97 protein-coding genes, 2 tRNA genes and 1 pseudogene are annotated in these 102,834 nt (G+C 44.0%); 53 read left to right on the top strand and 47 right to left on the bottom strand.

The annotated features are described in order from the left end of the window. Positions 1–219: pseudogene (locus L1271_RS20170) on the top strand (DUF3164 family protein); the annotation flags it as partial. 280 nt (positions 220–499) lie between these two features. Here L1271_RS20170 and L1271_RS20165 read toward each other — a convergent pair. Next, positions 500–964, bottom strand: coding sequence for a hypothetical protein (locus L1271_RS20165; RefSeq protein ID WP_235368647.1), 465 nt, complete (start codon positions 962–964; stop codon positions 500–502). A 972-nt stretch (positions 965–1,936) separates the two neighbouring features. Here L1271_RS20165 and L1271_RS20160 point away from each other — a divergent pair. The 5 genes from L1271_RS20160 to L1271_RS20140 all read left to right on the top strand — a co-directional run bounded on the left by L1271_RS20160 (position 1,937) and on the right by L1271_RS20140 (position 7,130). Further along, a complete protein-coding gene (locus L1271_RS20160) occupies positions 1,937–3,358 on the top strand; it encodes a DEAD/DEAH box helicase (RefSeq protein WP_102056323.1) in 1,422 nt (473 codons plus the stop codon). A 94-nt stretch (positions 3,359–3,452) separates the two neighbouring features. Continuing rightward, a complete protein-coding gene (locus L1271_RS20155; protein ID WP_102056322.1) occupies positions 3,453–4,262 on the top strand; it encodes a fascin domain-containing protein in 810 nt (269 codons plus the stop codon). A gap of 98 nt (positions 4,263–4,360) precedes the next feature. Beyond that, positions 4,361–5,749, top strand: coding sequence for an ATP-dependent RNA helicase DbpA (gene dbpA / locus L1271_RS20150; RefSeq protein ID WP_102056321.1), 1,389 nt, complete (start codon positions 4,361–4,363; stop codon positions 5,747–5,749). Positions 5,750–5,930: 181 nt separating this feature from the next. Further along, on the top strand, positions 5,931–6,560 hold the full coding sequence (locus L1271_RS20145; RefSeq protein WP_102056320.1) for an SDR family oxidoreductase: 630 nt from the start codon (positions 5,931–5,933) through the stop codon (positions 6,558–6,560). A gap of 399 nt (positions 6,561–6,959) precedes the next feature. Next, positions 6,960–7,130, top strand: coding sequence for a hypothetical protein (locus tag L1271_RS20140; protein WP_010607252.1), 171 nt, complete (start codon positions 6,960–6,962; stop codon positions 7,128–7,130). 61 nt (positions 7,131–7,191) lie between these two features. Here the strand turns inward: L1271_RS20140 and L1271_RS20135 are convergent, their stop codons facing one another. Beyond that, positions 7,192–8,178: a tetratricopeptide repeat protein gene (locus L1271_RS20135; RefSeq protein WP_235368646.1), complete on the bottom strand. Its 987-nt coding sequence runs from the start codon at positions 8,176–8,178 to the stop codon at positions 7,192–7,194. After that, positions 8,178–8,924, bottom strand: a complete 747-nt coding sequence (locus L1271_RS20130; protein WP_130164663.1) for a hypothetical protein — start codon at positions 8,922–8,924, stop codon at positions 8,178–8,180. The genes L1271_RS20135 and L1271_RS20130 overlap by 1 nt, the downstream gene beginning before the upstream one ends. A gap of 192 nt (positions 8,925–9,116) precedes the next feature. On the opposite strand from L1271_RS20130, the gene L1271_RS20125 reads away from it, so the two are divergent. Together L1271_RS20125 and L1271_RS20120 are read left to right on the top strand one after the other, a co-directional pair. Further along, positions 9,117–10,211: a sensor histidine kinase gene (locus tag L1271_RS20125; protein ID WP_235368645.1), complete on the top strand. Its 1,095-nt coding sequence runs from the start codon at positions 9,117–9,119 to the stop codon at positions 10,209–10,211. 11 nt (positions 10,212–10,222) lie between these two features. Next, entirely contained in the window at positions 10,223–10,864 is a 642-nt protein-coding gene (locus L1271_RS20120) for a response regulator (protein WP_010607256.1), read from the top strand. 55 nt (positions 10,865–10,919) lie between these two features. Here L1271_RS20120 and L1271_RS20115 read toward each other — a convergent pair whose 3' ends face one another. Both L1271_RS20115 and L1271_RS20110 read right to left on the bottom strand, forming a co-directional pair. After that, positions 10,920–11,168: a DUF3297 family protein gene (locus L1271_RS20115; RefSeq protein WP_102056316.1), complete on the bottom strand. Its 249-nt coding sequence runs from the start codon at positions 11,166–11,168 to the stop codon at positions 10,920–10,922. A gap of 132 nt (positions 11,169–11,300) precedes the next feature. After that, positions 11,301–11,624, bottom strand: a complete 324-nt coding sequence (locus L1271_RS20110; protein ID WP_010607258.1) for a DUF7709 family protein — start codon at positions 11,622–11,624, stop codon at positions 11,301–11,303. A gap of 95 nt (positions 11,625–11,719) precedes the next feature. Here L1271_RS20110 and L1271_RS20105 point away from each other — a divergent pair, with 95 nt between their 5' ends. Then, positions 11,720–11,905: a hypothetical protein gene (locus tag L1271_RS20105; RefSeq protein ID WP_010607259.1), complete on the top strand. Its 186-nt coding sequence runs from the start codon at positions 11,720–11,722 to the stop codon at positions 11,903–11,905. Between the two features lie 39 nt (positions 11,906–11,944). Here L1271_RS20105 and L1271_RS20100 read toward each other — a convergent pair whose 3' ends face one another. After that, positions 11,945–12,358 (bottom strand): GNAT family N-acetyltransferase, encoded by a 414-nt coding sequence (locus L1271_RS20100; RefSeq protein WP_029215910.1) that lies wholly within the window; start codon positions 12,356–12,358, stop codon positions 11,945–11,947. 99 nt (positions 12,359–12,457) lie between these two features. Here L1271_RS20100 and L1271_RS20095 point away from each other — a divergent pair, with 99 nt between their 5' ends. Next, positions 12,458–13,297, top strand: coding sequence for an SPFH domain-containing protein (locus L1271_RS20095; protein ID WP_416348746.1), 840 nt, complete (start codon positions 12,458–12,460; stop codon positions 13,295–13,297). A 71-nt stretch (positions 13,298–13,368) separates the two neighbouring features. Here L1271_RS20095 and L1271_RS20090 read toward each other — a convergent pair whose 3' ends face one another. Further along, positions 13,369–14,481, bottom strand: a complete 1,113-nt coding sequence (locus L1271_RS20090) for a TRAP transporter substrate-binding protein (protein WP_235368644.1) — start codon at positions 14,479–14,481, stop codon at positions 13,369–13,371. A gap of 502 nt (positions 14,482–14,983) precedes the next feature. On the opposite strand from L1271_RS20090, the gene L1271_RS20085 reads away from it, so the two are divergent. The 8 genes from L1271_RS20085 to L1271_RS20055 all read left to right on the top strand — a co-directional run bounded on the left by L1271_RS20085 (position 14,984) and on the right by L1271_RS20055 (position 22,594). Continuing rightward, entirely contained in the window at positions 14,984–15,559 is a 576-nt protein-coding gene (locus L1271_RS20085) for a hypothetical protein (protein WP_235368643.1), read from the top strand. Positions 15,560–15,713: 154 nt separating this feature from the next. Beyond that, positions 15,714–16,346 (top strand): hypothetical protein, encoded by a 633-nt coding sequence (locus L1271_RS20080; protein WP_102056314.1) that lies wholly within the window; start codon positions 15,714–15,716, stop codon positions 16,344–16,346. 244 nt (positions 16,347–16,590) lie between these two features. Continuing rightward, positions 16,591–18,087, top strand: coding sequence for a cytochrome-c peroxidase (locus L1271_RS20075; RefSeq protein WP_235368642.1), 1,497 nt, complete (start codon positions 16,591–16,593; stop codon positions 18,085–18,087). Positions 18,088–18,107: 20 nt separating this feature from the next. After that, positions 18,108–19,580 carry an ATP-binding protein gene (locus L1271_RS20070; RefSeq protein WP_235368641.1) on the top strand — a complete coding sequence of 491 codons (1,473 nt, stop codon included), beginning with the start codon at positions 18,108–18,110 and terminating at the stop codon, positions 19,578–19,580. 12 nt (positions 19,581–19,592) lie between these two features. Further along, the gene (locus tag L1271_RS20065; protein ID WP_235368640.1) at positions 19,593–20,291 is read left to right on the top strand and encodes a response regulator; all 699 of its coding nucleotides are present in this window, start codon (positions 19,593–19,595) and stop codon (positions 20,289–20,291) included. A gap of 222 nt (positions 20,292–20,513) precedes the next feature. Next, positions 20,514–20,738, top strand: coding sequence for a hypothetical protein (locus L1271_RS24880; protein ID WP_328266130.1), 225 nt, complete (start codon positions 20,514–20,516; stop codon positions 20,736–20,738). Then, on the top strand, positions 20,689–21,771 hold the full coding sequence (locus L1271_RS20060; RefSeq protein WP_235368639.1) for an MBL fold metallo-hydrolase: 1,083 nt from the start codon (positions 20,689–20,691) through the stop codon (positions 21,769–21,771). The genes L1271_RS24880 and L1271_RS20060 overlap by 50 nt, the downstream gene beginning before the upstream one ends. A gap of 100 nt (positions 21,772–21,871) precedes the next feature. After that, entirely contained in the window at positions 21,872–22,594 is a 723-nt protein-coding gene (locus tag L1271_RS20055; protein ID WP_102056310.1) for a hypothetical protein, read from the top strand. 52 nt (positions 22,595–22,646) lie between these two features. On the opposite strand, the gene L1271_RS20050 is transcribed toward L1271_RS20055, so the two are convergent. Further along, positions 22,647–24,017 (bottom strand): hypothetical protein, encoded by a 1,371-nt coding sequence (locus tag L1271_RS20050; protein ID WP_235368638.1) that lies wholly within the window; start codon positions 24,015–24,017, stop codon positions 22,647–22,649. A 133-nt stretch (positions 24,018–24,150) separates the two neighbouring features. Between L1271_RS20050 and L1271_RS20045 the strand changes: the two genes are divergently transcribed. Continuing rightward, positions 24,151–25,536, top strand: a complete 1,386-nt coding sequence (locus L1271_RS20045) for a hypothetical protein (RefSeq protein WP_102056308.1) — start codon at positions 24,151–24,153, stop codon at positions 25,534–25,536. A 100-nt stretch (positions 25,537–25,636) separates the two neighbouring features. Here L1271_RS20045 and L1271_RS20040 read toward each other — a convergent pair whose 3' ends face one another. After that, positions 25,637–25,885, bottom strand: coding sequence for a hypothetical protein (locus tag L1271_RS20040; protein ID WP_102056307.1), 249 nt, complete (start codon positions 25,883–25,885; stop codon positions 25,637–25,639). Positions 25,886–26,107: 222 nt separating this feature from the next. Further along, complete coding sequence (locus tag L1271_RS20035; RefSeq protein ID WP_235368637.1) at positions 26,108–28,789, bottom strand: DUF2339 domain-containing protein; 2,682 nt, start codon at positions 28,787–28,789, stop codon at positions 26,108–26,110. Positions 28,790–29,031: 242 nt separating this feature from the next. On the opposite strand from L1271_RS20035, the gene L1271_RS20030 reads away from it, so the two are divergent. Further along, the gene (locus L1271_RS20030; RefSeq protein WP_235368636.1) at positions 29,032–29,580 is read left to right on the top strand and encodes a carbohydrate binding domain-containing protein; all 549 of its coding nucleotides are present in this window, start codon (positions 29,032–29,034) and stop codon (positions 29,578–29,580) included. A gap of 196 nt (positions 29,581–29,776) precedes the next feature. Here L1271_RS20030 and L1271_RS20025 read toward each other — a convergent pair whose 3' ends face one another. The 3 genes from L1271_RS20025 to L1271_RS20015 all read right to left on the bottom strand — a co-directional run bounded on the left by L1271_RS20025 (position 29,777) and on the right by L1271_RS20015 (position 31,261). Continuing rightward, the gene (locus tag L1271_RS20025; protein ID WP_017217868.1) at positions 29,777–30,343 is read right to left on the bottom strand and encodes a hypothetical protein; all 567 of its coding nucleotides are present in this window, start codon (positions 30,341–30,343) and stop codon (positions 29,777–29,779) included. Positions 30,344–30,471: 128 nt separating this feature from the next. Then, on the bottom strand, positions 30,472–30,720 hold the full coding sequence (locus L1271_RS20020) for a hypothetical protein (RefSeq protein ID WP_010370628.1): 249 nt from the start codon (positions 30,718–30,720) through the stop codon (positions 30,472–30,474). 232 nt (positions 30,721–30,952) lie between these two features. Beyond that, positions 30,953–31,261 (bottom strand): hypothetical protein, encoded by a 309-nt coding sequence (locus L1271_RS20015; RefSeq protein ID WP_235368635.1) that lies wholly within the window; start codon positions 31,259–31,261, stop codon positions 30,953–30,955. Positions 31,262–31,415: 154 nt separating this feature from the next. Between L1271_RS20015 and L1271_RS20010 the strand changes: the two genes are divergently transcribed. Then, positions 31,416–32,552 carry a sensor histidine kinase gene (locus L1271_RS20010; RefSeq protein ID WP_233525211.1) on the top strand — a complete coding sequence of 379 codons (1,137 nt, stop codon included), beginning with the start codon at positions 31,416–31,418 and terminating at the stop codon, positions 32,550–32,552. Continuing rightward, complete coding sequence (locus L1271_RS20005; RefSeq protein ID WP_010607277.1) at positions 32,549–33,163, top strand: response regulator; 615 nt, start codon at positions 32,549–32,551, stop codon at positions 33,161–33,163. The genes L1271_RS20010 and L1271_RS20005 overlap by 4 nt, the downstream gene beginning before the upstream one ends. Positions 33,164–33,323: 160 nt before the next feature. Here the strand turns inward: L1271_RS20005 and L1271_RS20000 are convergent, their stop codons facing one another. Together L1271_RS20000 and L1271_RS19995 are read right to left on the bottom strand one after the other, a co-directional pair. Continuing rightward, entirely contained in the window at positions 33,324–33,506 is a 183-nt protein-coding gene (locus tag L1271_RS20000) for a hypothetical protein (RefSeq protein ID WP_010607278.1), read from the bottom strand. Between the two features lie 212 nt (positions 33,507–33,718). Further along, the gene (locus tag L1271_RS19995) at positions 33,719–34,447 is read right to left on the bottom strand and encodes a hypothetical protein (RefSeq protein WP_235368634.1); all 729 of its coding nucleotides are present in this window, start codon (positions 34,445–34,447) and stop codon (positions 33,719–33,721) included. Positions 34,448–34,709: 262 nt separating this feature from the next. Between L1271_RS19995 and L1271_RS19990 the strand changes: the two genes are divergently transcribed. The 6 genes from L1271_RS19990 to L1271_RS19965 all read left to right on the top strand — a co-directional run bounded on the left by L1271_RS19990 (position 34,710) and on the right by L1271_RS19965 (position 44,258). Next, positions 34,710–36,980: a TonB-dependent receptor gene (locus L1271_RS19990; protein WP_235368633.1), complete on the top strand. Its 2,271-nt coding sequence runs from the start codon at positions 34,710–34,712 to the stop codon at positions 36,978–36,980. 2 nt (positions 36,981–36,982) lie between these two features. Next, positions 36,983–37,933, top strand: coding sequence for an alpha/beta hydrolase (locus L1271_RS19985; RefSeq protein ID WP_235368632.1), 951 nt, complete (start codon positions 36,983–36,985; stop codon positions 37,931–37,933). A 9-nt stretch (positions 37,934–37,942) separates the two neighbouring features. Continuing rightward, entirely contained in the window at positions 37,943–39,184 is a 1,242-nt protein-coding gene (locus tag L1271_RS19980; protein ID WP_235368631.1) for an esterase/lipase family protein, read from the top strand. Between the two features lie 122 nt (positions 39,185–39,306). Next, positions 39,307–40,323, top strand: a complete 1,017-nt coding sequence (locus tag L1271_RS19975) for a helix-turn-helix domain-containing protein (RefSeq protein WP_045989611.1) — start codon at positions 39,307–39,309, stop codon at positions 40,321–40,323. 127 nt (positions 40,324–40,450) lie between these two features. After that, positions 40,451–42,076 carry a Na/Pi cotransporter family protein gene (locus L1271_RS19970; RefSeq protein WP_235368630.1) on the top strand — a complete coding sequence of 542 codons (1,626 nt, stop codon included), beginning with the start codon at positions 40,451–40,453 and terminating at the stop codon, positions 42,074–42,076. Between the two features lie 142 nt (positions 42,077–42,218). Beyond that, on the top strand, positions 42,219–44,258 hold the full coding sequence (locus L1271_RS19965) for a prolyl oligopeptidase family serine peptidase (protein ID WP_235368651.1): 2,040 nt from the start codon (positions 42,219–42,221) through the stop codon (positions 44,256–44,258). A 267-nt stretch (positions 44,259–44,525) separates the two neighbouring features. On the opposite strand, the gene L1271_RS19960 is transcribed toward L1271_RS19965, so the two are convergent. After that, on the bottom strand, positions 44,526–45,191 hold the full coding sequence (locus L1271_RS19960; protein WP_235368629.1) for a hypothetical protein: 666 nt from the start codon (positions 45,189–45,191) through the stop codon (positions 44,526–44,528). A 200-nt stretch (positions 45,192–45,391) separates the two neighbouring features. On the opposite strand from L1271_RS19960, the gene L1271_RS19955 reads away from it, so the two are divergent. Then, complete coding sequence (locus tag L1271_RS19955) at positions 45,392–46,576, top strand: acyltransferase family protein (protein WP_235368628.1); 1,185 nt, start codon at positions 45,392–45,394, stop codon at positions 46,574–46,576. Positions 46,577–46,644: 68 nt separating this feature from the next. Here the strand turns inward: L1271_RS19955 and L1271_RS19950 are convergent, their stop codons facing one another. The 3 genes from L1271_RS19950 to L1271_RS19940 are packed head-to-tail and all read right to left on the bottom strand — an operon-like array spanning position 46,645 to position 49,055. Then, positions 46,645–47,253 (bottom strand): glutathione S-transferase family protein, encoded by a 609-nt coding sequence (locus L1271_RS19950; RefSeq protein ID WP_235368627.1) that lies wholly within the window; start codon positions 47,251–47,253, stop codon positions 46,645–46,647. 23 nt (positions 47,254–47,276) lie between these two features. After that, entirely contained in the window at positions 47,277–48,338 is a 1,062-nt protein-coding gene (locus tag L1271_RS19945; protein WP_235368626.1) for an NADP-dependent oxidoreductase, read from the bottom strand. Between the two features lie 24 nt (positions 48,339–48,362). After that, positions 48,363–49,055 carry a type 1 glutamine amidotransferase domain-containing protein gene (locus L1271_RS19940; protein WP_235368625.1) on the bottom strand — a complete coding sequence of 231 codons (693 nt, stop codon included), beginning with the start codon at positions 49,053–49,055 and terminating at the stop codon, positions 48,363–48,365. Positions 49,056–49,213: 158 nt separating this feature from the next. On the opposite strand from L1271_RS19940, the gene L1271_RS19935 reads away from it, so the two are divergent. Continuing rightward, positions 49,214–50,119: a LysR family transcriptional regulator gene (locus L1271_RS19935; RefSeq protein ID WP_235368624.1), complete on the top strand. Its 906-nt coding sequence runs from the start codon at positions 49,214–49,216 to the stop codon at positions 50,117–50,119. A gap of 105 nt (positions 50,120–50,224) precedes the next feature. Then, entirely contained in the window at positions 50,225–50,656 is a 432-nt protein-coding gene (locus tag L1271_RS19930; protein WP_235368623.1) for a hypothetical protein, read from the top strand. A 14-nt stretch (positions 50,657–50,670) separates the two neighbouring features. Here the strand turns inward: L1271_RS19930 and L1271_RS19925 are convergent, their stop codons facing one another. Next, the gene (locus L1271_RS19925) at positions 50,671–52,194 is read right to left on the bottom strand and encodes a LytR/AlgR family response regulator transcription factor (protein WP_235368622.1); all 1,524 of its coding nucleotides are present in this window, start codon (positions 52,192–52,194) and stop codon (positions 50,671–50,673) included. 146 nt (positions 52,195–52,340) lie between these two features. On the opposite strand from L1271_RS19925, the gene L1271_RS19920 reads away from it, so the two are divergent. Together L1271_RS19920 and L1271_RS19915 are read left to right on the top strand one after the other, a co-directional pair. Next, complete coding sequence (locus L1271_RS19920) at positions 52,341–53,813, top strand: alpha/beta hydrolase (protein WP_235368621.1); 1,473 nt, start codon at positions 52,341–52,343, stop codon at positions 53,811–53,813. 127 nt (positions 53,814–53,940) lie between these two features. Beyond that, positions 53,941–54,249: a hypothetical protein gene (locus tag L1271_RS19915; protein ID WP_102056286.1), complete on the top strand. Its 309-nt coding sequence runs from the start codon at positions 53,941–53,943 to the stop codon at positions 54,247–54,249. A 62-nt stretch (positions 54,250–54,311) separates the two neighbouring features. On the opposite strand, the gene L1271_RS19910 is transcribed toward L1271_RS19915, so the two are convergent. Continuing rightward, positions 54,312–54,473 (bottom strand): hypothetical protein, encoded by a 162-nt coding sequence (locus tag L1271_RS19910; protein ID WP_158299106.1) that lies wholly within the window; start codon positions 54,471–54,473, stop codon positions 54,312–54,314. Positions 54,474–54,536: 63 nt separating this feature from the next. On the opposite strand from L1271_RS19910, the gene L1271_RS19905 reads away from it, so the two are divergent. The 3 genes from L1271_RS19905 to L1271_RS19895 all read left to right on the top strand — a co-directional run bounded on the left by L1271_RS19905 (position 54,537) and on the right by L1271_RS19895 (position 56,512). Next, positions 54,537–55,310 carry a hypothetical protein gene (locus L1271_RS19905; RefSeq protein ID WP_235368620.1) on the top strand — a complete coding sequence of 258 codons (774 nt, stop codon included), beginning with the start codon at positions 54,537–54,539 and terminating at the stop codon, positions 55,308–55,310. A gap of 237 nt (positions 55,311–55,547) precedes the next feature. Next, complete coding sequence (locus tag L1271_RS19900) at positions 55,548–55,862, top strand: DUF6172 family protein (RefSeq protein ID WP_010370561.1); 315 nt, start codon at positions 55,548–55,550, stop codon at positions 55,860–55,862. 146 nt (positions 55,863–56,008) lie between these two features. Then, entirely contained in the window at positions 56,009–56,512 is a 504-nt protein-coding gene (locus L1271_RS19895; protein ID WP_045961974.1) for an RNA methyltransferase, read from the top strand. 21 nt (positions 56,513–56,533) lie between these two features. Here L1271_RS19895 and L1271_RS19890 read toward each other — a convergent pair whose 3' ends face one another. Continuing rightward, the gene (locus L1271_RS19890; RefSeq protein ID WP_235368619.1) at positions 56,534–57,541 is read right to left on the bottom strand and encodes a fatty acid desaturase; all 1,008 of its coding nucleotides are present in this window, start codon (positions 57,539–57,541) and stop codon (positions 56,534–56,536) included. Between the two features lie 494 nt (positions 57,542–58,035). Further along, positions 58,036–58,473, bottom strand: a complete 438-nt coding sequence (locus L1271_RS19885) for an acyl-CoA thioesterase (protein ID WP_206471316.1) — start codon at positions 58,471–58,473, stop codon at positions 58,036–58,038. Between the two features lie 411 nt (positions 58,474–58,884). Between L1271_RS19885 and L1271_RS19880 the strand changes: the two genes are divergently transcribed. Continuing rightward, entirely contained in the window at positions 58,885–59,199 is a 315-nt protein-coding gene (locus L1271_RS19880) for a hypothetical protein (RefSeq protein ID WP_235368618.1), read from the top strand. A 442-nt stretch (positions 59,200–59,641) separates the two neighbouring features. Here L1271_RS19880 and gcvP read toward each other — a convergent pair whose 3' ends face one another. From gcvP to L1271_RS19860, 4 genes are all read right to left on the bottom strand, one after another. Further along, positions 59,642–62,542 carry an aminomethyl-transferring glycine dehydrogenase gene (gcvP, locus tag L1271_RS19875; RefSeq protein WP_235368617.1) on the bottom strand — a complete coding sequence of 967 codons (2,901 nt, stop codon included), beginning with the start codon at positions 62,540–62,542 and terminating at the stop codon, positions 59,642–59,644. A gap of 182 nt (positions 62,543–62,724) precedes the next feature. Then, positions 62,725–63,114, bottom strand: coding sequence for a glycine cleavage system protein GcvH (gene gcvH, locus L1271_RS19870; protein ID WP_095727220.1), 390 nt, complete (start codon positions 63,112–63,114; stop codon positions 62,725–62,727). A gap of 76 nt (positions 63,115–63,190) precedes the next feature. Then, complete coding sequence (gcvT, locus tag L1271_RS19865) at positions 63,191–64,273, bottom strand: glycine cleavage system aminomethyltransferase GcvT (protein ID WP_174170824.1); 1,083 nt, start codon at positions 64,271–64,273, stop codon at positions 63,191–63,193. An 85-nt stretch (positions 64,274–64,358) separates the two neighbouring features. Next, complete coding sequence (locus L1271_RS19860; protein ID WP_174170825.1) at positions 64,359–64,934, bottom strand: hypothetical protein; 576 nt, start codon at positions 64,932–64,934, stop codon at positions 64,359–64,361. Positions 64,935–65,063: 129 nt separating this feature from the next. Here L1271_RS19860 and L1271_RS19855 point away from each other — a divergent pair, with 129 nt between their 5' ends. Beyond that, complete coding sequence (locus L1271_RS19855; RefSeq protein WP_010370532.1) at positions 65,064–65,909, top strand: LysR family transcriptional regulator; 846 nt, start codon at positions 65,064–65,066, stop codon at positions 65,907–65,909. Between the two features lie 155 nt (positions 65,910–66,064). Here L1271_RS19855 and L1271_RS19850 read toward each other — a convergent pair whose 3' ends face one another. The 6 genes from L1271_RS19850 to radA form a co-directional block, all read right to left on the bottom strand. Next, positions 66,065–67,234 (bottom strand): FAD-dependent monooxygenase, encoded by a 1,170-nt coding sequence (locus L1271_RS19850; RefSeq protein WP_235368616.1) that lies wholly within the window; start codon positions 67,232–67,234, stop codon positions 66,065–66,067. Positions 67,235–67,244: 10 nt separating this feature from the next. Then, positions 67,245–68,417 carry a 2-octaprenyl-6-methoxyphenyl hydroxylase gene (ubiH, locus tag L1271_RS19845; protein ID WP_235368615.1) on the bottom strand — a complete coding sequence of 391 codons (1,173 nt, stop codon included), beginning with the start codon at positions 68,415–68,417 and terminating at the stop codon, positions 67,245–67,247. A gap of 12 nt (positions 68,418–68,429) precedes the next feature. Continuing rightward, positions 68,430–69,740, bottom strand: coding sequence for a Xaa-Pro aminopeptidase (pepP, locus tag L1271_RS19840; RefSeq protein WP_235368614.1), 1,311 nt, complete (start codon positions 69,738–69,740; stop codon positions 68,430–68,432). Positions 69,741–69,742: 2 nt separating this feature from the next. Continuing rightward, the gene (locus tag L1271_RS19835; RefSeq protein WP_026000986.1) at positions 69,743–70,306 is read right to left on the bottom strand and encodes a UPF0149 family protein; all 564 of its coding nucleotides are present in this window, start codon (positions 70,304–70,306) and stop codon (positions 69,743–69,745) included. Positions 70,307–70,502: 196 nt separating this feature from the next. Then, the gene (locus L1271_RS19830; protein WP_235368613.1) at positions 70,503–71,426 is read right to left on the bottom strand and encodes a DUF945 family protein; all 924 of its coding nucleotides are present in this window, start codon (positions 71,424–71,426) and stop codon (positions 70,503–70,505) included. Positions 71,427–71,441: 15 nt separating this feature from the next. After that, positions 71,442–72,812 (bottom strand): DNA repair protein RadA, encoded by a 1,371-nt coding sequence (gene radA / locus L1271_RS19825; protein ID WP_010370516.1) that lies wholly within the window; start codon positions 72,810–72,812, stop codon positions 71,442–71,444. 128 nt (positions 72,813–72,940) lie between these two features. Between radA and L1271_RS19820 the strand changes: the two genes are divergently transcribed. Then, positions 72,941–75,442, top strand: coding sequence for a PilZ domain-containing protein (locus L1271_RS19820; RefSeq protein ID WP_235368612.1), 2,502 nt, complete (start codon positions 72,941–72,943; stop codon positions 75,440–75,442). A 72-nt stretch (positions 75,443–75,514) separates the two neighbouring features. Here the strand turns inward: L1271_RS19820 and ampE are convergent, their stop codons facing one another. After that, positions 75,515–76,366 (bottom strand): beta-lactamase regulator AmpE, encoded by an 852-nt coding sequence (gene ampE, locus L1271_RS19815; RefSeq protein ID WP_235368611.1) that lies wholly within the window; start codon positions 76,364–76,366, stop codon positions 75,515–75,517. A gap of 6 nt (positions 76,367–76,372) precedes the next feature. Then, entirely contained in the window at positions 76,373–76,915 is a 543-nt protein-coding gene (gene ampD / locus L1271_RS19810) for a 1,6-anhydro-N-acetylmuramyl-L-alanine amidase AmpD (RefSeq protein WP_211859336.1), read from the bottom strand. Positions 76,916–78,047: 1,132 nt separating this feature from the next. Between ampD and nadC the strand changes: the two genes are divergently transcribed. The 6 genes from nadC to pilB all read left to right on the top strand — a co-directional run bounded on the left by nadC (position 78,048) and on the right by pilB (position 84,746). Then, entirely contained in the window at positions 78,048–78,890 is an 843-nt protein-coding gene (gene nadC, locus L1271_RS19805) for a carboxylating nicotinate-nucleotide diphosphorylase (RefSeq protein WP_235368650.1), read from the top strand. A gap of 669 nt (positions 78,891–79,559) precedes the next feature. Beyond that, the gene (locus L1271_RS19795) at positions 79,560–80,018 is read left to right on the top strand and encodes a pilin (RefSeq protein WP_130126778.1); all 459 of its coding nucleotides are present in this window, start codon (positions 79,560–79,562) and stop codon (positions 80,016–80,018) included. Positions 80,019–80,079: 61 nt separating this feature from the next. Further along, positions 80,080–81,309, top strand: a complete 1,230-nt coding sequence (locus tag L1271_RS19790; RefSeq protein ID WP_235368610.1) for a type II secretion system F family protein — start codon at positions 80,080–80,082, stop codon at positions 81,307–81,309. 133 nt (positions 81,310–81,442) lie between these two features. Next, complete coding sequence (locus L1271_RS19785; protein WP_235368609.1) at positions 81,443–82,321, top strand: prepilin peptidase; 879 nt, start codon at positions 81,443–81,445, stop codon at positions 82,319–82,321. A 9-nt stretch (positions 82,322–82,330) separates the two neighbouring features. Beyond that, entirely contained in the window at positions 82,331–82,960 is a 630-nt protein-coding gene (gene coaE / locus L1271_RS19780) for a dephospho-CoA kinase (RefSeq protein WP_235368608.1), read from the top strand. A 109-nt stretch (positions 82,961–83,069) separates the two neighbouring features. Then, complete coding sequence (gene pilB / locus L1271_RS19775; RefSeq protein ID WP_010607343.1) at positions 83,070–84,746, top strand: type IV-A pilus assembly ATPase PilB; 1,677 nt, start codon at positions 83,070–83,072, stop codon at positions 84,744–84,746. A gap of 840 nt (positions 84,747–85,586) precedes the next feature. On the opposite strand, the gene rlmM is transcribed toward pilB, so the two are convergent. The 12 genes from rlmM to hemA form a co-directional block, all read right to left on the bottom strand. Next, positions 85,587–86,672, bottom strand: a complete 1,086-nt coding sequence (rlmM, locus tag L1271_RS19770; protein WP_088531405.1) for a 23S rRNA (cytidine(2498)-2'-O)-methyltransferase RlmM — start codon at positions 86,670–86,672, stop codon at positions 85,587–85,589. Positions 86,673–86,685: 13 nt separating this feature from the next. After that, a complete protein-coding gene (locus tag L1271_RS19765) occupies positions 86,686–87,054 on the bottom strand; it encodes a DUF423 domain-containing protein (RefSeq protein ID WP_130126782.1) in 369 nt (122 codons plus the stop codon). Beyond that, a complete protein-coding gene (locus L1271_RS19760; protein ID WP_235368607.1) occupies positions 87,047–87,685 on the bottom strand; it encodes an alpha/beta family hydrolase in 639 nt (212 codons plus the stop codon). The genes L1271_RS19765 and L1271_RS19760 overlap by 8 nt, the downstream gene beginning before the upstream one ends. Next, complete coding sequence (locus L1271_RS19755; RefSeq protein ID WP_088531408.1) at positions 87,682–88,587, bottom strand: transcriptional regulator GcvA; 906 nt, start codon at positions 88,585–88,587, stop codon at positions 87,682–87,684. Before L1271_RS19755 ends, L1271_RS19760 begins: the two co-directional genes overlap by 4 nt. Before the next feature lie 85 nt (positions 88,588–88,672). Next, positions 88,673–89,527, bottom strand: a complete 855-nt coding sequence (gene kdsA, locus L1271_RS19750; protein ID WP_010370475.1) for a 3-deoxy-8-phosphooctulonate synthase — start codon at positions 89,525–89,527, stop codon at positions 88,673–88,675. Between the two features lie 10 nt (positions 89,528–89,537). Next, a complete protein-coding gene (locus L1271_RS19745; RefSeq protein WP_102056259.1) occupies positions 89,538–90,788 on the bottom strand; it encodes a DUF819 family protein in 1,251 nt (416 codons plus the stop codon). Between the two features lie 36 nt (positions 90,789–90,824). Beyond that, positions 90,825–91,691, bottom strand: a complete 867-nt coding sequence (locus tag L1271_RS19740; RefSeq protein ID WP_017217935.1) for a tetratricopeptide repeat protein — start codon at positions 91,689–91,691, stop codon at positions 90,825–90,827. A gap of 149 nt (positions 91,692–91,840) precedes the next feature. Further along, positions 91,841–92,215 carry a SirB2 family protein gene (locus L1271_RS19735; protein WP_029215915.1) on the bottom strand — a complete coding sequence of 125 codons (375 nt, stop codon included), beginning with the start codon at positions 92,213–92,215 and terminating at the stop codon, positions 91,841–91,843. Between the two features lie 8 nt (positions 92,216–92,223). Next, positions 92,224–93,765 carry a response regulator gene (locus L1271_RS19730; protein WP_235368606.1) on the bottom strand — a complete coding sequence of 514 codons (1,542 nt, stop codon included), beginning with the start codon at positions 93,763–93,765 and terminating at the stop codon, positions 92,224–92,226. Between the two features lie 47 nt (positions 93,766–93,812). Further along, on the bottom strand, positions 93,813–94,655 hold the full coding sequence (prmC, locus tag L1271_RS19725; RefSeq protein WP_235368605.1) for a peptide chain release factor N(5)-glutamine methyltransferase: 843 nt from the start codon (positions 94,653–94,655) through the stop codon (positions 93,813–93,815). Continuing rightward, positions 94,655–95,743 carry a peptide chain release factor 1 gene (prfA, locus tag L1271_RS19720; RefSeq protein WP_010607352.1) on the bottom strand — a complete coding sequence of 363 codons (1,089 nt, stop codon included), beginning with the start codon at positions 95,741–95,743 and terminating at the stop codon, positions 94,655–94,657. The genes prmC and prfA overlap by 1 nt, the downstream gene beginning before the upstream one ends. A gap of 7 nt (positions 95,744–95,750) precedes the next feature. Then, positions 95,751–97,007 (bottom strand): glutamyl-tRNA reductase, encoded by a 1,257-nt coding sequence (gene hemA / locus L1271_RS19715; protein ID WP_010370453.1) that lies wholly within the window; start codon positions 97,005–97,007, stop codon positions 95,751–95,753. An 83-nt stretch (positions 97,008–97,090) separates the two neighbouring features. Between hemA and lolB the strand changes: the two genes are divergently transcribed. The 8 genes from lolB (at position 97,091) to L1271_RS19675 (ending at position 102,795) form a co-directional block, all read left to right on the top strand. Beyond that, the gene (gene lolB, locus L1271_RS19710) at positions 97,091–97,675 is read left to right on the top strand and encodes a lipoprotein insertase outer membrane protein LolB (RefSeq protein ID WP_158299104.1); all 585 of its coding nucleotides are present in this window, start codon (positions 97,091–97,093) and stop codon (positions 97,673–97,675) included. After that, entirely contained in the window at positions 97,672–98,520 is an 849-nt protein-coding gene (gene ispE, locus L1271_RS19705; protein WP_235368604.1) for a 4-(cytidine 5'-diphospho)-2-C-methyl-D-erythritol kinase, read from the top strand. Before lolB ends, ispE begins: the two co-directional genes overlap by 4 nt. Positions 98,521–98,612: 92 nt before the next feature. Continuing rightward, positions 98,613–99,560 (top strand): ribose-phosphate pyrophosphokinase, encoded by a 948-nt coding sequence (locus L1271_RS19700; RefSeq protein ID WP_010370444.1) that lies wholly within the window; start codon positions 98,613–98,615, stop codon positions 99,558–99,560. Between the two features lie 161 nt (positions 99,561–99,721). Then, a complete protein-coding gene (locus tag L1271_RS19695; protein WP_095728678.1) occupies positions 99,722–100,330 on the top strand; it encodes a 50S ribosomal protein L25/general stress protein Ctc in 609 nt (202 codons plus the stop codon). A gap of 19 nt (positions 100,331–100,349) precedes the next feature. Next, positions 100,350–100,934 carry an aminoacyl-tRNA hydrolase gene (gene pth / locus L1271_RS19690; RefSeq protein WP_128725973.1) on the top strand — a complete coding sequence of 195 codons (585 nt, stop codon included), beginning with the start codon at positions 100,350–100,352 and terminating at the stop codon, positions 100,932–100,934. Between the two features lie 96 nt (positions 100,935–101,030). Further along, the gene (gene ychF, locus L1271_RS19685; RefSeq protein WP_010370435.1) at positions 101,031–102,122 is read left to right on the top strand and encodes a redox-regulated ATPase YchF; all 1,092 of its coding nucleotides are present in this window, start codon (positions 101,031–101,033) and stop codon (positions 102,120–102,122) included. A 310-nt stretch (positions 102,123–102,432) separates the two neighbouring features. After that, positions 102,433–102,509: transfer RNA gene (locus tag L1271_RS19680), tRNA-Met, on the top strand. A gap of 201 nt (positions 102,510–102,710) precedes the next feature. After that, positions 102,711–102,795: transfer RNA gene (locus tag L1271_RS19675), tRNA-Leu, on the top strand. The last annotated feature ends 39 nt before the right edge of the window (positions 102,796–102,834 follow it).

Here is a 102,834-nt window from a genome sequence, read left to right as displayed (position 1 = left end):
AAATGCATTCGGGTCGATAAACGCGGTTATATAAACGAAGCACAAGTCATTCTCACTCGATTAAATATAGAACCAGAGAACTGGATAAAACTCACCACGCAATTTTCACAGGTATTCCACGGTGCAGCTGGTCGAGAGCGGACAATAACCGCTTACTGTGAAACACTGCAAAAAAGACGGCGGGCAAACCTAACAAACTGCGAGCGTTTGTTGGCTTAGCAGAGCAAGCTTTTCAACTCTAGAATTTCTTACTGTTGTATTTACAGCGCCTTGTCGTGCGCGATAAACCTGTTTTGTTGAATAGATACGCCTGAGCGCTAAAAATTAGCCTATCTATAAACGTTTTTGACCAAAGTGGTTGAAGTATTTTTATACTTTTTTACTTCACTTCCTCAGCTTGGATATTAATAGTGATGGATGTCACTTATTTCTTTTATCTATTTATTAGCTTTTCATTGGCCAACTCAATCTGACCACTATTTTTAACCTCAGATGCAGCCTAAATTTGATAAGTCTTTAACTGGCTTTTTAAAGCCTTCAACTTTGCTTCTAGATCACCGTAGATATCCGCATCCTCATTAAAAAAAATAGTGTTACGCGTTAAATAGTCCACCGCGCCTTTGGATTGCCTGACGAGTTCTGAGCTAGCAATAGAGTTTGAATCCAGCTTCTCTTTGAGAAGGGATGCAAAACAGCTCGCTACCTCAGAAGCGTCGAATGGTTCATGATCTGTGTTCATTAGGAAGTCAATGAAGAAGTAAAAGTACTTATTAAATAACACATTAGGCATAACTCTTAGTTCATTTGCCCTTTCAATTACGCTGCGAGAAAATGCTGCTGAAATAGACTCGTTAGACTGGTTAAAAAACGTATTTTTGGCATAAGCTAAATCGGGATCACAGCCATAACCTGAAAGCTGCTCTTGCCAGATACTTTCGATTGATTGTGTTTCTGTATTATTCATAAAACCTCTTAATAAAAAGAGTAGAAAGCCTACTCCTGCAGCAATTGATAATTAAGGCTAGTCAAACATGCAGCCGATTTATAGTGATGGGTGTCATTGATTTATTCTTATTGATTTATTCTTTCTTGTTTTCTGTTTTTGATGCAAATAGTAGTGGGTGTCACTTGTTTTTCACTTGTTTTTCATCACTTGTTTTTCAACTTGTTTTTCATAGGCAAGGCATTCAATGCCGCGTGGGCGTATTCTACTTTTTGGGTGACTAGGTTCGAAACTCATTAGGGGCGCTGAAATTCAGTTAAGCCCGAATATATGTCAGAGCAGCACCTTATTTAGGGTGACTCAAAGTGACTGTTTATCAATACATACAAATAGTAAATGAGAGATAAATAAAAGAAGCAACAAGGCTGTTAAAACAACCTTGTTGGATGAGTATTACTTGACTGCAGCTGAGCGTCCATATATGTCACTTATTTTTCCTACTTGTTTTTCTTGTTTTTACTTTCACTTTTTTACTTGTTTTTTGCTTTGGCTATTAAACTTGAGTTTATTGTCTTTCAGCTGTTCCACCTGGAAAATGTTTTTTGCCAAGTCGATAGCAATTAAATTAGACTGTGTCATGTATGGACTCCTTATTTGGTAAAAGTGTTTTGCAATATCTTTATACCGTACTCTCCCGATAAGGGGGAGGAGTCCATACATCTCCTAAGTTAATCCAGTTTGCCAAATTAGTGACTCAGATACAGAGCAAACTGGTCGTGAATAACTAATGCCATCAATAGACCTCTAGTACGAACGTTTCCTTTCACTTATTTTGATTGTAATCCTGATGTTTACATTCTGCTTTTAACGCTATGCCTTGTTATCTACCCGCCTATCGTTATTTAACCTGAGGCTATTTAACAACACGGCGAAATTGCTTAAGCGGAGTAAATACTGTACTCTTGCCCGCCGCCCAATACAGAGTACAAAATCATGAGCTTTAGCCACCTAGGTTTAGCCCCAGAAATAAATCAAGCCGTTGTCGAACAAGGTTACGACAAACCGACTCCCATTCAAGAACAAGCCATTCCTGCCATTTTAGAAGGTAGAGACGTGATGGCTGCAGCGCAAACGGGAACGGGCAAAACAGCGGGCTTTACATTACCTTTGTTGCAAAAGCTGATTGCCGGTACTAAACCACGTGCGAATAATGTACGCGCGTTAATTCTAACACCAACCAGAGAGCTTGCTGACCAAGTATGGCAAAGTGTTGCGCTTTACAGTAAACACCTGCCTATCAGCTCTGAAGTCGTTTACGGCGGTGTGAAGATCAATCCGCAAATGATGAAGCTGCGTAAAGGCATTGATGTTTTAGTGGCAACACCTGGGCGATTACTCGACCTTTACCAGCAGAATGCTGTCAAATTTGATGACCTTGAAGTACTGGTATTGGATGAAGCCGACCGTATGCTAGATATGGGCTTTATTCACGATATCAAACGCATCATCAAAGTATTGCCAAGCCGCAGACAAAACTTGATGTTCTCTGCAACATTCTCTGAAGAGATTAGAGCCTTGGCGAAAGGGCTAATTCATGATCCGGTAGAGATTTCTGTGGCACCAGCAAACAGCACCGCAAAAAGCGTGACTCAGTGGGTGTACCCGGTAGACAAAAGTAAACGCACCAACTTACTCAAGCATTTAGTGCAAACGCATAATTGGCAACAAGTGTTGGTATTCACCCGCACAAAACACGGTGCCAACCGCTTGGTAAAGGATCTAGAAAAAGACAAGATCAATGCCGCAGCAATCCATGGTAATAAAAGCCAAAGCGCTCGCATGAAAGCCCTTGCTGGCTTTAAAAATGGTGAAGTGCGTGTACTTGTTGCCACTGATATTGTAGCAAGGGGCTTGGATATTCAAGAGCTGCCTCATGTCGTGAACTTTGACCTGCCAAATGTTTACGAAGATTATGTTCACCGTATCGGCAGAACAGGCCGCGCTGGTGCGACAGGTGAAGCTATCTCGTTTGTTACCCAAGAGACCGCAAGCGACTTATTTGGCATTGAACGATTAATTCAACAGCTGGTGCCACGTAAAGTGGAGCCAGGGTTTGAGCCGCAACTTGCCGTACCTGAGTCAAAATTAGATACACGCCCAATCAAGCCGAAAAAGCCAAAGAAACCTAAAAAGCCAAAGGCGACAGACGCTGAGCAAACACCTTCCGCTCAGCCGAAAAACAAACCTAAGCAAAATTCAGGTCCTCGCAACAATAAGCCAAGTAGCAACGGTAAACCTGCTGGTAATAACAATGGCAACCGTAGACGCCGTCCATCATCGTCTGCAAACAAGCCAAAGAGCCAACACGCTGGAGAAAAGCGTACACCACGTCAGAAGCCCACTTCTGGCAATTAATGGTGTAAGTAGGTGTAATAGCATTTGCAACTCCTTCTCCTAAGCTAAAAGGGCTGTTAATCGTAACAGCTTTTTTAGTCAAAGGAGCTAGACAATGAATATCTTGAAATTGATACTGTTCACATTGTTTGGTAGTACATTTTTAGCGCACGCTGGTACGCAATATGTGACCCAAGCTGCGAGCAATATCACAGAAACCTCCGCTCAATTAAACGGCTATTCCGCCTCTACTATTGGTTTAAGTGGAGAAACGTTTGATTATGGCCCAACTACTAATTACGGCTACAGCGTACTCGCAACACCGGGTGGTGTGAATGGCCCGGTTAGCGCACAAATAGCGAACCTAGATTGCGGCAGCGAATATCATTTTCGTTTTCGAGGAGATCCAAAGCCACCTCGCACCACCATTCAAGGGGAAGACTTAACCTTCACTACAGCCCCATGTGGCCCGACGATTTTTACTAATGTGTCGTTTGAAACCGGCGGACAATACTACTTCGTTGCAGAAAACAATGGCGGTAATACAGTAAACGCCAATCGTATTGCGATTGGCCCTTGGGAGCGGTTTAATCTTATCGATGTCAACGGCGGTAACCTGTTTGATGGCGACACCGTCCACATTCAAACAGCCACTGGCTATTACTTTGTTGCAGAGCAAGGTGGTGGCGCTGAGTTAAATGCCAATCGAACGGTGGCTTCTATTTGGGAAACCTTCACGATTGAGTTGCCGAATAACCCCGGTGCTTTGATCCAAAATGGCGATAAAGTGGCGCTTAAGTCAATCAATGGTCACTATATCCAAGCCGCAGGTAATGGTGGCGCGGGAGCCAATGTGCATCCTACCGTCATAGGCTGTAATGCCACTTATCCCTGTTCATGGGAAATGTTTAAGATTATTTTTTAACGCACTTGGCCGTGGTAAAAATTTTATCACGGCCTTACACGCGCTATCCGTTCGAGCCATGTTATAATTGCTGTTTTAGAACTACAGAGACAGCGACTTTGACTCAGCCACTTTTTTCAAGTACCTCACTTTCCAGCGCCTTACTCGATAACCTCGCGTCATTGGGGTATCACACCATGACTGACATTCAAGCACAAACCTTACCGCTTATCTTGGCGGGTAAAGATGTCATTGGCCAAGGTAAAACGGGCTCAGGTAAAACCGCCGCTTTCTCTTTAGGACTATTACATAATTTAAACGTGAAACGCTTTCGCGTGCAGGCGCTTGTGGTATGCCCAACTCGAGAGCTTGCCGATCAGGTTGCGGCTGAAATTCGCAAGCTTGCCCGTGCAGTTCATAACATCAAAGTGTTAGCGCTGTGCGGTGGTGCACCTATGGGTCCACAAATTGGCTCTCTTGAACACGGTGCGCACATCATTGTGGGTACGCCAGGGCGTATTGAAGAGCACCTCCGCAAAGGCCGTTTGTCGCTAGATGAAGTGAATACCTTTGTACTGGATGAAGCGGATCGCATGTTAGAGATGGGTTTTGAAGAGTCGCTGCAGTGCATCATAGATCACTGTCCTACAGCACGCCAAAACCTGTTATTTAGTGCAACTTTCCCGCCAAAAATAGAGCAGCTCGCGCAGCACATCATGAAAGGTGCAGCCAAAGTCACGGTTGAAGCAACGCATGATGATAGCTCAATTGAACAGTACTTCTATGAAGTCGACAACAACGATGCGAGATTGCCTGCGGTACAAAAGCTGTTAATGCAATTTCAACCAAGCTCAGCGGTTATCTTCTGCAATACCAAGGTAGAATGCCAGAACGTATGCGACAGCCTATATAGCCTAGGTTTTGATGCAGCAGCACTTCACGGTGACTTAGAGCAAAAAGACCGTGACCGCACATTGGTTCGTTTTGCGAATAAGAGCGTGACCATTTTGTTGGCAACGGATGTCGCAGCCCGGGGTATCGACGTCGACCATGTAGATATGGTGATCAACTACCATATCGCCCATGACCCAGAAGTGCATGTTCACCGCGTTGGCAGAACCGGACGTGCAGGCAATAAAGGCGTGGCATGCTCTTTAATGAGTTATAAAGAATCGCATAAAGTAAATGCCCTCGAAGACTATTTAGGTAAGACAATTGAGCCCAATACCCTGCCAAGCGACCAAGTGTTAAATAACAAAATTAACCGAGCGCCGATGGTAACCATTCAAATCGACGGCGGTAAGAAAGCGAAATTAAGACCGGGTGATATCTTAGGTGCACTGACCTCAAATCAAGCGTTAAAAGGTGATCAAATCGGCAAAATCAAAGTCACTGCGATGTCTTCATACGTTGCGGTTGAGCGTAGTATTGCCAACGTGGCGCTTAAAACAATCTCAGAAGGAAAAATGAAAGGCCGAAATTTTAGAGCTCGCAAAGTAACAAAGTAACAGGTCACTCTCCCCTCGCCCTAAGGTGGTCAACTTTTCCCTGACCACCACGTCTTTAGATTATCCCAGCAATTACTCGCCTATTAATAAGCTATTTGTAACCTATTTCCACCACAGGGGTTTAAATCTGCGACATGATCCCAAGGTCTTAGTTAAGCAAACACTTTAAAGGAGTTTATCTATGAAGACCTTAATCATTGGTGCCAGTGGTCAAATTGGAAAAATGACGACAAAGAAAATGCTGGAACAAGGCCATGACGTCGTGGCGTTAGTGCGCAATAAAAGCAAGCTAGCTGATATTCAGTCTGAGCAACTTACTATCATTGAGCAAGACCTTGAAGGCGATTTTAGCTCAGCCTTTGACAACGTCGAGCAGGTAATATTTAGCGCAGGCTCTGGTGGAGAGACTGGTGCGGATAAAACCCTACTTATTGATTTGTGGGCCGCCATTAAAGCCATTGACTATGCAGTGAAAGCAAACGTTAAGCATTTTATAATGGTCAGCTCTATTGGCGCCGACGATCCTGATAACATTGAAAGTGAAATCAAACCGTACTTAGTAGCCAAACACATGGCTGACCAACACCTACAAAAAAGTATTGTAAACTACACCATCGTCCGACCAGGTGCGTTACAAAATGAGCCTGCAACCGGAGGATTCTCCACTTCACGCCCAGCAAATAGAGAAGACGCCGTAATAAGTCGAGAGAATGTCGCAGACGCGCTAGTTTACCTTGCCACTCAACATCCTCAGAATCTAACGTTCGAGCTATTTGACGGCAAGCAGTCAGTCGAACAAACGCTGTGCTAATAGGGCAGCTATGTCTCGGGGTTTAAAGCCTCGGGGCAAACTTAGGTGCTTTAATTTGGCTAAGTGTTGAGAGTATTTATCGCTCTGCCGACATAAAAAGCTTGCTTTAAAAAATGCAATTCTATATTATCCCTCCCTTGCTTTAACTTCCTCTCAAAATAAAGCAAACCTCAAGTAATGCCTCCTTGCCTTGATCCAGTAAGTCCGCATAAAAAAATACAAGTAGAGCTTAATATAGTCAGGCGAAAATCAAGCCAATTAAGAAAATTGGTATAAGCTGTCATACCCATATCGGGTCGTTGCGAGGACAGTGTCTTCTGTTCGCTAAACTGTAATGAAGCTCATCTACTATCAAAAGCATCAGCTAATTTGCTGTGCATTATAAAAGTGAGTTTTATTATGTCATATACATATAACGGAACAGAGATCCGTGTTGAGCAACCAATTAGCTCAATTTCGGTGAACAAATCTAAAGTGATCTTTGCTGACGGCACAGGCCGTAAAATCACACAATTCGCCAATGGCGGCGAAGCACGTCAATTTCTGAGCTGGTTAACTTCAGCTCAGTAATCGCTAAAACGTCGAGCTTGCTCGACGTTTGCCATCCTAATAAAACAAATGAACTAAATACTCAGATTCGCAGCTGTCTAATCGCTTTGATTAGGTCTTTGTCGCTGATTCGCGTTGACTTTAATTTGCCGATTAACTTTTTAGCACCTAGGGTATTTCCTTGGAGCATATAGAGCTGGCTTAAACGTAACCGTGCCCAGTTTTTATCTGGACCATCTGTACTGATCTCAAGTGTTAAATACGTTTGTAATGCTGCGATCCCCTCGTCTACATTAACCTCTGAAAACACCGCCGTCCGACCAATTTGGTAAAGCCCCGCAGCGTAATGCTTTGCTTCCTTAATTACTATTAAAGTTCTAAAAAACGCAAATGCACCATCGTAATGTTTGATACTCTGTAGCGCTATTCCAGCTTTAAACAACACTGTTTCATCAATAGTTTTGCGTTCGAGCAAGGTGTTAGTATATGTTATCAACGCTTCATCATTGCCAGTCTGCAAATAAAAGTCGATCCATAGTTTCATTGCGGCATGGGAAGATAAGGCTTCTATAGCCCTTATCTGTCGCACCGCCTTGGCCTCAGAGCCACCTGCAATGCTTGGTGCTGAAAGGTAGAAATAGAACAACCCTTGCTGCGCTTTGATATGCGTTGCGTCTTTGTCTATTGCCGCTAAAAACGCATCTTCTGTGTTGCTGGCATAACTCAGTTTTGAAAATATAGAAGCATGCTTTATCTGCTCTGCATTTACCTTGGCGTACCAATAATACTCATCCGCACTGTTGGGCTCGAGACGCAGTGCTTTTTCAAGGTACTCTTCTGCTTCATCAAATTGATTCGACACCAACTTAACTCTGCCAAGATAATAGAACGACTCATTTGGATGCGTTTCTTGCAGCGCCAGAAAAGCTTGCTCAGCATCCACTATCGCCTGTTGCTCAAATAGTATTTTGGCATGCTTCAATGCATCGGTAATATTCGGCATCGCAAACACTTTTGGAGTTACCACTAGTATCATCATTAAGCAAAGTACTTTATTCATCCGAAACATTATTTGCTCCCCCTTGCTTGACGGTGATTAAGCTGTTTTTTGTAAAACAGGATGCCCAAGGTGCCAACCACAGCGGGTAACAACCATGGTACTAGCTGCCAAGCCCCAGGCATTAGCTGCGCTAACCAATGACGTCCACCCACCGCAAAAAATGCCGTATATACTGCAATCCCAGCGCCTAAAATGGTACTCATATGCTCCAGCACCCACTCTCGTGGCTTGAGTGTTGGTTTAAATATGTAGAACAACATAGTAGCGACGGTAGAGAACACAATAAGTGAAAATATTAGATAGAGCGTACTGCCAAATGTAAGCGCTGTGTACAACACTCGTCCACCCGTTGCCGCTAAGAGCCCAATCAGCAATAAATGAGACCCGCTTCTTAATCGCTCTCGGTGCTGTTTAGCCGCTAAAACCAAGCTCGAATGACGAATATTTGCCAACACCAATACTGACAGCATCAGTAAAAATTCACTTAATTGACGTTGCTTCAATACCAGCTGTTGCCCTAGCGCCTGATCAATGTGTTGAGAGGGGTAACGGATCGCCAATGGGTCGTAGATCACAATTAGGCACATGACAATGCCACTGACGGAAACTAGCCACATACACCAAGTAAATATTTTTCCCCATAGTCTATGCTGTGGGCTGCCTTTTACGGTCACGACTGGAACCCAAAATACAATTAGCGCAATAGCACCAATAATTATGTGCAAATACAAAGCAAACTGATGAACAATAAGCATAACAATTTCTCTTTTACGATTTTGGTCTTTAGCTTAACGTCACTACATTTGGAGTGCCTGTCCCAGACGTCATGATGTAAAACCATGACTTTTGGCCTATAGGCACAACCTTGTTACTTTGTCATACTTAGTGAAGAAAACGGCAAGAGGACATAAGCGTTGGCATTCAGCACATTAATCGCAAATCGAGATATGAGAGATTTACTAGCGCTGATCACATGGGCTGCCCTTTTAGCTATCTCAGTATACATAACGAGTCAACACCCTGAAGCGCCCGAAGTATCTCTCTTTAGCAGCTTTTTCTGTTTCTATGCGCTTGGCTATCTCATTGGCACCTGCGAGCAATGTCAACACAAATTACGATGGCTTGCCCTAGTCCTCATGCTATTTTCAGCCTTTGCCTGTGGCTGGATCCTGCAATTTGGATACCTATCCATTCTTACCATTATCTGGGTTGCCGTTGTCGCTTATTTGCTCCCCATTCGCGTATCAGCTTGCTTCACCCTCATCATCGTATTGGCCTGGTTTACAATGCAGAGTGTAAAGCAACAGCATCTACTTTGGATTGAGGGATTACTATATGGCTTGTTTCACTTATTCGCCTTGCTATTAGCCACCACCCATCAACGAGAACAGCAAGCTAGGGTTGAGCTACAAAATCAACATGCTCAGTTGCAATCCACACAACACTTGCTTTCTGAGCTGTCGAAGCACTCTGAGCGCACCCGCATCGCGCGGGACTTACACGATCTGTTAGGTCATCACCTCACGGCACTCAGTATTAAGTTGCAAATAGCGCAAAGAATGACTGCCGACGCACCAGCACAGCAGCAAATCCTAGAATGTCAAAGCGTAGCTAAGTTACTACTCAATGATGTAAGAGATGCCGTGGATATGCTCAGACAGCACAGAGATATTGATTTTCATCAATCGCTTACCTTACTACTCCAACATACTCCTGAGCTAAAAGTGCATGCAACCATTCCACAACATATTGCTGTTGACGATAGCCATATAGCACAAGTGCTGCTGCGCTGTGTTCAAGAAGCAATAACCAACAGCCTAAGACACAGTCATGCGAAGCAATTTTGGATTGTAATGACGGAAGATGAAGAAAAGCTTTTCGTCAATATGCATGATGATGGCTATATCACTGAACAATGGCAAAAAGGGAATGGTTTAACGGGGATGTCTGAACGCGTATCTGAGTGTGGTGGCCACTTGCATCTCTATGAGCACAATCGTGCCCTACACTATAAAATTGAACTCCCGTTAACTCCACAGTAAGGACGATATTGATGAAAGTAGTCGTGGTTGACGACCAGAAACTCGTAAGAGAAGGCATTGTCACTTTATTACAATTTAACGAAGAAGTTGAAGTGATTGCCCAGTACGACAATGGTCAGACGTTACTTGATGGGCTATCAGAGGTTTCACCTGATATTATTCTACTGGATCTATCGATGCCAATTATGAACGGTATCGCTACTTTGAAGCAGCTAAATAGTCGCGGTATAACGATCCCAGTATTAGTGCTAACAACCTTTGATGACCCCAAACTCGTTCTGGACAGCTTAAGTAATGGAGCCAAAGGCTTTGTACTTAAAGATATCGCTCTGGATTCGTTGGTGAATGCAATGAAAACCATCCTCAATGGTGAAACCTACTTTCAGCCGGCAATTACAGAAACCCTATTAAAGTATGCACCAAAACTCGACAATGATTTTTCTGAGTTCAAAGCCACAGAGACGCTTAGCGTACGAGAAATAGAGGTATTGAGACTGGTTGCAAATGGTTATTCCAACAAGGAAATAGCCGAAGCCTTACACAAGTCAGAAGGCACAATCAAAAATCACGTCTCCAATTTACTTTCTAAACTGGGTGTGAGGGATAGAACCCGTGCGGTGCTATTAGCAATCGAGATGGGAATATTACAGTAGCTTAAACAAAGCGCACCAATTTACCCCTGAGCAGATTGGTGCATCGTCACAGCGCTTAGCAATAGTAAGCTTCAACCGTTCCTTTTGATTTAATTAGCAAAGGCTGACCTCGGCGATCTAGCGCTTTTGGCGCAGCGACTTTGATCCAGCCTTCACTAATGCAATACTCTTCAACATCGGTACGTTCTTTTCCATTAAAACGAATGCCAATGTGGTGCTCTAGTATTTCTTTAGCATAATGTGGGCTTCGAGGATTGATAGAAAGTCTATCTGGTAGTGCTGGTTTTTCGATTGAATCTGTCATCGTTTTTCTTCAATTATTTAAGCATGCTGTATTGTAGGTAATCCCACGCGTGCGCTCAATAGCTGAGCGTCTTATAATCGCAATTGAATTAAAAACTGTATCGATTTAAGAGCACTATGAGGCCTCTGAAGTTTAGCTAACGTTATTACTTAGAAATGCCTTGGCACATTCACCCACGTATCGACGGCCAGGATTATCTCCACTCAACCATTCTTCCACAGTAAACAGCTCAAATAGACCGATTTTACACAGCGTTGGGATTGCAAGCTTTAGCTCGTCCTCTACTTGTCCTCGCTCACCAGCATTGTAAAGGTCAATGTTATGCAACATAGTTGCTACTGTACCCGTTTGCACTCTACTACCATCTTTTAATTGTACCGATGGTAAGCACTCACCTTCTCTTACTACCTTTTGATTTACCGCAGCCAACTGCTCAGTGTTTTCTACATTTTTCATCAATATATGCTTCCTATAAATAAAATACCCATCCCCCTTGCACTCTCCACTTTTCTCGATAAGATAAACAATGAAGTTAACACAAGGAAACAAGTATGAAACTTAAATTAAACAAAAAGGCGATTAAGTCCCTTTCAAAAGATTTACAAGACTTACCAATGGCGCAAACCCCAAATATTGCAGGTGCTGGCAATCCACCTTTATACCCAGAAAGCAAGTTCGATCAAGGCTGTCCTTGGTTTACACACTTTCAGGTTCGAACTTGTCCAAATCCGTATTAATGCGCCATTGTGGGTAAGTACTCTTACCCACTAAACTTGTTATAACACCTTTACCATAAAATACTTACAGCCATCTTTAGGGTAATGTTCTTGGATCCATTGGGTCTCATAGCCATGCTTTTCATAAAATGGCATTGCCTGAAAATTTAAGGTATCGAGTAAGCATTTCACGCACCCTCTTTGTTTGGCTGCCGCTTCTAGGCTTTCTAGTATCTGTGAGCCGATATTTTGACCCCTTAGTGTCTCAGAAACCCACAAAGTATCAAGCAACAACCAGTTGCCAAAAGTACGCGCGGCTGCACCTGCAACAACCTCTCCAGACTCACCCTTTACTTCAACCGCCAATGGAAGACGCTCTGTGACCTCCCAATTAGCCCAGTTAAACTCGCTAATTTTACTACTTAAAAAATCGACAAATTGTTGCTCAGGATTTTCTACCACGGATATTTTCACTACTGCGCTCCGGTTGATATCGTTGAACTAAGGTAATTGTTGTTCGCTTTAGTATTGTCACCTATCATAGCGAACAAAGTACCTATAAAGGAATCATCTATGATGAAATCAAAATCTAGCATTGGAAGCTCAATTATATCTATTATCGTGATTGGCATTGTGTTACTTTTTTCCATCACATCTTGCACTAACCCCAGCACACCCGCAGGACATGAAGGCTATGTTTTTGAGCAACCTAGATTTTTTGGTTCTGGTGGTTACCAAGGTAGCTTAATCGGTCCGAGCAACTATGGTTTTTCCCCGCTTAGAAATCAAGTCGTCAATATCGATATGCGTCCAAACACGTATACTGAGCGCTTTGAGATCTTAGCCAAGGATGACTTGAATATCAGTTTTGATTTTCATGCAGTCATTGCAATTAAGCCAGACACAGTAAAAGATGTCGTCGAAAATTATGGTGCAGAGAATTGGTATCAGCGTTTTGTTCGCGAAACTTTCAGAACCTATGTTCGCGACGAAGTCCAACAATACGACAGCGGCGCATTAAAAAGCAAACGCGAACAAATTGCTGAAATCGTCACAAAACGTTTAAAAGGCTACCTACAGTTAGCGCCATTTGATATCAAGCAAGTGGTGATCGGTAACATTAATTATCCAGATATCGTAGCCAATGCTGTAGAAAAGAAACTCGCTGCGCAACAGCTGCTAGCAGAAAAAGAAACTCAAAAGGCCATTGCGAAAAAAGATGCGGAAATTCGGATTGAAGAAGCAAAAGGTATCGCTGAAGCGCAAAAGATCATCAACGCCACACTTACTGCAAACTACTTACAACATGAAGCGATAAATGCGCAGCTAAAAATGGCAGAATCTCCTAACCATACAACGGTTTATATTCCGGTTGGCACCAACGGCATTCCACTGGTTAAAGAGAGTCGATAACAGAGTACCAATAATTCGTTTGAGTTGGGAGTAACAATAGCGAGAAGGCCAGTTGTTGCTCTCAACCAGGGCTATTGAGTAAACTCTTTTTCTGTCGCATTTACCAGCTGTTGAAATGCGCGAGTACTGCCAAGTAGCTCTCGCTTTACCTTGTTCCACTGTGCATTGTGATGACCAAACTTTAATTGCCATTCGCGCTTTTCGTCCACACTTAAAGGGTGCAGCTTTGCGCCCAAGGCCATGAGCTCGCGCTCACAGCGTTTTTGCAGTTGCTCAATCTGCGCAATATGAGTATGAAATGTTTGCTTACTCGCGTCCTCGATTTCCCCTTTTAAGCGCAGTGGCAAACTATCTAACCAATGCTGATTTGCGACGGTCACCCAAGCATCGGGGACACTTTCGAGTAAAGCTACCTGCCCTATCTCGCTTTTAAGCAGATCAGGACCTGCGAACAAACCAATAACGCTAGGGTCAATAACCTCTATATGTTTTGTTCTTGCCATTTTGGCCACTTGCGCCCAAGGCACATCAATAACATTTGCCGACGTCATACTGTAAAAATGACTCAAAACCATAGAAGCAGGTACTCTTAGCACCACTCCTTTGAGTTTTTCAGGCAAGTTAATTAAGCGGTTGAACTGTTTTGTGCTTGTTAATGTGCGACCCCCAACGAGATGATGCATTAAGATATTCAGTTTTCCTTGTTCACTAATAGGCTTAATAACAAGTGACTGCCATTGTGGCGAACAAATTAGATTGAGAAACTCGCGATTTGAGCTCGCCCAAAATGGGATATTAAGGATATCTAGCACAGGTAACGCCCGAGACAGATTTGACACAGAGATAAGTGCGGCCTCCACATGTCCACGAGTCACTGCCGCCATTAACTCGCGGCCACTTCCAAGCGCGCCACTATGGTGAACATCAACATAGATTTTACCGCGAGTCATAGACTCAACATTCTTCTTAAACACTTGATGCATGTGCGGGATAAAGTCACTTTGATCCGCAGGGTATGGGGAAGCTAATCTTAAAATATGGAGGGCAGCACTGCGCTTAGCCATTTCTTGTTCTCGTTCATCTTCTGAGAGTAAATTTAGTGCAAGTACTTGGCTAACCGGAAATGAAGCACTCAAACATGCCGCTAGTGAAGCTTCAAGAAATTGACGTCTACTCTTGGACATGGCAGTACAACCTAAATTCCATACCTCAATTAAAGATAGCTGTTTGCTTTGCTGTTTCAACCTATAGTTACATAGCTTTAGCCGCACCTATCACAAAATTCATGCTCCTCTTACAATTGCTAACAGCGCCAGTCTATCTTCTAATTTATGGAAAATGGAGCCCTATCTATGCGTATGCCTCTTTGCTTTTTTGCTGTTCATTGTGCTCTGAGCTTCAGTGTGCTGGGATGTGAATTAGCTGTTGTAGCATAAACGATTGCCGTCATCCCTTCTGTTTCAAAACCTGATTGCTATTTTTCACAGGATAAAAATGCAAACCTGCGCCCAGTGCGACAATATGTAGAACCTCTAACGCCAAACTATCCAGATGCTGCAATACCTCTCAATTTCGATAAGGTTCAGTCAGCCTGTAAACTGAAGAGTGACACCATCCATTGCCAGTTTGCTGACCGACAAGGCGCTTTGCCTTTAGCTAGTCAATACCAACGAGGTCGGTTAAGCTATGATCCAGTGGCGCGTAGACAACCACTATTTTATTGGATGGACCTCGCACGACCCAGAAAGACCTGCCGGATTTATGGTATTATCCACCACCAAACCCGCTTATTGGTTACCAGTGGAAGATGCTTGTAAAGCAAGGCTCAGCACACGAGTCGTGACGCTTAATAGCAAAGAGAATCTCTGTCTGAATCATCAGGGTATTTGGCAGCGCAGTAACACACAGTCACTACCTGCGCCTTGTGAAAACCCATACTCTGTTGCTACCGATAAAAATGGGGTGTGGGCTTTGCAGCTAAACAATGAAAATCAAAGTTGGAATATTTGCCACTTTGATCACGCATTACAACTCGTGAAAGCATATCAATATCAACTTGACATACCGCAATCGCTAGCGCCATACAAGCTTGTACCTACGTCTTTTTCTCAGGTTACCGCCTTATTCGGCGAATATGACAATGCGCCAGCATACGCATTTGATATTAGCGCTGTTGAGCCGATGATTCTATCAGCCTTCCCAAGCTCAATACGTCGCATACAAATCCCACTTACACGAGCTAAATATCGGTTAAGCGAATGACTCAATAAAATACGTGGTGGGACTTCTTTAGCTTTAAATAGGAAATATGAATAAGATCTTAAAAACAAATAATATTCATTTTATTTACATATGTAAACAAATATGAAATGATGCCAAACTTCTTTGTTCATATTTTAATTAAAGGACTTATACTATGAAAAATAAACATATCTTGCCGGTCGCGGCTTTATTACTCTCACCGTTAGTACAAGCAAATAACTCGGGTTACTATATTACTGATGTCGATGTATATAAGTATGGTGAACGTGCAACTATGGTTCCTGAGCAAAACCCAATCCCAATGTTAATTCCTGATCACGTCTTAGTTGGCATTGGTGCTCGAGCCGGAAAAACAACGGTAACTACCATCACCTTGTGGTATCGTCAAATATTAGGCAATGGTGAATTTGGTCAGATTTACAGCAAAAACTACGGCAGCAAACCAAGTCACGAACTTGAATGTCAGTACGTAAATACATCCGACAATATCGCAATTACAGGTATGGAGTGGCGCATCAATGGTTCAGATGATATTGCAGCGCTGCGGGTGAGTTACCGAAAATTTGATAGTCAAGGAAATCTAGGCTCTGAGATATTCTACGGAACGGGAGTTAAATCAACGAACCAATCAAAAACCTGCTATGACCCAGGAAGTGGCGGTATTGAAGTTTCATATTTCCCACCAGCATCAGGTAATAACTCTGTTGTTACAGGTGTTGGCCTTGTTAATCACAATGAAAACATGGATTCAATGTGGCTATATCGCGGAAACTATGTAAACAGATAATACAGTGTAATTCTTTGCTAATTGCATAAGATCTTCACGCCACGAACAAAGTTAATCATCATAAAGCGTTCGTGGCTTATGCTAACACAATGTTTTAGCTAAAATAAAAACTAAAATACAAATCACTTCTAAATATTTTACGTTCGATAACCCTTCATCCAAAACAAAAATTTCCATTTTCACATTCTCTGCACTTTTGCCTGCCAATTTTAAAACTCGAATCACAATAAGGTTTGGAATAACGATGAACAACGCGAACTTTCTACGTGCAATGGCACTTGTTACCGCTGTGGCAAGTTTACCAATAGCAGCACAACATAAGCCTCTACCACCTCCGCCTCCAGGCCAGCCACAACCAAACTCAGCACTGGATGATGAACTCTCACAAATTATGCGCGCTCGCGGTATTACTGGCAGAGTCGCAGGTGCGCAGCAACTACCGAGGATCTCAGATCCCATTGCTCAGCTCGGCATGCAGTTATTCTTTAGCAAGGCCCTTGGGGGAGAAAAATCAGTCGCCTGTGCGAGCTGTCACGACCCAAGGCTCGGTGGTGCCGATGGCCTTTCGTTGCCAATAGGTACAAACGCACTAGAAAGTGATGTGGTAGGCCCAAGTCGCCAAGCAGTCAACGATAACATCAATATTCCACGTAACTCTCCCACCATTTTTAATACCGGATTTGCCAACAACGCTTTATTTTGGGATGGCCGTGTTCAACGTGTGACTATCACTGACGACCAAGGCAATGAAAGCAGTTTTATCAGTACGCCTGATTCAGGTTTTAACCAACCAGATGTAAACGCGGCAGATTCACTAGTTGCAACCCTGTCTCGCTTTCCTGTCACCTCTCGTGAAGAAATGCGTGGTGAGGCTTTCGAAAGTGCCGAAACCAATGAACAAGTCCGCTCACACTTAGCCCAGCGTATTGGCGATTACGGTGAAGAAGCAGGAGGTTTGGCCACCAATGATTGGCTTCAAGCCTTTAGAGAAGCATTCAACTCGCAAGCTGACGCGCAAACCTTAATTACCTTTGATAGTATCGCTTTTGCACTCGGCCAGTATCAAGCGTCATTTGTGATGGTGGATACCAATTGGCATCGCTATGCCCGAGGTGACCGTGGCGCACTCAGCGACAAACAAAAACGTGGTGCTAAACTCTTTTTTACTCCTATAGCTGAAGGCGGTGCAGGATGTGTTGGGTGCCACAGCGGTGAACGTTTCACTAACGATGGTTTCTTTAACCTCGCCTTTCCACAGTATGGTATTGGTACACAAGATAATCAGGCCGATATCGGACGCGCTGCAATTGACCCTTCGACTCGCAACCAATTTGCGTTTAGAGTCCCAAGCTTAATAAATGTTGCCCTGACTGCGCCATATGGTCACGCAGGAGCCTACGAGTCGTTAGAACAAGTGGTCAATCATTACTCAAACCCTGAGCAAACCGTCGAGCAATTTTTTCAACGTGGTGGTGCTTGTGGATTAAAGCAGTTTTCCTTAACCGCTCAGTGTGACACACTAAACCTACAAGCGAGAGAAAATAGTGAAGCGGCGTTAACGTTACTGCGCCAATCACCCTTTGTTGCCGCCAATTTAGCGCCACAACAAAAGCAGGATCTCGTTGCGTTTTTACATGCCTTGACAGACAAGTGTGCAAAAGACCAACGGTGCGTAAGAAAATGGATGCCAAACCGTCGCACACCAGACCCTGATAATTTACGCTTGCATGCACAACGTTAACCGGTGGAATAACAACAACCATGAAAATGACCATTCGCGTCAAACTATTGCTGATAATTTTGATAGCCAACACCACATTGGTGCTGGCTATCTATATCGCCAATAAATTAGCGTTTGAAAAGAGCTTTACTGCCTATCTTGAAAATACCTCTCGAGCACAGCTCAAAGAGGTGGTAACGCAAGTTGCCGAGACTTACGCACGCCATGGTTCTTTGGACTGGGTGTATCGAGGCTCAGAAGATTGGGACAGCATAGTACGTAGCTTTTATGGTCTTTCTGAGGATGAGCGACCGCGAGACAGGCTACATTCTCGTCCACCACCAAGACATCGTGAAAGAGGCGAAGGAGGGCCAAGAAGACGTGATGGCCCCCCACCGCGTTTTGACAATAAAAAACGCCTGCTGATCAAAGACGCACAAGGCAATATTATTATGGGCACACCGAAAAGTAAGCAGACTTCGCTGTGGTTCCCAGTCTATCAAAGCGACCATTTGGCGCAGCCTAAACGCAAACAGATTATCGCCTACTTAGGTGTCGAGCAAAGTGGCTTGGTACGCAATGACTTCGACCAACTGTTTGCAGAGCAACAACGTAAACAGTTCATCATCATTGCGCTCGTCGCCCTGTTGGTTACTTTAGTGATTGCCGTGCCTTTTAGTAAATATATGGTCAACCCAATCGTGTTGTTGCGCCGCAATGCAAAAACACTGACACAAGGAAATTACGATGCTCGCGTCGATATCGCGAGTAAAGACGAACTCGGTTTGCTTGCCAGAGATATGAACCGTTTGGCAGACACATTAGCGCAGAATCAAATAGCTAGGCAGCAATGGATAGCGGATATTTCGCACGAGCTACGCACGCCGATTGCCGTGATCCGCGCGGAACTTGAGGGCATGATTGATGGCATTATCGCAAGCAATCCCGAGCAACTGATGTCGCTTAACGAAGAGATCCAACGATTGACTCGGCTGGTGGACGATTTACATCAACTATCGCTGTCAGACCGCGGTGCACTTACTTACAACATGGATAAAGAAAACCTTTACGACCTGCTTTCACGCACATTCGCGAAAAGTAGTCACCAAATTGAAAAGCACCATCTTGCTTATTCCTTGCAATGCGATGAGCATATTACCTTAGAATGTGACGAGCAGCGCCTTGGGCAGCTATTCGACAACTTACTGCAAAACACCTTGCGTTACACAGACTCCTCAGTTGAACAACCGGGAAATCTCGATGTAAAAGTCATACAACGACAAGATAAAACGATAATTTACTGGCAGGACAGCGCACCTTCTGTACCACAAGAACAGCTAAACAAACTATTTGATAGACTCTATCGAGTAGAGGAAGCGCGGAGTAGAAAAACGGGTGGCTCTGGCCTTGGTTTAGCCATTTGCCAAAGTATTGTTGCTGCCCACAACGGAAAAATCACTGCGGGCTTGAGCGAACTGGGTGGTCTCGCTATTATTATTGAACTGAAAAGATAATGAGTTTCCCCCGTGCCAAACAAACATATTTTAATCGTCGAAGATGAACCAAAACTTGCCGATATTTTAAGTAAGTATTTGGCTCAAGCCGAGTATACCTGCCACTGTGTTCATGATGGCGCTTTAGCTGAAGAGGCTTTTAAACAACAGCAACCCGCCCTTATCTTACTCGACCTCATGCTGCCTAACCTTGACGGTATCGAAATTTGCAAGCGGATCAGAGCTTATTCAAACGTGCCAATTGTCATGATCACCGCCAAAGTAGAAGAAATCGACCGTCTCCTTGGTCTTGAAGTGGGTGCTGATGATTATGTGTGTAAACCTTATAGTCCAAAAGAAGTCGTCGCAAGGGTGAAGGCAATTTTAAGACGCGTGACGCTAAATGAGCGCGGCACAGTGTCAGAAACCGAGAGCAAACTTAAATTGGACGAAGAGAGCTTGTTTGTCTCCTTCCTCGACGCGAGAGCGACGCTCACTTATGTCGAGTTTATGCTCTTAAAGGCAATGTACGGACACCCGTGCCGAATTTATAGCCGCGACTTATTGATGGATCACATCTACGATGACAGCCACATTGTTAGCGACAGAACCATAGATAGCCATATTAAAAATATTCGTAAAAAGCTGCAAAGCATCGCGCCTAAATACGACTTTATCCACTCTATTTACGGAGCGGGATATAAGTTTGAGGCGCAGGAACGTAATTCCTAGTCTCTAACCCACAATGAGCGTTGGGTTATGCACTAATCCAACTCTCACCTAAGGCTTAATTCACCGCTACACCCCATTCCCTTTTATTGGTAAACTCCAAAAAATAACTAGGGCCTGTTGATCTTTCAAGTTTGTTTTTGCAGCAGTTTGATTGGTATTTATACAAGGCAGAGCCAGCGTAGCATAGTCATTCTATGTAAGTCTGGCGATAACACAGTAGAAATGCTAATCAAGCGCTGCCCTTTGGGTTCATCTGAGTGCGCTTTGTTCATTGTTGCTCAACTTTTGCCTAGATTACTAGGCTGCAAGTCGAGCGCCGCGACCAAAACACACTCAGAAGAACAAAAATCAAACAGCAAAGGTCAACAGGCCCTAATAATTATAAAAAGGAATGGGCATGAAAAGGCTTGCTTTGGCAGTCATAATCACATTAACAGGCTGCAGTAATAGTAATGTTGTAGAGCGAATAAAATCTGAGTCTTCCGTGGTAAAACATAGCTCTGTAGAAGGGTATGAAGATAGATATTCCAACATCTACAATAAGTTTAAAGATTATCCCGTGACCTGCGAAAAAAACTGCTATCCAGTCACCCAACAAATTCAATGTCAGTCCGAAATGCAAGATTGCACGTACGTTGGCAACAACCCCACTCTCTCGCTCAATACCGGCTTTGCTATCCAATGGCTCGGACATGCGAGTTTTAAAGTCAACACCAAAGATGGGCAACAGTTTTTGTTTGACCCCGTCACGGCTCAATTTGACTGGCCTGTAAACTGGGCATTTCGCCTCTCAGAAGGGTTTAATCGCAATCAACCTGCACAGCTCAGTCAAACAGAGTTACAACAAACCAATGCCGTAATGTACTCCCACATTCATTACGATCATTTTAACAAGCGCGATATCGAAGCGATTGGTACTGGGCCAAATTACCTCACCCCACTTGGATTTGCAGAGCACTTTCCTGAAGATGGATACAAGGTTTCTGAAATGGAGTGGTATTCAAGCAAACAACTTGGTGAAGTAACTGCACACTTTGTGCCTGCAAATCACTTTAGCAGCCGTATTTGGGTGCCGTTTTTATACGAAGATCATGGCGCTGCACTATGGGGTGGCTGGATATTAGAACACCAAGGCAAGACTCTATTTTTTGCTGGAGATACGGGATATTCACCACATTTCAAAGATATTCAAGAAAAATATGGTGATATTGATGTGTGCCTACTTCCAATTGCCTCATACTACAGCGAAGAACATCCTGATTGGTATCGTAAAGTACACACCACACCAGAAGATGCACTGACTGCCGCAAAAGAGCTCGGCTGTAAAGTCATGGTGCCTTGGGGCTATGGCAATGCTAGTTGGAAAATGGGAGATAAAACCTCACATTCAGCGCTTTTCCGCTTACTGCATATGCAACAAGTGCTAAAAGCCAAAACGCCACTGTATATTTTAAATGAAGGCGAAAAAGTCCATCTCTAATCCAAAAAGGCACCATAGTCAGATTACATAAAAATAACATTAAACTATAATTCTAAGTTGTCGATAAAAGATCGTTACCTATACGTAGATAAGGAAATATATGAAGATTATAAATCAACCAAGAGAAACGTTGGTAAACAGTCTATCAACTGTAAGCTCAGATACAGTTGCTCAGACTAAAGTCGAGAGATCCGGAGACGCACTGAAAAATGATACATTTTCTCAAACAGCTAAGCATGTGACCCCACCAGTTTATGAGCGACCAATAACGATAGGTGTATCAAAAGAGGTCGAGCAAACGATAAAAAGTGCAAGCGTTATGACTGGTGAAGCAATCGCCGAGCTTTATCTGGGTGGCAGCATGTTTAAATCGGCGGATAGCATGTCTAAAGAATATGACAAAACACTCTCGGATATTGCCACTGAACGACCTGAACTGACTGAAAATGAGTGGGGGTTTTCAGTCAACGAACAGGGCGAATTGAAGGTGACAGGTAATATCTCGGCTGAAGATATTACTTATTTAGAAGGAAAGCTCAATAGCAATAAGGCACTAGTCAACCTTGCAAATGAAGTAAAAGCCAACTTCTTACAATATACGCAGATGGAACGAGACGATAATGGCGGCACCAGTAAACTCTGGGGAAAGTATGATGTTACTAGCGAAAATTTCGCAGATATAATCGACTTCAAAGCACTGATGGATGGTCCTAGAGAAACACAACAAACGACTCTAGCACTAGGAAGACAATTGACTGGGCATGGATTTATTCAAAATATTGCTGAGCAGCTGGGACAAAATGCAACGGTTAGGTATTCTTAATCTTTAATCAAGAGGCTCTAATATCCGTTAAAGCCTCTAATATACCTTTGGTCTATGAAGGCGTACTGGAAACTAACCTTTGGTAACATATATGTGCGAAATGTACCCATGGAAAGTTATCACCGCCAACACCTATCAAATCCACTTTTTCATCATCATTTAAGTCAACATTGGTAGGTATCTCGATTCGCCATGCACCTCGTTCAAATTGCGACTCCCAAGTATTTTTATAGCCCATACTATAGTCGACATGCCTAACTCGCGCTTCGTTTTCATCGCAGAGATTCAGATCAACTAGCCCGGAAATTATACCATCCGAATTAGAGGTTTGCTGATAACCTACCATACTGTCAACTGGGTTGTACCAATCCTTTACAAACTTCAATGTAGCCGTAGCTCCCTGAACCGGTGCTCCTGTAGAATCTTGTAGCACTAATGACCAATTCAGTTTGTGATAAGCTTGAGTTGTGAGGTATGGGTTACTAAATGCGGAATAAGGGATGCGAATTACACCATTTTCCCCAGAAACAACGTGATTGCTAAATGAGGTGATGATAGAAGCAACTTGCAAACTGTAGGTGTTACTCGGGTTAGCCGAAATAGCTGTGTTAGCCCTAACCCTGATGTTGATTGGTTGATTTTCCTGCAGACCTGTAACTGGGATATATTTACCTTTATCTATTGGCATCCACCCATTATTGTAAATCTCGAAAATATATTCATTAATGTTTGTACTTTCAAGCTTCAAAGAAAGATCTTGTCCTCGAACAGCTGTAAACTGAAAATAATCTATGTCCGTAATACTATCCATGTTCCCGACAATATTATTTTGTCTATCAGGTAAAATCGTTGATGAAGCGACTGTATCATTGAATTCATTTGCATCAAGCTCAGTTGCAACTGCAGCACCGAAGTTAAATGGTGTACCATCTGATTCCACAACTTCGATATACCAGTAATAATGCCCAGGTTCCGTCAATATAACAACTGATTCATCCTGATTTCCGGGATTTTTCGAAGAACCCAGTAACGTATATGTATCGTCATTGTTATGGCGTAGAATAGAAAGATCTACATTAGTAGCACCAACTTGATCCACTAAAATAGCAGTGGTCTTACTTCGTTCCGTAATTTCAAAATGGTAGCAATTTATATTCCCAGCCTGAGAATTTGTTAACGTATATAGGTTTCCAGTATGTAATGTTGGACATGCTGGTGTTATTTGCGCCACACTCTCTTTAATCGCAAATGATACTTTCTGAAGCGGCTTAACGTTTGATGGATTTGTAAATAGAGTTCGCATTCTTTCATCTACATTAAACTGTCCAATCTCTCCCATTGATGGGAGTTCATGCGCAGCAGCGACACAATTAAAACCCACACCAAAAGCCAAGAGACCAACTAGATGATATGATAATTTCATTTAACTTTCCTTTTAAATATAAGATTACATAAAATAAACAAAAGAACAGGTAATTACAATTTAATTACACTCATTTTATCTAATATTTTATGGTAATATTTAAGCGCACAATATCAGGAGGCACCATACCCGAGTGAGCAGAGCCAAACTAAGTCAAGACGAAAGCTTATCTTTTAAAATCAACTATCAACTCCTTCCCAAAGAGACAAACCAACTCGACCTGTATTTTTCAATCCCAACCGATATGGGGATTAATACCAACACATTGAACGAAGTAGACTACTTTAATGCCAATATAAAAAGTCACAGTGCATATTACTCGGAGCAGCTTCATCTCCCCTTGGTACGTAGCCGCTTTATCAGCCAAAGCAAAGGTCAAAAAACCGATTACCGCGTTAATCTAAACCTATTTTGCTACCAGATCCGCATTGCGCTAGATGCCGATGTAAAACAGACATTGAAGCTAAAAGAGGCTGATGAGTTTTATCCAGCCGCACAATTATTAGTGGAAGAAACCGAACGCCTATTGAAAAAACTCAGGCGTTACACGCCACCAGACAATAAGCTTAAGCCTTACTATCAAAACGCAGATAACTACCTCAGTTGGCATACTGAGCAAGCGTTTTTAAAACTCATCGCTAGCGGGCCTAAGTCAAGCGACTTTAGTCACGAACGAAGCTGTATTGTTAGTTTCTGTCAACGAGAGAGCCAATACCGCGAGGAGCAGAGCTACAACTCGCAAGTCACGTTGGATGACCCAAACCGCATTACCAATAAAATGAAGTTGCTTGAAAGACTCATTGAATATGGTGTTGTTTTTAACAAACAAACCATCGACTTAAGTACCAACCTAAAGCGTTTAGTTCGCGGAGTGGTTACTGGTATTATCATGGCCTTTGTGATGTTTATTGTGCTCAACGCCCGCTCTAACTTTCAAGAAGTCACCGTCGCCCTTATTGCTTTGCTTGGCGTAATTTATGGCCTTAGAGAAACGTTCAAAGAAGACTTAACCCAGTGGGCATGGCGTCATATTCAACGCGGCCGGCCAAAGTGGCGCAACAAGTTTAAAAACTCAGTAACGGACGCCATCGTTTGTACACAAACGATATGGCTGGAACATATTCGCAAAAAAGACCTACCAGAAGACGTTGATAAGCTGCTAAAAAAACGTCGACAGCAAAATAAACAAGCTGCGCATCTACTGCATTTTTGCTGTAAAAACCAAGTACATATTGATGAGTTTTTACCCGGTTACGAAGAAGTACAGCAACGTATCACCTTTAACATGAGTTCGTTTGTACGCTATCTAAAAAAAGGCGCAGGAAAGCTTTATAGCCTTGAAGGGAAAAAGGTCTCGAAAAAGTCAGTTGAACGTCGCTATCAAATCAACTTGGTAATGCGGTTTAAATCTTCTCAAGGAATACAGTTAGAAAGGTATAAACTCACCATGAACCGCTCTGAAATCGTCGCCATAGAGCTTATGGCAAGCGATTCCGTCTATATTGAAAACGACGCTTAAGCACTGACGCAGCTTCGTATAACCACCGACAAAACGGATTGGAAGCAGGTTTATCCTGCACTCCAATCTTAAATCCAGCCATGCGGCTACTCAAAGGATATTAATGTGCTTTCTTTGGTCCGTAACGAACCATGTCTCTGCCGTTTTCATACACGTCTTGAGATACCCAACGACCCAACAACAATTGGTGTTTATCATCCAAAATCGCAATAAATGGTCTGCCATCGCTGTTGTTCGTTGCCAGTGCCACACCGGCCACGTTTTGCAACCCTAAGCCATCGTTATCAATTAGCAACAAAAAAGCTTCCAGCTCGTCCAAAGTTTCAATGATATCTTTATCGTTGATCATCTCTTTACTCTCACTTACTCAGTATGCCGCGTAGAATACCAGTTCTGCTGAAATGATTGAACCCAACACCAAATGCCGTTTAACCAGAGTGACCCATACAGAAATCCAAAACAAAGCAAGAATAAGCGAGCAATAAATAGTCGGGTTAAACGTAGGGTCAACAGCAATGCGCGGCGCGCACATCACTGTTGACGGTGGTTACTGCTTGTAAAAATGTAAGGATCAGTCCACCGTTGGTTTTACCTCTCTGGGCTGATCCTGCATTTTTTGAAACAGCCAACCAATTCCCACCAAACATAAGCCTAAACCGATAAAAGACAAGGCGCGCAGCAAGCCTTCGAGGTTTGCCATATCGACCACAAAAGCTTTTAAAATAACAATGGCTAGCCCTGCAAAACCGGCATTAATCAGCACTTTATGCTCTATCCGCTTGGCAACAAAAATTAATACGGTTGAAATCAATAGCCAAACAATCGAATAGGTATATAACTCGGATTGCTCCATCGGCATCGACAGCACAAGGAAACCTTCATGAAATAACGCCCGAATTTCACCATTGATAAACAAGACCCCTAGCAAGGCTATCAGCCCGTATACCAAACGCTTAAATTGCGGTGGTATTAACTTAAACTGGAGCATGAAAGCGAATACGCATGCTGGTACCAACCACTGCAAAAGTAACCAATTAAACACGCCGTCTCCAATATATTGCCTGTCAAAAAACGGATTATTGGCAAACGAAATATCGGCGTGGAGCAACGCGCTTCCAAGTAATAGCAAGCTAGCTGCAAGCGGATAAAGTCTGTTGCCCTTGTCGCTGAGCTGCCCTCGCCACAGATATACAGCGCCAAGCACCAGCCAATTCAAAGCAAGCAACACGGATTCTTGGAAACCGAGATTAGTAAAATCAGGGTAGTCACCAATCACGAGATAACTTGTTTCGGTCGTAACCAGAAGCGCCACAATATGCATTGCGACGCCCATAAACCAAGTGTTCAGGGCCTTTGAAGGGTTGTGTTTGGTAGCAAACCAAATGATGCCCAGCACCAGCGGATAGACCACAAGTGTCCAATGTATAGTTAAAATCGTTTCGTGCTTGTAATCTGCAAGCCAAGGCGCAAAAGTAAGACGGGTAACAACGGCAATAAGTGCAGCCTTATACAACCAATCAGGTATACGCACTTTGTACTTCCAGCTCAAATAACTCATAGACGCCACTTGTGCCGCAATCGCTAAAGTCAACGAGCTTGCCGAGAGTAACATCGTAAAACACAAACTCAGCATGGCATTCGCCAAAATAAGGTAAGTGACCTGCTGAATATTAGTATCCGTTTTCATCGCACAATACGAAGCGAAGAGCCCGATGGCCAACATCTCAACCGCCCATACAGGATATAAAATTGCTTCTGCGACTCTAGGAGAAATAGCGTAGCTTACACCGTAAAGCGCAAGTGGTGCCACGTTCAACAGCATCAAATAAGCGAGTCTTGATGGATATCGCTTAATCATCATCATGCTAAATAACATCGTGATGACCACTGCTACTTGGATAAACAAATACTTACCGGTGAAAGGAAAAAGTACGTCGTCGTAAGTGCCCACTTTGGGCATCAAGTAGAATGAGAGAAGTACAAACAATAGTAAATAAAATGGCCAACTATCCAATGCACTATGTCTATAAGCCGCACACAAAACCACGCTAGCAAATAAGACATTAGCCCAAATAAGCGTATCGATTTGGGTTTTTATTATTAGCGCACATGCGATAAGTAACAGTGGGAGTAAAATTCCCAACTGCTCTTTCCTTGGCATTAATAAATCTTTGACAGGCAACGGACTTATCATTGAATTCGTCAGTCGCCAACCCAGTACGTCTACCAACACATATAAGTACATAGAGATAAGCGCAAAAATCAGCAGCACCCAAAAGTCGCCGCTTCCACCAACCGCAACCGCGGTGCAAAACCATAAGAAATGCCCAACAAAGCTTTGCCACCACAGCCATTTGCGCTTCACATAATCCGCAACCCAAATCGCAGAGAGTGAAACAAAGCTTATATACAGCAGTAACGCACCGATATTATTAGAACCGGTCGATACCAAAGCAGGCACGACATACGCACCAACGATGCCGATACCTGCGAGCACAGGGCCAAATCTCAGTGCCAAAGAGGTCGCAGCCAATGAAATAATGGCGAGTAAAACAAAGGCCATATTAGCCGGTATAAAATGATAGAAATCAAAAGCAACCAATGTCATGGCAAAGCAAGTGATCACGCCACCACTGGCAAGTGCTGCAGAAATGTATGGCGTATTAATTTTTAGCTTTTCTTTGTAGCGATTTACAACTTCAGCGGCAGTAACCAAGCTAATTCCAAAAAGGGCCCCCAGTATCACTCGCACACTAGGGGGAAGAAGTCCGGCTTCAATAGAGTACTTCGCTAGAAAAACGCCGCCCAAGGCTAGCACTACGGCACCTATCCAAAAAAGTCCATTCCCTTTTAATAAAGAATCTAAAGTAAAGTCAAATTCAAAGGCTGGTTTACTCTTACTAGGCTTGGCTCTTGCGATAGTCACCATACTGTCGCTTTCAGGCTGCTGAGGTTGTGTAGGATTGGCTGTTGCAATGGAGCCACCCAATGCTGTTCGTGCAGTTAATGATGTGCTATCAGCTGTTTCGTCATTCCTTTGTCCACGCACAGAAAGCTTCTTCTCTGAACGTGCTTGATCTGAGAATTCACGACCTTCAAGTGTCGAGATCCGGCGACTTTGCTGCTCTATCGTATTTTGTAACTGATGTACTTTTTTGACAAGTTGCTTAAGCCTTTGTCTATCTTGTAGAGCAAAAACAGCGCCAATAAATACAAAAAGATAAAAAATAAAAGAGATAAACTCCGTTTCCATACGATTCCTTATTTGTTTGCTAGACCCTAGCTAACCTGTATTAGAAACAGTATGAGATCAACCACACCAATAAATCAATCTCTCATGATAGGTGCCATAACTTTAGCAAGCCACATTAAAGTATGATGACTTGAAATTTTCTAACATTGGCCAAAAATGCACATGCGCCCCGTTGTCATATTACCCCCTTGTAAATAAACTAAAAAATTATATTTTAGGGACGTTGTTCTAAGGATCTTTCTATGCGTTTTTTATCACTTTTATTCGTTATAGCGGTTTCTGGCTGTAGCTATACTCAGCCGAACTTAAAGTCAAAACAATGGCGTTATGCGACCGATCCGCATGGCAGCCAAGCAATTCTGAATGGCCCACTTGTTCATGAAGATCAAGTTGCTATTCAGTTTAAACGCGTGCCGCGAGTCGATAAACAAAACAACTCTTGGGTAGAGCTTATTTACGACTTGCCCACTAAACAGCTCCCCTCTCAATTCAACATTGCACTGACGTATAAAAGTGATAACGCTTTGATAGTTAAGTTATCGCAACAGGAGTATGGCGGCTCAGGTGATAAAAGCTATGCTCACTACCAAACTAAATTACCAGCATCAGATACTTGGCAAACAATCAACGTAGCTCTGAATGATTTTGCCAGACCCAACTGGACACCTGCTTGGTCAAAAGACAAAGGGGTCATACTCAAGCATGTTTCCGCACTTTACTTTGTACCAGGCTTGACAGACACAGAAGGTGGCGAAGCAAGCCTTGCAATAAAGAGTCTTCGAATTGAGTAATTTAGCCAATTAAATTGATGTGCATCTACATGTGGGGTATTCCACTTTACTAAACAATCGCTGCCAATTTAAGGTTAAAGCGAATAACGTAAACGCAATGATTTGAATATGATTTTTCAATAACGCAGAGTGTAGCCAGCTCATATAATTGTTAAATTATTAGCGCTGGCTAATCAGGGAGTAATTAAGCGTTAGATTACGCACCTAACGCAGTTAGCTTTTCTTTTAATTCTTCTTTATTGATTAGACCCATTTCGTGCTGCTTTTTGGTTTTACGAATTTCATCGAAATTGTCCAGTTTCAAACGTGCTTTAGCCAGCTTAGTATCAAACTCGTCTTGTGAGATAACATCAAGCTTTAGCGCTTTTTCTAGTTTCTCTTTTTCACCATCAAATTCTTTTTGGAAAACCGCTTTTTCCTGGATAACTATCTGATCTTTTAGTTGCTTCTCGATAGCGATAACTTCCGCTTCCAGATCGTCTTTACGCTTAATTAACGGATCGATACGCTCGATAGTGTCTTGCAATACAGCTTCAAGATTTGCACCATCGTTTTTGATTAGGTTTTCAATATATTTGCGGCCAATATCTTGGTATGCAATATTAAGTTGACCATCGATTGACGCGATATCTGATTTCAAACCTGCAAGCTTTGCATTGTCTTTCGTTGAAGACACAATATCACCGCTTAGTTTACTGGTAGATTCACCAATACTACTGCCAATAGATTGCGCTTGAGTTTTGAATTTATTTAATAGACTCATGGTTATTTTTCCTTAAATAGATTGAGATTTTCAATTTATGTAATATCTAATACGGCAGACAAACCGAAAAAATATATTTCAGATTAATTACGTAATAATTATCAAGCCCAGAGTATCTTGATTTAACTTTAAGACACTCGTTTCTTGCGCTTCGACATGATGCGTTTAGTGCCACTCCACGCCATCCAACAGCCGAATAACACAGCTCCCACGACCAAAGAGTAAATAGCAAAAGAGGCGACTTTAATAATAAAAATGACGAGCAAGGTGATAAATAGCACAACAAACAGCAAAAGTTTTGGTGATTTAGCTAGTTGCTTGGCAATAAAAGAAGGTAAAAACGCACTTAATATGCGCTCCAATCTTTGAGCATTCATAACACTATAATCCTTGTGTTTAAGTGAGATTATTTTGAGACGGGCAATAGGTTATCAGCTTTATTTCTACCTGCCAAATTAATTATAGGTTAATTATCAAACTGAACAATCCCTTTCTTCAAACTAGTTACCAAATGAAACCAACCAGGAAAATAAAAATTAAAATTAAAAATTTACAACAACTTAAAGAAAGCCATCTATAAATTATGGGGTTTAAATCCTTTTCATTTAATCAACAGTCAATAGAATTGAACCACCTTACCCATGATTCAGGTTCTGATAAAATAAATTTGAACGTTTGATTACTCTTTAATGTAATTTGGATCGCTTGAGTTGTAAGAGGAAGCAGTCCTGCGCCTTTGCCAAGGCACTGTTCAACCTTAATCACATCAGCGACATCAATTTGATATGGACCTAGCCCCAGCAAGGTATTGAAAGGAGTAAAATGCAGTGTATCTGCCGTCGCCCATAATCTTCCATCAGCACGAGCGACGCCACATTGAACAGTAGCCATTGAAGAAATCGTTGCCATATCCGTCATAAATAAGCCTCATATGAATTACCGATATCCATCACTATCTTAGTAAAGTGATGTCACGTCACCAGTGATAAATCTCATATTTTGACTATGACAATTATCACTGTTCTCACCATAGCGATTCTGTAATAATCAAAAATAAAAACTTTGCGCAGAAATGATGGACTCTCCTATCCGCCATACAACAGACTGGCGTTTTTCAACACTTGCTTCTTGGTTAGGTGTCACACTTGCATGTATGTATTACCGTAACTCTCAGCTCGCATTGGTCGGCCAGCTAATCATTAGCGGTGCCATTTTGACATTGCTGTTTTTTATCATTCACAACCCAAATAAGCGAGTCCATGCGGCAGCCTGTACCTACCTAGTATTGATAGCGCTACTTATGCAGGTATCAACAACTTCATTAGTTTTTATTCATTTGGTCATGTTTTCTGCAATTTTTAGTCCGCACTTTTCATTCCCTAAAGTTCTGTCTGCCGTGTTACTTGCTATGCTGGTATACGGATTTACACACTATACAAGGTGGGAGGGTAGCGTACCTTGGATCACCTTTGCTGTTTGGCTATTTTTTTGTGCAATGAACTGGTTTGTCAGCAGACGCATAGTTGAGAGCCTCAATATGCACTACCAATCTCGGCAAAATTACAAAGAGCTTAAAGCCGCGCAACACATGATGGGAGCCATGTCAGCAGCGCAAGAAAGACTCAATATTTCCCGAGAATTGCATGATTCACTAGGCCATAAACTCACAGCACTGAGTATTAATCTTGATTTCGCAAAAAGAACGGCAAGCGAAGATATGGAGCCAACCCTAGCGAGTTGCCATCAACTAAGCCAAACTTTGCTTGAGGAAGTAAGAAGTATCGTATCCACTCAGCGCCACAATAAAACACTCTTGAAACAAGCACTAGAAGCAATTTTCACGGCCACACCCAATTTGCGCTACACCTTAAAGCTAGACCGTGGATCAGAACAAATCTCGCAAGCGCATTCACTCTGCGTGATCCGTTTTTGTCAAGAAATGGTAAGCAATACGCTCAAACATACCAAAGCAAATCATATCAATTTTGAGGTCGTAATTGACACAGCAAACCATAATCTAAAAGCTAGCGCCTTTCACAACCAAAGCGAGTCTAGCTTGCCAAAACAAGGCAATGGCTTATCTGGGCTACATGAGCGACTAGCACTACTTAACGGCTCATTCACACAAAAAATTGAAAATCAAAAGCTCATCAGCTCAATAACCATACCTGTACCCGAACTTAACCTTTTATCCGAGAATATTACATGATCAATTGCCTACTCGTGGAAGACCAAACCTTGGTGAGGTTAGGCCTAGCCAACTTGCTTAACCTTGACGAAAACATTTGTATAAAAGGGCAAGCTGAAGACGGTATACAGGCACTTGAGTTACTCGCTTCACAACAATTTGACATCATCTTACTGGATATGCGCATGCCTAATTTAGATGGACTAGGTGTACTTAATGCATTGCGCACTAACGCAATACCCACTCCAGTTTTGATTATCACTACCTTTGAAGATTGCGATGTATTGGTAAAGGCCATTAATCTTGGTGCACGGGGCTATGTACTTAAAAATATTGAACTAGAGGCATTAATCGACGCCATCCAACAAGTGATTGCAGGGAAAAAAGTGCTACAAAGCGCTTTGACGACTTACCTTCTAGATCAGCAATTAGCACCACAAGAAAAATTGACTGAAAAAGAACAAGCAGTGTTGCGCTGTTTATCTCTCGGCATGTCAAACAAAATCATCGCCAACACCTTACACAATTCCGAAGGCACCATTCGCAACCATGTCTCTCAAATACTCGCAAAACTTGAAGTTAAAGACAGAACCCAAGCGGTCATAAAGGCGATTAACCAGAGTTTGATTTAAATGAAGCTTAACCGTGACGATAGCTGGTTATTGAAAGTGAGCTCAATCCGGTTAGCGCCAAAGCTGACGGCTAGGATGGCATTAACTATCCGAAGCTAAGGTTATTTATACAAAAAAGCATAAAACGTGATACGAACTAGGTCCGCATCACGAATCAATATTACATTTCCGTACAGGCAACTTTATCCGTAGGATAGCAAGTGCCGGTAACTAAACATTTTGGACCCATGCTGCACCACTCAGTTTGCTTCACGCCACCTGCTACTTGAGGAGTCGCTTGCGCATTGAGTTCGGTATTATTAGATAGAGATTTAAGTGGTTTTTTTTGTAATTTCAATTTCATTCTTTATTTTCCTTATTGATAATTTGTACCCTTTTTAAAAGAGTACCCCAAAGTATCACCTTTAGAGATAAAGAACAATAATTCAGCAAATACTAAAATTGTAAATAATTCTTTCGCTCAATTTTAACTAAGGGCTTAGCATGCAATCTTTACATATCGGATAATTTGTTGCGTGCATTGGACTGAGCTCAACCCAGTCCAATGCCTTTAAACTAGTATAGTGCTCGGTCTCTTTGCCCATACCCATAATAAGGAAAAGTATCCCAGCAAAATAGACCATCTTCTCCCACCGCACAGGTTGAATCTTCCATTAATTTCGTCACATTTTGAATCGAAGGAAGCGTTATCCCCTTTCCTTCATTACTCCCTAAGGGCCAGCAAGATAGACCGTTATCATCTACTGCACAAGCTTGGTAAGTGTATACTTTGAGTTGCGTCGGATTAACGAGTGGTTTGCTATATACATCATTAGCGCGATTCCAGCACACCGCTCTATCAAGTTCTAAAACACATGTTTCTATAGCACCAACTGAGACACTTTTAGTAGTTAATAAGTCATCAGGAACAAACAGTTCTTCATGAGTTCCCTCCTCGATACATTGCACAAAGCGAGAATTAATCTGCTGATAACCTCTAACCATGCAAATACGGTCCTCACTTAAATCCAGAGATAATATGTTATCAAAATACATACTAGGATAACTCCAATCAGCCCCAGAGTTGTCGCTGTCACACAAAAAGCCGCCTGTGTATAAAGCGCATACGCTAATACCTTCCCAACTAAGGTAAGATTTTCTTGCTGCGCTTCCATTACTAATAGAATCTAAATTTGTTGGACGCGCTTGCAGTCGAATTTTAGGGTCTTCTTGGCTCCATTCTTTTACCAACTCGAAACACTCCAACTTACCATTTTCAACGATACATAAGTTGTCATCTCTCAAAGAAATGTCATCAGGATAGTATTGTTTATCACACAAAACCTGACCGTAAGAATTACTTGAACACTCTAAGCCACTTTCATCAGCATCATAATATAAACACCCATTGAGCCGTAGAACAGGTTTGAGTTGAATGGATGAATAAGATATCCATGTTCGTAATGAGCTAATTTGCTCATCAAGTTGACTGTTTTTGTCCTAGCTATTGAATTTTCTTCATTCCTATACTGGAGAACATAATAATAACGACGAAAGGTTACTCAGCATGATTGCAGCAACTCAATCGCACAGAGTCAGTTCAACCAAAGGTATACCACCGCATACACTATCACTTCTGATAGCGGCTGTATTATCAGGCCATAGCTATGCCGAAGCGGAGTCCACGCTAAGCACTCAGCAAAGCAAAAAAATTGAGCGGATCAGCGTTACCGCAACGCGGCAAACCGAAAACCTACAAGATGTCGCACTTGCGGTGACCGCGCTCTCCGCCTCAGAGCTTGAGAAGATGAACGTACAAGACCTCGGTGACTTGGCATCTCACGTTCCGAACCTTAACCTGCACTCAGGTGATGCTTCCAACGCCGTCATTTATATTCGCGGAATTGGCCAAATTGACTCTATCTCCTTTAATGACCCTGGCGTTGGTGTGTATCTCGACGACGTATATCTTGGGCGCGTTCAAGGTGCCTTTTTAGATGTTGTCGACCCGGAACAAATCGAAGTATTACGCGGTCCACAAGGCACCCTTTACGGTCGCAACACCATAGGTGGCGCGGTGCGTTTCAGTAGTGCCAAACCTTCGCAAGATAACGAAGGGTATGTCAGCGTGGCACTTGGAAATTATAATGCTCGGACGATAAAAGCTAGCGTCAACGGCGCATTGATTGAAGACACGCTCTCTGGACGTTTTGCGATTGCCAAAAGTAGTCGAGATGGTTTTAGTGAGAATCGCTATAACAATAGTGACGACCACGACAAAGACACCTTAGCGTGGCGCGGCAGTTTACTTTATCAACCAAGTGAGAATTTTTCGGCCTATTTAGTCGTCGACGGCTCGAACGCATCCCCCTCAAGCTCACGCACCCCACATAGAGAAACGCCTATCTATTCGGTGGTAAAAGAAGGCTACTACGCGCCCGAGGAAGACCCTTTTCTCGTTGACGTTAACTACAACGATTTAGAAGAACTCGATACCTCGGGAGCGAGCTTAACGCTTGAATATCTCACGGGCCACTCGGTATTTAAATCCATCACTGCTCGACGCGAAATGGAATACCGCACGCACTTAGACTTAGATGCCACCCCCGATGCATCATTTGGTATTTTTAATTTCGAAGATCAACAGCAGATAAGCCAAGAATTTCAATGGTTATACAAAGACGACCAGTTCTCCTTGGTATCTGGGCTCTATTACTTTAATGAGGACGATCTGAGTTTTGGCGGCTCCGTTGCTCCGGACTTTTTCGTTATGGTGGCACCAGATGTTTACCTGCCTTGGCCTGTGATTAACGCAGGAGAACGCGATCAAGAAAATACCAGCTCAGCCCTCTACGCTAACCTCTCTTGGTCTTTGGCTGAAAAGCTCGACATCACGCTTGGCGCACGCTACACCATTGAGAAAAAAGAAGTCACGTCCAAAGGCGAGGAGTTTTTTGGCACCGGTGTAACAACGGCTGAGGAAATGGAAGCGGTATTCGGCACAGGCATTGGCTATAGCCCTACAGGCTACAGCGCATCCAAGGAGTGGAAAGAGTTTACCCCAAAAGTGGTGTTCGATTACACCATATCTGACGACAGCATGGTTTACCTGAGCGCCGGAAAAGGGTTTAAAAGTGGCGGTTTTAACGGCCGGATCACCTCATTTGCACAACCTTTTGAACCAGAAACCTTGTGGAGCTATGAAATTGGCTCTAAGTCCTTATTGAATAAGCAGAATATTCGCTTAAATACCGCGGCTTTTTTCAATGACTACAAGAACTTTCAGCTCAGCCGCTTTTCTATCGACCCCGACACCGGCGCGTTTTTATCACTGTTTGAAAATGCAGGTAAAGCCACCATTTATGGCGCTGAAATGGAGCTCGAAGCCGTGGCTTCCGATAACCTCACTCTGAACCTCAACCTAGGCTATTTAGGGGGCGGTTATGATGAGCTCATCGGCGACTTTGGGAAAGAAGTCAGCGATGAAAGAGAGCTGGTTAATTCACCCAAATGGAATGGCCGTGCAGGCTTTGAATACTTCTTTAGCGCTTTTACGCAAGGCGAATTTTCGCTACGTGGTAGTGCCGCCTATCGCAGTAAAACCTATCTCACCGTGAGCAGCTCTGAGGTACTCGCACAGTCAGGCTACACCCTCTTTGATATGTCACTACACTACCGCTCCGCGGACGACAGTTGGGAAGCGAGTTTATACGGCAAAAACTTAGGCGATAAACGCTATCGCCAACACGGCTTCGATCTTAGCGCAGCACCTGGGGTTCAACTTGGTTATTACGGCGCGCCTAGAACGTACGGTATCAACCTTAAATATAAGTTTTAATTATGAAATTAGACAAACAAACACAAGCACTGTTAGACGACCTCGCGGCTCAAGCTGGCGACATTCATGACATAGAAATCTCCATTGAGACCTCACGACAAGGCGCAAGAGCGATGTTTTTGGGGCTCGCGGGAGAAATTGACGCACAAGTAAGTAGCCAAGACCTACACATTGAACACAATGGTATTCACGTGGGCGTTCGCTGTTACCGCCCAGCGCAGTCTTTGGCAAGCCCCAGTCCCGCGGTGGTGTTTGTCCACGGCGGCGGCTGGTCTTTAGGAGATGTCGACTGCTATGACGGTCTGGTAAAAGACTTATGCCAGCAATCCGGTGTCGTTTTTTTCAGTGTCGAATACAGCCTCGCGCCCGAGCATAAGTTTCCATGCGCCCTGCAGCAAGTGCTCGCCATAGTAGATTGGCTGCAAGGAAACCACCAGCAGTTGGAGCTAGACCCCACTAAGATTTCACTGATGGGCGACAGTGCAGGTGGTAACTTAGCGCTTGTTGCAGCGCATAACTTACATCAACAACAGCCAAACACCCTAAGTAACTTATACCTAGTTTATCCGGTAGTTGATTCCTTTTCTCCCCATGAAACCTATCCGTCACGCATGCAGTATGGCGATGGAAACTTGTTGCTAACCAGAGACGCAATTAAAGACACCTGCAACTGGTATCTCGCACCCGAGCAAAGCGCTGCGGACGTCAATGTCTCGCCATTATTTATTGAAGACATGACGCACCTTCCTGCCACTAGTGTGCTGCTTGCCGGCTGCGACCCACTTTACGACGAAGGAATACTGCTCGCCAAAAAACTAAAGCAAGCGGGTGTGCTTAATACCCTAACTTGCTTTGAAAATACCATACATGCGTTTTTCTCCTTTGCCGTGCTCGACGTCTGCAAGCTCGCGCGCAGTAATATCGCCAATCAGTTAAAACATGACTTGACCTAGGATAAAAATATGAAAATCACAGACACAGCGTTGCGTACTCACACTTATGGGTTGCTCGTTTCTATCTCACTCGCAGCTAGTGGTGTAGCGCACGCATCAGCGACACTTGAAGCAACCTATACCACGGGTATTAACAATGGCTGGCAAAAGATCGAAAGGTGGCGAGATAGCTCAGGGCATATCGGCAATGAAAGCTTTCCTGCCGACGGCCGGGGCGATCAATCAGGTCAGCGTGCTACTTTCTTTGCATCTAGCCAACCAAGTTCTGCGCAGTTTCTGCTTTATCATGCGCCGGGTTGGGATAGTAACAGCCGCCAAACACCGGTGTTGCTGATCCACGGTGCCAATCAAGATGCCGATTTGGCTTGGGCAAATCCAAACGAGGCCGGTAGTTACGGCTGTGGTCGACAAAACTGCCCTTCGCAAGGCTTAATGCAAGCGCTTGCCAATGATGATTACAAGGTTTTTGCCTTAAATCTGGCGCATAAAAATGGCGATGGCTTTATCTGGGCGGAGCAGATAGCCAATGCCATCGCTCAGGTTAAAAATAAGACGGGGGCAACGCAAGTCGATTTAGTCACTTGGTCAAAAAGCGCGTTTAATGCCCGCATGTATATTTCTTCTTTGACCAATGCTTGGAGCACTAAATTTAACAGTGATGTACGCAAACTGGTGATGCTCGGCGCCCCCAACAATGGCATTGATTGGTCATTTCGTCACGGCGTTAATCATACCTATGGTGCTTATTCGCAATGTGGCGGCAGTATAAATGGGCCTACTGCGCATGATCAAATATTATGTTTTGGCCTATGGTATTCGAGTTCCGAGTGGGTTTACGACTCGCCTTACTTTCCCGGCTCCGCGCAGATGCTAAAAGCACTAGATGATAAATATGCACTCCCCACCACAGAGCAAGATTGGTACACCACTTACTACGGTGGCTTAGGGTTTGTGAGCAAAGGCCGAGGTATCGCAGCGTTTACGGTCAACTCACTGGTAGACCAAGTTCGTAGCGCTGGCACCGACAGCAGCGTTCAAGTTTATAATCTTTGTGGCGATCAGGCCGATATGGCATTTATTCACAATGAACATACCGGCCCTTCCGATGGCGTTGTATTTATCAGTAGCTGCATCGACAGCACAGGAATAAGTAACTTGGCGGGCTCAGCGGTTGTGACCACCAACCATCTAGAGCTTGGCTGGGAACCCAGTGCAATCAACCAAATCAAAAATTGGTTAAGTGCTCCCTAGGCAACCCCCTCGGCGGGTGGTGACAAAATACTGCACTAAAGTTGCAACGCAAAACTATTGCTATCTTGAGTTGATGTTGATTAACTGAATTGTTGAGAGTGACAGGATGAGCTTACGTATTTATGTCAAACACCGCTATTGCACCTTGCTACGTGCAATTGATGCAGCACACACTCACCGCAGCAAAACTGGAATTTGCTGCGGTCGCGCAGTATTTGGCTATCAATAAAGCCATTGACGCCCTAGATGCCATTGAGTTTATGCGCGTGATGGAACACTGTGCTGTCGAGCTCAATGACGAAAGTCTAAACCTCAACCGCAAAAAGCTTCTGCCTGGCACCAACGAATTTGTATTCAATAGCCTGCGCCATTGCCGCACCATTACTCAGCTCTTACAGGAGCTTGCCCGTGGCTATAACTTTATCCACGCGGGGACCTACAATTTCTGCGAGGTGTCACACTCTCAAGTGAGTTACATAATTGATGATGCAGCCTTTGACTACGCCACAGCCGCTGACGCACAATTTTCTCGCTGTATGTTAGATAGCATGCTGATATTGATCCATGGCCTCGTAAAATATGTGTGCGCCGAAACCACCCCAGTTCAACTCACACAAGTGCAGACCAAAAGTGACTCAAGCTCGCTGCTAAACTCGGTTATCACCCACATTCCCATTAAACCCGTAAGTAATCGCTACTTACTCACCTATAAATACCAAGAAACGAATCAATCATTGGATTTGGCGAAGCTAGAGCATCTAACGCTCAATACCATTTATCATTCGCTCGCAAAAACGCTCCATCACCAGCAATCGATCAACGACCATGCTAATTTGCTCGATAAAGTCTATAGTGAGCTTAACGCAGGAACACTGTGCCAAGAACAAATGGCTGACAAGCTCAATATCAGTCCGGCAACATTAAGACGAAGGCTCGCTGAGTATCAAACCAGTTTTAGACAACTAAAAAACAACGTACAGAACAAGCAGGCCAAACTGCGACTGACTCAAGGCAGTAGTTTGTATGAAGTGGCGCACACACTGCAGTTTTCAGATGAGCGTAGCTTTATCCGTGCGTTTAAGTCGTGGAACGGCGTAACGCCTATGCAATTTCTGCAGGGTTTGAGTTCAAAGTCCTAACTATTTAATTTTGTTTAGAGCTGCTAATACAACTCATGTAAAAGTTGACGTTAAACAAAGCAAAGCACAACAAAAATGATATTGTGCAACAAGCAAACAGAGTAAAAATGTAATACGTGGAAGGAATATGGAAACACTTCAACTTGCAGGAACGCTACTCGGCGGTTTGGGGATATTTTTAGTTGCGATAAGCATGATGACAGACGGCCTGAAACTAGCGGCCGGTTCGTCACTGCGCCGAGTGCTTGGAGTGTGGACCAAAACCCCTCAGCGCGGTATTGCTGCTGGCTTTTGCATGACAGCCTTAGTGCAGTCGTCCAGCGCGGTTACCGTGGCCTCTTTGGGCTTTGTAAATGCCGGTCTTATTACCATGCATCAGGCGCTTGGTATTGTCTATGGTGCCAATGTTGGCACCACCATCACTGGCTGGTTGGTAGCCGCGGTTGGATTTAAATTTAATATCCAAGCTATCGCACTCCCCTTGATAGGCATTGGTGCCTTAATGAAGTTGCTACTTCCTCGCTCGCGACTGGCATCGGCAGGCATGGCCTTGGTTGGTTTTGGGCTATTTTTTATCGGTATTGATATTCTCAAAGGCGCATTTGAGCATATTGTCGCTGCGTTTGATTTAAGCCAATTTACCGCAGAGGGAATAAACGGCATGTTGACCTTTTTGCTGGTAGGTATGGTGATGACAACCCTTACTCAATCCTCCAGTGCTTCCATCGCCTTGACCATTACCGCCGCTGCTAGTGGCATGATTGGGTTATATGCCGCAGGCGCGATGGTCATCGGTGCAAACGTCGGCACCACGTCAACATCTATTCTGGCATCCATTGGCGCAACAGCTAATGCTAAACGCGTCGCGGCGGCTCAGGTAATATTTAATGTGTTCACCGCGATGGTCGCTTTTGCGGTGTTACCTGTGTTGTTTTATCTCATCAACTATTTTACCGCGCTTTTCGGCGTCACTGCCGATCCCGCGTTGTCATTGGCACTCTTTCATACTTTGTTTAATATTTTGGGCGTGCTACTCATCTTTCCACTCAATGACAGGCTCGCGGGCTTTTTAATGAAACGCTTTTGCAGTGCCGAGGAGACGGCTTCGAGGCCACGCTTTTTAGATAATACCATCGCCCAAACGCCAGAGCTTGCAATCAATGCGTTATTGCTTGAGTCCAAACTCGTTGCAGATAAGGTGTTGGCCCAATTTGATAAATGCCTACTCCCGACCGATAAGCTCGCGGTTGAACAGGCACTTCATGCAGTTCAATCTCTGTGTCAGCAAATTAGCCTTTTTATTGTGTCGGTAGAGCAATCAGCATTATCATCACAGACCACCTCACTACTCGCTAAACTCATGCGTATTGAGCAGTATTTGTTTACTTGTAGCCACTGTGTAGAACAATTAACGGAACACGCTCCATATAAGCAACTCGCAGAGCATCATGACTTGCATGCGCAATTGAATGAATACCAAGCCCAGCTTAGCCACTTCATGAAAACCAGCTTACATGGGCAAAGCGTAACACCTGCAGAGCTGTTGCAGGCGCAAGAGACATTGCAACGTTTACATGACGATGTGAAAGACGACTTAATTCTAGCAGGTACTCACGCATCACTGGCGATAGATAAGATGGTAAGCAATATCAATACTCTGGCGGAGATGTGGCAACTTTCACAGCAGTGGCATAAAGCGATGTTGCTGATCCACGCCATTGAAGCACAACTCTCTCCATCGCAAGCAGATTAAGTGTGAATCGATGTAAGCAGATCACGTTTTTTTAATCAGCACACATTCCTATTTTGACGACTTGATGATAAAACGTAATAAATAACTATAAAATAGGGACTAAGTTTTGAGAAAAAAAATTACAAATATTGCGACACTATGTATGCTCACCACCTTTGCTGGTAAATCGATAGCATTAGAAAAAGATCCATACCTATGGCTTGAAGAGATTGAAGGCAAACAAGCGCTAGAGTGGGTAACGGCACAAAACGATAGCTCACTAAAACAACTCAAAAGCCACAGCCAATATAATCATATCTTTCAAAATACATTAGATATTATCAATGATCGGTCTCGTATTCCTTACGCAACTGAACGTGCAGGTTATTACTATAATTTCTGGAGAGATGCGGATCATGTAAGAGGCATATACCGCAGAACAACCCTTGAAGAGTATAAAAAAGCGGATCCTAAGTGGGAAACCGTTCTCGACTTAGATGCGCTAGCAAAAGCTGAAGACGAAAACTGGGTTTATGGCGGGATGAACTGTCACTATCCAAAGTATGAACGCTGTTTGGTGTATTTATCGCGCGGTGGTGCTGATGCAAAAGTCGTGAGAGAGTTCGACATTCCAAGCAAATCTTTTGTAAAAGATGGATTTTATTTACCTGAAGCAAAAACCTCAGTATCTTGGTTCGACGAGAATTCAATATTTGTTGCAACAGATTTTGGGGAAGGCTCATTAACTGACTCAGGTTATGCTGGAACGGTTAAAGTGTGGCAACGCGGTACGCTGCTGGACGACGCTAAAACGGTCTATCAGGCAAATAAAAGTTCTATCAGTGCCAGAGGTTTTACGATATACGATCAAGGTAATACAAATCACTTTCTATACGATTCTACAAGCTTTTATACTCGCGACGTCTATAAACTCGAAGGTGATAAGCAGATAAAAATTCCAGTGCCTAGCGATGCAAGCCTCCTCGGATTAAACAATGGCATGCTCTTTATCCAGCTAAAATCTGCCTGGAAGCACTTTTCACAAGCAGAAGTAATATATGCCAACATTAACGATTTGGATTCTAAAAATATCCAGTTTACAAGCTTAATCAAGCCAACAGCAAATCGTTCAATAGAAAATTTGAGTTTTACCAAATCAGCTATACTAGTTACCGTGTTAGATGATGTAAAGAATAAGGTTTTCCGCTATATGCCTAAAGCTAATGGGCAGTGGAAAATAGACCCAGTGAACTTTCCTGATACCGGTTCATTATCCGTTTTTGATACTGATCCCAATAGAGACGACTTTTTTGTCACCTACACGGACTTTTTATCGCCGACCAGTCTTTACTTAGTCGATGGTAAATCACTTGGAACAACAAAACTCAAAGGTAATAAATCACATTTCGACGCAGATAAGTTTGTTACCCAGCAAAAATTTGCGACATCAAAAGACGGTACAAAAGTGCCTTACTTTATTGTTCATAAGAAAGATATCAAGTTAGATGGTAGCAATCCTACTTTATTATATGCCTATGGTGGCTTTGAAGTTTCTATGCAGCCGTACTACTCGGCATCAACTGGTAAAAACTGGTTAGAACAAGGCGGTGTTTATGTGCTTGCGAATATTCGTGGCGGCGGTGAGTATGGACCAAGCTGGCACCAAGCAGCACTAAAAGAAAATCGCCACAAGGCGTATGAAGACTTTGAAGCCGTGGCAGAGCAGCTGATAGCAGATAAAGTAACCAAGCCTCAACATTTAGGTATTAAAGGTGGTAGTAACGGCGGATTGCTAGTGGGCGCCGCTTTCACTCGCAGGCCTGAACTTTACAACGCCGTTATTTGCCAAGTGCCATTACTCGATATGAAGCGTTTTAATAAGCTACTCGCTGGCGCAAGTTGGATGGGCGAATATGGTAATCCAGATGTTCCTGAAGAGTGGGAATACATTAAAACGTACTCGCCTTACCATAACCTAAGTAAAGACAAACAATATCCGAAAGTATTTTTCACAACCTCAACCCGAGATGACCGCGTTCACCCAGGCCATGCACGTAAAATGGTTGCTAAAATGAAAGATATGGGATTTGCAGTTCTGTATTTTGAGAATACCGAAGGTGGCCATGCAGGCGCTGCAAACAATGAACAGCGAGCGATGGTAAATAGCCTTGAGTTTGTTTACCTCATGGACAGACTCAAATAGCTTTAAATTTTACTATCTAACCTGAGGTTTGGATAAGGAGTGTTCCAACTCATTGTTTCTAAAGCACAACTTAGTTTTTTCCTTGTCTAGCCAGAGAGTTTTAGGGAAAGCAAGGCGAATTTACGCACCAATAGCTGGCTATTGGAAGTGAATTCAACGCAGTTAGCGCTAAAACTGGCTGCTAGAAAGGCATTAATTATCCGCAGCTCAGGTTATCTAGTACGTTAAAAGCGCTCAACTTCATATTGAGCGCTTTTCTCATTTCACCTACTCGGCAAAACTAAGCTCCTGAGATTCAAGCGAAAATTGCTCGCCGGTATCCAGTGAAATTTCAATATAAAATACATGGTTCTGTTTGTAAGTAGGTTCACTGTTCAGTGCAAACTGGATAAATTCGCTCGCATTTTTATCTTCCATATCTAAAAACTCGGATATTGAAAAGTAGTCATTTTCACCATTATCCAGCCTACGATAATCAACCTGATTAGAGTAATCGGAACCGATATACACGATGTCGAACACCTCATTTAAGCTTGAACCTGCAGGTAACTCGTCACTAAACGCAGCGCTAGAGGTAATATTTATATCCGTGATTTTTTCATTGGTATACGGGGGAACAGGTGAGCAGGCATAAGCGGTGCTAATTAAAGAAAACTTAAAACTCGGTGCGCTTAACTGCGCTACAGACTGCGTGTCAGCTTTAAGCTGAAATATGAGCGTTTGATACGAAATAGGTTCAACGCCATCATATTCAGTGTTCACCCACTCATCTACCTGATCAGCGCTAAACTCACCGAGGTTAAAGCCGGTTATATCAAACCTTGAGTTACCAACACCACCACATTGACCATCATCAGGACCACTACTGTCGCTATTACACCCCACTAACCCTACTGCTAATGCTGCGCTTGCAAATATCAATTTTGCTTTCATTCTGGCTCCGTTTCCAGCAAGATAAAGTCTCTATTTTGAGTCCAAGACAGGATAAAAATAAAGTCGGTCAGCCACTTTATTTGTTATTAAATGTTCTCGTAACAACGATTCAGCCTGAAGAGTCGCTTTTCTTCAATATTTTAGTAGGCAGAAAATATAGTATAACCACCTGATAAAGCATCCAATGTAGGGATAACAGAATGCACAATAACGCGCGGTTTCATTATATTGATAATATGCGAGGCTTGGCACTATTGCTTGGTGTTGTTTTTCATGCGGCCTTAGCATACGGCCCTTATTTTCATAACCTTTGGATCAGTGTCGATCCAGACAAAAATGTCTTTTTTAACTACCTCGCCATGTGGACGCACCTATTCAGGATGCCACTATTTTTTATCATCGCCGGCTTTTGTGCCGCCCTGCTTATTCAAAAACGTGGTGGTAAAGCTTATATTCAAAACAGGTTAAAACGACTACTCATTCCCTTTATTATTTTCCTACCGCTCACCTTACTGGTGTTATTACATGCGATGCATTGGGGCAGCAGCGTTGCCAGCACCCCACCACCGTTATTTGGTGTTATGCAGCAGATAAAAGAGCCACAGGTGACAAGCATGCATTTATGGTTCTTATGGTATTTAAGCCAGTTCTGTGTGTTATTTTGGCTGTTACACAAGTTTCCAAAGTTTTATCAACACACTCTCGCTATCGTTGTTAAACCAGTCTTTTTATGCGTTATATTGCCGGTTATCATCACGGCATCTATGTCCAATTTGATGGTGCCATTTCCAGCTCCTGATAAACTGCAACCTCATTGGTGGGCTTACGGGTTTTATGGCTCTTTATTTTTGTTGGGAGCAGGACTATTTCATCATCATGAAGTGGTAACTCGCTACTCAAAACAATTCAATTGGTTATTAATTACTGCCTGCACTTCATTGGTTGCATACTTTTACTTTTTGCCGCCATCACCGTCGCTTGAAAAAGTCATCATCGCGGTCAAAACAGGCGACGCAACGCCTGAAAAAATCAATTTGATCAGCGTTGTAGTTCAAACCATCGCCATTCTCAGTTGGACTGCTGTCGCTTATTTAGCTGGGTTCAAATGGTTAAATCAATTTAACAAACAAAGCCGCTATATTTCAGACGCATCCTATTGGATTTATCTCATCCATATTCCGCTCCTTGTGTATATTCAACTTCCTCTTACGAACCTTGAAGTACCTGTCTTCGTCAAGTTTATTATTGCTCTATCTCTGACGGTGACGATAGGCATTATTAGCTACCATTATTTGGTTAGAAATACGGTGATTGGTATCTTATTAAACGGCCGAAAAGCCAAGCAAAAAAATGAAAAAGCAGGCATGTTGACGGCGCGATCTTAGGTAGAGGAAGTCGGCGTGCGAAAGTTACTTTCGCAAAAGCCAGAGCAAACCTCTGGCTTTTAAACAGCCTAACCGTAGCTGCGTGCAGCTTGATATGCGGCGCGAGCTTGCACTTTTTCAAGATAAGCCTTGATATTGCCATGCGCTGTGAGCAAACCGACTTTGTCTGCGATTTCTAGCATCACCGTCATCATAATATCGGCGGCGGTAAAGTCGTTGCCTGCGAAATAGCTTTGCTTGGCGAGTGTGGTATCTATATAAGAAAAGTCGACATTGGCTTCTTTAGCAATGTAACCATCCATTGGTTTATCGCCTGTACGCTGCTCCATCTTCATCATCAAAGATGCGATCACCGGCAGTGCCAATGATCCCTCAGCAAAGTGCAACCATTCTTGATATTGATAGTACTCAGGAGTCCCCGCACTTGGTCGCAATCTACTGTCTTCTGCCTTATCTAGCAGATATTCCATGATGGCTCCAGACTCACATAAGACTAGGCTGTCATCGACCAACACGGGGGCTTTTCCAAGCGGATGCACCTGTTTTAGGCTTTCGGGTGCAAGACGCGTTTCAGAGTTTCGCTCGTGCTCCACAAGGTCATAAGGCATGTCGAGTTCATGTAAAAGCCAAAGTACTCTTGTCGAGCGTGATTCGTTTAAGTGGTGAACAGTTAACATCTAATTTTTCCTGATAAATCTAATTATACGAGTTCGTCTGGACCTAAGCGCACGACAAGTTTGCCGAAGTTTTTACCTTCCAATAAGCCAATAAATGCCTCGACTGTATTATCCATCCCCTCGACTAAGTGCTCTTTGTACTTAATCTTGCCCGCGTTTAACCATGGCAGCATCGCTTCGCTGAACTCGTTGTATCTATGCCCATAGTCGTCGAATACAATAAAGCCTTGCATTTTCACTCGCTTAATCAGCAGTGTCGCCATCAGCATCGACATACGATCAGGCCCCGATGGCAACTCAGTGGCATTATATTGAGAGATCAACCCACAAAGTGGAACCCGGGCACTTGAGTTAAGCAATGGCATAACTGCATCGAACACCTTACCACCCACATTTTCAAAATAGACGTCAATTCCTGATGGACATGCCTGCGCTAATTGTTCAGCGAGGTCATCCTTGCGGTGATCAAGACAGGCATCAAAGCCAAGTGTCTCGGTAGCGTAACTGCATTTTTCGGCGCCACCAGCTATGCCAATTACTCTACAGCCTTGCAGTTTTGCTATTTGTCCAACAAGGCTGCCTACAGCACCGGTTGCTGCGGCAACGACTACAGTTTCTCCAGCTTTTGGCTGACCGATATCCATCAGTCCCATGTAAGCGGTAAGGCCTGGCATCCCTAACACGCCCAAGCTATATGATGGGTTAGGTAGATTGTTGTCTAACTTAAGTAAGCCAGTGCCATCCGAGACGCTATAGTCTTGCCAGCCACTCATCGCGAGTACCCAGTCACCTTTGGTAAATTTAGGGTTATTTGACGCTTCAACTCGGCATACTGTGCCACCCACCATCGCTTCACCAATAGCAACCGGCTCAGCATAAGATTTTGCATCGCTCATACGGCCACGCATGTATGGATCTAACGACAAAAAGACGGTACGAAGGAGCACCTCGCCCTCTTTTGGCGTTGGGATCTGTGCCTCTTCATAATTGAAGTTTTCTTGGCTTGGCGCACCATGTGGCCGTGACGCCAAGGTAATGCGACGATTCGTTTGTGCGTTTTGAGCTTGGTTTATTGCGTTACTCATGATTTATTCCTTTTAATAAGCAGGTTACAGCTGGTTTAGGTACGTCAGCATTTTCTCAGCGACAAGTTCAGAGCTTGCTGGATTCTGCCCTGTAAAAATTAAGCCATCTCTAACAGCAAACACATTCCAATCATCGACTTTCTGGAAATCAGCACCTCGTTTAACCAGCTCATCTTCTAATAAAAATGGCACAACATCAGTCAGCCCAACTGCCGCCTCTTCACTATTCGTAAAACCAGACACCACTTTACCTTTTACCAGATACTCACCCGACGTGGTTTTTACATCCATTAGCACCGCCGGAGCGTGGCACACCGCACCAACTGGTTTATCTGCAGCTAAAAAGGCGCTTATCAATTGGATTGAATTGGTATCTGTTGCTAAATCCCATAGAGGTCCGTGACCGCCAGGATAGAACACAGCGTCAAAATCTGCCGCGCTCACCTTAGCTAGTGGCACCGTATTTGCCACCCTCTCCTGCGTTTTTTGATCATCAAAATAGCGTTTAGTACTGTCGGTTTGGAAATCAGGCTGTTCACTTTTTGGGTCAATTGGCGGCTGACCACCTTTTGGTGAAGCAAGCGTTACTTCTACCCCTGCATCCACAAAGGCATAGTAAGGTGCGGCAAACTCTTCAATCCAAAACCCTGTTTTCTCACCTGTATTGCCTAGTTCTGCATGTGACGTTAGCACCATTAAAATTTTCTTTGCTGTCATCAAAGTTACCTCTCATTCTTTCTTAAAACTTCAGGCTATTTAACCTGCGGATAAATATAAAAGTATGAACTTAAGACAAGTTAAACAATGCAGACAAAAGCTAACTCTTTGTTCAAACAATTGATACAATCAATTCATCTCAGCCTGTGGAGTAATGCGTGGATATTTCGTTTGAGCAACTTAAAAGCATGGTCGTTTTTGCCCAAGTTATTGAGCAAGGCACCTTAAGCGGCGCCGCTAAGCATTTAAACTTGTCTCGTGCAGTGGTGAGTTATCATGTCAAAAAACTGGAGTCACAGTTAGGCATAAAATTGCTCAATCGCTCGACCCGCACCATTTCACTTACAGAGGCAGGCCGCGAATATTATCAGCGCTGCCGTGTGATTGCAGAGCAAGCCTTTGCTGCAAACCAGCAAATTGAGAATTTAAAGAAAGAACCAATCGGTCTAATAAAGCTTACCTGCCCTGTGAATGTTGGCCTGCAAACCATAGTGCCTGCACTCAATGAATTTAGAGCTATGTATCCAAAAATTCAGCTCGATATCATGCTTACAGATGAAGTCGTCAATATCATCAAAGAAGGGATTGATCTGGCCATTCGAGGCGCCCCACTTCCCGATTCAGGTTTGCAAGCCAGTAAACTTTCAGTGCTAAAAACCTGTCTGTGCGCATCGCCCGACTATTTGCAAAAGTACGGCGTCCCCAAACACCCTACCGATCTCTACCAGCATCAATGGGTGATTTACAAGCTGACATCGGGGGCACTCACATTGAGTAAAGGGGCTAGAGCTTATAGCATCACGATGAAAGGCGATATAAGCACCAACAATGCCGCCGCTCGCACCGCTTTTGTGGAGGGAGGTCATGGTCTTGGACGAATTCCAACTTACGATGCATTACCAAAAATACAGGCCGGAACTTTAGTGCCTGTATTAGAAGATTACACGCTGCCAGACATACATGTTTATGGCGTTTTCCCAGAAGGCAATGCCAACTCTAAAAAAGTGCGATTACTGCTCGATTTTCTAAAAGGGTATTTTCAGCGCCAATTGGTTGAAGCGTAAGCCCCAACCAATTGTGTATTTAACCTAGTAACTTTCAGCTGGTGGATGAGATACTAATGTTGAGTGACCACAAAAGGATTAATAGGAATATGCGAGGAGGCTTCCATGAAATATTTAGCACTTATAGCAACGCTCGGCATAAATAATTTAGCGGCTGCACAAGGCGAAGTAGCAGCAAAATGGCAACTGGGACAATACTCTGTATCCATTGGTGAAAAATGTGTTATTACCGTTTCAACCCCTGCTTCAAAAGAGATAATAGCAAACGGTTTCAATAACGATAAAGCCTGCAAAGTCGCCTATCTAGCCCAAACCAACATACCCAACGCTTACGTGATAGGCGGTGCACATATTCTTATCGTCGAACAGCAAACTATCCAACAAAAGAGCTGCAGACGTGTATCAAAAGCGCTTTATTTACCAATCGATGGTCAAGCCGCATTGAGCACCACTCAAATAGAAAGCGGCAACTGCGATGGCCATATAGAGCCAAACGGAGCGATGTATTTAATTTCAGCTCTGCAAAACCCAATTTAAAAGATCTGCAGCGCTCAGGGTTTATTAGACGCTTTAAGCGTCGCCCTAACCGACGGGACAAGCCGACGACTGACGGGAACACTTGCTCCATTGGTTAATCTCAAGTTGCTCTGATTATTATCACTTTCTAATGACACCACTTCGTTTAGATTAGTCAAATAAGAACGATGTGTTTTTACAAAAATAGAGGGCAAAGTAAGTTCGAGTTGTTTTAGTGAGCCTGTAAACAGCTTCTGCGTGGTATCTTTCATGTGCAGCTCAACGTAGTCCCCTGCGGCTTTGCAAAACGCGATATCCGTGAGCACAACATAGTCAGTTTTACCTGCAACACTGACTTCCAGCTTAGAAGGAGATTGAAGTTGTTTGTTCTGCGCGAGTTTGAACTCAAGCTTGGCAATATGAGCTTGATCACTACTCAACTGTACTTGCTGAGCACGATACTCTTTAGCTTGACGAATGAAAAGGTAGACTAGCAAGACTGCAATGATCACAAAGTGAGTAATTTCGTGGAAGCTTGATGCAACAAAGAGTACGGTTGCAGCCACCAATAACTGCACCACAAACCAAACCGCTAAATTATTGTTTTTGGCGCGTCGCCAACAATAGCCTAGCTGAACTAAGCTAACGAGTAATGGCACAAAGACTCCGGCAGTGGTTTTAGCATCAAAGCCTGGTGCAAAAATAATAACAATAAGCGTGATTAGTGTACCGATATAAATCCAGTGAAGCGCGTGCTTTTCTGCAACTTTTATGGAGCTATATACAAGCAACAAAGTGCCAAATAAAAACGATAAGCCCGTCACGGTCAACAGTCGAATATCATGCCACACATAGCCATAGTCAACTAACCCTCGCGATATTTCAGCACTGAGCTGCATTGCCGCGAGCAGGCACAGTACGGCAAATATCCGAACGCTTGTATTGCCATAACGACCAAAGCTCAGACTTATAAAGTACAATGCGCCCAACAAAAAGGCACCAACCAGAATCAGGCCCAAACCACTAAATGATTGAATATACTGCTTAGGATCGCCAAATTGCCCTAGCCCAATAAAATGAATTGGGTATCCTAATGAAATAAGGCTATGCTGTGCAGACAGACCAAACACCAGTTGATTGCTTTTCTTTATAAGTGAGTCTGGCAAATAAAATACGCTGTCCATTTTGCCTATTTGCTCAGTTTTATCTACGGCAGGAAAACCGCTGCTCCCCACCTTACTACCATTTAAAAAGACTTCGCTTGATGTTTTAGCAAATAAATACAACCCTACGGGCCTTGGTATTGAGGCTAATTTCGCTCGCTCAAATTCGATTAACACCCAAACAGCCTGATTTTGCGGGTCAATCTCAGATAACTTAGCTCGGTGACATTGCGGCTCAGTAAACTGTGGAATTTCTTTTGCCGAGACTGACCATGGGCAAACCGTCACGGCTTGCTCATAGGAAAATGGCAACAAAGGTTGACTGGCATAAGCCTTACCTAGAGCGCCCGAGCAACACACAGCCATCACTAAATAAAGTACAAGATTAATATTCACACTCTACCGCTTTTCCTTTTACCGTTCGTCGGCTTTTTACTACCGCTGAGCCTACAAGCCAATAAATATCGGCCTCTCATAGAAGTTCACTACCCCATAAAGTTGCCATGGTATTCAATAAAAACAAACTATTAAGGAGTAATACTATGCGATCAACACACACATTAATAGCCGCGTTAAGCTTATTCACTTGCTTATGCGTAAGCGCAGAGAAAGGTAGCGATAAGCAAGTGCTGTACAGCAATGAGCAACAAATCGAGTTTCAAGCCAACAGCGGAGAAACAACGGATGTCATAGCTGGGCACCTCTGGGTGCCTGAAAACAGGAATAACCCCAACAGCAACAAAATTAGAATTAACTATGTGCGCTTTCCTGCAACCGGCAGCAATAAAGGTTCACCTATCGTGTATTTATCTGGTGGCCCCGGTGGTTCAGGGATCGCGACTGCCAAGTGGCGAAGATTTCCGTTATTTCAAGCGCTAAGAGAGTTTGGTGATGTTATTGCGCTAGACCAAAGAGGTACGGGGCAGTCAGAGCAAACTGCTCCTTGCGTGTCTAGTGAACACATTGCGCTTAATGCTGTTACCACTGAAGCGCAAATTGCAGACCGTTACCGCAAAGCTGCATTAGAATGCTTTACTCAATGGAAGTCTCAAGATATTGATATATATGGTTATAATACCGCTCAGAACGCGCTAGATATAAACGACTTACGAAAACACCTAAAAGCTGACAAAGTATCACTTTGGGGGATCTCTTACGGCAGCCATCTGGCACTCAGTGCCATAAAAGCGATGCCAGCGCATCTTGACAAAGTAATTATCGCCAGTGCTGAAGGGCTCAATCAGACCGTTAAACTACCTCACCAAACCGATCAATACTTTGAAAGAGTTCAAGGAATTATCAATCAGCAAGCGCTTAAACAACAAGTGTCGGATCTACCCGCTTTGATACGCCGAGTGCACAGTAAACTTGAGCAACAGCCTATTGCACTTCAAATTACACAAAAAGACGGCTCAAAAACACCCATGTTATTTCAAAAGCATCATATTCAGTCGTTAGCTAGCATGATGATTGCCGATCCTAACCAATATCTTGCCATGCTAATTCACGTTTATTTAGGTTTAGATAACGGCAATACTGAGCTGTTAAAACATGTTTTGCAGCGTGGAATGTTTACCGATGAGCCCATTACATTCAAGTTGATGCCGCTGGCGATGGATGTCGCTTCAGGGATCACCGCTAAACGCCTTGCACAAGTGACAAACCAATCGCCAACAGCCTTGCTCGGCGACAAGCTTAACTTTCCAATGCCAACACTTCACTTGATAGATAAAAAACTAGACTTAGGTGATGATTTTAGAACCGCTCCCCTATCCAACATCCCAACTTTATTGTTTACAGGTAGTCTAGATGGTAGAACGTATCCAGAAGAACAACTTGAAGCTGTGAGAGGACTTACAAATTTGACCCAGATTATGGTGAACAATGCGGGCCACAACCTTTATACAAGCTCACCCTTGGTGCTCGCCAGAATGCAAACATTCTTAAGCGGAAAACCCGTCAGCGCAGAAGCAATCCAACTACCGCTACCAAAACTTGCGCTGTCAGCACCGTAATTCGAAAAAACGACTCTAAGTGAATTGAAAAAGCAATTCACTTAGAGCGGGCTATCATCAACAAAGTTGTTGATAGCCCATAAGCTTGAGTATAATCAGGCTTTTGGCCTCTTACATCCATAGCATTATGAAAAAGCTCTCAAAAGTACAAGAAAAACAACAAGCCTTGGTACTGACCATTGCAGACAAACTCGAGGAACAAGCTCGTGCAGAAATTCCCGGCATGGTGCAATGTTGGTTTGATGTGGAATATCACTTGTTCCCCGGCTCATTAATACTCTTTTTCCAATTTGAGAATGAACAAGCATTGGAAGCCGCAAAGCCAGACCTTCTTAAATGGCAAAAGCGTTTAAGCGCCGCCATGCTGAAAAAAGGGGTGATTTTAAAGGATATGCGTAAACATTTAACCTTTACTTTGCTTGGTCCCGAGGATTAAAACTGCCGATAAAATCTAGCCGGACAACTGAACGCTATTCGGCGAGTCGATATTAACAGCTCTCATTCGCCATAGTGTTGACGCCACAATTGATTGCTAAAACGATGATTGGGAATGAGTTCTTGCTTTAAAGCAAAAAATGCTTTTGCATTTGGATTGGATTTTTTCAGCTTATTGACTGCAATCCTCCAGCTCCAAAGGTTCTTATCGATTGCAAATTCCATATTGCGTTATTTTCAAGTAAGCTGCTAAAGCTCCTTATAAATCTCAAAAAAGAGGAAAGTACGTTGGATAAGAGAATTGAACCTGAGCTTCCCAGTATTACGCCAGATTTAGATCAGGTTGAAGCCTATAAAAACTCCACCACCCAAGCGAGCCATAAAACCTCAGCACCAAAAGAAAGTACCAAACAAACAAGCCAACCCGCCAAAGGTATGGGGATGATGAATTGGTTGGGTGCAATCTCGATTATTGCGTTGGCTGCTGCGGCGTTTGCGCTCTACCAACAAAACTTAACAACCCAGGCACAATTACTCGAGTCAACAAAGCGCATTGCCGAGCTTGAACATACCCTCACCGCCACAGATGAAGAGATGGACTTGTCCGCGGGTGCAATGCAAGCAAAATTGAACACACTAACCGAGCGCACAGACGAGCTTTGGTCACAGATGGATAAACTATGGGCGTCAGCGTGGCGAAGAAACCAATCAGACATCAAAAAGCTCGAAGAGCAAGCAAGTAATAACGCTAAAAACCAGACCAGTACGACTACCAAAGTAGAAACACTATCGCAGAGTCAAACAGAGCTTGCTTTAAAACTATCGCTATTAGAAGAACAACAGCAAGCCGCTAGTGTGCTAAAAAATCAAATTGCAGCCATTAATGGCGATGTTGATCAGTTAAAGTCTCAAGCGCAAAGCAGAGACTCTACACAGATAGAGATCGGCGCAAGCCTTACCCAAATAGAGATGACACAAACCGCACTGGCAGAAAAATTAGAGCGTTTGGAGCGTAAATTGGCAGCAGCCCCCACAACTCAAACGCAACCAAAAGCGAATTAATCCGCCATTATCAATGGTACATTAGCAATATGAGTTGGTAGCGAACTCGCGCAACCAACTCAGCTTTTATTCTCTTCGGCATTCACAAAGTCCCTCGCCAGTTCACAAAATATAACGTAAAATATCCTATTACATTCCTGTATTTATTCGCGCGTAAGCTTTACGCTTAAATCAATACACATTATCTACTCAGGCATACTGTTTTGCCGATTGAGTATTTCTTGCTTGAAGGCAACTATGAAAAAGACATTTGAACTAATTCACCCTAAAATCAAACTTGAAAGACGCGTTGACGCGGTTAAGCATGAACTTAAAAAATACCTAAAGCGCGAGCGCAACAAAACTTTACCAGCGGGCGCTGATTATTGGGATTTTGATTGTAAGTTTGGTAACACAGAAGCTGAAGCCGAGCCGGTGCACCTATCACAACTAAACAAGTTGATTGATAAAACGCAAACTGAAAACCTCACTTCCTTTTATGTTGAGATTTTAGCAAAGCCAGGCTATAGAAAATCAAACGATTTATCTGACGATGAGTTAGAAGACTACTAAGCCCAACTTCTGTAGGTCGAGCTTTAGCTCGACAACATCACCTGCTCTCCCCCAACAATACCAACTGGCACAAAATCACGCGCATGATACAATCGCTCGTCGAATTTTTGGTGGCGCTACTGCCGGTATAGTGAGAATTAAAAAGTATGAGCGAGTCATTTGTAGCAATCGGATTAGTAAACCCTAAATCACCAACCAATGTGGGTGGCGTATTACGGGCCGCAGGTTGTTATGATGCGCAAGCCATCTACTTTAGCGGCAATCGTTACGCAAGAGCTGCAAAATATCATACGGATACAAAAAACGTTGCCGACAACATTCCCATCAAACAAGTTGATGATTTCATCAGTTTAAAAGTAGCAGGCCGTGCACTTGTCTGCGTTGAGCTGGTAGAGGGCGCAACCCCACTGCCACAGTTTGCTCACCCCGACAACGCGTTATACATTTTTGGTCCTGAAGATGGCAGCCTGCCACAAGAAATCGTGGATGCCGCTGATGCCGTGGTGTATGTACCAACCACAGGCTGCATGAACTTAGCCGCGACAGTCAACGTGTTGTTATACGACCGTATGGCAAAACGCTCAACGGGATTTGATGCTAGTCAGATACTCACCAGCCGCGATATCAATAACCGCCTAACAGTTGGATAAGTTTTTGCTGTAAGCATCTTTTTATTTTTGACTAACCCGCTCTTTGTCCGGGTAGTGATTTGCATTTTTTAGGCTTTGTAAGTCATCAAAACGTACTCCGTGCTGAGCCATAACTGGGCGTACTTTTTTACTTATCAATTGCCGAATATAAAACGGTTGATTAGGTACAAAGTGATGGATCGTGTGCGTACGGCCAAAATCAAAACAAAATAACTGAAACGGTAAAAACCAGCGACTGGTGATCACATGGGTCTGCTCTAACACATTACTCACGCCGCCATAATAATGCATTGAAGATGTGACGAGGTTTAAAGATGCTGAGCGGATCATATTAGGCACAATCAGCACCACCATTAAGAACTCAGCAACCGCTAGTAACTCTGCTCCCCACCTAGGTAATTCAAATGGTTGTATAAATTGCAGTACGTAATAAGTAATCACACCATATAAAGTCGCAAAATAAGCCGTGGCAAGCGGAAAACCAGCATTAAAGACCTGCAAAAACGTAAAACCCTTGATTTCTCGACTAAACCGCTTGGCATTCAATAATAAACCTAGCAATCCATCTGTAACCACCACAGCTCGCAACCAAGGAGATTGGATACCATTACCCACCAAGCGCTCCTCTAAGTCTTGTTCAGTACCAGACACTTTATGGTGATGTAAATGAATTTGCCTGCGATACCAAGGGTTCACCGTATTTGGCCGCATAAGCCACACCGTCAACATCATAAAATGATATACAAATGGGCGGTCACTAAAATACTGCTTGTGGATCAAATCGTGCTCAAGTTCATGAGAAATAGAGGTAATAAAAGCCGCCAAGATAATACACAGCCATGCAGGAATAACGGCAAAATAGTAAAGCAAGGCAACGCCAATTAGCGCACTTAACGACAACAGCAAAATCACCATAGCAATACCGTTTTGCTGATTTAAAATAGGATAACGCGTTCGAAGCGTTCGCTCTTCAGCTTGAATCGCGGAAACTATCGCTTTAATGTTCTGTTTCGCCGTTAATGTTGGCATAGATAACTTAATTCACCTTTTGATATCAAGATCATAACGAAAACTCCTACTACCGTAGCAGCGGCTTTATGCCGCGACAGTTTTAAAACTGCAACGAAACACCCAAACTCCGCGCTTCTATTGACTATCGTCCATCTCACATTGTCGTAACAGCGACTTTACGCCGCGACAACTCTAAAACAGCAACGCGACACTTAAACTCCAAGCTTCTATTGACTATCGTCCATCTCACATTCCCGTAGCAGCGGCTTTACGCCGCGACAACTTTAAAACAGCAACGCAACACCTAAACTCCGCGCTTCTATTGACTATCGTCCATCTCACATTGTCGTAACAGCGACTTTACGCCGCGACAACTCTAAAACAGCAACGCGACAACACCTAAACTCCAAGCTTCTATTGACTATCGTCCATCTCACATTGTCGTAGCAGCGGCTTTACGCCGCGACAGTTTTTCAAACATCGATACAAAGCAATACCTAAACTCTACACTTCTATTGATTATCGTCCATCTCGTATTGCTTCAAAATGGCCAACATGCTCTCTGGAATTGGCGATTTATTCCCTGTTTTCATATTAAACATCACCACATTCGCATACCCCGTTGTGCATACTGCTTGTTGCGATTCGCTAAACGCCTCATAGCGCATGGTAAAGCGATCTTCTTTGATATCAGTGATATATGAACCAATATGCAAGGTATCTGGAAACGTAACTGGTCGTTTATATTGCGCGTACGTATCACGTAAAACCGGACTATGGGTAGGTTCTGATAATACAGAAAGTAAGCCCGTTTGAGTCAAAAAATCGATTCGCGCGGTTTCAAAATAGCGAAAATACGACACGTTATTCACATGCCCCAACGCATCCATTTCTCCCCACACCACATTCACTTTGGTGGTGATTGCAAACTTTTCTAAAAATTCCTGCATGATGTTGCCTTTAATTTTGTTTATTGAACTCGAGAGTAACAACTCATCGTACCAGCAACAAGGTTAACGAGATAGTTTAAGGCAACTTGTCAAAACAAAGAAAGCAAAGCCAGCATTTCGCAGTGCAACCTTACGCCCCCCCGTAGGTCGCCATTTATGGCGAAAAATAATGCCTCAGTTCCCTTCGTTTTCAGCGTAGCTTTAGATACAAACACAATTCAAGCGCAATCCCTATCATTCCATCTCACAAAAAATTGACGCCTTTTATAGGATCAACACCTAAGATAAATCACCAATGATTTTTCTCAATACTTTCAATATATAAGCAAACAGCAGAGCAATTTTTATAAGCTTGGTTTAAAAAATGCATCTGAAATCAAAATCAGAATTAAACTTAAGCATGTCACCAATATGAACAAAAGCACAAATACAGTTTATGTGTTGAGCGGTTACGCCAAATGCGCCATCACTCAGCAAGGAAAATACAAACTCGGCAACAAACACTCAATCGGCCTGCTAACCACAGACGAAAACTATGAAGATAACATCGGTAAACTTGAAGCCTTTATTAAAGATTTAGGTTGGGAGTCCATTACGTTTTGCATGGTTGAAACCGTTAACGACATCAGCACCCTATCCAACGATGTTTTGATATCAAGCTTTCTTCGTGCTCAGCAAAATGGCCAATCGTTAGTGGTAAACGACCTCCCTATTACCGTCCATTAAGGCGGTAAATGCACACTACAAGGCCTGCAACTAAAGTATTAAGCAATTCTAGATCGCGTTGAGCCAAACCGAGTAGGAGCGGCTTCACGCCGCGATCTTCAGGTACTTGCCAGCGACTACGAACAATTTGTAGCAGCGACTTTATGTCGCGACTTGTTTTTGAATCCAGCCTTCAACTTTACCTGATATCGCTTCGCCGGCAAGGCAAAAGCAGAGTGGTATATTATTTGTCGCCATAAATCGCGACCTACGCAGAGATTTGGTGTGAAGTCGCAGTTATGCGTTGCTATAAGGGAGCGCGGCGTAAAGCCACTCCCACAAACCAAGAAAAGAGCCAAACACGAGCTTCCACCAAATCCATGCCCACAAAAAAGCCGCCCTTATTACAAAGGGCGGCTTTTCAAAATTTGCTAAGTCGCGCTAAAGCGCGACTTACAGCCTCTTACGCGTCGCGGTAAGTATCAACCGCTGGGCAAGAACAGATTAGGTTACGGTCGCCGTATACGTCGTCGATACGGGTTACCGTTGGCCAGAATTTGTCTTTTGCTACGCTTGGTACTGGGAATGCAGCTGCGAGGCGATCATATGCACGGTTCCAGTCGTTGCTGAGTACGTCTGCTTGCGTGTGTGGTGCGAATACTAATGGGTTGTCTTCGATAGACCACTCGCCTGATGCAATCTTGTCGATTTCACCTTTGATAGAAACCATAGCTTCGATAAAGCGGTCGATTTCTACCTTAGACTCAGATTCCGTTGGCTCAACCATAAGTGTGCCCGCTACTGGGAACGACATCGTTGGTGAGTGGAAGCCGTAGTCTTGTAGACGCTTAGCAACGTCCATTTCGGTAATGCCTGTGGCTTCTTTCAGTGGACGTAGGTCAACAATACATTCGTGGGCAACACGGTCGTTACGGCCACGGTATAGAATTGGGTAGTGCTCGCTCAACTTAGCCGTTAGGTAGTTAGCGTTTACAATTGCCATTTCTGTTGCTTGTTTTAGGCCTTCGCTGCCCATCATCGCGATGTATGCCCACGAGATAGGTAGAATAGCAGCAGAGCCGTAAGGTGCCGCAGAAACCGCGCCATTACCTACGTTTGTGCCTTCTACGTTGATCACGCTGTGGTTAGGCATAAATGGCGCTAGGTGCGATTTAACACCGATAGGACCAACACCTGGACCACCGCCACCGTGTGGAATACAGAATGTTTTGTGTAGGTTTAAGTGTGATACGTCAGAGCCGATTGAACCTGGGCTAGTTACCCCAACCTGCGCGTTCATATTTGCGCCGTCCATGTATACTTGGCCGCCGTGCTGGTGCACGATGTCGCATACTTCACGGATAGATTCTTCGTATACACCGTGTGTAGACGGGTAAGTGACCATGATGCACGATAGGTTTTCAGCTACGTCTGCGGCTTTCGCGCGTAGGTCTTCCATATCGATGTTACCGTTTTTATCACAGTCAACCACAACCACTTTCATGCTTGCCATTTGTGCAGACGCTGGGTTTGTACCGTGCGCTGAACTTGGGATCAAACAGATATTACGGTGACCTTCACCGCGAGACTCATGGTACTTACGGATCGCGATAAGACCTGCGTATTCACCTTGTGCACCTGAGTTAGGCTGTAGTGATACTGCGTCGTAACCTGTGATGTTCACAAGCCAGTCGTGCAGCTCAGTCATCATGATCTTGTAACCTTGTGCTTGGTCGATTGGGCAGAACGGGTGTAGCTCTGCAAACTCAGGCCAAGTTACTGGGATCATTTCAGCGGTTGCGTTTAGCTTCATGGTACACGAGCCCAATGAGATCATTGAGTGGTTTAGTGCTAAATCTTTGTTTTCAAGACGCTTGATATAACGCAGCATCTCGGTTTCGCTGTGATAGCTGTTGAAGTTTGCGTGCGTTAAAATTTCGTCGTCGCGCACTAGGCTTGCAGGAATACCTGTGATGTTCTCGCCTGATACTTGTGCGTCTAGCGCATCTACATTTAGGCCGTGGTCGTCGCCTAAAATGATGTCGAATAGCTCAGCTACGTCCGCACGCGTTGTGGTTTCGTTTACTGCAATTGAGTATTCGCCGTTGTGGTTAAGGGCAAAGTTCACGCCTTTTGCTACTGCACGCGCCACAACCGCTTGTTTGTCAGCGTCGTCAGCTTTAACGGTAATAGTGTCAAACCACGTATCGTGCTTCAGTGCCACGCCTTTTGCTTTAAGACCCGTTGCGAGAATGCTTGCAAGGCGATTAATGCGCTCAGCAATGATCTTAAGACCTTGAGGACCATGATAAACCGCGTAAAACGCAGCCATGTTCGCAAGTAGCACCTGTGCAGTACAAATGTTTGAGTTGGCTTTTTCACGGCGGATGTGCTGTTCACGAGTTTGCATCGCCATACGTAGCGCGTCGTTACCTAAACGGTCTTTAGACACACCAATAATACGGCCTGGTAGTGAACGCTTGTAAGCATCACGCGTGGCAAAGAATGCCGCGTGTGGACCGCCGTAACCCATTGGTACACCAAAACGCTGTGCAGAACCAAGCACTACGTCTGCACCTAGCTTTCCTGGTGCTTTAAGTAGCATTAAGCTCATGATATCTGCGGCAACACAGGCAATCGCTTTTTTGTCTTGTACTTGTGCGATTAGGTCAGTAACGTCAACCACTTCACCTGATGTTGTTGGATACTGGAATAGCGCACCAAAAATCTCGTGGTTAGCAGCGTCGCTAGCAGGACCTACTACTACTTCAAAACCAAACTGCTCAGCACGCGTAGATACTACGTCGATAGTTTGTACGTGTACGTCGTCGGCAATAAAGAAGATGTTTGCTTTTTTCGCTTTAGATACACGTTTTGCAAGCGCCATTGCTTCTGCCGCTGCGGTGGATTCGTCAAGTAGTGATGCACTGGCTAAGTCTAGGCCGGTAATGTCCATAGTCAGCGTTTGGAAGTTAAGTAGTGATTCCAAGCGACCTTGCGCAATCTCTGGCTGATAAGGGGTGTAAGCAGTGTACCAACCCGGATTCTCAAGTACGTTACGTAGGATAACGTGAGGTACGTGAGTTGGGTGGTAGCCTTGACCGATATAAGATTTGAAAACCTTGTTTTTGCTTGCTACTGATTTCAGGTAACTTAGGGTTTCCACTTCTGTGCGGCTTTCACCGATCTGTAAGCCCTCTTCTAAACGAATTGAAGCAGGTACAGTTTGACCGATCAGCTCTTCAACACTAGATACTCCAAGAGCGCTTAGCATCTCGCTCACCTGTGCTGGGCTTGGCCCGATATGGCGGCGGATAAAATCTTGCTTTTGCTCTAACTGTTCAAGAGATTTGGCGTTTGACATTAGTCCAGGTTCCTATGATCCAAATGAAAAAGGTGAATACTGTTTTTATCTAAATGAGATACCTTGGTAACGGCAGTATTCTAAAAACGTTGGCATGAGCTCGTCATACCTTGAGCAAGCACCCTTGCCCAAAAAGCAACAATAAAAGCCCCTAAAAAGGGGCTTTTATTACTATCAACAAATTAGTCTTCGTCGATTGAATTTGCGTAGCCTTCAGCGTCTAGTAGGTTATCTAGCTCAGACTCATCAGACGCTTTAATACGGAACAACCAACCGTCGCCGTAAGCATCGTTGTTTACAGTTTCAGGCGCATCTTCTAGGTCTTCGTTTACCGCAATGATAGTACCGCCGATTGGTGCGTAGATGTCTGATGCTGCTTTTACAGACTCAGCAACTGCGCAGTCTTCACCCGCGTCAACTTCATCGTCTACTTCTGGTAATTCAACGAATACCATGTCGCCTAGAAGTTCTTGTGCGTGCTCAGTGATACCTACTGTGTACTCGCCATTGCCTTCAGCGCGAACCCACTCGTGTGAAGTAGCGTACTTTAACTCGCTAGGAATGTTGCTCATTTTTTTGTTCCTTTGGTCGGTTGCGATGTCACCCCGTGAGCGACATCAATGTTATTCTATTTATTATCTATAAAAACTAGATAATTGACTTGCCGTTACGAACGAAGCTTGGCTTAACTACTTTAACATCAACTAGCTTCTTACGCATTTCAACTTGTGCAGTCTCGCCAATTGAACGAGGTACACGCGCAAGCGCTACACTGAAGCCTAAAGTTGGTGAGAATGTACCAGAAGTAATAACACCTTCGCCACCTTCTACGATAACTTTAGAACCACCACGTAATACGCCTTTGCTTTCTAGGACTAAACCTACCAGCTTATCAGTGCTTTGCTCAGCACGTTGTTTAGTGATAGCTGCACGACCGATAAAGTCACGCTCCTCTGGCTCCCATGCAATTGTCCATGCCATGTTCGCTGCAAGTGGAGACACCGTCTCGTCCATGTCTGAGCCGTAAAGGTTCATGCCCGCTTCTAAACGTAGCGTATCACGTGCACCTAGGCCAGCTGGACGCACACCTGCGTCTAATAATTTTTGCCATAAGTCCGCCGCACCATCGTTGTGTACTACGATCTCATAACCCTCTTCACCAGTGTAGCCCGTTGTTGCGATAAATAGGTCGCCAGCTTGCACACCAAAGAATGGCTTCATGCCTTCAACAGCCGCTTGTTGTTGTTCGTCTAGGATAGTTGCTGTTTTTGCTTTTGCGTTTGGACCTTGTACCGCAATCATCGCGTACTCAGGACGCTCAGTAACTGTCACTTCAAAATCTGCTGCTACCGCACCGATATGTGCAAGGTCTTTTTCGCGTGTTGCAGAGTTAACTACTAGGCGATATTGCGTTTCAGTGAAGAAGTAAATGATAAGGTCATCAATTACACCGCCCTGCTCGTTTAGCATGCCTGTGTATAGCGCCTTACCAGCCACAGTAAGCTTAGCTACATCGTTTGCAACAAGCTTTTGTAAAAATGCCTTTGCGTCTACACCTTCGATATCAACAATCGTCATGTGTGAAACGTCAAACATGCCCGCGTCAGTACGCACCGCGTGGTGCTCCTCAATTTGTGAGCCATAATTGATTGGCATTTCCCAACCGTGGAAGTCTACCATTTTCGCGCCAGCTTCTAGGTGCTTCGCGTGTAGTACTGTTTTAGAAGTCATACTTATCCTTCACTTTTTTACTCAGCCGCCATCGGTTGGCGCTGAGGGGGTTATTGTTATCGCGCTTACGATAACTGCACGGAATTTATGAAACGAGTTTAAAACCAGCGTCAGTGAGCGTCGTTTGCCACTTATCTAACACAGCAGCTTGCGCAATCAACTGATACTGTTGCTGTTCGTCCACCAGCAAGGTCGTAATAAATACTTCACCGCTTTGCTTGCCATAGCAGGCATTTTTATCTGAGATCCTAAGGCCTGGCGTTAACGTAAAGTCACTGACTAAACGCTCAAACGCAAGCTCACCGCTTATGGTGGCGGCAACTAAATCATGACGGCGAACCAGTTCAATATCAAACTCGTCGGCATGGCTATCAATCAGTGTTGCCAGCTCAGCGGCTGCACTTTCACTTGCAACAAAACGGTAAGCCGTTTCACTAAAATAGTACACGGCGAAATTTTCGCCACTGTCTAGTTTGCCTTGAAAACCTAAGCCCGGTGCCATTAACTTATTCAAGTTAAGTGCAAGAATTTGGCTTAAGAAAGGCGTGGTCTCAAAGCCGCTGAAATCAAGTACAACAACAGCATCAGTTGGCATGTAATGGTTTTGCGCCGGAACACTGCCCTGACGGTGCTTAGCAAAGATAATTGGCGTGACACTCATGGCACTACCTTAGTGAAATTTCGATGAGCAAAAGTATAAGGATGCGCAAACTCAACAACAAATTGTATTTACTTATCAATTGATAAATAATATTAATGTACTTAGGTTTTATAAATTGCATTTCCTTATATGAAAAACTTATCAATTGATGGATTAAGAACGCTGGTCACTGTGGTTGATGTCGGTGGCTTTGCCAAGGCGGGTGAGTTGCTTGGCTTATCTCAGCCAGCTGTTAGCTTGCAAATCAAACGTTTAGAAGACATGCTAGGTTGCAAGCTGTTTAAAAAGCAGGGCCAAAGACAGGTATTGAATCAATATGGTGAGCTACTTTTGCCCCTAGCCAAACAAATGTTGCAGCAGAACGATGCAATTATTCAACAATTTACCTCTGAGAGTGTGACAGGCCGAGTGCGTTTGGGCATTCCCAGCGAATTTGCAGCGAGGATCTTACCCTCGATTATTGGCGATTTCGTTTCTTTATATCCTGATGTGGCGCTGGAGGTTAAATCAAGATTAAGTAAACACTTACTTTCTGTAGTAAGGCAAGACCAGTTTGATTTGGTGCTAGCGCTTAATGAAGAGCTTAGCTCATCCAAGTACCCGGTGTTTATGCAAGACCAACTGGTCTGGGTTGGCGATTTATCGCTTGCGCAGCATTCGGTTGTCACTTTAGTCACCGCGCCGGAGGGCTGTATTTATCGCCGCCGCGCTATCGAGGCGCTGCAGCAAGCTGGATTACAATACCGTATCGTATATAGCAACGCCGACTTAACTGGCCTTACCGCCGCTTTAAAAGAGGGACTCGGGATCACTGTGCTAGCCAAAAGCACCGTGCCAGCAGAGCTGCCTTATCAGACCCAAACCCAAATATTACCCGAACTCGGTCAAATCGGTATCAGCCTTGTCAAAAACACCCAAGAATCCGCCCACGCCGTAGATAAACTCGCTGAGTTTATCGCATTGAGGTTAGGTTAAAAGATCGCGGGGTGAACCCGCTCCTACCAACGATATAAAACCTTTGTGGGAGGTCCTTTACGCGACGATGCTGATTTAAGAAAAGATCGCGATGTAAAATCGCTCCTACCAGCAATATAAAACCTCTGTGGGATCCGCTTTACGCGGCGATCTTTTTATTTACCGCCTATCGCTTCTTTGGCGAACAGGTGTTTGATTGGGCCGAGGTTGTCGACCAAACTCAGGCCTACGCCACGTACTAGCTTTTTAAACGGGTGATTGCCTTCAAACAGCTCTTTAAGTCCTTGCATCATGGCAATATGCTTTTGAGCATCTGCTTTTCTGCTGCGCTCATATTGGCGCAGTATCCGTGTGCTGGCAAATTGCTCTTGCGGTGCTGATAACAAGGTGATCAAATAGGCAGCGTCTTTTAGCCCTAAATTCATGCCAAGACCTGCAAGCGGGTGAATGGTATGTGCCGCGTCGCCCATTAAAACGATGCGCCCTTGCCCCCATTGTTTTGCATAGCGCATGGTCAATGGAAAAACATGTCTTTCGCTAATCAATTCACACACGCCGCACTGCATATCAATTGCAGCACTCAACGCTTTATTAAACGCCTCTATCGGCATGGCTTGTAGCTGCTTTGCTTTATCCGGTGCGGTAGACCATACAATTGAATGGGTATATGGGTCATCAAGCGGCAAAAAGGCCAGCGGTCCATCAGGGAGGAACACTTGTCTTGCCGTTGCATCATGTGGCGCTGCGGTTTTTATCGTTGCAACCAGCGCATGGTGGTCATAATCCCAATACGTGATTGGCATATTAAACTGCTGGCGAATAGCAGAACGTGCGCCATCAGCCGCCACCACTAGCTTCGCCATCACAGGTTCACCAGTAGCCAACGTTAGCAACACATCGGTGTCTGTTTGGTGCAAGCTTTGGTATTTTGTGTTCCACATCAGTTTGGCCGATTGCTGTGCTTCGAGTGCTGTTAACAAGGCATAGCGAATGGCGTCGTTTTCAATGATGTGACCAAGCTCAGGTAAGTCTAACGAGACATTATCAAAGGCAATTTTACCAAAGCTGTCTTTATCGCGTACATCCATACGAGTATATGCTGCGGCGCGCTGCGCTTTAATATCAGACCACACGCCCAAGCGCTCAAATAAAGCCTGACTTGCAGCGCTTATCGCGCTCACGCGTGCGCTGTATTCTTGTGCCAATGGTGTTGGCTTTTCACCACTGTCTAGCACTAATACCGAGATATTTTGCTGCGCAAGCCCTAGCGCCAGCGTTAAACCAACACATCCACCACCAACAATACAAACTTGAACTTGTTGCATGCCAACTCCTTTATCCTTTATATCCCATCAATTGCTTGGCCAGCGGCGCCCTTGCTGTTTTGGACAGCGCCATGGTGAGTAGACCTAAACTACGGCCTAAGGCTAAGGTTCTTGATGAGTTTGAAAATAGTCGAACGAGCGCATCGGTTAATGTCATCACCGTATTAATATCTTGCGCTCGCGCCAGTTGATAAGCACGCGTAAATTGAAAACTTCCCCACTCATCAAGCACGTTCGCCTGACATTGTGAGGTTAGGACTTGAATATCTCGTAGACCTAAATTAAAGCCCTGTCCTGCAATGGGATGAATGGCATGCGCCGCATTGCCAATCACCACCACGCGATGATGAGTGAGTTGCTCTACTCGCCCAAGCACTAGCGGATAGCTTGCTCTCATACCCACTTGCACAAAGCGCCCGGCGCGATAACCAAAGGCTTGCTGCAATGCAGCTAAAAACTCGTGTGCTGTCATCGCTTCAAACTCGCTAAGGTGTTCATTTGGCATACACCACACCAGCGAATAACGATTATCACTCATTGGCAGCAGCGCCATCGGGCCATGTTCGGTAAAACGCTCGAACGCCTGACCACCATGAGCCGTGTCGATTTGCACATTGGCAATCAATGCGCCTTGCTCGTAGCCTATGCTATCAAAGCCGATATTGAGCTTAGCCCGCGTGGGAGATTGCGCGCCATCCGCAACAACCAATAATCGGCTTTGTAATTGCTCACCATTATCGAGGGTCAGTTCAACCTGTTCTGGTTGTTGATGTATATGCGCCACTTGGTTTGGGCAAAACAGTGCAATATCAAGATTGCTCAACTGCTCGTGTAAAAAGCTGCCATAGGGATTGACTTCAACTACATAGCCTAACGCTTTTTGGTTGTAGTCTTCAGGGTTTATCCACGCTTTACCGAAGTGACCTCTGTCTGAAACATTCACTTGTGTGATTGGCTCAACGTACTGCCACTCGGGATTAAATAGATTTAGCTCGCCCAAAAATGCGACCGATTGCGCAGCAAGCGCAATACTACGGTCGTCAAAACTTGGATGCTGCTTACCTTTGGGCGCAAAGGCTTCAATAACCGCAATCTTTGCCTGCGGAGAGACTTTTTTTATGGCGATGGCGGCGCTGGCTCCTGCCATACCACCACCAACCACGACGACATCAAACTGTTGCACGCAAAGTGTCCACTAGTTATTCATTAATGCTTCTATTTCTGCGATGGTTTTTGGCACCAGTACGGTTAAGTTTTCATAGCCTGACTCAGTGACCAACAAATCATCTTCGATACGAATGCCAATTCCTTTATACTCATCAGGAACTTGCGCATCTTCGTCAAAATACAGGCCCGGCTCAATGGTGAGTACCATGCCAGGTTCAAATGGACGATCCGCTTCATCTAACTTGTATTCACCGACATCGTGAACATCAAGACCTAACCAATGACCTAAACCATGCATGTAAAAAGCTTTGCATGCCTGTGCTTCTACGAGTTCATTAACGTCGCCCGCAAGAATGCCTAAATCTACTAGCCCTTGAGTCAATACGGTCATCGCCACTTGATTGGCTTTGACTAATGTACCACCCGGTTTTACTTCACCAAAGGCGGCATTTTGCGCGGCCAATACCAACTCATAAATCTTGCGCTGCGCATCAGTAAACTGGCCGTTTACTGGGAAAGTACGAGTTATATCAGCGGCATAGCCTTCAAGCTCACAACCCGAATCAATCAGTACTAAGTCGCCATCTTGTAGCGCATCACAGTTGTTGGTATAGTGTAAAATCGTCGCATTGATACCGCTGCCAACAATGGTGCCATAGGCTGGGTGACGCGCACCATTCATTGCGTAATGATGATGAATTTCAGCTTCAAGCTGGTATTCCGTTGCGCCCGGCTTGGCAAACTGCATGGCGCGTTTGTGCGCCTCAGCACTGATCCTGCCCGCTTCGCGCATGATGGCGATTTCAGCATCCGACTTAAATAAGCGCATTTCATGGACGAGTGGACGAATATCTTTGATGATCTCAGGGGCGCGATAGCCCTTTTTCGGTGCACCACGCAATGTGCTTAGTAACTGCCAAACCTTATCATCAAAGGCGCTATATGTGCCTTGCCCGTAGAATAATACCTTGCGACCATTCACAAGATTTAATAGCTCGTCGTCTAAGTCACTCAGCGCAAAGGTTTGGTCAAGTTCAAGTTGCGATTTAGCTTGCTCATAGCCCATACGGCGACCATGCCAAATCTCAGCAACCTTATCTTTATTACGACAAAACAGCGTAGACTGCGCATTGCCGTCTCTGTCTTTCGTAAGCACCAAAACCGCATCCGGCTCTTTAAATCCAGTCAGGTAAAAAAAGTCGCTATCTTGGCGAAATGGAAATTCAGTGTCGCGGCTACGGGTTAACTCTACGGCCGCAGGAATAATCGCTACGGCGTTGTTATCTAATGCCGCAATAAGACGCGCACGGCGTGCTACAAACTCGCTGTTTTTTATCATAATTAATGTATCGTCTTTGATGTGCTAACGGACTGGGGCTCTTTACCCATCTCGGCAAAGCATAGTAGTGTAGAAACACGCACATATTCTACCACTTCGAGCAGTGCTTCTTTATCGTCGTTGCTGTCTTCAAAACCAGTATCAAGCTTAGTTATTTCGCTAAAATCGTTAATCACTTCTTTAACATCAGCAGATAACTTACCGTAATCTTTTTGCTTTAAACCAAAGCCCAGTAAAAAGCCTGATACCCAAGCAATCAGTGCATTAGCTTGGTCATGTAACGACTCATCTTCTGGCGGTAAATATAGTTCAAACTGGAACTCGCCGTCGTTGAAGTGCTCGGCAACTTGCTTATATAAATCGATGCAAAATTCTCTAATTGGCGCTGAAAATTTTTGACCGTCGTTGAATACGTCACTCAATAGCCCTAAATACTCTGAATCTTCGATATTCAGACCACAGGCCAATAGCCCAGAAATGGTGCCGTGAACTTCGGCGGGGGCAATAAATAATTCGTGTTTTTCTAATAGCAATTGAGCTTGCTGGTAGTCTTTGAATTCGCTCATAAATACATTCCCAAGCAATTGATACTCCAATGCTACCACCGCAGCCTTTGCAACTCCAACGAATTGTATGATCAACCTCAAGGCTGCTTTAGATTTCACCAATTTGGTAAAACTAATATTGCGAATGAGTGGGCTTATGAGAGATGAAGGGATTTAGGAGCAAGCCCAAAATCCCTTTAACCATGCTGGATTAGCTTTACTTACCGCTCGCGTTGATCTCGATAAGTTCCGACAGTGTTTCTGGATTTTGCGCCATAGCCATAGATAATTGCTGCCCCAGAGCCATCATACTTTGACTTTGTGGTATCGAAACAGATATAGAAAGTGACTCCATTCCATTGGCAAAGTCATTCACAGCCGTTTGAATTTCAGCAGGTAGCATCATCATTTGTAGTTGCTGGGCAACAATCGCCTGAAAGTCAGCCTTGCTCATACCCTGCTGAGCAATTTCAAACTCAAGTAACTGAGGTAAGCTGCCTGCATTGTCAATATTAACAGCCAGCGATTTTAATTCGAGCGATTGCATTGCCGCCATCATTTGCGACTGCACTTGAAGCTCTTGTTCAAGGTTTGGTGTATCACTTTGAATTTTTGATGCCGCTAATGAAGCATCCATAAGGGCCTTACTGTTTCCAAGCGCAGCATTAAAAGAGCTCTTTGCAATGCCTTCTGCAGAAGATGCGAATGTAAACTCGCTGGCGCCAGATGCTTCATCATAAGCGAGACTTGTATTCAAATGGTACGTTGCATTCACCAGCTCCGGCGACATCCCTTGGGTAAACTCTTCAGCTTCTTTTGCTAATTTTAAACCGACTAGGTCAAGCTCGGTATAGGGGCTGATTTTGTCTTGCTCGTAACCCACAATATTTAACTTCTCAATGGTAAATATGGGAATATTTTCATCGACTTGTGAAATTGTTAGGTCGGTAATTTCTACACCACGGGTAAACAAATCAACAGAGCTGTTTGCAAAACTCACCGTAAGGCCACTGTCTTGTTCGAAGTTTTCTATTTGCTTGGTGATTTCTTGCTTCACTTGCTCATTTACATAATAGTTGGCGCCAACATACCCTGCGCCCGCGAGTACCACAACGGCAACTGCTAATGTGGACTTATTCATATTTCACTCCATTATTTAAAAAAGTGCCTCAAGCGCTTCGCTGAGGCTAGAGACGGCAACAATTTCCATCCCTTCAATATTTTCTTTTGGTTTATTTGCTTTTGGTACAATTGCTCTTGTAAATCCATGCTTAGATGCTTCACGCAATCGCTCTTGCCCACTTGGCACCGGGCGGATCTCACCTCCTAACCCCACCTCACCAAATACCACCAGCTGCCTGTCTAAGGTTTGGTTTTTAAAGCTTGAAACCAGTGCGGCTATCAAGGCTAAATCAGCACTGGTTTCGGTCACTTTGACACCGCCTACGACGTTTACAAACACATCTTGATCCGACACCTGCAAACCGCCGTGACGATGCAATACCGCAAGTAACATGGCTAAACGATTTTGTTCCAAACCAACAGTGACGCGACGCGGGTTGGCGAGCTGTGAATAGTCGACTAGCGCTTGAACTTCCACAAGGAGTGGCCGCGTGCCTTCCCAAATAACCATAACTAATGAGCCTGGTGTTTGCGCTTCACCACGATTTAAGAAAATGGCCGAAGGATTGTTTACTTCCTTTAGACCTTGGCTTGTCATCGCAAACACACCCAACTCGTTTACAGCACCAAAACGGTTTTTATTGCCACGCAATGTTCTAAAGCGGCTGTCGGCACTGCCTTCCAGTAAAATAGAGCAGTCAATACAATGCTCCAGCACCTTAGGGCCGGCAAGTGTGCCGTCTTTAGTTACGTGTCCCACCATGATAATGGCGACCTGATTGGTTTTGGCAAAACGCGTCAAATAGGCCGCGCTTTCACGTACTTGAGAAACCGACCCCGGTGCAGATTGAATATCACTCATATGCATTACTTGAATCGAATCGATGACCATAATGCTTGGTTTTTCACGAAGTGCGAGCTGGCAAATCGTCTCAACATTGGTTTCTGCGAGTGTTTTTAACTTATTTGTAGGCAGCCCCAATCGTGTCGCACGCATGGCAACTTGTTGCAGCGACTCTTCACCGGTGACATACAAAGTGTTCATGGTTTCGGCTAGGCGACACATGGTTTGCAGCAGCACCGTACTCTTACCAGCGCCGGGGCTACCACCGATTAATATTGCACTTCCCGGTACAACTCCACCACCAAGGACACGGTCAAACTCTTTAAAGCCAGTTGAAAATCGCGGTAACTGCTCTAGGTTAACTTCATCTAAGGTTTGTACTTTAGCTTCAACAAGGCCGGCATAGCCTGACGTTGAACCGCCTTGAGGGACCGATTTTGCTGACGGAACGCGAAACTCCGTTACGGTATTCCATGCCTTACACTCCGAGCATTGGCCTTGCCAACGCGCGAATTCGGCACCACAATCGCTACATACAAATGCTGTTTTCTTTTTTGCCATAAATTACAGGTATATATCTTGCTTAAACACAATAATAGGTTAAGAATAAACTAATAAAGCGCCAATGTTGACATAATATTGGCGGTGACCCAACTGGTCACATAAAATGAGCGCGTGTAAAACTGTTTATGCCTGAAGATAGATTACAAAAATATCAAAGCTTAATTGAGGATTTAAAACTGGATCTTGGCGATCCGGCTTTTGATCGCATATTTAAGCAACGTACTGCGGACCTGTCCAAGCCGGACCAATTTCTATTAAAAATGGAAATGTCGCGGCTATCTCAGCCCGTGGCACGATTTATTGACCTCAGAGGACAAGTCGCAGGTCAAGTTAAGCCTTATGAATATGAAGGCAAACAGCATTTTATGGATGACTTGGCCATTGAGGTATTCGAGCGAGAAGTCGCTAAACACGGGGGTTATACCCTTGCAGTTTACGAATCCGTAATGAGTACCGACAATAATTATAAGGTCATGCAAAAGCAGGCCCAAGCACGCGAAGAAGAGGTAGAAAAGGACGCGGTCAATCATAACTACACTAAACTCGTTCGTTTCGCGTCATACGAAAGTCGCTCTGAAGAGCGCATGAATTACTCCATTAAGATCACAGTGGAACTGGCAAAAAATCGTCCTAAGGTTTCCGCTACTACCTCCGATATTTCCCTCAGCGGCGCTAAAATAAAATTACCGACCAATCAGCAAGTAGATCCCGGACAAATCATTTCGATCCGCTTGGTGGGTCTCGAGCAAGACTTTGAACTTGGCTTGAAAGAAGGTATTCAGTATGAAGTCGTCGCCGTAGAACCGGGTACGATTGAATATAATCAAGTTCGCTTAAAACGTACATTTATCGAGAAAAACCAAGGGTTTGATGACTTTTTAAATAGCTTTATTCACGGTAATAAGCGCCGTTATAAAATAAATCTCGACAACACTCTGGACGCCGTTGTTTGTAAGGGCTATGAGCAATACTATCTACCACGGGTCTGCTCTTTGTTTGTTTTCATCAGTGAGAAACAAAAACAACTTTATCCAAGCATGGTGCTTACCAACGAAAATAACGCTTACATCAATTACTACTTTGAAGACGAAAGAAAGCAATCAAGCCTATATTCCGTCTTCAACCAAAAACGAATGCAGCGACTGCTAACGCTTTGTGGCGCGGTAAAAGAAGCGGTATGCCATGTGTTTACTCACTCTAGTCAAGGTAAAATGTACTTTTACTCAGCCTTTGACTTTGAGCTGGAAGAAATGCAGCAGCTAAACGATCTGTTTTTTGCCTTTGGCAGCCAAAAAGACAGCTGGCGCACGTTTAAAGTTCAGTTGATGCCAAGTCACCATGAAGACGCCTTTATCCCACTTTCGCTTCCTGCAAGTGCAGGTAAAAATGTCGAAAAGCTAAATAAACGCCCCACGCCAAGGGTGCAAGGCTTTATCCAAGACGTAAAATATCTCATGTTACTGACAGATATCGGAAACCCGTCTATCACTGAGCGATTCCAACGTCTAAGTTATGAACAAAGCTTAGTTAATCAATTAAAGAAGTTCGGTCACGGCAAATCAGCCACCCCCCCGCCACTTGAGGTGGTTGCGTTAGAATACGTTAACTTGCGTGCACACAGGCGCTATCTTTATAAAACCAATGTCGTCGTTCATATTGATGGTCAAGGCACTTTCAACTGCGTTACCCGTGATTTTTCTGTCATGGGTTTACAAATAGAGTGCGGCCAAGAAATGCCGCTTAATAAAGGTGACTCGATACATTTGGACTTAGTTGATTTACAAAAATTGACGAAGCAGCATAATTTAACGAATTTGCGCTATGAAGTGATGATGGTCAATAAAACTAAAACTATCATTAACTTGAAAGTGCAGAAAATAGGTCAACTCGACCATTCTGCCATGGGGTTCTTTAAAGCCCTTATTGAGAGTAATAAAGACAAGCTAGTTGCTTGTGATGAAGCACCAAAGGTACCGGGACTATCACTTGCACTGCGTAACATGGTGACTAAATCCGTTTGTCAGTTTCCACTTTATTTACACAAAGAGACCTCACATAATGCGGTGGGAGCAATTGGACAGGGGCTTTACCCGACATCCCTTCACCACTTATTGCATTCGTTTAGTGATAATGACGATAACACTTTGGACGCCAAAGCGATTTTCCCCGAGCGCTTCGTCGAAGAAAAGCTAACAGAAATTCTAAAGGCGAAATCGCGACAAGATAAACCGCTTAAATACTTGGTGTTTATTAAGTTCAATCCAAACCAAACCAATCAACATGAGGCGGTTGGTGCGCAAGTTATCGCTCATGATGAGTCTATTGACAGTTTGTACTTGTATGCTAAAAAAGCACTGCGCAACGACTTACTCTTCGTCTATCAGCTCTATGTATCAAAAACCGGCCGCCCAGATATGGATTATCTCGCGAATGAGCTGCGCTATGTAAGCCACTATGCAATCCACAAAGCAAAAGACCTAGAAGAAGCGCTTTGGTCAGTAACTGGGGTGTGTGATTTGATAGACGTTACGGATTATGTGATTCGGAATATGGGCTTTGATGCGCCGCTTGTTACCAAAATGGAAGAGCAGAAAAAACGCTGGTTAGAGACCAACTTTAAACACTGATTTCAAATGCTCCCTATACGCTTACGGTATATGGAGCATTGTTATAAAGGTAGGTGTGATTTGCAGCTAGGGCTACTCCACCCAACCAAATAAGGTTAATACAGCAATAATCACGAGATAAAACAAAATATTGCGCTTCACGAGGCGCATCATACAGCTTGCTTCAAAGGTACAACCTAAAAACTGCTGTTCAATTTGCTCAGCCGCAAGTGCAGTGCTTGTGACGATTTGACGATTTGTGGTTTTAAAATCTAGCACATATTTCAACCAACTTGATGTACCTTTACTAAAGTTACCAATGATCAAAAAACCAAAGCTTGCGATCCGTGCCGGAAGCCAATTTAGCCAATAAAATAACCGGCAAAACTGCTCAAACACATGCTGTAGCGGCGGGCTTTCTTGCTCATGATGCCAATGCACAATTTGCCTTACCATCGCATATAGCACAGCACCCGGTGCGCCCAACGCCACAAACCAAAAAATAACTCCGCAGTAATGTTGAAAGTTGATCCACGAAAGCGTCTGACCAAACGTCTCGCCGCCTGGCTCATCTTCTAATTTGTCTTGCCCCATTTGTAACGCATAAAGCGTAGCCGCTTCGTTATCACCTCTGGTCAGCGCATTCAAATAGCCTTTATAAAGCTTGCGATATTTTGCACAGCCAAAACAGACTAAGAGCACACAGATATTGATTGCAAACTGCCAAAACACAAAGTCACTTAGGCTGTAAATAAAAGCAACAACCAATGCAGGGATAACTAACCAAAGCATCACACCGAAATGCGAACCCAACATGGCATTTGGCTGAGTCCAAGATTTGGTTTTCGCGTAGTAACTTTGCAGGTAATGGTCGACTTGCCAGTAGTTCGCCCGCGCGCCAAGTCGTTCAATAATAAGCGCGATGATGATAGAAATTAAGATCATGCTTGCCTAGCTCTCTTGGTTATTTAACAAGGTAAAATAATGCTGCCAATCAAATGCAGCCCCTGGATCTGTCTTTCTTCCAGGAGCAATATCATTGTGCCCTACAATACGATCATTCGTCAGCTTTGGATAGTGCTGCTGCAGCCAACGCGTTGTTTTTACTAAACTCGCATATTGTGCTTCGGTATATGGCGTGGTGTCTGTGCCCTCCATTTCAATACCAATTGCAAAGTCATTACAACGCGTTCGACCTTGCCACTCAGACACTCCCGCATGCCAAGCCCGTTCAATGAAGGGAACGTATTGGGTGATGCTACCGTCACGACGTATAACGCAGTGCGCCGACACTCTTACTCCCTCTAAGTCAGAAAAAGTTGGATGTGCGCCGCAGTCCAGCGTGCCCATAAATAAGTCTTCCACGTACGGCGTGCCAAAGCACCCTGCGGGCAACGAGATATTATGGATCACCAGTAAATCTATCTCACACGCTTGCGGTCTTTCATCGTAATGGGGGGATTGCTTGTGTTTAGCAAAAGGTAGCCAATTCAAAGTATTAGTTCCAAGCCTTGGTTTGCATTCGATTATAAAGACAAAATAAGACAAAAGGTAGGGATGGGTTTATGTGTAATGTAACAATAGTACCGCGACATAAAAGACATAATAGTTTGATATCAAATTGCAGCTGGCAAACAATAACCGTAACAGCGGGTTTCCCCCGCAACCTCCGTTTTAGCCATCAACTCATTCTCTACAAACAAGCCTTTGCATTTCAAACACACCGTCGCGACATAAAGTCGCTGCTACGAAAATACATATTGGCTTCGACGTAAATTCACAGTAAGCAACACATACCCGTTCGACATCAAATCACAGCAAACAACGCATACACGTAGCAGCGGGTTTACCCCGCGACCTCCGTTTTAACCATCAACTCATTCTTTATAAACAAGGCTTTGCATTTCAAATACTCTGTCGCGACATAAAGTCGCTGCTACAAAAATACATATTGGTTTTCGACATAAAGTCACAGTAAGCAACACATACCCGTTCGACATCAAATCACAGCAAGCAACGCATACACGTAGCAGCGGGTTTACCCCGCGACTTCAGTTTTAGCCCTCAACTCATTTTTTACAAACAAGGCTTCGCATTTCAAACACACCGTCGCGACATAAAGTCGCTGCTACGAAAACACACATTGGTTTCGACATAAAGTCACAGCAAGCAATGCATACACGTAGCAGCGGGTTTACCCCGCGACCTCCGTTTTAGCAGTCAACTCACTCCCTTCAAACACGGCTTTGCACCTTAAATCAAACACACCGTCGCGACATAAAGTCGCTGCTACGAAAACACACAAGGGCTCAACAGCAAACCACAACAAGCAACACATACACGTAGCAGCGGGTTTACCCCGCGACCTCCGTTTTGGCCATCAACTCATTCTTTACAAACAAAGCTTTGTATTTCAAATACTCTGTCGCGACATAAAGTCGCTGCTACGAAAACACACAAGGGCTCGATATCAAGTCACAGCAAACAACACCTAACCGTAGCAGCGGGTTTACCCCGCGAAATAAAAGCCACCCCGCCAAATATCGTGAATTTTTCTCCATCAATTGTACTCCTAGGCAAACGCGCGTAAAATTCGGCCATTGCAGAAAAAATGAAAAGACAACCTATGATTGACCAAAACCTTATCAGCCAATTGGTAAAGCAGGCACTAGACGAAGACCTTAATTATCAAACACCAAACGAAGGTGATATTACCGCAGCCCTTATCCCAGAAACGCAGCAAGCAAATGCCTATGTGATCACAAGGGAAGATTGTGTGTTCGTTGGCAAGGCGTTAATCGAAGAAGTTTTTCAGCAGGTCGACCCAAGTGTTAGCGTCAACGTACTTGTGAACGACGGCGATTTTGTTGCCGCCAACACTCGCTTGTTTACCGCAAGCGGCTCAGCCAGAGCAATTCTAACCGCTGAGCGCACGGCGCTTAACTTTATACAGACACTTTCGGGTACGGCAACCACCACAGCAAAATATGTTGAGGTGTTAAGTGGTACGCAAACTAAACTGCTAGATACACGTAAAACCATCCCAGGATTAAGAGCGCTACAAAAATACGCCGTTAAATGTGGCGGTGGTAAAAATCACAGAATTGGCCTCTTCGACGCGTATCTTATTAAAGAAAACCACATTGCCGCCTGTGGCAGTATCGCCAAAGCCGTTGCGACTGCACGTAATAACCACCCAGACAAACCGGTGGAAGTTGAAGTAGAAAACCTAGGCGAATTACAACAAGCCTTAGATGCTGGCAGCGATATTATTATGCTGGACAACTTCAGTGTAAGTGAAATTCAACAAGCGGTTGAAATCACGCAAGGTAAAGCTAAGCTAGAAGTCTCTGGTAATATGACCATTGAAATTTTGACGACTTACGCACAAGCCGGTGTTGATTTTATTTCAAGCGGCGCACTGACCAAGCATGTACAAAGCATCGACCTGTCGATGCGCTTTGAATAGTGTAAAGTGCTAGACAACTACCTCCCCTTCTTATACATACAAAAGGGCTTTGATTAAGCCCTTTTGTTTTTCTGTGTTGTTTAATGTGGCATTCAAGCTATCAATGCGACACTGCCAGTAATGGCTCAACTTTCCGTAGCTAGTCTTATTTAACAACAAAATCGCTACCATAAACTGAGTGTTCTGCCCTTTCTCGTAATCCTCCGTAATAGATAAAGTTTTCTATTTCGTTGACAAACCTACTTAAAACCCGTTAAATACGACAAAAGAACTAGAGTGTAACAAGATCTTAATGTTCAGTAACGATTAATTCCGTTCGTTTTTTGAACCGATATTCGGAAAGCTTGCGCTATCGCAAGAGAATCAATAATTTATTATTAAAATTTGATTGTAGGCATCAGTGTTTACTATTAAAGTAAATGTTAATTGTGATCGCTGAAACTAAATCGGTGCTACACTCTTAGTTGATTAGGGACCGGTCACAAATTTAACGGGCCTAGCTTGTAGGAACTTGAAGCCATCTACTGGTTTCATCCTTTGGTCACCGTTAAGTAAATTTGAGCACACCAGTTTGTTGATTCGATGGATTGGTAATTATTGCAAAGGTTTTAATAAACGCTTAACTTAAACCTATTATGGTTAAGTCACTTAAAATTTAGGAGACACATCATGACTCAAAAACAACAGGGTGGTTTTACCCTAATCGAACTAATGATTGTTATCGCAATCATCGGTATTCTTGCAGCTATTGCTTTACCTGCTTACACTGATTATGTGAACCGTGCGAAAGCTTCAGAATTACTGGCTGCAACTAGTATGCCGAAAGCATGTATTGAAGAAAGGGCACAGTTAGGCACAGCACCAACTTCATGCTCTACAGGAGATGCTGCATCTCAATATGTCTCCGCAACGGCGGTAGATTCAGGAGGAGCGATTACGGTTACGGGTCAAGGTGATATGTCAGGTATTTCTCTAGTCCTAACACCATTGACCGCTGCAGATACCCCAGCTGACTCAGATTCATTTGCTACATCTTTTAGTGTATTTGGGTGGCGCTGTACAGCTACTGTTGATGCCGCAAACAAACTAAATTGGTTACCAGGTACTTGTACTGGAACAGTTTCTTAATATCTGTTATAGCGAGGTATAGCTAGACTTTTAAAGCTATACCTTCTTTAATTCTAATGAAATGAAATCAAAAAAAAACGAATCAAACCTTGATACCTTTATTTGGGCTGGCTTTAATAGTCGAGGTAAAAAGCTCAATGGCGAAATGACTGGACAGAGCGTGGCTCTAGTTAAAGCCCAATTACGTAAACAAGGAATCACACCTTCCAAAGTTAAGCGAAAACCAAAACCCCTCTTTGGGTTTTCTGGAACACAAAAAATTAAATCTGTAGATATAGCTACTACAACTCGACAGATAGCAACTATGCTAATGGCTGGTGTTTCTTTGGTACAAACATTGGATATGCTTGCTCGAGGAATCAAAAATAAAAGCTTATCTAAGCTGATTGCTCATATCGCAGATGAAGTAAAGGCAGGCCAGCCCCTTGCTAAATCTTTAAGGGCTTATCCGAGGTATTTTGATGAACTTTATTGTGATCTTGTCCATTCAGGTGAACAGTCTGGTGCACTTGATACCATATTTGACCGCATCGCACTCTATAAAGAAAAAACAGAAGCGTTAAAGTCTAAAATCAAAAAGGCGCTGTTTTATCCAATTGCTGTGATTGTTGTCGCGCTAATTGTTACTTCAATATTATTGATATTTGTTGTACCGCAATTCCAAGATATTTTTGCCGGTTTTGGTGCCGAACTCCCCGCCTTTACGTTGATGGTTATCGCGATTTCCGAATTTATGCAGGAATATTGGTGGGTATTTATACTCGGTATTGGCCTTTTTGGTTATACCTATAAAGAAATGCTTATTCGCAGCGCTGCGGTAAAGCATTTTAACGACCGTATGGTTTTACGTATTCCTGTGATTGGCGAGATCCTGAAAAAAGCGGCGGTGGCGCGTTATGCCCGTACGCTTTCTACCACCTTTGCTGCAGGTGTACCGCTTGGCGATGCGCTCGATTCTGCCGCAGGAGCTTCTGGTAATATAATCTATAAAAATGCAATTAAAGAAATTAAAGCAGAGGTCAACTCGGGTAACCAAATGCACTGGGCAATGCATAACACCAAAGTCTTCCCAGATATGGTGGTGCAAATGGTGTCTATTGGTGAAGAATCGGGCTCTCTAGATGGTATGCTAGCAAAAGTTGCGAACATTTATGAGCAAGAAGTCGATGATGCGGTAGATGGCCTTTCTAGCCTATTAGAACCACTCATTATGGTGGTACTCGGCGTCCTGATCGGTGGCCTTATTATTGCCATGTATTTACCGATATTCCAACTTGGCTCTGTTATTTAATTTTGTTCACAAAATTACACTATTTAGAGGTACAGTGCTGTGCCTCTAAATAGTGCTGTGTGGTAAACTGCAAAAACCTATACCGAGCATGCCTCGGTAATTTAAACAAAAAATATAAGCAAGCGCCCAACTTATGCAAGATATTATCAACTTGATGCAAACCCAGTTATGGTATTGGTTACTCACCGTAGGACTCGTCAGTCTTTGCATCGGTAGCTTTCTCAATGTGGTTATTCTTCGCTTACCTAAAATGATGAAGCAGAGCTGGCAATCAGAATGTCGCGTGTTGCTCGCCGATGAGCTACCCAAACAAACCACTGAAGCACCCGTGTTTAATTTAATTAAACCAAATTCTCAATGCCCGAGCTGTAAAACGCCGATTAAAGCGTGGCAAAACATTCCACTGATCAGCTGGCTATTATTAAAAGGCAAATGCAACCACTGCGACGCGTCAATCTCTGTCCGCTATCCTTTGGTGGAGCTAACAACCGCCCTACTCTCCACATGGGTTGCGTGGCATTTTGGTGCCACTTTAGAAGCTACTCTGTACATTTTGATTACTTGGGTGTTAGTCGCACTTACGGTTATCGATATCGACGAAATGTTGCTGCCCGATCAGTTAACACTACCAACCTTATGGTTAGTACTGGTTACCAGTTGTTTTGGTGTAGGCATCGAGCCCAATGATGCCATCATTGGTGCGGCCATAGGTTATTTGAGTTTATGGAGTGTGTATTGGCTCTTTAAATTACTTACAGGTAAAGAAGGCATGGGCTATGGCGACTTTAAACTGCTAGCCATCTTTGGGGCATTGATGGGCTGGCAAGCAATCTTAACCATAGTGCTACTTTCAAGCCTGGTCGGGGCAATTATTGGTAGCATCCAATTAAGTGTTCAAGGCAGAGATAAAGCCACCCCAATCCCATTTGGCCCTTACTTAGCCATCGCAGGCTGGATCACCCTAATGTACGGCGAGCAGCTGCAGCTGTGGTACGTAAACTTAATAATGTAAAGTAAGACAATGCTAAAAACGAATAATTGGATTTTAGGGGTGACGGGCGGTATTGGTGCAGGTAAAACGGCCATCACTAACCACTTGCAGCAAAAAGGGATAGTGGTTGTTGACGCCGATATCGTTGCACGAGAAGTAGTCGCACTAGGCAGCACTGGGCTACAAGCAATTACTGATGAGTTTGGCAGTGCCATTTTACAGCCTGACGGCAACTTAGACAGGGCTAAGTTAAGAGCCATTATTTTTGCTGATGCCGATAAAAAACAGTGGCTTAATGAGCTACTTCACCCGCTTATCCGTAATGAAATACTCACGCAGTTAAACGCAGCGCAAAGCGATTACGTGGTTTTAGCGGCGCCCCTGCTGTTCGAAAATGGCTTAGAGCGCTATTGCGACGCCACTTTACTTGTTGATGTCGCCGTTGATACGCAAATCGCAAGAACAACCAGCCGAGATTTGGTAGATGCAGCGCAAGTAAACCGTATTATCGAGTCGCAGTTACCGCGCTCAGATAAACAAGCAAAAGCGGACTACATACTAGACAACGACCGACCGCTACTTGAAAGCCTGCAAGAGACAGATAGATTACACAATGAGTTTATCAATCTAGCAAAAGTGAAAGTAAGACTAAATAATTAGGCTAGACTTGGCTGTAAAACTTAATCTACACTCACAGTGATAACTTGGCATTCTTCCAACTTAATGATAAATATTGAATATGCATTCAATGTGAAGGCAAAGAGGTACTATGGAACATCATTCCCCGCTACTGCGTAAATTTATTACCTTAGGGCGAGTTACTGCTGAGCAAATAAAGTCTCGCCAGTCAGAAGCAAACACCACCGCCGAGTTGATTTGCCTAAGTTCAGGAATGAGCTCCAAAGAGCTAGCTGAAGAATGCCTAGACTTATTCAAAGTGCCCTTTTTTAATCTTGATCACTTTAACGTTAGTGAAATTCCACCGGCGCTAGTCAAAGAAAAACTGATCCGTAAGCACCATATTTTACCGCTGGTACAAAAAGGTAGAAAACTCTATGTAGCGGCTTCCGATCCTACTGATTTTGGCGCATTTGAAAACTTTGAGTTTAGTACTGGATTACAGTGTGAAGTCTTAGTCGCCGACTACAAAAAGCTCGAAGCAAAGATTGATCAGCTGTTTGATGCAACGGGCGGTCTCTCGATCTCTGAAGAAGAATTTAAAGAATTTGCCGACTTAGAAGTTGATGACGAGCCTAAACAGCAAAACACCAACGAAGATAAAGACGATGCGCCAATCATCGTTTATATCAATAAAATCTTAATGGACGCGATAAAAAAAGGCGCGTCGGATCTGCACTTTGAGCCCTACGAAAAAAAATACCGCGTGCGTTTTCGTATCGATGGCCTGCTGCATGAGATGGCAAGTCCACCAAACACACTAGCGACTCGCCTCGCCGCCCGTATCAAAGTGATGGCACACTTAGACATAGCAGAAAAACGCAAACCGCAAGATGGCCGTATTAAATTAAAGATTTCCGAGCGCAAAAGTATCGACTTTCGTGTGAGTACGCTGCCTACCATGTGGGGCGAGAAAATCGTAATGCGTATTCTAGATTCGTCCAGCGCCATGCTCGGCATTGACGTGCTAGGTTATGAACCTGAGCAAAAGCAGCTTTACCTCGACGCACTAGAGCAGCCTCAAGGCATGATTTTGGTAACCGGCCCAACGGGTTCCGGTAAAACCGTGTCACTTTACACTGGCCTGAATATTCTTAATCAGCCAGAGCGCAATATCAGCACAGCGGAAGACCCTGTCGAAATAAACCTTGAGGGTATTAACCAAGTACAAATCAATACCAAAGCGGATATGACTTTCGCCAATGCCTTGAGAGCATTTTTGCGTCAGGATCCTGATGTGGTGATGGTTGGTGAGATCCGTGACCTTGAAACCGCCGAGATCTCAATAAAAGCCGCCCAAACCGGTCACTTAGTGTTGAGTACGCTGCACACCAACTCTGCGCCTGAAACACTCACTCGCCTATTAAACATGGGCGTGCCGGCGTACAACGTAGCAAGCTCGGTGAGTTTGATTATCGCCCAGCGTCTCGCAAGACGCCTTTGTCCTAAGTGTAAAACACCTGAAACGCTGCCGGAAGAAGCCTTGTTAGGGCAAGGCTTTACTGCCGAGCAAATTAAAGAGATTACCCTTTTTGCGCCTAAAGGCTGTGAAAACTGTACCGACGGTTACAAAGGCCGTGTGGGTATTTATGAGGTGGTAAAAATCACGCCAGAGCTTTCGCACCTGATCATGGAAGGGGGCAATTCTCTTGAGATTGCCGAAAAAGCAGAGCAGTTAGGTTTTGATAACTTACGTAAATCTGGCCTGAAAAAAGCCGCCGCAGGGGTGACATCGCTTACAGAAATCAACCGCGTAACGAGTTATTAAGACTGATTGATTAAGACAAAAAGATCGCGATGTGAAATCGCTCCTACAAATAAGCTAACCCCCGTGTGGGAGGCGCTTTACGCGGCGAGCTTTATGAAAAAGATCGCGATGTAAAATCGCTCCTACAAATAAGGTAACATCGATGTGGGAGCCGCTTTATGCGGCGAGGTTGGTGAAAAATATCGCGATGTAAAATCGCTCCTACCAATAAGCTAACACCCGTGTGAGAGCCGCTTTATGCGGCGAGTTTGATGAAAAAGCTCGCGATGTAAAATCGCTCCTACAAATAAGGTAACATAGGTGTGGGAGCCGCTTTATGCGGCGAGCTTGATGAAAAATATCGCGATGTGAAATCGCTCCTACAAATAAGATAATACCCGTGTGGGAGCCGCTTTACGCGGCGAGCTTGATGAAAAATATCGCGATGTGAAATCGCTCCTACAACTAAGCTAACACCCGTGTGGGAGCTGCTTTACGCGGCGAGCTTGATGAAAAATATCGCGATGTAAAATCGCTCCTACAAATAAGCTGACATCGGTGTGGGAGCCGCTTTACGTGGCGAGCCTGATGAAAAATATCGCGATGTGAAATCGCTCCTACAAATAAGGTAACATAGGTGTGGGAGCCGCTTTACGCGGCGAGATTGATGAAAAATATCGCGATGTAAAATCGCTCTTACAACTAAGCTAACACCCGTGTGGGAGCCGCTTTACGCGGCGAGGTTGGTGAAAAATATCGCGATGTGAAATCGCTCCTACAAATAAGATAACATCGATGTGGGAGCCGCTTTATGCGGCGAGGTTGGTGAAAAAGATCGCGATGTAAAATCGCTCCTACAAATCAGCTATACAAATTTTGCGGCACTTTAAGCACATTAATATGTACCGTGACTTCCTCACGGTCATGATATAGGTGCTTTGCTTGGATCTCATAATCCACATTGTACTTTTGCAGCTCTTCATGGATAAGCGTAAGACATTCATACACGCTATCGAAGCGTTTTTTCATCGGTAGCTTTAAGTTAAAGATCAGCTCTCGAGCAAATGCATTCACCACCCAGTCCACCATCAGATCAGCAACACGCGTTGGCTTTTCGACCATATCACACACCAGCCAATCAATATTGCGTTTTTCTGGGCGATATTTGAATCCATCTTCACGATAGTGCTTCACTTGTCCCGTTTCCATCAGGTCATCATTCATCGGGCCATTATCGATTGAGGCTACGAACATGCCACGGCGTACGAGTTGGTATGTCCACCCCCCAGGACAAGCACCTAAATCAACGGCTCGCATCCCCGCACGCACACGTGTTTCTTGCTGATCTTTAGGCACAAAGACATGGAATGCCTCGTCTAATTTTAGCGTCGAGCGGCTTGGTGCGTCCGACGGCATTCTCAGACGCGGGATCCCCATAAAAAATGGCGAATTGTTATCACTAAACGAATAACCAACATAAGCGGTGTTATTGGCAAGAAACAATACGTGTAATACAGGCTTGGTAGGTTTTACCTCACGAGTCAGCTTGTTTTGTTTCTCGAGCGCCTTAGACAATGGGGTTGAAAACTTTTTACAGAATTTAGAAAGTTCTTTTCCTTCATTAGTATCTGGCGTTTCAACGCGCAGCTCACCACACAAAGGAAAACCTTCCACAGCCGCTTTTATCACGCTCACTCTGTCTTCAATCGGCATGTGGGTATGTAAAGTGCCAACAAACCACTGCCTTGCAAACACCAGTTTCTTAAAGTCGATTTTCTTCGCTAAGGTCTCAGCATCATTTGGCGAAAAGCACTCAAATGTTACAAAAGCAGTATTCGGCTTAGCTTTTACGTAGCCAGCAATTCCATGCTTTGCAGCATAATGATTAATTTCGGCTGCGGCGTCACTTTCAAAACCACCGCGACAATAGATAACGATACTCGACATTAGATTCTCTAGATTAAAAGGAAGATTTAGCAGCTTGAACTATCAATAAAATCCAAGCAATTAAAAAACAGGTACCACCGATTGGGGTGATTGGCCCTAGCCATTTCATACCTGTTAAGGCGAGTAAGTACAAACTACCACTAAATAGCAGTACACCAGCAATAAAGAAACCGCCAGCAACTTGCACCTTGAGGCCCCATTTGATTAAAAACGCGGTGGCAATAATGGCAAGGCCGTGAGTCATTTGGTACTGTGACGCCGTATTAAAAATACCAATGGCGTAGTCGTTCAAACGTCCTTTGAGACCGTGAGCGGCAAACGCGCCCAATGCCACAGACAATAAACAAAACACGCTGCCAATAATCAAGTAGAGCTTAGCCATGACAGCGCTCCTCAATAAAATTCGCCGCAATCACGGCAGCATTCGCGCGGCTCTCTGACTCGCTTACACCGCTCACCTTACGTGGCTTGAGTGAATGGTCGCCATCTTTGAGCCATTTCACCATGACTTGCTCTGGAAAGCACATGGCATCAACCTCTGTACGATTGCCAAAGGTATCACGTTCGCCTTGTAAAATGAGCAGCGGGCATTTCAACTCAGGAAAATGGTCCACTCTGAGCTTTTCCGGCTTACCAGGCGGGTGGAATGGATAGCCAAACGCAAGTACCCCTTCCACTTTTACGGTGGTTTCACAGGCCAGCATAGATGCCATACGCCCGCCCATTGACTTACCACCAATGCAGAGCGGTAAACTTGGCTCTACTGCGGCCAATACTTGCTGAAAATACGCGAGTAGCTTAGGGGCACGCTCTGGTGGGCGCTTTTTCCCTTCTTGTTTGGCTTGCTGCATATATTCAAAGTCAAAGAGTCCAACTTGAACGCCCTTAGAAGCAAGCAATTTAGCCATTTCTTGCATAAAATCGCTATCGCTTCCTGCGCCTGCACCATGGGCAAAAATAAACTGTGCAACTGGGTTTTCAGCATAGTGCCATTCAATATTTACTGCGCTCATAAACTATTTAACTCTTGTTCGTGTTCTACCATACCGAGCATCCATTCTTTGAATGAAACTATTTTACCCAGCTCTGACTGCGACTCTCTAAATACCAAATAATAGGCATTTTTACTTTCGAGGTGGTGACTAAACGGAATAACCAGTCGCCCTGCATCTATATCCGGCCTTGCCAGTACGCTATTGCCCAGCGCCACGCCTTGGCCGTGAATTGCTGCCTGTAACACCATAGAAGAGTGACTGAAGATAGGGCCAGTATTTACCGCCACATTTCTGACCCCTGCGGTTTTCATCCATGCCTTCCAAGCGCGACGCGTGGTGTCATGGAGTAAAGTATGCTGGGCCAAGTCACTTGGCTGATTAAGCGGTTTTGGGCCGGTTAATAAAAATGGACTACATAACGGCACTAAATACTCAGTATGTAGCTTATGGGTTTGCACCCCATTCCAATTACCACGACCGTAGTAAATCGCGACATCAACGTCATCCGTTAACGAGTTGTCGTCGTGATCTTGGGCTTTGATCCGTACGTCGATTTCAGGGTGCAACTCATTAAAGTTGCTCAGCCTTGGTACCAACCATTGAATTGCAAAGCTCGGCGTCAAACTCACCGTTAGTGACCCTTTTGCGCCTCGTGCTAGGAGCTTTTCAGTCGCATCGATTAATTGTGAAAAAATATCTTTAATATCGAGGTAATAGCCCTGCCCTTCCTCAGTTAACAGTAAGGAGCGATTTTTTCGCAAAAACAGTTTTAAACCTAGATGTTCTTCTAAGATTTTAATTTGATGACTAACCGCAGCTTGAGTGACGTACAACTCCTCCGCTGCTTTAGTAAAGCTCAGGTGTCGTGCCGCCGCCTCAAAGGCTTTTAATGCATTTAATGGTGGAACTCGTCGTGACATTCATTCATGCCTATAAAAAACCCGCTAACCGCGGGCAAGTAAAATCCCCAAACAACATCTAATTATGAGGTCGCTTGGGTATAGATTATAAATCAGCTGCGCTGGTGTCCAGTGGCGCAAAACTCTTAACTAGCTCATCTACCGCTTTCATCTGTTGTAGGTAGCCTTCAAGTTTAGCCAATGGCAATGCACAAGGACCATCACACTTAGCTTCATTTGGATTCGGATGCGCTTCAATAAAAAGTCCAGCTAACCCAAGTGCCATACCGCTACGAGCAAGCTCAGCAGCCTGAGCACGGCGGCCATCGGCAGAGTCGCTACGACCACCTGGACGCTGTAGCGCATGTGTCGCATCAAAAATAACAGGAGCCATACGCTTCATGTCATCCATGCCCAGCATATCCACGATCAGGTTGTTATAACCAAAGCTGCTGCCGCGTTCACAGAGGATAACTTTGTCATTGCCCGCTTCATTGATTTTCTTAATGATATGACGCATTTCATGTGGCGCTAAAAACTGTGGTTTTTTCACGTTGATCACCGCGCCAGTTTCTGCCATAGCGACAACCAAGTCAGTTTGACGGGCAAGAAACGCAGGTAACTGGATCACATCAGCAACTTCCGCAACGGGTTTTGCTTGGAATGGCTCATGCACATCGGTGATAACCGGTACATTAAAGGTCTTTTTGATTTCTTCAAAAATCTTTAAGCCTTCTTCCATGCCTGGGCCACGGTAAGAGTTAATTGACGAGCGATTGGCTTTATCAAATGACGCTTTAAATACGTATGGGATCCCAAGTTTACTTGTGACTTCAACGTAATGCTCTGCGATTTGCATTGCCAGGTCACGAGACTCAAGCACATTCATTCCACCGAACAGCACGAACGGTTTATCGTTTGCAACTTCTCGTCCCGCAACGTTAATAATATCTGTATTCATTTTTTATCCTTTAGCTGCCTATTACACGAAGCAATTGTCCGCATAACCAAGCCATATAAGTACCAAGGGCATAACCAAGCACCGCCAGTAACACACCGACCGGAGCAAGGGCTGGGTGGAACGCCGAGGCCACCACCGGCGCAGATGCCGCACCACCAATGTTTGCCTTACTGCCAACGGCAACATAAAACACAGGTGCTTTAATTAATTTAGCAACGATAAATAACAAACCAACATGCACGGCCATCCAAATAACACCAATAACGACGTATTTAGGCGCCTCAACAATTTTGGTGATATCCATGTGTAGACCAATGGTTGCTACTAAAATATATAAAAAGCTTGAGCCAATTTTTGACGCGCCAACCGCTTCATATTGACGTGCTTTGGTAAACGAGAGTGCCAGACCTATGGTCGTAACGAGAACAATGATCCAAAATAGTTTGCTATGAAGAGAAAACTTCTTCAGCTCTGGGTAATTACTACTAAAAAATGGCACCAGTAAGTCTGCAGCAAAATGCGCAAACCCCGTTGCACCAAAAGCAAAACCAACTAGGATCATCAAATCTTTAAGTTCGGGCTTTCTTGCGTGCTCAGCTTCAAATGCTTGTACTTTGTCAATTAGGCGGTTGATTGAAGAAGTATCCGCCCCTGTTCGCGCATCAATTTCTTTATTGCGCGCCGCCATATAGAGCAAGCACGCCATCCACAAGTTTGCGACAACAATATCAACCGTTACCATGATGGTGAAGATTTCTCCGCCCGCGCCGTAAATCTCTTTCATCGCCACCATATTGGCACCGCCACCAATCCAGCTTCCTGCCAGCGCGGCCATACCACGCCATACGGCTTCTGGGCCAGTTACACCAAGTAGCTCAGGCATAAAGGTAGCAGTAAGTAAAAGCGCAATTGGGCCACCAATCACCACACCCACCGTTCCCGTTAGGAACATGATAATTGCCTTTTTACCCAAAGCCGCTATCGATTTTAGGTCAATACTTAGTGTCAATAGCACCAAACAAGCGGGTAACAGATAATACTTTGCTACCGTGTAAACATCGTTATTGTTGCCATCAACGATACCAAAGGTATTTAACAGAGATGGTAAGAAATAACACATCAACAGCGCTGGCACGTACTTGTAAAACTTTGCCCAAACTCCGCTTTTTTGACTCGATGTGTAAAAAACAAATCCCAGAATAACGGCCAATAGGCCCATAATTACCGCGTTATTGGTAACGAGCGCAGCGCTTTGCTCCATAAATCCTCGCTGTTATTATTTTTTATATAACTATTTTTAATGCAAAATATTATTATGATCGGCCAACTCTTTGATCTGATGCTGGATCACTTCAATAGTTGGGTCGTCCGGACATTCATCAACAAAAAATTGTAAGTCATCTTTTGCCATCTTCGGACAGTTTAATTGGTTGAGTAGATAGCCTCTATCACGACGTTCATAAGGATCATCGCCTAAGATATCCATCAATTGCTCGACGCAACTTAACGCGTGACCAAACTTTTCTGCGGCAATAAACGCCCATTTTTGCTGAGACAAATAAAGCTTTAACGACTCTTCGTTAAAAATAAGCTCCATCGGCTCTTGGTCTTTTTCTTGCTCTTTGTCTTGATTGTTTTCGTTTTCTGGAATTATGTACCAGCTCTGGTGGCCCGAGCTTGGCTCAATGACATAACCTTCTTCTTCGCTAAAAGCGACGTGTACGACAATCTCCCCTTGGCTTAGGGCAAGACTGGCCTCTAATTTCGCTCGTTCAAGCAGATGCACTAAGACAAGACCCAGTGCAGTATTGGTGCCACTGCGCATGGAAAGTGCGTAACAAACGCTATTGAGCTTATATTCAGGCACCTTTTGACTGCTGCCACTGAATAGCCACAAGGTATAAAAAGCGTCTAAGATTTCATCCAAACATTTATGATTGTTTGTATGCTTATGGCGAATTTCATCCACGGCAAATTCGAGCTCTGCTAACTGACACAAAGTTTCATTGGTATCAGCTTGTGCATCCCAACTTTGCTCAGCCTTGATACAACGGATCAATGGCGGATAGGAAAATGCATCTGAATTGTCATCGAGAGATAAGTCATTCTCATCTAACCAGATATCATTCTTCATAGAATTCGGTTTCTCTTGAATTGCTTTCATTTAGAACGACTAGTTTACCACTTTTTGTCATATTCCCAAGGGGGGAAATTTAGTAATACCAATCTATCGTTCGCTGAAATAGTAAAAATGTTTACTTATTATGGAGATATAGAAGCGCTCGGTGTTAAGCCAAGCGCCAATTGAAGTGCTTAAGCAAAGAAGCCTTGCTTGCTTACGGCGAGATGCGCGATGGCCATTAGTACCAATGTTGCAGCGCCTAGCGCCAAATATTTGGTCTTTTTAACACTTGCTTTTGCAATTACAAAGCCCAATGCGATATAACCAAACACCAATACGATTTTTTGTAGTAGCCAAGGTTGTTGTGCAGGATTGAGCCCCGCCGTTACCGCCAAAATGACCGCTGTAACTAACAACAAAGTGTCTACGCTGTGGCTGGTAATAAACACGCCTTTGTTTGTTGCTAATTTACCTGAACCCAAACGCGAAAACGCGCGAGTGTAAAAAAGCACTATGCTCAATACCACAAATAGTAAGTGCGTATGTTTTAACGCCATGTAATCCATATTATTCTCTAATCAGGGAAACGTTGTAGGATCAATTCTAACTCATTAATACAACGGTTGAATACATCCACGAGTTTGGGGTCAAAGTGTTTTCCCTTTTGCGCAGTAATCTCTTTTTGTGCATCTTCTTGGCTCCATGCCTCTTTGTAGCAACGTTTATGGCGTAACGCATCATACACATCAGCTAGTGCTACGATGCGACCATAAAGGTGTATTTCATCGCCTTTTTTTCCTTTCGGATAACCGCTGCCATCCCATTTTTCATGGTGGTCACGAGCGATTAGTGCGCCCGCACTGACAATCTCACGGCGAGAGTCTTTTAACAAGTCAAAGCCTTTGTCTGTATGGGTTTGCATGACTTTCCACTCTTCGTCATCCAGCTTGCTAGGCTTATTTAAAATCGCGTCAGGAATACCAACTTTACCCACGTCGTGCAGTGGTGACGCCATTTTCACCAGCTCAGCTTCTTTATCAGAAAGACCCATTTCTTTGGCAAGCGTATGACAAAGATATGCAACGCGCTTAACATGATTGCCGGTATTGGTGGAATGAAGCTCAAGCGCTTCACTTAAACGGATCACCAGTTCTTGCTGGGTATCTTCAATCTCGGCTTGTAGCTGTACATTTTCGTACGCCAATTGCATATTCTGGGCAAAAATATCAATTAAATGACGCTGAGTTTCGGTTAAGAATTCAGGAATACCAGACACAAATAGCATTGAGGCGTGGTTATAGTCACTGGAGCAATAGGCAAATAGGTAATTGTCTTTATATACAATATCTTTATCTTGTAGTGCTTTTAAGCAGGCATCCATTTGATCGCTGCTAAGCACTTCAGAAATCGGCTTACCTTCACTACTTTCAAATTCTCCACGCCCTGCAAATACAACCAGTTGATCGTTCGTTTGGCCAGCTTCTTTACCCGCTGCAAGTGAAGTTGCATACATAGCTTGGTCGACAGTGCCTATCAGCGAAGTAAGTTGCTGTAGCACGCCCTCAATAAAACTCTCAATTGAGTGAGTAGCAAAAATATCTCGGGAGGCTTTAATGATTTTCTCAAGCCCTTGTCTTGATTGATCGATGGCGAGAATGTCGCGATATGAACGTAAACTCGACATGACCACAGTAAAGAGCTTTTGCGCGGTGAGTTCTGTTTTTGATTTATAGTCGTTGATATCGTAGTTCACGATAACTTGGCGTTCAGGCGCTTGACCTGGCTGACCAGTTCTTAAAATGATACGGATATGGTTGTTTTTGGCGGTTTCACGAATGTATTTTGCGACCTGCAAACCAGCATCGTCAGTTTCCATGACAACATCCAGCAACACCACCGCAGCATCGGGGTTGGCATCGACGATTTTCTTTGCTTCTTCACCCGAATAAGCGCTAATAAATTCCAGACGCTTTTTTTGAAACTCAAAGTCACTCAGTGCTAACTTTGTCACTGCATGCACTTCGGGCTCATCATCGACAATAATAACCTTCCAAGTGCCTACTTTTTCAGGTTCAATTACGTCAGCGGGTTCGTCTGAAAACAAAAAATCATCCATATTGCGGATCCTATTGAAGCGCCTAACTTTCGTGTGAGTTCATGACTTTACGGCAACATTGCCAACGTCACTCTATCACACCCTGCCATATCTTTTATTGTAAGTATATTAATATACGCCATTTCTGCAAAAAACTGTTGGATCTTATCTGCTTGCTCAAAGCCATGTTCAAGTAGCAAATATCCCCCCGAGTTCAGATGTAGCTTAGCCGTCCTGATGATATGAAAAATATCCGCATAGCCATGGTCATCCGCGACCAGCGCGCTGAGCGGTTCAAATCTCACATCTCCTTGTGATAAGTGGTGATCGGCTTCATCAATATAAGGTGGATTACTCACAATCAAATCAAACTGTTGCTCCGCAACCGCGCTAAACCAATCACTTTGCAAAATCGACACGTTTCTAAAGCCCAACTGAGATTGATTAGACTTTGCAAGCGCCACGGCGTCTGCTGAAGCATCTACAGCGGTGATTTGCCAAGCTGGATATTCACTCGCCAATGCCAGTGCAATCGCGCCAGTACCTGTGCCTAAGTCTAGCACCTGAGCGTCATTTGGCATGCTGAGAGTTAAAACATGCTCAACCAGAGTTTCAGTATCAGGCCTTGGAATAAGCGTGCTGTTGTTAACTTTTAAAGGCAGGCTCCAGAATTCTCTTTGACCTGTGATGTGTGCCACGGGCTCTCCCGCAACACGGCGTGCGATACATTCTTCGAATCGCTGCAGCTCTAGTGTAGAAAGCTCTGCTTCGGGCCAAGTAAAGAGATAAGTGCGGTTTTTATCGATCACATGGAGTAATAACACTTCGCTATCGAGCTTTGCTGACTCGGAGTGTGGTAACAACTCAGAGGTTGCCCAAGCAACGGCTTGGGCAATGTTAAGTGTTGGCATTAATCGCTTTCGCTCATTGCTGCTAATAGATCAGCCTGATATTCAATAACCAGCGGATCGATAACAGCACCCAACTCACCGGAGATCACTTCATTAAGGCGATATAGCGTCAAGTTGATACGGTGATCGGTAATACGGCCCTGCGGGAAGTTGTAAGTACGAATACGCTCAGAGCGGTCACCGCTACCTACTAGATTACGACGTTCAGAAGCTTCTGCCGCTGCACGTTTTTCATCTTCTGCTTGCTGTAAGCGCGCACTTAGTACAGACAGTGCTTTCGCTCTGTTTTTATGTTGTGAACGTTCGTCCTGACATTCAACCACAACGCCTGTCGGCAAGTGAGTGATACGAATAGCAGAATCGGTTTTGTTTACGTGCTGACCACCTGCGCCCGAAGCACGGAAAGTATCCACTTTTAGGTCAGATGGATTAATTTCAATTGCTTCTGCCTCTGGGATCTCTGCCATCACGGCAACCGTACATGCAGAGGTGTGAACACGGCCTTGAGATTCGGTTTCAGGCACCCGTTGTACACGGTGAGCGCCAGATTCAAACTTAAGTTTGCCATAAACACCGTCGCCACTAATGTTAGCGATAACTTCTTTATAGCCACCGTGCTCGCCTTCGTTAGCGCTCACGATTTCAACGCGCCACTTTTGCGTTTCTGCATAGCGGCTATACATACGGAATAAATCGCCAGCGAAAATCGCGGCTTCATCACCACCTGTTCCCGCACGCACTTCCAAGAATACGTTGTTATTGTCTTTTGGATCTTTGGGTAACATCAATACTTGAAGGTCATCTTCAAGCGCAGCAATGGCGGCTTTTGCTTCTTTATACTCTTCCTGTGCCATTTCACGCATGTCTGGATCTGAGTCTTTTAGCATTTCTTCAGCAGTTGCGACGTCTTCCTGAGCCTGCTGGTAGGCTGTAAACGCTTTAACTACGTCTTCCAATTCTGAAAACTCTTTTGACAAGGCGCGAAAGCGGTTCTGATCGCTAATCACCTCAGGCGAGCTTAGCATCGCTTGAACTTCTTCATAGCGCTCTACTAAGGTTTCTAACTTACGATATACAGACTCTTTCATTTACACGTTATTCCTGCTCAATACCTAATGTTTGCTTGAGTTGCGCTAACTTATCTATATCGCCTTCTTTCGCAGCCTCTTGAATGGCGCGTGTTGGTGCGTGTGTTAGTCGATTACTCAGCTTATTTGCTAATTCAATAATAATTTTATCTGCTTCTTTGCCCGATTGTAGCTGATTTAGTGCTTTGTCCACGAGCTCATTTTTAATTTCTTGCGCGCTTTGGCGATACTGTCTAATCACATCCACTGAATGCAGCGAACGTTGCCACTCGGAAAACTCTTGCGTGCGTACATCGATGATCTGCTGCGCTTCAATAGCCGCCTGTTCACGACTGGCCAAGTTTTCATTGACTATCGCCTGTAGGTCATCAACTGAATAAAGATAAGCAGCATCCAACTCTGACACTTGGCTTTCGATATCGCGAGGCACCGCGATATCAATAAATAACATTGGTTTATGGCGACGTTTTTTAAGCGCTTGCTCGACCACTCCTTTACCGATAATTGGTAAGGTGCTCGCAGTTGAACTAATAACAATGTCTGCACTTGGTAGCGCATCTGGTAACTGTGCCAGTGAAATAACACTGCCGCCAACTTCTTTTGCTAGGTTTTGTGCGCGCTCAATTGTGCGGTTCGCGACTGTGATTGACTTTGGATTATGCTGCGATAAGTGTTTAGCAACTAACTCTATTGTTTCACCGGCACCAATTAACAAGACCTGAGTTTTATCCAATTGACCATAAATATGCTTTGCTAAATTAACAGCGGCATACGCCACTGAGACAGCACTTGCACCAATATCGGTTTCGGTGCGCACTTGCTTCGCCACCGAAAAAGTTTTTTGGAATAAACGCTCAAATGTTGGCTGAATTGCATGGTGTTGTTTGGCCGTACTAAAAGCTTGTTTAATTTGGCCAAGAATTTGTGGCTCACCTAACACCAATGAATCAAGACCGCAGGCAACTCGCATTAAATGGTTCACTGCATCCTGATTCATATGCACATAGACATTTTCTGTTAAGTCTCGTTGCTCTATGTTATGAAAATCTGACAACCAACCGAGTAGTGCTTGGGGATCAGCAGACTCAAGGCTACAATAGATCTCGGTTCGATTGCAGGTCGACACAATCACAGATTCTTTAAACTGCGAAGAATGTTGGAGTTGGTGCAATGCTTCTGTAAGCTGTTCTGGAGAAAACGCCACTTTTTCACGTAATTCTACAGACGCGGTTTTGTGATTGATACCAAGTGCGATGATGGTCATAGATGCCAGTATTGCTCGAGCCCTGCTTTAAAGCCGGCAATTTTACCAAAAATCAATCGAATATGGAAAGTAAGGAAAGGCCTTTGAGACAACTTCATTTGATTTTACTCATATTTTTATTAATTTTAACGGGTTGTGCGCAACAATTACCTCAGCAAAACGTAGCACAAGACTGGCAATCTAGGCTAAAACAACAAAAAAATTGGCAAGCGAGAGGTAAACTTGCATTTATTGCCCCAGACAATCGTCAATCAGCTAACTTTAATTGGTATTTAAAAGAAGAGAAACAAAATCTGATTTTAACCAGTTTTGTGGGCACCCGCATATTCGAGCTAGAAGAATTAGACACACATTCGGAGCTGACCTTTGAAGACAATGTCCATAAAGGCATGGACAGTAGCGATTTAGTTAAGCGTTTAAGTGGTCTCTCTCTTCCGGTCAATCAAGCCCCTCAATGGCTAACGGGCTTAGTTGAAGCGCCTGCCAGTGAACTTGATGATCTTGGCAGAATAAGCAATGCACAGTGGCAAAGCCCATCTGGCCGAGTGTGGCAAATCACCTATCAACAATATAAAATGCAAGACGGAATGTGGCTGCCTAGCCGCATGAAACTCTCGTCGACCAATATTGAGGTCAAAGTATTAATCACTTCATGGCAGTTTAAATGAAGACATTGACGCTAAGCGCACCGGCAAAATTAAATCTTTTTTTGCATATCAATGGCCGTCGAGAAGACGGCTACCATGAACTAGAAACTTTATTTACTTTCTTAGATTTTGGTGATGAATTAGCATTTACGCTAACCAGTAACCAGCAGGAAATCGTCATTTGTGGTGACACCGCAGGTATTCCACTTGAAGATAACCTCATTTATAAAGCCGCCAAAATTCTTGAGCCCTATAAAAAAATTGCGGCTGGTGTCGATATTCAGTTAAATAAACGGCTTCCCATGGGTGGAGGTGTTGGTGGTGGCTCGTCCGATGCCGCGACAACTTTATTGGCACTCAATACGCTGTGGCAATGTCAGCTTACTATCCCAGAACTTGCAAAACTCGGTCTCCAGCTAGGCGCCGATGTGCCTGTTTTTGTTGAAGGTAAAACAGCTGTAGCCCACGGCGTTGGCGAGCAACTTGAGCCAATTGACATCGAAAAAAAATGGTATTTGGTGGTTGCCCCCCCCGTTCATGTCAGCACCGCGTTAGTCTTTACCCACCCAGACTTACCGCGCAATACGCCTAAGCTAAAAAACGGTTGGAAACTCTCGGATACGGGCAACGACTGTCAAACTCTTGTCAAAAAGCTTTACCCCGAGGTTGAAAAGACCCTCGCGTGGTTGCTAAAATATGCACCAACCAAAATGACTGGTACTGGAGCTTGTTGTTTCGCGGAGTTTGAAAATCGTGAGGCAGCGCTGCGTGTGCTCGAAACTCTACCTTCATCTTGGCAGGGCTTTATTGCCCAAAATACAAGTGAGTCAATTTGTCATCGACAATTGCGCGCTTGGCAAAACTAGAAGTAAATTGTTTAAGTTAGCTTGTTTTGACTTTTTTATTTCATGGTCATTGCATGTTAGTCCAAAAAATTCAGTGCCTGAGGAACCCTACCGTGCCCGACATGAAGCTCTTCGCTGGTAACGCAACACCTGAGCTAGCTCAAAAAGTTGCAAAACGTTTGTTTATTGAGTTAGGTGATGCCGTTGTTGGCCGTTTTAGCGACGGTGAAATTAGCGTTCAAATCAACGAAAACGTTCGTGGTTCAGATGTATTCATCATCCAATCAACATGTGCTCCTACAAATGATAATTTAATGGAGTTAATCGTCATGGTTGATGCGCTACGTCGTGCATCTGCTGGTCGTATCACAGCCGTTATTCCTTATTTCGGTTACGCACGTCAAGACCGCCGCGTGCGCTCTGCTCGTGTTCCAATTACTGCTAAAGTTGTTGCAGACTTCCTTTCAAGCGTAGGTGTTGACCGTGTTCTTACCGTTGACCTACACGCAGAACAAATCCAAGGCTTCTTCGACGTACCTGTTGACAATGTATTCGGTAGCCCAGTGCTAATCGAAGACATGAAAGAGCGTAAGTTCGAAGATGTAGTAGTAGTTTCACCTGATATCGGTGGTGTGGTTCGTGCTCGTGCGATTGCAAAACTGTTAGATGATAAAGACCTAGCGATCATTGATAAGCGTCGTCCACAGGCTAACGTTTCTCAAGTTATGCACATCATTGGTGATGTTGCTGGTCGTGACTGTATCATTGTCGATGACATGATAGATACAGGCGGTACTTTATGTAAAGCAGCAGCAGCACTTAAAGAGCATGGTGCAAAACGCGTATTCGCTTACGCAACCCACCCAGTACTTTCGGGCAATGCTGCGGAAAATCTACGCAACTCAGTTATCGATGAAGTTATCGTGACTGATTCAATTCCACTTTCTGATGAATTGAAAGCGCTTGATAACATCAAAGTACTAACACTTGCAGATATGATGGCCGAAACTATCCGCCGTATCAGCAACGAAGAGTCAATCTCTGCGATGTTTCAACACTAATCGGCACCAAAACTGATTAGCCAAAAAGCACCTCTGGTGCTTTTTTTGTTTTATAGGTTTCATTGCAAGTGCGTTAGTGGTATATTGGCGCGCCTTTTTTAGGCAGGGAGCTTGGTCGCGAGCTCTCTGACACATTAACTTAAATTATTTTGGAGACATCCATGTCTGTATACAAATTAGACGCTGAAGTACGTTCTGACCTAGGTACTGGTGCGAGCCGCCGCCTACGTCGCGCTGACAAAGTTCCTGCAATCCTATACGGTGCTGGTAAAGATGCAGTTTCACTAACTTTTGATCACAACAAAGTATTGAAAGCGCAAGAAGACGAAGGTTTCTACACTCACATCCTAACGCTAAACATTGGCGGTGAGTCTGTTGAAGCAATTCTTAAAGATATGCAACGTCACCCGTACAAGCCTAAGATCACTCACTTAGACTTCCAACGCGTTGATGCTTCTCAAAAGCTTCACACTAAAGTTCCTGTTCACTTCATCAACGAAGAGAAAGCAACTAAAGGTGGCAACACTATCGTTCACCAACTAACTGAAATTGAAATCACTTGTCTTCCAGCAAGACTTCCTGAGTTCATCGAAGTTGACGTAGCGACTCTAGCTGTTGGCGAAACTCTACACCTATCTGATATCAAGCTTCCAGCTGGCGTTGTTTCAGTTGAACTTGCTAAAGGTGCAGATCACGACCAAGCAGTTGTTTCAGTAAACGCTCCTAAAGCAGCTCCTGCTGAAGAGTCTGCTGAAGACGCAGCTGAGTAATTGTTCAGGTGTTAACACCTTGAATAATATTCAAATGCTTGTGGGCCTGGCTAATCCAGGCCCCGAATACGCAAACACCCGTCATAACGCTGGCGCTTGGTTTATCGAAGAACTAGCCAGAAGATACAACTGCCTCCTAAAACCAGACACTAAGCATCACGGCCTCACAGGCAAAGTGCTCATCAATAACCAAGAGTTTAAGTTGCTGATCCCTACGACTTATATGAACTTAAGTGGTAAAGCGGTTGCGAGTCTCGCTAATTTTTATAAGATCCCCGTCGAGAGTATTCTTGTTGCTCACGATGAAATGGATTTAGAACCCGGTATCGCCAAACTCAAAAAAGGTGGTGGTCACGGTGGTCACAATGGCTTAAAAGACATAATCGCTAAAATGGCAAATAACAAAGAATTTATGCGATTGCGCGTTGGTATTGGTCACCCAGGACACAGAGACAAAGTCACGGGCTGGGTTTTAGGCAAAGCACCACAAGCTGATCAAGAGAAAATTGATGCCGCTGTGGATGAAGCAGTCCGATGTATGGAAATACTCGCAAAAGACGGTGTGTTAAAAGCGCAAAATCGACTACATTCATTTAAACCGTAACAGTTCACTGCTGCGATTGATTGAGTAATACCTAAGCTTCTCGTTCGCCATGATGCGTGCTTGAGATAATACGGTAGAAATTTAGGAATAAACACTATGGGTTTTAAATGTGGCATTGTTGGTTTACCTAACGTAGGTAAATCTACTTTATTTAATGCGTTGACTAAAGCGGGCATTGAGGCCGCAAACTTTCCTTTCTGTACTATCGAACCGAACACCGGTGTAGTACCTGTACCAGATGCTCGTCTTGACCAGCTAGCTGAAATTGTAAACCCTCAGCGTACTATCCCAACTTCAATGGAGTTTGTGGATATTGCCGGTTTGGTAAAAGGCGCATCAAAAGGCGAAGGTTTAGGTAACCAATTTTTAGCAAACATCCGTGAAACGGATGCTATCGGTCACGTAGTTCGCTGTTTTGAAAATGAAAATATCGTGCACGTTGCTGGTCAAATCGATCCTGCTGAAGACATTGATGTAATCAACACTGAGCTGGTACTTGCAGACATGGATACTGCAGATCGCGCGGTTTTACGTAACGCGAAGAAAGCGAAAGGCGGCGATAAAGACGCGAAATTTGAACTTGTTGTACTTGAAAAAGTAAAAGCGCACTTGGACGAAGGCTTAACGCTTCGCTCACTTGAGCTAAATAAAGAAGAAGCGGCAGCAATAAGCTACCTAAACTTTTTAACGATCAAGCCAACTATGTACATCGCCAATGTTAACGAAGATGGCTTTGAAAACAACCCATTCCTAGACAAAGTACGTGAAATTGCAGCAGCAGAAGACGCGGTTGTGATCCCTGTATGTGCAGCAATTGAGGCTGAACTTTCTGAACTTGAAGAAGAAGATAAGAAAGAGTTTATGGATGACTTAGGCTTAGAAGAGCCAGGCCTAAACCGCGTGATCCGTGGTGGTTATGAGTTGTTGAAACTGCAAACTTACTTTACAGCTGGCGTAAAAGAAGTGCGTGCATGGACTATCCCTGTTGGCGCGACAGCACCTCAAGCTGCTGGTAAAATCCACACAGACTTTGAACGTGGTTTTATTCGTGCACAGACTATCGGCTTTGATGATTATATCGAGTTCCGTGGTGAATCTGGTGCGAAAGACGCAGGTAAAATGCGTCAAGAAGGTAAAGAATACATCGTGAAAGATGGCGATGTGATGAACTTCTTATTTAACGTGTAACCATAGTTACTACACGCTATTTCAATAAAAGGAGCTTCGGCTCCTTTTTAGTTTTATCAACTCTGCTTTTTAATCAAATAAGTACCTTGCTCTTCAGAGTAAGTTATAGACTTCAAAGGAATAAAAATTCACAGGTTTTGTTAAAAATTTGCAATTGCCCCGCATGATTTGATATAAAAACAAGCCGTTTCGCTTAATTTATCTGCAAACAAACTGTGTTAGCAGATTTTTTGCAAAAAAGGTGTTGACGGCTTGGGGGCATATACGCATAATACGCCCCGCATCAGCGATGATGAGAAGTTAAAGAGATGGCTATGTAGCTCAGCTGGTTAGAGCACATCACTCATAATGATGGGGTCCCCTGTTCAAATCAGGGCATAGCCACCATGCTTTAACTACTACCAAAACTCATCGATTTGTTGTCGCAAAAAAATATGCGTAAGTAATGGAATTGGCAGTTGTCTTAATATAGACGCTGGATTTAGGTTCCAATAACTAATGCTAAAAGATGTGCGGAAGTGGCGGAATTAGCAGTTGTCTTAATATAGACGCTGGATTTAGGTTCCAATAACTAACGCTAAAAGATGTGCGGAAGTGGCGGAATTGGTAGACGCGCTGGATTTAGGTTCCAGTATCTTCGGATGTGAGAGTTCAAGTCTCTCTTTCCGCACCATGTTCTTTTAAATCAGAACTCAAAAAGATTTTATTTCGT

This window comes from Pseudoalteromonas sp. OF5H-5, assembly GCF_021530695.1.
Classification (GTDB): domain Bacteria; phylum Pseudomonadota; class Gammaproteobacteria; order Enterobacterales; family Alteromonadaceae; genus Pseudoalteromonas.
This window is presented reverse-complemented; position numbering and strand designations above follow the sequence as displayed.

Coding starts and splice junctions, on each gene's coding strand:
- L1271_RS20165 (WP_235368647.1), bottom strand. CDS start 964: ATGAATAATACAGAAACACAATCAATCGAAAGTATCTGGCAAGAGCAG.
- L1271_RS20160 (WP_102056323.1), top strand. CDS start 1,937: ATGAGCTTTAGCCACCTAGGTTTAGCCCCAGAAATAAATCAAGCCGTT.
- L1271_RS20155 (WP_102056322.1), top strand. CDS start 3,453: ATGAATATCTTGAAATTGATACTGTTCACATTGTTTGGTAGTACATTT.
- L1271_RS20145 (WP_102056320.1), top strand. CDS start 5,931: ATGAAGACCTTAATCATTGGTGCCAGTGGTCAAATTGGAAAAATGACG.
- L1271_RS20140 (WP_010607252.1), top strand. CDS start 6,960: ATGTCATATACATATAACGGAACAGAGATCCGTGTTGAGCAACCAATT.
- L1271_RS20135 (WP_235368646.1), bottom strand. CDS start 8,178: ATGTTTCGGATGAATAAAGTACTTTGCTTAATGATGATACTAGTGGTA.
- L1271_RS20130 (WP_130164663.1), bottom strand. CDS start 8,924: ATGCTTATTGTTCATCAGTTTGCTTTGTATTTGCACATAATTATTGGT.
- L1271_RS20125 (WP_235368645.1), top strand. CDS start 9,117: ATGAGAGATTTACTAGCGCTGATCACATGGGCTGCCCTTTTAGCTATC.
- L1271_RS20120 (WP_010607256.1), top strand. CDS start 10,223: ATGAAAGTAGTCGTGGTTGACGACCAGAAACTCGTAAGAGAAGGCATT.
- L1271_RS20115 (WP_102056316.1), bottom strand. CDS start 11,168: ATGACAGATTCAATCGAAAAACCAGCACTACCAGATAGACTTTCTATC.
- L1271_RS20110 (WP_010607258.1), bottom strand. CDS start 11,624: ATGAAAAATGTAGAAAACACTGAGCAGTTGGCTGCGGTAAATCAAAAG.
- L1271_RS20105 (WP_010607259.1), top strand. CDS start 11,720: ATGAAACTTAAATTAAACAAAAAGGCGATTAAGTCCCTTTCAAAAGAT.
- L1271_RS20095 (WP_416348746.1), top strand. CDS start 12,458: ATGATGAAATCAAAATCTAGCATTGGAAGCTCAATTATATCTATTATC.
- L1271_RS20090 (WP_235368644.1), bottom strand. CDS start 14,481: ATGTCCAAGAGTAGACGTCAATTTCTTGAAGCTTCACTAGCGGCATGT.
- L1271_RS20085 (WP_235368643.1), top strand. CDS start 14,984: ATGATCCAGTGGCGCGTAGACAACCACTATTTTATTGGATGGACCTCG.
- L1271_RS20080 (WP_102056314.1), top strand. CDS start 15,714: ATGAAAAATAAACATATCTTGCCGGTCGCGGCTTTATTACTCTCACCG.
- L1271_RS20075 (WP_235368642.1), top strand. CDS start 16,591: ATGAACAACGCGAACTTTCTACGTGCAATGGCACTTGTTACCGCTGTG.
- L1271_RS20070 (WP_235368641.1), top strand. CDS start 18,108: ATGAAAATGACCATTCGCGTCAAACTATTGCTGATAATTTTGATAGCC.
- L1271_RS24880 (WP_328266130.1), top strand. CDS start 20,514: ATGCTAATCAAGCGCTGCCCTTTGGGTTCATCTGAGTGCGCTTTGTTC.
- L1271_RS20060 (WP_235368639.1), top strand. CDS start 20,689: ATGAAAAGGCTTGCTTTGGCAGTCATAATCACATTAACAGGCTGCAGT.
- L1271_RS20055 (WP_102056310.1), top strand. CDS start 21,872: ATGAAGATTATAAATCAACCAAGAGAAACGTTGGTAAACAGTCTATCA.
- L1271_RS20050 (WP_235368638.1), bottom strand. CDS start 24,017: ATGAAATTATCATATCATCTAGTTGGTCTCTTGGCTTTTGGTGTGGGT.
- L1271_RS20040 (WP_102056307.1), bottom strand. CDS start 25,885: ATGATCAACGATAAAGATATCATTGAAACTTTGGACGAGCTGGAAGCT.
- L1271_RS20035 (WP_235368637.1), bottom strand. CDS start 28,789: ATGGAAACGGAGTTTATCTCTTTTATTTTTTATCTTTTTGTATTTATT.
- L1271_RS20030 (WP_235368636.1), top strand. CDS start 29,032: ATGCGTTTTTTATCACTTTTATTCGTTATAGCGGTTTCTGGCTGTAGC.
- L1271_RS20025 (WP_017217868.1), bottom strand. CDS start 30,343: ATGAGTCTATTAAATAAATTCAAAACTCAAGCGCAATCTATTGGCAGT.
- L1271_RS20020 (WP_010370628.1), bottom strand. CDS start 30,720: ATGAATGCTCAAAGATTGGAGCGCATATTAAGTGCGTTTTTACCTTCT.
- L1271_RS20015 (WP_235368635.1), bottom strand. CDS start 31,261: ATGACGGATATGGCAACGATTTCTTCAATGGCTACTGTTCAATGTGGC.
- L1271_RS20010 (WP_233525211.1), top strand. CDS start 31,416: ATGATGGACTCTCCTATCCGCCATACAACAGACTGGCGTTTTTCAACA.
- L1271_RS20005 (WP_010607277.1), top strand. CDS start 32,549: ATGATCAATTGCCTACTCGTGGAAGACCAAACCTTGGTGAGGTTAGGC.
- L1271_RS20000 (WP_010607278.1), bottom strand. CDS start 33,506: ATGAAATTGAAATTACAAAAAAAACCACTTAAATCTCTATCTAATAAT.
- L1271_RS19990 (WP_235368633.1), top strand. CDS start 34,710: ATGATTGCAGCAACTCAATCGCACAGAGTCAGTTCAACCAAAGGTATA.
- L1271_RS19985 (WP_235368632.1), top strand. CDS start 36,983: ATGAAATTAGACAAACAAACACAAGCACTGTTAGACGACCTCGCGGCT.
- L1271_RS19980 (WP_235368631.1), top strand. CDS start 37,943: ATGAAAATCACAGACACAGCGTTGCGTACTCACACTTATGGGTTGCTC.
- L1271_RS19975 (WP_045989611.1), top strand. CDS start 39,307: ATGTCAAACACCGCTATTGCACCTTGCTACGTGCAATTGATGCAGCAC.
- L1271_RS19970 (WP_235368630.1), top strand. CDS start 40,451: ATGGAAACACTTCAACTTGCAGGAACGCTACTCGGCGGTTTGGGGATA.
- L1271_RS19965 (WP_235368651.1), top strand. CDS start 42,219: ATGCTCACCACCTTTGCTGGTAAATCGATAGCATTAGAAAAAGATCCA.
- L1271_RS19960 (WP_235368629.1), bottom strand. CDS start 45,191: ATGAAAGCAAAATTGATATTTGCAAGCGCAGCATTAGCAGTAGGGTTA.
- L1271_RS19955 (WP_235368628.1), top strand. CDS start 45,392: ATGCACAATAACGCGCGGTTTCATTATATTGATAATATGCGAGGCTTG.
- L1271_RS19950 (WP_235368627.1), bottom strand. CDS start 47,253: ATGTTAACTGTTCACCACTTAAACGAATCACGCTCGACAAGAGTACTT.
- L1271_RS19945 (WP_235368626.1), bottom strand. CDS start 48,338: ATGAGTAACGCAATAAACCAAGCTCAAAACGCACAAACGAATCGTCGC.
- L1271_RS19940 (WP_235368625.1), bottom strand. CDS start 49,055: ATGACAGCAAAGAAAATTTTAATGGTGCTAACGTCACATGCAGAACTA.
- L1271_RS19930 (WP_235368623.1), top strand. CDS start 50,225: ATGAAATATTTAGCACTTATAGCAACGCTCGGCATAAATAATTTAGCG.
- L1271_RS19920 (WP_235368621.1), top strand. CDS start 52,341: ATGCGATCAACACACACATTAATAGCCGCGTTAAGCTTATTCACTTGC.
- L1271_RS19915 (WP_102056286.1), top strand. CDS start 53,941: ATGAAAAAGCTCTCAAAAGTACAAGAAAAACAACAAGCCTTGGTACTG.
- L1271_RS19910 (WP_158299106.1), bottom strand. CDS start 54,473: ATGGAATTTGCAATCGATAAGAACCTTTGGAGCTGGAGGATTGCAGTC.
- L1271_RS19900 (WP_010370561.1), top strand. CDS start 55,548: ATGAAAAAGACATTTGAACTAATTCACCCTAAAATCAAACTTGAAAGA.
- L1271_RS19895 (WP_045961974.1), top strand. CDS start 56,009: ATGAGCGAGTCATTTGTAGCAATCGGATTAGTAAACCCTAAATCACCA.
- L1271_RS19890 (WP_235368619.1), bottom strand. CDS start 57,541: ATGCCAACATTAACGGCGAAACAGAACATTAAAGCGATAGTTTCCGCG.
- L1271_RS19885 (WP_206471316.1), bottom strand. CDS start 58,473: ATGCAGGAATTTTTAGAAAAGTTTGCAATCACCACCAAAGTGAATGTG.
- L1271_RS19880 (WP_235368618.1), top strand. CDS start 58,885: ATGAACAAAAGCACAAATACAGTTTATGTGTTGAGCGGTTACGCCAAA.
- gcvP (WP_235368617.1), bottom strand. CDS start 62,542: ATGTCAAACGCCAAATCTCTTGAACAGTTAGAGCAAAAGCAAGATTTT.
- gcvH (WP_095727220.1), bottom strand. CDS start 63,114: ATGAGCAACATTCCTAGCGAGTTAAAGTACGCTACTTCACACGAGTGG.
- gcvT (WP_174170824.1), bottom strand. CDS start 64,273: ATGACTTCTAAAACAGTACTACACGCGAAGCACCTAGAAGCTGGCGCG.
- L1271_RS19860 (WP_174170825.1), bottom strand. CDS start 64,934: ATGAGTGTCACGCCAATTATCTTTGCTAAGCACCGTCAGGGCAGTGTT.
- L1271_RS19855 (WP_010370532.1), top strand. CDS start 65,064: ATGAAAAACTTATCAATTGATGGATTAAGAACGCTGGTCACTGTGGTT.
- L1271_RS19850 (WP_235368616.1), bottom strand. CDS start 67,234: ATGCAACAAGTTCAAGTTTGTATTGTTGGTGGTGGATGTGTTGGTTTA.
- pepP (WP_235368614.1), bottom strand. CDS start 69,740: ATGATAAAAAACAGCGAGTTTGTAGCACGCCGTGCGCGTCTTATTGCG.
- L1271_RS19835 (WP_026000986.1), bottom strand. CDS start 70,306: ATGAGCGAATTCAAAGACTACCAGCAAGCTCAATTGCTATTAGAAAAA.
- L1271_RS19830 (WP_235368613.1), bottom strand. CDS start 71,426: ATGAATAAGTCCACATTAGCAGTTGCCGTTGTGGTACTCGCGGGCGCA.
- radA (WP_010370516.1), bottom strand. CDS start 72,812: ATGGCAAAAAAGAAAACAGCATTTGTATGTAGCGATTGTGGTGCCGAA.
- L1271_RS19820 (WP_235368612.1), top strand. CDS start 72,941: ATGCCTGAAGATAGATTACAAAAATATCAAAGCTTAATTGAGGATTTA.
- ampE (WP_235368611.1), bottom strand. CDS start 76,366: ATGATCTTAATTTCTATCATCATCGCGCTTATTATTGAACGACTTGGC.
- nadC (WP_235368650.1), top strand. CDS start 78,048: ATGATTGACCAAAACCTTATCAGCCAATTGGTAAAGCAGGCACTAGAC.
- L1271_RS19795 (WP_130126778.1), top strand. CDS start 79,560: ATGACTCAAAAACAACAGGGTGGTTTTACCCTAATCGAACTAATGATT.
- L1271_RS19790 (WP_235368610.1), top strand. CDS start 80,080: ATGAAATCAAAAAAAAACGAATCAAACCTTGATACCTTTATTTGGGCT.
- L1271_RS19785 (WP_235368609.1), top strand. CDS start 81,443: ATGCAAGATATTATCAACTTGATGCAAACCCAGTTATGGTATTGGTTA.
- coaE (WP_235368608.1), top strand. CDS start 82,331: ATGCTAAAAACGAATAATTGGATTTTAGGGGTGACGGGCGGTATTGGT.
- pilB (WP_010607343.1), top strand. CDS start 83,070: ATGGAACATCATTCCCCGCTACTGCGTAAATTTATTACCTTAGGGCGA.
- rlmM (WP_088531405.1), bottom strand. CDS start 86,672: ATGTCGAGTATCGTTATCTATTGTCGCGGTGGTTTTGAAAGTGACGCC.
- L1271_RS19765 (WP_130126782.1), bottom strand. CDS start 87,054: ATGGCTAAGCTCTACTTGATTATTGGCAGCGTGTTTTGTTTATTGTCT.
- L1271_RS19760 (WP_235368607.1), bottom strand. CDS start 87,685: ATGAGCGCAGTAAATATTGAATGGCACTATGCTGAAAACCCAGTTGCA.
- L1271_RS19755 (WP_088531408.1), bottom strand. CDS start 88,587: ATGTCACGACGAGTTCCACCATTAAATGCATTAAAAGCCTTTGAGGCG.
- kdsA (WP_010370475.1), bottom strand. CDS start 89,527: ATGAATACAGATATTATTAACGTTGCGGGACGAGAAGTTGCAAACGAT.
- L1271_RS19745 (WP_102056259.1), bottom strand. CDS start 90,788: ATGGAGCAAAGCGCTGCGCTCGTTACCAATAACGCGGTAATTATGGGC.
- L1271_RS19740 (WP_017217935.1), bottom strand. CDS start 91,691: ATGAAAGCAATTCAAGAGAAACCGAATTCTATGAAGAATGATATCTGG.
- L1271_RS19735 (WP_029215915.1), bottom strand. CDS start 92,215: ATGGATTACATGGCGTTAAAACATACGCACTTACTATTTGTGGTATTG.
- L1271_RS19730 (WP_235368606.1), bottom strand. CDS start 93,765: ATGGATGATTTTTTGTTTTCAGACGAACCCGCTGACGTAATTGAACCT.
- prmC (WP_235368605.1), bottom strand. CDS start 94,655: ATGCCAACACTTAACATTGCCCAAGCCGTTGCTTGGGCAACCTCTGAG.
- prfA (WP_010607352.1), bottom strand. CDS start 95,743: ATGAAAGAGTCTGTATATCGTAAGTTAGAAACCTTAGTAGAGCGCTAT.
- hemA (WP_010370453.1), bottom strand. CDS start 97,007: ATGACCATCATCGCACTTGGTATCAATCACAAAACCGCGTCTGTAGAA.
- ispE (WP_235368604.1), top strand. CDS start 97,672: ATGAAGACATTGACGCTAAGCGCACCGGCAAAATTAAATCTTTTTTTG.
- L1271_RS19695 (WP_095728678.1), top strand. CDS start 99,722: ATGTCTGTATACAAATTAGACGCTGAAGTACGTTCTGACCTAGGTACT.
- ychF (WP_010370435.1), top strand. CDS start 101,031: ATGGGTTTTAAATGTGGCATTGTTGGTTTACCTAACGTAGGTAAATCT.